This is a genomic window from Corynebacterium canis (assembly GCF_030408595.1).
GTDB lineage: Bacteria > Actinomycetota > Actinomycetes > Mycobacteriales > Mycobacteriaceae > Corynebacterium > Corynebacterium canis.
Genome location: NZ_CP047080.1, coordinates 922,214 through 1,037,556, shown reverse-complemented (window position 1 = coordinate 1,037,556; position 115,343 = coordinate 922,214). Strand labels below are relative to the sequence as shown.

Genomic DNA, 115,343 nt, shown 5'->3' with positions numbered 1-115,343 from the left:
CACGGTCTCGGCGGGACGGTAATTTACGGTCTCGTCCGCGATATCTTCGTCGCCGATGGCGTCCAGCAGGGTGAGCTCGTTATCGGCGGGCAGGCCGATGCCCGGCTCCTCCTCGTAGAGGCGCACCACGTGGTAGTCGAAGGTATCGATGCGGGCATCGGGGAGGCGAGCCAATGCGACATCGATCTCCCCTGCGAACAGCGACGGAAGCGGATCGTCACACCCAAATGTTCGTTCGATGCCATGGGAGGTGTTGGCGGCGTAGCGGGCAAACCACTTGTCGGGCGCGGTGCCGTGGACATAGGCGATGGTCAGGCTCATGCCAAGAATGTTACCGTTAACGATGTGCCATCGACATCGAACAATATGAAACCGCAAACAGCGGCGAAGAAACTGGGCATCTACCTGCCCGCCACCCCCGAATCCTTCCAGCAACACTCGCTGAGCCACGCCGAGTTCGTGGAATTGCAACACAATCCCCCCGAGTGGCTCAGCGAATTGCGCCGCACCGGACCGCACCCGCGCCCCATTGTTGCCCGCAAGCTGGGGATCACCATCGCCGCGCTGAAACGCAACGATATGGATAAGCCCTTGACCACTGCGGAGATCAAGGCGCTTTTGGAAAATCAGCCGGATTGGCTTCGTGCCGCCCGGACGCAATTGGCCGAGCAGCGCGAAGAAAAAGCAGAGTAATCTTTCGGCCCCAAAAAGCTTCGATCAGTTATTCGAACGGGGCGTAGCGAAAAACAAACATTAATGTCGTGCGATAGAGAATATTAAGCGAGGCGCAAATCCACGCCGAAGGCGCCGCGAATCTGCGAAATTAGATTCAAATTCCAACGGAAATCCGAGGGGGATGCAGCCATCGTCGAACGCACACCGGGATGATCCGGATGGGTCACGTTATAGTGCTTTCCGCGCAACTCCACTTCGAACCCGCGCTGCTCGAGCAGCTCTTTCATCTCCTTCGCCGTCGTCGGCGCGGCGATTCTCCGATCCGCCTTAGGTGCCACCCGCTTCTTGGGCATATCCATCGGGGACGGCCGCCGCAATGCCGACTTCGCCTTGTCTCTGGCCGCTGCGACGAGTTCGGCCTCCGGCCCGACGTACGGGAACACCCCGAGGATGCACGTACCGTCCTCTGAGACGATCACGGAGTGCTCCCCGACCACAAACTGATATCTACCCTGTTCTGCGGGCCGTGGCCGCGATTTCGCGAGCGATTTCCGCAACTCCCCCTCGACCAGCCCGAACCGTTCCATCGCCGCCCGCGCGCCGGGCAGCATCTTGGCTTGCGACATCTTCTCCGCCGTAGGCGCATCCCCCGCCTGCGTCCCTAGCTTCGAGCGAAGCTGATCCTTCGCCTGCCGTAGATCAATCTCCGGAAACCCCGAAGGCACCTTCTTTGGCAGCACATTCGGCGTTGCCATCGGCTCTGTAGGAGTTTCCTCCTGGGCCGGTTCCGGATCCTTAAATTTTGGCTTCTTGTCCTCCGGCGGCTCCTCCGCCGCCGCGGACTCTTCCGTAGTTTGCTCTCGTGGATTCCGTGCCGAAAACCACCACACTATACCGCCGGCAACTAAGGCTACGCTGAGTTGCAGCAAGAAAACCACGTAAATGGGAACACCCAAAACTAAAAGCCACGTTGAAATAAACACCACACCAAGAAACGCAAGCACAACTCCCTGCGCCAGGCGTCGCATAGACATATTCGGCTCCCTCCGCGCATTCTAATTCACATATTTTATACGCTGTAGTTAAGCACATTTGTCAAGACAATTACACACGTTTGCCCCTACAAAGAACTCCGTGTAGCAAAACATAACGCGTTTATCATTGCAAAATGCCCCACCCAGGACACGAGCCGTTCGATCGTTCTTTCGACAATTATCAGACGGGCCCAAGCGCAGGCACCACCACTATGCGATCGTACACAACGCATGGGACCAACGGGCCGTGCGGCGCGCACACACATAAAACCCCGACAAGGACGCATCCTCACCGGGGTCACAAGGTCACAACACCAATACTAGACGAGCTTCCACTCCTCCAAGCCGTCATACAACGGGTATTGCTCCGCCAATGCGGACACACGGTCACGCAACGCCGCCACATCCGCACCACTGCCGGCGGCCAGCGCGGTGCCAATAATATCGGCAACTTCGGTAAAGGCCGCGGCGTCGAAACCCCTCGTAGCCAACGCCGGGGTGCCAATGCGCAGGCCGGAAGTCACCATCGGCGGGCGCGGATCGTTCGGCACGGCGTTCCGGTTCACGGTAATGCCCACCTCGTGCAGCAAATCCTCCGCCTCCTGGCCGTTCATCGCGGAATTGCGCAGGTCCGCAAGCACCAGGTGCACATCGGTGCCGCCGGTGAGCACGTCCACACCCGCCGCCCGGCAATCCGCCGCCATCAAACGCTCCGCCAAAATGCGCGCCCCCTCCAAGGTGCGCTCCTGGCGCTGGCGGAACTCCGGCGTGCCCGCAATCTTTAACGCCACCGCCTTCGCCGCGATCGCATGCATCAATGGACCACCCTGCTGGCCAGGGAACACCGCCGAATTCAGCTTCTTCGCCCACTCCTCGCGGGACAGGATCAACCCGGAGCGCGGGCCGCCGAGCGTCTTATGCACGGTGGTGGACACGACGTCGGCATGCGGAACCGGCGACGGGTGCAAATCCGCGGCAACCAAACCTGCGAAGTGCGCCATATCAACCCACAACTTCGCACCCACCTCGTCGGCGATCTCGCGGAACGCCGCAAAATCCAGATGGCGGGGGTACGCGGACCAGCCCGCGATCAACACATCCGGGCGCTCCGCCAACGCCTGCTCGCGCACCTGATCCATGTCCACGCGCATGGTCTCCGGGTCCACGCCATAGGCAACAACCTGGTACAGCTTGCCGGAAAAATTCAGCTTCATGCCGTGGGTAAGGTGCCCGCCATGCGCCAGGGACAGGCCCATGATCTTCTCCCCCGGGTTTGCCAACGCCATCAGCACCGCCGCATTCGCCTGCGCACCGGCGTGCGGCTGCACGTTGGCGGCCTCAGCCCCGAACAACTCCTTCGCGCGCGCAATGGCTAGGTTCTCCACGACGTCGACATCCTCGCAACCGCCGTAATAGCGGCGCCCCGGGTAACCCTCCGCGTACTTATTGGTAAGCACCGAACCCTGCGCCTGCAACACCGCGCGCGGCACAAAGTTCTCAGAAGCGATCATCTCAAGGGTGTTTCGCTGGCGGGCCAGCTCGCCGGCCATGGCCTGAGCCACCTCCGGATCCAGCTGCGTCAAAGATTGGTAACGAACGTCTCCGGTCATGGCAATACCGTGGAACCTTTCAAAGTCAGTCTGGCCGCAAGACCTCGCGGCGGCGACAGTGATGAATGTCAGCCTATTGTAACTAGAAATCCTTTGCGCACACATTAGCGCCGAAATGGGCAGGCTGGGGGTCGATTCGTCAGCATGAGCGGTGGTTGGCAAAATGGGATTATGGTTCGCCCCAACGTGGTCAGCCCGTACCTCGACTTTAACCGCGCCCAATGGCGGCGGCTGCGCCAATCCATGCCCCAGGTGCTCACCGCCGCCGAACTCGAACAACTCCGCGGCATCGGAGAAAACATCGACCTCGACGAAGTGGCCGAAGTGTACCTGCCGCTCAGCCGCCTGATCCACCTGCAGATCAACGCCCGGCAAGAGCTAATGAAGGCCACCGAAACCTTTCTCGGCTCCCGGCCGCCGCACGTGCCCTTTATCATCGGCATCGCCGGTTCCGTGGCCGTAGGCAAGTCCACCACCGCCCGTGTATTGCAGGTGCTGCTGCAACGTTGGGACACGCACCCGCGCGTAGATTTGGTGACCACCGACGGCTTCCTCTACCCCGCCGACGAACTGCACCGCCGCAATATCATGAACCGGAAAGGCTTCCCCGAAAGCTACGACCAGCGGGCACTGCTGCGCTTTGTCACCGAGGTCAAGGCCGGGCGTCCGGCGTGCACCGCCCCCGTGTACTCGCACACCTTGTACGACCGCGTGCCCGACGAATTCATTATTATCCGGCAGCCCGACATCCTGATTTTAGAAGGTTTGAACGTGCTGCAAACCGGGCCGACGCTCATGGTCAGCGACCTTTTCGATTTCTCCGTATACGTGGACGCCCGCACCGACGATATTGAGCGCTGGTATATCGACCGCTTCCTTGAGCTCCGGGGCACCGCGTTTTCCGCCCCCGACGCTCACTTTTCCCACTACGCACAGCTTGACGACGCCCGCGCACGTGCCGAAGCGCGCGAAATTTGGCAGTCCGTCAACCTCCCGAACCTAGTGGAAAACATCCTTCCCACCAGGGTGCGCGCCTCGCTGGTGCTATTCAAAGACGCAAACCACCTGGTAGAGCGCGTGCGCATGCGCAATATCTAAACCGCCGCGCGCCGCGGGGTAGCAATGGGCGGCAGCTTTTCCTGCCGGTGGGGTGTGCGTGACCGGCTGGGTCGCCGGTGGGGTGTGTGCAATCGCGCCAAACCACCCCGCTTGCCGGCAGATCTCACGCAACCGCCATGTATGCCGGTGTGTTGCGCGCGACCAGCCTCGTCGCCCGCGCCGCGATGGGTTGTGCGCAACCGCTGACCTGGGCTGGTCTTTCTATTCTTCATTCGGGGGTCTTACGAAGAAATTCCGGACGAATCTGGACCAAAAACGCCGCAGCTCGTCCTTCCATTCTTCGTTCAGCACCCTAATGAAGAAATTCCGGACGATCGCAGGTCAACGCTCGTGCGCAACCTATCCGGAGCCGCACGCGACCTATCGGCGGATCACCCGCGGCCCAGTCGCACAAGGCTTTTTCGTGCGGTCGCGTTCGGACTTTCTCGAACCAACCCCCTTCGCCGGATCTGCCTCAGGCACATCGAACATGGCCGTTTTGCCCACCTGCGGAAACACCCCTCCGAACGCCCCGGCATGTCGAATCTGCCTGAGCGGCGGGATCCGGCAGCCAAAACAACCGCCCCAAACCGCCGCACCGCCGGCAAATCTCACTCCACCACCCCGCCCGCCGGTGAGTTGTACGCAACCGCCATGTATGCCGATGGGTTGTACGCAACCGCCGACCTGGGGCTGGTCTTTCTATTCTTCATTCGCGGGTCTCACGAAGAAATTCCGGACGAATCTGGCCCAAAAACCCCGCAGCTCGTCCTTCCATTCTTCGTTGAGCGCTCCAAAGAAGAAATTCCGGACGATCGCAGGTCAACGCTCGTGCGCAACCTATCCGGAACCGCACACGACCTATCGAGGTTAAGCGCGACCCAACCGGATTAAGGGTTTCATGCCATCAGGTGGCCCGATGGCGGAATCCTGAAGCTTGGCTAGCGCAGCGGCGCTCAAGGATCTAGGTGGCGGGGTTGGGTGACACGCTTTCCAGGGTCAGGGAGCGCCACCAATCGACCACGGGCTGCAGGTTGGTGAAGTCGACGTGGTCGATATCTTTGCCGTATTCGGCCAGCATATTGCGATCATTATCGTTCAAGCCGGGCTTGCGGCGGAGCATCTGGTTCACCGACCACAGCACGCTGCGATGCTTGGCGCTCAGCTGGGAATGCAGGAGGCGGCCGGGCAGGTAGAAGCGCGCGACCTCCTCGGCCAGGCTGCCCAGGGCGCCGGCCGCCGCGTCGCGCGACCGCGCGTGTTCCGGCAGCGACATGCCCACGACCACCAGCGCGCAGGTGTGTTCGCGCACCAGGGTTGCGTGTTCTTTAAGCCAGGAGATCCCCTTGTTCACCGGCCCGTAGTTGGGCGCGCACACGATGACCGGCGCGGGCTCGGACGCAAGTTCGGTTGCCAGGTCGAACGTGGTATCAAGCGGGCGGGTGGCACCGTGGGTGCGCTTCGCTAGTTCGGTTGCATACTCCTGTGTGGAGCCGTAAACGGATTCAACAAGAATGTAAGGTGATTTCATTTTCCAAAACGGCGGTGCCGAGACGAATAATCACGCAGCGCACGTAAAAAGTCGATTCGGCGGAACGCCGGCCAATAGATATCGGTAAACCATATTTCTGAATACGCCGCCTGCCATAACAAAAACCCAGAAAGCCGTTGCTCCCCGGAGGTGCGGATCACCAAATCGGGGTCCGGCTGGCCGGAGGTGTATAGGTGCGACGAAATCGATTCTACAGATACTTGTGCAGCCATCTCCTCCGGCGCGATGCCGCTGGTGCCAAGATCGTCAATAAGTTCGCGTACCGCATCGACGATTTCCTGGCGGCCCCCATAGCCGACGGCCACGTTGACGGTCACCCCGGTGTGATCGTCGGTATCGCGCACCGCTTCCCGCAAGCGCTTGGATACCCGCTCCGGCAAAAGATCCAAATGGCCCACCAGCCGCACCCGACAATTCGCGGCGGGGGCGGAAAGCTCGGCCACCACATCGCCGATGATATCGAAGAGCAATTCCAGCTCGTCGGCGTCGCGGCCGAGGTTTTCGGTGGACAGCAGGTAAATGGTCACCAGCTCAATATCGGTATCGGCGCACCAGCTGACCATTTCGCCGATCTTCCGCGCGCCCACGCGGTGCCCGTGGCTGACATCTGCGAAACCAGCTTCCCGCGCCCACCGGCGATTCCCATCACACATAATGGCGACATGCTTCGGATGCTTTGCCCCAGCAAGTTCACGTCGGAGAAGGTTCTCGTACACGGGGTACAGCAGCTTCGGCAGGTAATTCACGTCAACTAGTTTATGTGGGCACCGCCCTGCATGCACGCCAAAATCGGGATCGAACGTACATCATCACACCGGGGCGGGGCGGCGAGCTAAAACCACTGCTTCCGGGTATCCACCGCCAGCCCTTCGGCCGCCATGGCTTTATCGATCGCTTCCTGGTCGAACACATCAATGCCGTGGCTTTCCGCAAATGCACGACGCCGCGCCATCCGCTTGATGCGGCGCGTCAACGCCCACCCGATATACAGCACGGCCACCAGCATTAAGACGATGATCAGCAAACCGATAGGTGAGGCCTTACCGAACTCCGGACCCAGCGGCCCGCCGCGCTCAGCTTGCGCCAGCACGAACGTGATCATGTGTTTTCTCCTTTGCTACGCCTATTCCGCATTTTCGGAAATACCGGCGAATAGATCATCTTCGGGGTAGGTCGTGCTCACGCGGGTTGCGGCCAGCTCGAACTCTTCCGTCGGCCACAGCTTACGCTGCACCTCGACGGGCGTCCCGAAGAAGGCCCCCGCTGGGTCTATCTGGGTCGCGTGGGCACGCAGGGCGTCGTCACGCTGCTCGAAAAAGTCGGCGCACGGCACCTGGGTGGTTACGCGGGCCATAATATCCGCGCGGTGCGCCTTCCACCGCTCCAACAGCACGCCGTACGGGCTGGGCTTGCCCTCGCGCAACAACACGTCGTGGAAAAGCTGCATGCGCTGGCGGATAAAACCATGCGTGTAATACAACTTCAACGGCGTCCACGCTGGACCAACCTCCGGGGCGTACTCCGGATCGCCCGCCACCTCCCAAGCCTTCATCGAGGTGGAATGCACCTTTAAGTGGTCGGGATGCGGGTAGCCACCGTTTTCGTCGTAGGTGATAATCACGTGGGGCCGGAACTCGCGGATCACCCGCACAAGCTCGCGAACCACCTCCGCGTCGTCCACCAGCGCAAAGCACCCCTCCGGCAGCGGCGGCAATGGATCGCCCTGCGGCAGGCCCGAATCTACGTACCCCAGCCACCGGTGCTGCGGGGAGCCGAGGGCCGCGATCGCCGCAGCCATTTCTGCGCGGCGGATCTCGGTGATTCGTTCTGCGGTGCCGGGGCGATCCATGGCGGGATTGAGGATGTCTCCACGCTCGCCGCCGGTGCAGGTGACGATCATCGCCTCATGCCCTTCCGCAACATAGCGGGCAAAAGTCGCGGCACCTTTGCTGGATTCATCGTCAGGATGCGCATGGATTGCCATGAGACGCAGACTGTTCACGAAGCACACTCCTAAAAGCCGTTGTTGGAACTCCCCCATAATCCTATGCCACGGGCGGGGGTTACTATATAAGCGAGAAGCTGCCATAAGCACCCGAAGGAACACCCATGTCCGACACCCGCCCCGCCGAACGCTACGCCGCTGACCCCGCAAAGGGGAACATCAGCGGCAAACTCATTGCCGTTGGGGCCGTGATCTTCGCCGTCATCGCCATCATCGTGGTGTTCCAATACTTTCAGAAAATCAATAGCGCAACCGTGACCGCCACCCAGACCGGATTCGAACGCATCGCCGATGACCGGTTGCGGATTTCCGTGGACGTCACGCGGAAGAACACCGAGGAGGCGACCTATTGCATTGTCACAGCTTTGAACTACGACAAGGCCGAGGTGGGGCGCCGCGAATTCCGCATCGAACCGGGCGGAAACGCCACGGAACGCTTCCAGGTGGAGATCCCCACCCGCGACCTGCCCGTCGCTGGCACCGTGTACGGTTGCCACAATAACGTGCCTTCATACCTCACAGCGGGGTCTTAGTCGCAGCATTGTGCTAAGATTCACGCGAAGAAGGCTGCCCCGCATGAGACTCGAGCGGGGCGTTGCACTGTGACACGACGGTTGCCTAACGAAAAGGTTTTACACACACCATGGCTGAGATCCAGAAGCAATACATCACGCCGGAAACCAAGAAAAAGCTGGAAGAAGAGCTGAACGCGCTCATCGCCCACCGCCCGGTCGTTGCCGCTGAAATCAACGAGCGCCGTGAGGAAGGCGACCTTAAAGAAAACGCCGGTTACGATGCCGCCCGCGAGATGCAGGACCAGGAAGAGGCCCGCATCAAACAAATCTCCGAGATTCTGGCGAACTCGACCACGGAACGCGCCGGCCTGGAGGAAGGCGTGGCGCACGTCGGCTCGGTAGTACACGTGTACTACAACGGTGATCAGAACCAGAAGGAAACCTTCCTTATCGGTACCCGCGCCGCCGCCTCCGATAACAAAGATTTGGAAACCTACTCTGAGCACGCGCCGCTGGGTGCTGCAATTTTGGGGGCACGCGAAGGTGACACCCGCGAGTACACCGCACCAAATGGCACCGTCATTTCCGTGACCATTGTGTCTGCGGAGCCTTACAATTCTGATAAGGCAGCGACTCTTCGCTCCAGCTAAGCTTTGCCACAGGGTGAAGTGTCTGCCGTCCACGCGCTCGTGGGCGGCATTTCTTATGCCTTCTCATTTCTGCCCAATTCCAAGGAACCGACATCTCCATGCGTTTGTATGCCATCGCTCTTACAGCAGTCAGCCTCGCTTTCCTAAGTGCGTGCACCTCGCCGCCCGGCGAGGTTGATTCCGATCGCCGGGTGGATACCGCCCGCGGTGTCTCCTCCCCCACGTCCTTGCAGAAAACCCTGACCAGCCCCGCCGCAAAGACCGGCACGACCAGCACGGAAGAAGGTACGACCACCAGCACCACCGCCGAAAATTCGAGTACGACGACCGCCGCTACCGGAACGAACGAAACCAGCGCAACGACGCCCACCTCCTATATGGTGCACGCATCTCGGGGGATCCCCGGCGTAATCGATTGCGTGGGCAGCCCCACGAAACGCCCCGAAACACTGTCCCTTTCCTGCTCCACCACCGGGGACAAATTGAAGGACATCACCTGGGAATCCTGGAACGAAACCACCGCCAAGGGCACCGCCACCCGAGAGACCGAGATCTGTGGGGGCACGGTGTGCAAGGGGAAGGATGCCAAGGGGCAGGTCAGCGAAACCAAGGTGACCGTGGAGTTATCCCAGCCCACCATGACGCCACAGGGCCCGGCGTTTACCATGATCACAGTCAACGGGGCCAATATCGTCTTATAGCCGCGCAACCTAGAAGGCCCCGCCACACGGTTACACGCGGCGGGGCCTTTTCCCTTACAGAGGCAATTGTAGCGGAACTAGCCGTTCCGGAAGTAGCTCAGCAGGCGGAGGATCTCGGTGTACAACCACACCAGGGTCACGGCCAAGCCGAGCGCCACGCCCCAGGCCATGCGGGCGGGGGCACCGGCGCGGACCAATTGATCCGCGGCGTCAAAGTCCTGCAGGAAGCTGAAGGCCGCCAGGCCGATGCACACCAGCGAGAAGATGATCGCCAGCGGGCCGCCATTGGTCAGCGGGTTTGCGCCGGTAAACATGTACAGCAGCATATTGCCCACCGCGAGCACCAGCACGCCCACAATGGAAGCCGTCATAATCCGCTGGAATCGCGGGGTGACCTTTACGGCACCCGTCTTGTACACATACAGCATGCCCAGGAACACGCCCACGGTGCCCAGCACCGCCTGCCCGATCATCGTTCCGGCATCAGCGCCCTTGCCAACGAGCACACCGGAGAAGATCAGCGAAATGCCACCAACGAACAGGCCCTCAAAGGCGGCGTAGATGAGGGTGATCGCTGCGGAACCATACTTGCGGCCAAAGGTGGCGATCAGCACCGTGATCAGACCGCCGATAGCGCCCACAAAGGTAAGCATCATGGCCAGCGAGGGGCTCACCATGGCGATGCCAAAGTTCAGCACCGCCATTGCAACGATAATGCCGAGCGTAATGCCGGTCTTAGTAATCACATCATCGACGGTGATGGGCCGCTCCGTGGCTACGGGGCCTGCGGAAGGGTACTGGGAGTATGGGTCCGCCGGGTAGCCCTGGAACTGATTCTGGACGGCCCTATTTCGGGTGCCTGCCAGCGAACTGAATACAGGGTTACTACTACGCACTTGGAGTCCCTGTTCCTTTCTTGGGTCATGGGGAAAATCCTTACAACCCAATCAACGCACGGCACCCGAAATTAGTTCCCAAACACGTCAGACGCCCCGCTGGAAGTCCCTCGGGGTAACACCCTGCACGAACTTAAAAGCCCTGCTAAAGGCGCTATGCGTGCCGTAACCCACCGCGATTCCAACATCCTTCGGGCGCTGCCCACTGCGCAATAATTCGCGTGCCCGTTCCATCTTTTTCGCCAATACTTCTGAAGTCCCAAGGCTCCGATCCGCACGGTACGCATCCGCGATAGCCTTCAAGCTCGGATGGTCCGTGAACATCAAGTGCCGCGGCAGGGGGAAGACGATGGAGCCGGACGCGACGTCGATACGCGCGTTACTGTGAGCGGTCAACGTGGCGGTTTCATCGGCGGCCATAAAGCGGCAATAATCGCCGTCCACGAGGGTGGCGGTGCCTTGCATGATCCACCACACCACGTCAGTATCCGTCGGGAACACCGTGTACGCCTCGCAGCGCGGCGGCTTGCCCACCTCGCCCATGCCCACCGCGCCCGCGGTAAACGCAGACGGCGGATGGCCAGTATGCCTCCGGAACGCGCGCGTCAAACTACTCGTGGCGGAAAAACCAACCAAGTTCGCGGCGACGGCCACGGAAAAGTCCATGCTCAACAGCTCGGCGGCGGCGGCAACCCGGGCGCCCGCGCGCCATTCGCTAAAGGAAAGGCCGGTACCGGAAATAAACTGGCGCTGGATAGTCCGCGAGCTCACGCCGAAACGCTCGGCGAACCCCTCCAGGGGCGTCTGATCGGCCGTATTTTCCACCAAGCATTCCGCAACGCGCAACGCCTCCGGAGCATTCGGCATCGGCGGCAAAGTGGCCGGCGCCTCGCACAGCGCAGCCAACGAATCCGGCAGGATATAGTCCGGATCCGCCACCGCCAACGAAAACTCCCGCAACATGACGGATTCCCAACCCGGGCCGAAAAAGACCCTGCGCGACACCAGCGAACGCGCAGAATCCGCAGGGAGCGGAAGCACAAGGCCGCGCTCCTCTACCACTGTCGACGCGCTCGCATACAATGCCGCCCCCGCGCGTAAATTAGTAGTCTCAGCCCCCGTTCGAATGCTCACCGAGCCTTCCTGGCACCAAAACAGCGTCGGCTGTGGGAATGCAGACATAGACAACCTCGAACGTATTAGGTAACGCTAACCTCAATGAGTATAGCGGATGGTGGGTACCCCAATGCAAGCGTCACCGGACCCGCCTTATCACCAGTAGCTCTTAGCTTCACGCCAAGACAACCCTACATTTCACACGTATAAAACAGCCGCAGCGAGCAACAACGCTAAACAGGGAATGACACACCCTCCCTCGCGGCGTCGATAAGCCGTAGCCTGCACACTATGAGCACACCAACACTGAAACTCAACAACGACGTGGAAATCCCCGCGCTCGGCTTCGGCGTATTCCAATCCGCGCCCGAGGAAACCACCGCTGCCGTGGCGGAGGCGCTGCGCGTGGGATACCGGCACATTGACACGGCCGCCGCCTACGGAAACGAACGCGAAGTCGGGCAAGCCATCGCCACCTCCGGGCTGGACCGCTCCGAAATCTTCCTGGAAACCAAGGTTTGGATCAGCGACTACGGCTTCGACGAAACCCTGCACGCCTACGAAAAAGCCACCAAAAAGCTCGGCGTGGAGCAGCTGGACCTGCTGATCCTGCACCAGCCGCTGCCCACCGCATTCGAACGCACTATTGAGGCGTACCGGGCGCTGGAAAAGCTCTACGCGGAAGGCCACGTGCGGGCGATCGGCGTGAGCAATTTTATGCCCAACCACCTTGCTAACCTCCTGCGCGCCACGGAAATTGTGCCCGCCGTGAACCAGATTGAGATCCACCCCTACTTCCAGCAACGCCAATTGCTCGCGGTAAACACCAGCCACGGCGTGCTGAACCAGGCGTGGTCGCCGATCGGGGGCATCACCTTCTACCCTGGGTTTGGCGAAGACCGCAAAAGCACCCTGGAGGACCCAACGCTGATCCAGATCGCTAACGCCCACGGCAAAACCCCTGCACAGGTGATGCTGCGGTGGCATATTCAGCAAGGGCGTTCGGCGATTCCGAAGTCTGTGAAGCCGCACCGGATCGCAGAAAATTTCGACGTATTCGACTTCGAACTCAGCGCCGAAGAACTCGCGCGTATCGACGCCCTGGACACCGGCCACCGCGGCGGGCCCGACCCCGCAGACATCACCCTAGACAACTACGGATTCCCGATTCCGGAGGCATAAATCATGGAATACCGACTACTTGGCCGGACGGGAGTGTCCGTCAGCCCTTTGTGCCTGGGCAGCATGATGTTCGGCGAATGGGGCAATAAGGACGAGTCCGCCAGCATCCGCATCATCCACGCCGCGTTGGACGCCGGCATCAACTTCATTGACACCGCCGATATTTACTCCTATGGGGAGTCCGAACAAATCGTCGGAAAGGCGCTGCGTGGGCGGCGCGAAGACGTGTTCCTAGCCACCAAGTTCTTTATCCCCATGAAGGAAGCGCCGAACTACCGTGGCGGATCCCGGCGGTGGATCATGCGCGCGGTGGAAGACTCCCTGCGCCGCCTCCAAACCGACCACCTGGACCTATATCAGGTGCACCGTCCCTCCGCCGACACGGATGTGGCCGAAACCCTCGGCGCGTTAAGCGACCTGGTGCACCAAGGCAAGGTGCGCTACATCGGATCCTCCTCCTACTCCGCAAGCCAAATCGTGGAAGCGCAGTGGGTGTCGCGGGACCGGCACCTGGAGCGCTTTGTCACCGAACAGCCCCCGTACTCCATCCTGGTGCGCGGCATCGAGGAAGATATCCTGCCCACCACGCAACGCTACGGCATGGGCACCCTTACCTACAGCCCGCTTTCGGGCGGTTGGCTATCCGGCCGGTGGCGCAAAGGTGCGAACGCCCAGCCGACCGCCACCGTGCGGCCCAGCGCCCGCTTCGATATGACCAGCCCCGATAACCAGCGGAAACTCGATATCGTGGAGCAGCTGGCGCAGCTGGCCGATGAGTACGACCTGACGCTTATCGAACTCGCGATCGCCTTTGTGATCAACCATCCCGGCGTCACCTCGGCGATCGTCGGCCCACGCACCATCGAACAATTGGAGGCCTACCTGCCCGCCGCGGACATCAAACTCCCCGCGGAGCTGCTCGACCGCATCGACGAGCTGGTCAAACCCGGGGTGACCATCAACCCAGACGACAACAGCTACGGCGACCACGACCTACAACCCAGGTTGCGGCGCCGATAACAGGAGAAACAGAATGCTCAATATTTTGGCCATTGGCGGCACCGGCAGCGTCGGACGACACGTGGTAGACACCGCCACCAAGGCAGGACACAAGGTCCGCGTGCTATCGCGTCGCCCGGCGAGCACGCCTGGGGTGGAAACCGTGGTCGGAGACCTCACCGATCCGAACACGCTCACGAGCGCGGTCGACGGCATCGATGCGGTAGTGTTCACCCACGGCTCCCATACCGGCGAGGATGCAATCCGCGACGTCGATTATCAGGGCGTGCTGAATGTCCTGCGGGCCATCGGGGATCGGCCAGTGCGCATCGCGCTCATGACCGCCATCGGAGTCACATACCGCGACAGCTACTACAACAAAACGATGAAAGCGCACGACTGGAAGCGACGCTCCGAACGCCTCGTACGCGCAAGCGGACACCCTTACACCATCGTGCGCCCCGGCTGGTTCGACTACAACGAAGCCGACCAGCAGGAACTGCACTTTCTGCAAGGCGACACGCGGCGCAACGCCGGACCCGCCGATGGGGCCATCGCACGTTCACAACTTGCCGAAGTGCTCGTAGCTGCACTGACCTCCCCTGGCGCGGAGGGCAAAACCTTCGAGCTCGTTGCCGAACGCGGTCCGGCGCAATCCGACCTCGAACCGCTGTTTGCCAAACTGGATGCGGACGTAGGTCTGGACGGGCCTCGTGACGAGAACAACCAGCCCGTGGCTGAGGAGCCCGCCGCCGTCATCGCAGATCTCCAACAGATCACCAGCATCGCCGCCAAATAACCCAGACCCGGCTCGGATTGCTTGCAACTATTTTGTGCGCGATAGTTGCAAGCCTTTTGCGGGCCTCGATTTGTCCGCAGATATAAAAGCATGGCGGAATTACGTCACTGTGACGAAAAGGTGTGCCGATGCGTCGTGGACAACCTATTGCTGGGGCGGGAGTTGAACGGTGTCTACCGATATTTTTTACATCAAAATCCGGAAATCTGTGTAAAAAATATCGCGCCGACGGCCCTGGGCGGCCCCGGATGATGAAAATTACACAAAATCCGGGATTTGTGTGTAAAAAATTTCATGCGCAACGCGCAACCCATCCCCGCGGGGCCCTGCCGGTGCCAAAGCGGCAATACCCTACGAGGATGCAGGCAGATCCGAAGGCACGGCTAGTTGTGTGGACACCCTTCGCGCGCCCTTCACGCGCCGAGCGATCTGCCTGACATCGAAAAGGTAGTCGGATGCGTCGTAGGCAACCTATTGCTGGGGCGGGAGTTGAACGGTGTCTACCGATATTTTTTACATCAAAATCCGGAAATCTGTGTAAAAAATATCGCGCCGACGGCCCTGGGCAGCCCCGGATGATGAAAATTACACAAAATCGCCGCGTGCCATTGAGTTGTGAACTTCTTTGATTGTTCTTGGTTTTATTGTACTTGGTTTTGTGGGGTTGGTGGTGGTGTTCCGATTTTGATGCCGACGGTGGCTGGTGGTGGTTGGAACATGGATCGTGGTGGGCGTCGTTGGGGGTAGGTGTTGTAGTAGATTTCTTCCTTTGCTTTGCGGTGTTTGAGTAGTGGTTTCCATTCGCCGGTGTAGACCTGTTGTGGGGTGAATCCGGCGAGGCCGCTGTGTGGGTCGTGGTTGTTGTAGGCGTCGATGATGGAGGCCATGGTGTTGGCGGCGGCCTTGATATTGGGGTAGCTGGTTAAGGCGTAGCGGTGGTGTTTGAGTGTGCGGTGGGAGGATTCTTCGAAAGGGTTGTCGTTGGATACTCCGGGGCGGATGAGTGAGAGTTCTACGCCGTTGGCGTCGAGCATTTGGCGCATTTGGGTGGAGGTCATGACAGCACCGTTGTCGGTGTGCAGGACTCGGACCTTGGCGTGGTTGAGCTGCTCGGCGGCGATGACTTGGGCGATGAGGTCGGTGGCGATGTGTTTGTCTTGGCGCAGTTGTACGGTGTGGCCGACGATTTTACGGGAGTGCAAGTCCAGCACGGTGTAGAGGTGAAATCCCTTGGTCATAAAGGATCCGGGGAGCCAGGTGATATCCCAGCACAGGACTTCGCCGGGCCGTGTCGCGGTCACTATTCGTGGTGGTTGCGGCGCCCGTGGCGCGCCGTGGCGCAGCGGTGCTGGCACCGTTTTGATTTCATTGTTCACGCGGTAAAACGTCCGCAATGAGCCGAGCAAGGGCTCCTCGGAATCGACATGGCTGAAAAAGATTTTATAGACCGATAATCCCTGCTCACGACCGTCGCGAAGCAATGCGGCGATACGTTGACGCTCCGGGGCGCTAATCGTTTTCGGCGGCGCGGCCTTTGGGTGTTGTGGTGGTTTCTTCGGCCGCGGATGCCGCCGGTAATACAGGGTTGTTTTCGCAAGCCCAAGCAGCTTCAATGCCGCGTTTTGGGTATAGCCAGCCGCCGCAAGCAACTCTAAAATATGGTCTTCAAGCTTAACGAACTCATCGAAATCGGCTTGCTGCTCTGGGGAAAGTTTCCGGCCACCACGCATCAACGATCGGTATATTTTTGCATGGCGGCGATAGCTTTTCCCATCGCCTCCACCGCCTTGGCATGCGCAGTGGTGGCAGCATCCTTATCCGCAACCACCTTTTCCAATTCAGCGATCCGCGCCTCCAATTTGGCGTGACGTGTTTCCCACTTCGCGCGCGCAGTCTCCCACTTCGCGCGCTCGGTCTCCAGCTTCGCACGCTCCGCCCCCAGCTCGGCGTTAAGCGCCTCCAACTCCTGATTGCGCTGTGTCAGCCGAGAAAACTCCACGATATTTTCATCACTCATAGGAATATTTTCTCGCGGTGTTAACCCGATGTCGAGCGTGCCCGCCGCAAGCTGCCGCCGCCACAAATACAACTGCCGCGGCGTCACCCCGGCCGCCCGGAGGAACTCTCCCTTCAGACCATGCTTGGTCTCCGCATGGGCCAACACGATCTCCCGGCGCTGCTCCGCAGTAAACGTCCGGTCCGGATCTACCGGAGGGATCTGTACAGACATCTTGAACCTTCCTTCCTCATCCCCATGACCATCACGGGGAAGCTTCCGAAAGTTCACATCTTCAATGGCAAGGTACGAATCCGGGATTTGTGTGTAAAAAATTTCATGCGCAACGCGCAACCCATCCCCGCGGGGCCCTGCCGGTGCCAAAGCGGCAATACCCTACGAGGATGCAGGCAGATCCGAAGGCACGTCCTGTGGTGTTGGTGCCCCCAGTCGGACTCGAACCGACACTGGGCGGATTTTAAGTCCGCTGCCTCTGCCAATTGGGCTATAGGGGCGTGGGTGAAAACACCCTCGTGTAGTTTAGCGCATCATGGCCGCTCGTTCCGAAAGCCCAGCAATCATGCCGTCCAGGATGTCTTTTTCGGAGACAAGCAAGGAGGAAACACCGGCATGTTGCTCGGCCATATTGAGGATCCCTTGCACGATGATGCTGCCGCCGGCGATCACATCGGCGCGGCCGGGGTGGATCACCGGATTGGCGGCACGCTGTTCGGTGGTTTCGGTGACGAGGTGGCGGGCAAGGAGGCGCAGGGCGTCGAAACGCAATTCGGCGTTGTGGATGGCCTTGGGGTCATACTCTTCGAGGCCGAGGGCGAGGGCGGCAAGCGTGGTAAAGGTGCCCGCGCAGCCGACGAAGGTGCGGGCCTTGGCGACGGGCACAAGTTCGCAAACCTCTTCGAGGCAGGCTTCGACGTAATTGGCGGCGAGTTCGATTTCCTCGTCGCAGGGCGGGTTATGGCCGAGAATGCGTTCGGTAAGCCTGACGCAGCCCATTTGGGCGCTGTGGGCGCCGTGGATCGTGCCGTCGTGATCGCCGACAATGCATTCGGTAGAGCCGCCGCCGAGGTCGATAACGCAGAACGGACCCTGGGCGGGATCGAGGTCCGCGACGGCGCCACGGAAGGACAGGGCCGCCTCCTCCTCGCCCGAAATGACCTCGGCGCAATAGCCGGGGCGAATGCAGCCAAGGACCTCGGCAGTCATGCGGAAGAAGGCGTCCTTATTGGCGGCGTCGCGGGTGGCGGAAGTGGCGACCATGCGGACGTCGCTCACCCGGTACTCCAACATGAGATCGGCATAAGTTTCTAATACCGCGCGGGTGCGGGCCAGCGCCGCGGCGGACAGGTTGCCGGTCTCATCCACGCCTTCGCCCAAACGTACGATCTCCATGGTGCGGACGAGTTCGGTGGTTTGGCCATTGTCCACCTGGGAAATCAACAGCCGCAGCGAATTCGTGCCGCAATCGATGGCTGCATATCGGCTCATGGATGCACCTCCGCGTTCGAAAAATCAAAATCCTCTAAAGTAATGCCGAGCTCCGCACAGGTGGGCCAATCGGCGGGAATAGCGGTGCCGCGCAAATGAGCATGCTCGGCGGCTAAGGCGACGGCCTCCGTGCCGAGGCGGACGCGATCCGGACCCTCCGCCAATGCGTAGGCGATCAGCACGTGAAGGCATTTAACGCGGTCCGGCATGCCGCCGCCGGAGAATTCGGTGCCAAGATCCTCGATGGCGTTGCGCTGGGCGAGGTAATGCTCGTGGGCGCGCTGATAATCCGCCCGTAAATCTGGGTCCTCGGCGAGGCGCTGCGTCATCTGCTTCATCACATGCGCGACCTCTAACCGAGACGCCTCGGCGGTAAGTCGGGGGTCCGTGAGGTAATACAGGGTGGGAAAGGGTGTTCCATCGTCGAGGCGGGGCGCGGTCTTGACCACACCGGGCGCGCCATCCGGGCACCTGTACGAAATCTCTAATACGCCGCGAGGGGTGCGGCCCAATTGGTTGGCAACGGCAGCGATATCAGCAGGATCTACATAAGCACTCATAATCATTCTCTTTCACCTGTGAAAAATAATGAGTGTAATGCATCCGTGCAAATGCGCGAATCGACGCCGCTAAGGGGCAGGCTCCGGCGGCGGGGCCTCCGTCGGCGAGATAGGCAGCCGGCTCACCTCGCTGGTGGCCGGGGCCTCCTCGGTGGGAGTGCCAATCAGGTAATCGGTGTCCTCGGTGGCAATGGATTCCCAAAGCAGGTTGTACCAGGGGCGTTGCTGGTCTTCCTCGGCCTGCGTATTGCCGGTGGAAGACTCGGCCTCAAGCTCGGGGCTTAGGATACGGAACGCGGTCTCACCGGGTTCGATCACGCCGAGGCGAACCCGCGCCTGCTCCTTTAAAAAGGCCTCAGACTTATACTTTTCCAGCTCGCCGATCAGGCGCTGCTTCTCCGCCTCTTTGGCCTCAATGCTGGCGGTAACGCGAGCGATATCGCTGCGCTGCTGGAAGAAATTCCGCAGTGGCATGCCGATCATCACCAGGACAACGATGGAGACAGCAACAAGCACACCGATCTCGGTAGCACCCAAACGAATGCGGCGTTTTTGGGGTGGCTTTTGCGGCGACTGCGCCGCCGGCTTTCGAGAACCCGTTCGGCGATACGTCACTGGTTGCACCCGGCGATGTACTGTTCGTTCCATAGAACTCTCATCCTAGATGCTTCCCCGCCCGATGCCGAGGAGGCACGCAATATAAAAATCCCGGCAGGTGGTGAAACCTACCGGGATTTTTACCTCAAACGGGCACTCCCGAACCCTCGGCCCTTTTCAGCTTAGGCGCTTACTTGCTGTAGCGGGGGAAGGCGTCGCGGCCGGCGTATACCGCGGCGTCGCCAAGAATCTGTTCAATGCGCAGCAGCTGGTTGTACTTTGCCACGCGCTCAGAGCGGGCGGGGGCACCGGTCTTGATCTGGCCACAGTTCAGGGCGACGGCCAGGTCCGCGATCGTGGTGTCCTCGGTCTCGCCGGAGCGGTGGGACATCATGCAGCGGTAGCCATTGCGGTGGGCGAGCTCCACGGCGTCGAAAGTCTCGGTCAGGGTGCCAATCTGGTTCACCTTCACGAGCAGGGCGTTGGCAGCCTTCTTGGCGATGCCCTCCTTGAGGCGCTCCGGGTTGGTCACAAAGAAGTCATCGCCGACGATCTGGACCTTGTCGCCGATGGCGGCGGTCAGGGCGGTGTAGCCCTCCCAATCGTCTTCCTGTAGCGGGTCCTCGATGGAAACGATCGGGTACTCCTCGATGAGCTGCTTATACACCTCGATCATTTCCTCGGCGGTGTGCTCGCCGCCTTCGAAGTGGTACTTGCCGTCCTTGTAGAACTCGGAGGAAGCAACGTCAAGGGCGAGGGCAACATCGTCGCCGAGCTTGTAGCCGGACTTGTTAATCGCCTCCACGATCAGGTCCAGCGCCGCCTTGGTGGATTCGACAGAAGGTGCGAAACCACCCTCGTCGCCGAGGCCGGTGGAAAGGCCCTTGTCCTTCACCACGGACTTCAGGGTGTGGTACACCTCGGCACCCATGCGCAGGGCCTCAGCGAAGGACTCCGCGCCGATCGGGGCGATCATAAACTCCTGGACATCCACGCCGGAGTCAGCGTGCGCGCCGCCGTTGACGATGTTCATCATCGGCACGGGCAGGACGTGGGCGTTCGGGCCACCCACATAACGGAACAGCTCCAGATTGGCGGAATCCGCGGCGGCCTTGGCGGCGGCCATGGAAACACCGAGGATGGCGTTGGCGCCCAAGCGGGACTTGTTCGGGGTGCCATCAAGCTCGATCATCTTTTGGTCAATGACGCGCTGATCATCAGCCTCGACCCCGGCGAGGGCGTCAGCGATCTCCTCGTTTACATTTTCGACGGCCTTGAGCACACCCTTGCCCAGATAGCGGTCGCCGCCATCACGGAGTTCGTGGGCTTCGTGCACACCAGTGGATGCGCCCGAAGGAACGCCGGCGACACCCTGAGAACCATCGTCGAGGAAGACTTCGCATTCCACGGTGGGGTTGCCGCGGGAATCCAGAATCTCTCGAGCAAAAACGTGCATAATTTCAGCCACAATGGCCTCCTATATGAATTGACAATTGATGTGAATTTGTCTGCGCGGATGTCACCGACACCATTCCAGTCTCCCATCTATGATGCCCGATCGGAAACAATCGGGCGTGAGATAGATGCCACACTTTTTGAGTGGTTGTGCACCAACCGCACTTATCAATCAATTGTGGCACGAAATCATCGCGCGTGAGGGCCGACAGTGGCCCCACTCACACCGGCGGCTGGCGTAGCGCATATGCTCCTGCGGCGTCCCGCACATTAATCAGGTACTCCTCCGAGAAGTTGTACGAACGGATGGCTTCGGCCCACCCCTGCGGGGTTGCCAAATCGCGGCCGTTTGCACACAACAGGTTCGCCGCGCCCAATGCCGCATCGTCGATTTGGTGCGGATTTGCCGTGCCATCGCCGTCCGCATCGCGCCCATATCTGTTCCACGATTCGGGAATAAATTGCATGGGACCGACAGCACGATCGAATTGTGAATCGTTGTCCAAGGCGCCGCCATCGGTGTCCGGAACCTCCGCAAACCCCGGAGAGCCATCCAAGGGAACACCAATAATCGAAGGCACCGCGACGCCGTTTTCATCCAGATGACTGCCCCCGAATAGGTTGCCCGAATAGGTGCCGTGCCGCGTTTCCACAAACCCGATACCCGCAAGAGTATTCCAACGCAGATGGCACTCCGGCCAACTCTCCGCGGCGATCAGTTCCGCGTTCCCATAGGCCTCCAAGGCGGCCACCGAAATCCCGGTATCCGCCGCTAGGGGTTCCGCCCAAAAGGCCAGCTTCTGGGAGGTTCTCCCGGCAGCGTGCACGTCGATGGCGGGCACGGCCTCACCACCGGCAGGAGGGACGTCAGCAGGCACGGGCCGCAATTGCCTGATCGGCGCGGAACCATCCAAAAACGTGAGCGACCACCCCACAAAAGATATCACCATGATAATGGCCAAAACTGCAGCGCAACCCCAACCAACCACACGATTCACTGAGTTTTGCCTGCTTCCCATGCTTCCGTTTGCACCTCGATCGGAACTAACCCGGTGGAACCATCGAAAAGGTACGGCGCTCGGGCACGCATCTTCGCCACGAACGCGGCCGCGACGTCATCAAACGCAAAATCCTCCGCAAGCTCGGCATGAAACAGCACTTGGAGCAGCACATCGGCAAGCTCGTCGCGCAGGTTTTCCGCATTTCCGGAGCGCACCGCGGCGTCGAACTCCGCCGTTTCCTCGTGCAGGTACGGCAATAAAGATATGTGGGTTTGTGCCCGTTCCCATTCGCCACGCGCCACGGCTTGTCGCATGACAGACACCGCCCGCGCCACCGGAGACGGCCCCCCCGCCCGCAGCACGCGCTCCCCCCGCGCAATGCGCGCCGCTGCGTCCGGCTCGGAGGCGTCCATGGCTAGCAAGAGCTCACCGCCAGCAACCCTGTGTACCCCCAATTGTGCGAGTGCGATTCGAACGTCTGTTGGTACCTGCGGAGTGTACGCAATACTTTCGCGGTGCCGCGAAACAACATCAAGGGGCATACACGAGGGATACTTAGCATCCAACAGGAGAACCGACATGCGGCGATTGTACATGGATTCGCGCTTGGGAAATGACTAGTCAGGCACCTAGGGTTAGTGAACGTGACTACTACAACAGGCGACCATAAGGTGCGCGTTTGGACACTCGTGTCCCTTATCATAGGCTCCACCATCGGAACCGGAATTTTCGCACTCCCCCAAAACGCTGGCTCCGTCGCTGGCCCCGGCGCGATGCTGATCGGCTGGTGCATCGCCGGCGTCGGCATGCTTTCCATCGCATTTGTCTTCCAAATTCTGGCTGTGCGCAAACCCTACCTCGATTCTGGTGTGTACTCCTATGTCCGCGCCGGGCTCGGGGATTTCGTCGGCTTCGCGTCCGCCTGGGGCTATTGGCTCGGCAGCGTTATCGCACAGGTGGGCTACGCCACCTTGTTCTTTTCCACGCTGGGCCATTACGTGCCGCTGTTTTCCGCAGACAATCGGTGGACCTCCGCAATCGCCGTTTCATTGCTCACCTGGCTTATCTTCCTTGGGCTTACCCGCGGCATCCGCCAGGCCGCATTAATGAATGTAGTCACCACGGTAGCAAAGTTGCTCCCTATTTTAGTGTTTGTGGTCTTGGTCGCCTTCCTGGGGTTTAGTTGGGACCGGCTCACCCTAGACCTGTGGGCCGAGGACGGCGGCGTGGGCAGCGTGATGGACCAGATTAAGGGCATGATGCTGTTTACAGTGTGGACGTTTATCGGCGTCGAGGGCGCCAGCGTGTATTCGAAGCAAGCGCGCACGCGTAACGACGTCGGGCGGGCCACCGTGATTGGGTTTACCGCCGTGCTCGCACTCTTGGTCACCGTAGCCACGCTTTCCTATGGGGTGCTGTCCCGCGAGGAGCTTGCCGCCCTGCCCGATAATGCCATGGCCGGGGTGCTGGAGGCCGTGGTCGGGTCGTGGGGCGGTGCGCTGATTTCCTTTGGCCTGTGCCTATCCGTGCTGGGGGCGTACGTTTCCTGGCAGATGCTGTGCGCCGAGCCTATTGCGCTTATGGCTTACGACGGCCTGCTTCCCAAACGCCTCGGGAAAGCCAATAGCGCCGGCGCGCCGATCTACGCGCAGCTTGTTTCCACCATTGTGATCCAGCTTTCCGTGATCGTGTTCTTTGTCAACGAGACCACCTATGTGTCCATGGTGCAATTGGCCACGATGATGTATCTGCTGCCCTATATTTTCTCGGCGTTCTATCTGGTGCTGCTGGCCACGCGCGGGCGGGGTGTGACGCACCCGCACGCCGGCGAGCGCTTTGATGATTCGGGGCCCGAGATTTCCGGCCGCGATAATACCCGCCACCTTGTGGTGGGCGCGATCGCCACGGTGTATTCGCTGTGGTTGTTCTACGCGGCGGACCCCACCTATTTATTGTTTGGTGCCTTATTGGTTATTCCTGGTTTCGTGCCTTATATCTGGACCCGTGTGCGCGCCGGGGAGCGGATCTTTAATACATTCGAATGGGTGATCGTGGTGCTGATTATCGTCGGCGCGGTAACGGCTGTGTATGGGTTAAGCGTCGGTTCACTCACTTTGTAGCTGAAAAACAATTTCAAATAGCGCGATATAAAGCCGCCCTAATTGGGTTTCAATACATTGAAGTTTTTTCTTCGCATTTCACGCCTTTGAGTTTTCTAGTGCATGCAAATTACAAGTGGGGGTAATTTGCATTGCTGCTATTTCACCTACCGCTTTTCTCGTAGGTTAGGTAAGTGTATCCTCATGAAAATGGTGCACATTTGTTCATACGAAAGTTGCACCATAAACCCACGTCGATACATATCTGGGCGGATAAAGTACATGCTATTTGCCAATTTCCTTATTGGTCTTCGCGAGGGCCTGGAAGCATCCATGGTGGTGATGATTCTCGTCGCCTTCCTCGTGAAAGCCGACCGCAAAGACCAAATGAAATGGGTGTGGTCAGGCGTTGCCGCAGCGATTTGCGCAACAATTGCCACGTTTTTGATCATTCATTACGGAACAAAAACACTTACAAGTCAGGGGCAAGAACTCGTCGGCGGCGTGGCCTCGCTGCTGGCCGTCGTGCTCGTCACGTGGATGCTGCTATGGATGCGCGGCGCCGCGAAGAACATGTCGAAAGAATTAGGCAATCAGCTCGGTAGCGCCATCGCCATCGGGCCGGCCGCCGTCATGTTCGTGGCGTTCACCGCGGTGATCCGCGAAGGTATTGAAACCGCCCTGCTGGTATTCGACACCTTTGCCTACGGCACCAAAACCACGCCCATGCTTGGGCTTGTCCTCGGGATCGCATTGTCCATTGTGCTTGCCACCTGCATGTACTTCGGCGCGATCCGCATTAACCTGCAAGTGTTTTTCAAAACCACGGGGATCTTACTCATCGTCGTCGCCGCTGGCATCCTGCGTTACGGCGTCACGGACCTCCAAGAGGCTGCCGTGCTGCCGGGCTTGAACAGCATCGCCTTCGACATTTCACACATCATCGTCCCAGGAACAACCACCGCAACCCTGCTGGAGGGCATCTTTAACCTGGTACCCGCGCCCACCACGGCGTCGATAATCGCCTGGGCAGCGTACCTGGTTATCGCGTTGGTGCTGTTCCTCAAACCGCCGTCACGGCGCCCATCCCAACAAGGAGTCTCTCATGCGTAAATACCTCTCCCTCACCATCTTGGCGGTGTGTGGCTCCACCTTCCTCGTCAGCTGCGCCGACAAGGTCGATGAATCGGAAACCACGGTGTTTACCGTCGCCGCAAACGATAGTTCGTGCGAAGTGTCCGCAGCGGAAGCCACCACCGGCACCTCCACCTTTGAAGTCACCAACTCCGGCGAAAAAATCACCGAATTCTATGTGTACACCGACGGCGGGCGTGTCATGGGCGAGGTGGAAAACATCGGCCCCGGCGCCACCCGCAAGCTCGTGGTGCAGCTGCCGGATCCGGGCGATTACAAGCTCACCTGCAAGCCCGGCATGGTGGGCGACGGCTTCTCCCAAGCCTTGAAAGTCACCGGCGATTCCATCTCCACCACCGACGGCAATGCCGTGCTCGAGGACGCGGTCGCGGGCTACCTGCGTTACGTGCGTTCGCAAACCCAGGCGCTGCGCTCCGGCACCGATATCTTTATTGAGGCCATTGAAAAGGGCGACGTGGAAGCCGCCAAGAAACAATTCGCCATCGCCCGCACCCCCTACGAGAGAATCGAACCTGTGGCCGAGGCATTCCCGGACGACCTAGACCCCCGCCTCGATGCGCGCGAAGCGGACCTGCAGGAAGGCGACGTGTGGACTGGCTTCCACAAGATTGAAAAGCAGCTCTGGGTGGACGGCAAGATCACCGAGGAAACCAAGAAGGACGCCAAGCAGCTTTCCGACGATATCGATGAGCTGGTCAATGGCGTAGCCGCGGACGACTTTACCGTGTCCCCCGTGCAAATCGCCTCCGGCGCCCAGGGCCTGTTGGATGAGATCGCCACCAGCAAGATCACCGGCGAGGAAGACGTGTTCTCGCACACCGACCTCTACGATTTCCAGGCCAACCTTGACGGCTCCCGCGCCGCCATCTCCTCGCTCGAAAAAGCGATCGAAGAGAAGGATAAGGACCTGCTGGGTGAAATCAATAAGCGCTTTGACAACGTGCAGGAGCTGCTGGACAAGTACCGCGAGGGCGATGGCTTTATTTCCTACGACAAGGTGAACGAATCCGAGCGTAAGGATTTGTCAACCGCCCTCGACGTGCTCACCGAGAAAGTTTCCACCGTCCAAGAAGTTATTTCGTAATGTCTGACGGCCAAGACCATACCGTTTCGCGCCGCGGCTTCCTCACCGGGGCCGGCCTCGGCGCGCTGGGAGCGGCGGGCGTCGCTGGCGGGGCCGCGTGGCTGACCAGCTCCGAAACCGCTGCCGCCGATACCGTCGATTTCGATGGGCCGCACCAGGCCGGCATTGTCACCGACGCGCAGGATCGCATGCACTTCGTGTCCTTCGACGTGATCACCAACAGCCGCGACGAGCTCGAACAAATGTTGCAACGTTGGACAAAGATCGCGCGCCGGATGTGCCGCGGCGAGCAGGCCGAGCCAAACAGCGCCGTGCCCACGAACGAGCTTGCCGTGCCTGGTGATACCGGCGAGGCGCTCGACCTATCCGCGGCGCACCTCACCATCACCGTCGGCTTCGGCCCGACGCTTTTCGACGACCGCTTCAACCTCGCGTCCGCGCGTCCGCCAGAGCTGAACAAACTGCCGCACTTTTCCGGCGATGTTGTCGAAGAAGGCTTGTCCCACGGCGATATTTGCGTCCAGGCCTGCGCCGACGATCCCCAGGTGGCGGTACACGCGGTGCGCATGCTGGCAAAGACCGGCAGCGGTGTGGTCGCGGTCCGATGGAGCCAACTCGGGTTTGGGCGTACCGCCTCCACTTCCCGGGCGCAGCTCACCCCGCGCAATCTTTTCGGCTTTAAGGATGGCACCAATAACCTGAAGTCGGAGGATACAAACCTGATCCAACAGCACGTTTGGGTGCGGGATCCCGGAAGTTGGTTCGATGGCGGCACGTACCTGATTACCAGGCGTATCCGCATGCTGATTGAAAACTGGGACCGCCAGGTTTTGGCCGATCAGGAGGCCACGTTCGGCCGCACCAAGGGCAGCGGCGCCCCGCTCGGGCGGACCGACGAGTTCGACGAACTCCCGCTCGATGAGTACCACGGCACCGAAGGCCCGGTAATCCCGGACACAGCGCATTCCCGGCTGGCCAGTCCGCAGGAAAACGACGGCGCCCGCATGCTCCGCCGCGGCTACAATTTTATCGACGGTTCCGATGGCTTCGGCCACCTCAATGCCGGCCTGTTCTTTATCGCGTTTGTGTCCTCGCCGGATTCGGATTTCATTCCGGTGCAGGCGCGGCTTTCCAAGCGCGATCAAATGAACGAATACGTGCGCTACGAATCCTCCGCGATCTTCGCCTGCCCGCCGGGGGTGCAAGGCGAGGACGACTGGTGGGGCCGCCAATTATTTGAGGAGACCGCCTAGCGCAACCGATATTTACGACGCCGCGCCCTGCGGCGTTCGTCTTCATCGGCGGCGCCGACGCGCAGCCCGGCGAGCGGGTCCCGATCCGCCACCGACACCACGTTGGTGGCGGATTTTTCGCGTTTGCTGCCGTCCACGTTCACCGGGTCCAGTTCAAACATGGTTGCTATGAAATCGGCGACCCATTGCACCAGCTCCACGTCCCGCAATTGCGGGTCCGTTACATTCCGCCCGGCCTTGGGGAAAGGCAGCTGCACCACCTGCGCGGCGGGGCGGTACGTCGCCCCGGGGAACATACGCTTGAGGCGCACTTGCTTTGAATCCGGCAATTCCACCGGGTGCACCTTGATGCGTGTGCCCTGCACACCCACGTCCGTAAGCTTGGCGGCCCGCATCAGGTTCCGCAATCGCGCCACCGCCAACATACGTTCGACTTCCACGGGGATCGGACCGTAGCGGTCCACCATTTCCTCCACCGCTCGGCGCAGCTCCTCCTCGGTGGTTGAGGCCGCGAGTTTCCGGTAGCTTTCCAGCCGCAGCCGTTCCGCATTGATATACGATTCCGGGATGTGCGCGTCCACCGTGAGATCCACGCGGATTTCCTTGGGTTCCTTATCGGTGGCGTCGATGACCTTGCCGTCCGCCAGGGCGCGGAACGCCTCCATCGCCTCCCCGACCAGCCGAACATATAAATCAAAGCCCACGCCTGCGATATGGCCGGATTGCTCCGCGCCGAGCACATTGCCCGCGCCGCGCATTTCCAGGTCCTTCATGGCCACCGCCATGCCCGCGCCCAGATCGTTGTTTTGTGCGATGGTGGCCAGGCGATCGTACGAGGTTTCCGTGAGCGTGGAACCCTTCGGGTACAGGAAATACGCGTAGCCGCGTTCCCGGGAGCGTCCCACCCGCCCCCGCAGCTGGTGCAATTGGGACAGGCCCATATGGTGCGAGTTTTCCACGATCAGGGTGTTGGCGTTCGCGATATCCAGGCCTGTTTCCACGATGGTGGTGCACACCAGCACATCGTATTCCCGATCCCAGAATCCCTGCACCGTATGTTCCAACAGGTCTTCGCTCATTTGTCCGTGCGCGACCACGATGCGCGCCTCGGGCACCAATTCGCGCAGCTCGCGGGCGCGCTTCTCGATGGAAGCCACCTTATTGTGCACATAGAACACCTGTCCGTCGCGCAGCAATTCCCGGCGGATGGCGGCCGCCACCTGTTTATCCTCCTGCGCCCCCACATAGGTAAGCACGGGGTGCCGGTCCTCCGGCGGCGTCAGGATCGTGGACATTTCCCGGATACCCGCCATGGACATTTCCAGGGTGCGCGGGATCGGCGTGGCGGACATGGTGAGCACGTCCACATGGGTGCGCAGCGCCTTGATATGTTCCTTGTGTTCGACTCCGAAGCGCTGCTCCTCATCCACCACCACAAGCCCCAGATTTTTCCATTGAACACCAGTTTGAATCAGCCGATGCGTGCCGATCACCACATCCACCGACCCATCGGCCAGCCCCGCCAAAATCTCCTTCGCCTCTTTATTCGGAGTAAACCGCGATAGCCCCCGAATGGTTACCGGGAAACCATCCATACGCTGCTGGAACGTGGATAGGTGTTGTTGCGCCAGCAGGGTCGTGGGCACGAGTACTGCCACTTGTTTGCCATCCTGCACGGCCTTAAATGCGGCGCGCACCGCCACCTCGGTCTTCCCGTAGCCCACGTCGCCGACGATCACACGATCCATTGGAACCGGGCGTTCCATATCCGCCTTGACGGCGTCGATGGCGGCCATTTGATCCTCGGTTTCCACGTACGGGAAATTGTCCTCCATTTCCCGCTGCCACGGATTATCTACCGAAAATGCGTGCCCCGGCGCGGACTGCCGCTTCGCGTAGAGTTCGATCAGCTCGCCAGCGATTTCGCGCACCGCCGAACGCGCCTTACGCTTGGTGTTTTTCCAATCCGAGCCGCCCATTTTGCTTAAGCTCGGCTTCTCTCCGCCCACATAGCGCGAGAGCAGGTCCAGGCTTTCCATGGGAACAAAGAGTTGATCGCAGGGTTGTCCGCGTTTCGACGCCGCGTACTCCAGCACCACGTATTCCCGCCGCGAAGTGCCGTTCCCAGTGTCGATCGTACGTTCCATCATCTTGAGGAACCTGCCAATGCCGTGGGTTTCGTGCACCACCAAATCCCCCGGGCTGAGCGCCAATGGATCCACCTTGTGGCGGCGGCGCGCGGGCCGCCGCTTGGCACCCGCAATGTCGCCGACTCGGTTGCCGGTGAGGTCTGTTTCGGTGACCACGATCAGCGGCATCACGCCCGCCGCGTCCCGATGCCTGCGCACCTTGGGGAACACCAACCCGGCGTGCGACATCGCCTGATACAGGGTCACCTCGCCGGGGCTGGGCTCCCAACCCGGCGTGGCCACCCGTGTGGGAATGCCCTGCTCTCGAAATCGATCGACCATTCGTTTGATGGCGCCGGCGGCGGGGGCCACATAAGCGGCGCGGCCACCGTCCGTAGTGTGATCCAGCAACATCTTCATCATCTGATCGATCTTGGCTAGGTCCCCGCGCGGGGCTGGGCCCGGCTCAAAATCCAATGGCAGCGTATCGGCATCGTCGGCCTCCATCATGCCCTCGGGCGCGAAGGTCCACCACGTTTGCCCCTTATTCGCCGCCGACACCCGCAACGATTCGTAGGAGCGATAACTGCTGGAGGAAAGATCCAGGCCGGCCGCCGACAATGGCCCATTGGCCCCCATCGCGGCGGCCTCCCAACCTGCCGCGAGGAATTCGGCATCGGTGGCCTCCAGATCCGCGATGCGCCGCCGAATCTTCTCCGGATCGAACAGCAGTACGTGCGTACCTTCCGGAAAGAGATCGGAAACGGGGACAAGCGGGGCGTCGGTAAGCGCGGGGATGAGTGCTTCCATGCCATCGGCTGGTGTGCCATCGGCAAGTTTGGACAACAGTTCTACTAATGCGGGATTGCCCGGATGCCTCACCGCGAGCTCCTCGGCCCGGCTCGCCACCGCCGGGTCAACCAGCAACTCCCGGCAGGAGTAGATCGCCACCTCATCGATCTCAAAATCGGGGATAGCGCGCTGGTCAGCCACGGAAAATGGGCGAATATCGGTGGCCTCATCGCCCCAAAACTCAACGCGGATGGGCAGCTCGGCGGTAGGAGGAAAGACGTCGATAATGCCGCCGCGCGTGGCAAATTCGCCGCGCTTAGCCACCATATCCACGTGCGTATAACCCCTGAACACCAGTTCGCGAGTCAGCTCCGCAAAATCATACTCCTCCCCCTTGCAAATGGTCACCGGTGTGCGCGACTGCTCCACCACCGGCTGGCAAAACGCGCGCGCCGCCATGACAACCACACGCAAGTTCGGAAGATTGGAAAGCACCTCAGCGCGCCGCCCCACCGTATCCGCGCCAGGGCTCATACGTTCGTGCGGGAGGGTTTCCCACGACGGAAACCACGCCACCTTATCCCCAACCATCGCCTTCAACTCGGCGGTCACGTCCTCCGCCTCCCGGCCCGTAGCCGTAACCACCAAAACCGCCGGCGCATGATGCGCCAACACCCCCACAGCCCACGGGCGCACCTGCGGCACCCCCGACACATGCAAATACGGCTCCGCCAGATGGTTCACCATCCCCCGAAACTTCGACTCCGTCGCCGCAACCTTTAACAAACCCGCCAACATGGGGGCCGCCTTCTCAGCCACCTAACACTCCTCCGAAACCACAGTGGTTTCCAACTTCGGGTTCGCCTTCATCCCCGCCAACCCGTTCCAACTCAAATTCACAATATGAGCGGCAACCTCCTCCTTGGAAGGAGTGCGCTCATCCAACCACCACTGCGCCGTCATCGACACCATGCCCACCAGCGCCTGGCCATACAACGTGGCAAACGCCGGATCCAAACCGGAACGCACAAACGCCTGCCCCAAAATATACGAAACCTGCGCAACGGCATCATTCAACATCGTCGAATATGTGTGCTCCCTATTGGGGGCCGGTGCGGGGGCCATCGTCCCGCTCGGGGTCACATCCCGCACCAAGATCTGAAAACCGTCGGTGTGCTCCTCCACATACGTCAACAACGCCAACACCGCGCGCTCAATGCGCTCCCGCGAACTCCCCTGCGCCAGCGACTCCGTAATAACCCCCTCAAGGCGAACCATTTCCCGATCAACAACCACAGCATACAGGCCTTCTTTACCCCCGAAATGCTCGTACACAACAGGCTTGCTTACGCCCGCGCGGGCCGCGATCTCCTCCACGCTCGCGCCTTCAAAACCACGTTCAGCAAACACCGAACGCCCCACACAAATGAGCTGTTCACGGCGTTGCTTGCCCGTCATGCGCTGTTTACCCATGCGTATAACACTAGAGCACCGAAGACAACGAAACATCTGGGGGTCAACCAGCCAATATGCGAAAAGCCGACAATGCGGTATAGTAGTCACCCGAACCGCGCGGTGCTAGCCGCCGACGTTCAATGCCCCATGGTGTAATTGGCAACACTCTGGTTTTTGGTACCAGCTTTCTAGGTTCGAGTCCTGGTGGGGCAGCACAGAAAAATGGCCGCCCGTCTGCGAAAGCGAAGCAGACGGGCGGCTTTTTGCTTGGGGTAATCGACTTGCAGGTAATCGCCTTGTGCGTGGCCTTTCCGACAATCCTTCCTCAAGCGCCGATCGCCAGGTGCACCAGCTTCATGAGCAGCAGGCAATCGGCACGATTGTCGGCGGGCTGATAGGTTGTACGCCACCACCTAGGTCGCCGATGGGGTGTGCGCAATCGCTGACCTGGGCTCGTCTTTCTATTCTTCATTCGGGGGCCTTACGAAGAAATTCCGGACGAATCTTGGCCAAAAACGCCGCAGCTCGTCTTTCCATTCTTCGTTGACCACCCCAAAGAAGAAAATCCGGACGATCGCAGGTCAATGGCTGCACACAACCTATCCGGAGCTGCACGCGACCTAGCGGCGGAAGCGGACGGGAAGACATTCCCAGGCGATAAGGGTCGAGCTTTCTCGAACCAACTTCCTTATCCGGATCTGCCTCAGGCAGATCTAACATGGCAAATTCGGCGTCCTGCGGAAACGCCACCGCGCAGCGGCCTGCGTGTCGAATCTGCCTGAGCGCAGGACTCAGCACGGAAAACCATTGGCCGATTCCGGCCCCCAAATCACCCCAGCGGCAATAAGTTGCACGTAACCACCATCGCGGTGATGGGTTGTACACAACCGCCGACCTGGGCTCGTCTTTCTATTCTTCATTCGAGGGTCTTACGAAGAAATTCCGGACGAATCTGGGCCAAAAACGCTGCAAATCGTCTTTTTATTCTTCGTTACGCGCCCCAAAGAAGAAATTCAGGACGATCGCAGGTCAATGGCTGCACACAACCTATCCGCAAGGACACACAATCTATCCGATTTACCGCTCGGCCGGCGCCGGGCCCGCCTCAACCGCCTCAACCGCCACAGCATCCTCAGCAACCGGGCCCACCTCAGCCTCAGCCACCTCCACCGGAGCCGCCGCAACCTCACCAGCCGCCGCCCCGCCGGTCTTTTTCAGCTCGGCTTCGATCGTGTCCAACCGGGCGGGGATTTCCGCTACGGCCTTGGCCATTTCAATGAGGAGCTGTTCGGTGCGGTCGAGCTTCCCGGGAAGCTCCCCAACGGCCTTAGCCATATCCGGGATGAGTTTGAGTTTGCTTACCACGTAGTCCACAAAGGTGCGGCCTTCGGTTTGCGCCCAGCCGGAGAACCTCGGTTTGCCGTCCGACCATTCGGGCCCGACGAATTGGTCGAGTAGCCAGCGGGTCATTTTTTCCATGCGGGGTGCCTCCTCGGATGCTACGGGGTCTGCCGGTGTGCCATAGAACAGGGTTCTCAATTCTTCTTTGGTGCCGCGGAACGCATTGATGTCCACGCCGGAGGTGCCGCCGCGCCACGAACCGAACCTGGCTTCGGAGCTGTATTGCCACAAACTTGGCACCTGGCCGCCGAGCGGATAGGTCCATTGCCGGTGCTCGTTGCCAGGGTAAATGGCCTGCGCCGCGCCCGGTTGATTGCGCCCGTAGGCCGCCACCCAAAAGTGGCCGAATTCGTGGCTATCGGGCTCGCGGGGCGCGATCTTGCGTTCCCAATATGGAACGTATGAATAGCAGCCGATCACCCGCACCCCCGCCTGCTCAAACAAGCGTTTGCACTCACGGATATGATCCACATGGATCCCAGCGGGAGTTTCAACATCGATCCAGATGGGGCGTCGATAGTCACCCATCACCTCGATCGAAGCTTGAACCTGCGCCGAAATCGGACGTCCCTCGCTCGGGTTACGCAGGTAATGATAGGCCGCAGTAATCAATCCGGCGCTCTCAGCATCTTGCATATGCGATCGATACACACGATCGCGGTGGGTGCCATCCGTGGTCCGCACAATAGCAAAGTCCAGCCCCGCTTCCGCCGCGGCCAAACCCAAGTTCATACCGTTCTGGTGTTCAGATACGTCGACGCCAAAAATCGTCACTGCTGCTCCTTCCTTCGAAGCGTTCCCATTTTGCCCTCCGGTACCTGGAGTTTCTCCCGGATGCGGGCAACCGGCCAACCATGGCGCGGGGTCGATACGTCGGCCACCGTACGCACGTTCCCACACGGTAAGGTGCAGGTGCGGGCCCGTCGATCCGCCGTTGCTGCCCACATAGCCGATGAGCTGCCCGGCCGAAACCCAGTCCCCAGCCTTCAGCCCAGTAGCAAACGCGTTCCACATATGTCCGTATTCTGTGCAGCCGCCTCCTTCGCTAGCCGGATGATCGATCACGATCCACTGACCATAGCCCTGAGCAGCGCCAATAAACAGCACTTTGCCGCCCGCACAGGCGTAAAAGGAGGTGCCGTCGGGCGCCGCAAAGTCCAGCCCGTAGTGGAAGCCGCCGGCGCGCGGACCCCAGCCTGAAGAGATCGTGTAACTGTCTTTTTTCATCGGGTATTGCCTGGCCAAGTTCAACTCCTTCCGTCGCTTAAGCTGCGCATTTCGCGCCTGAGTCGGGGTGAGGGATTGCCGCGCATCTCCGGCTGTTTTTGAGCTCCGATGCGCCAATGCGGACGTCGCCGCCGGGCCGTTCCGCGTCGGGCGGGAACGCCTAGGTTTCCATGGTGTCACCCCCGAATATGAGCACAATAGACACCACGTAGTGTTTCCCTATCAATTCCGCGCGCGCCGTTGAGGCTGTCCCACGACCGCTCTCACGCAACACCAATCACTCATTAAACATTCGCCCCCGCTTATCGACGCCCCGGCCGCACCCTCTCCGGCACCCACCACGCCCGCGCGAGCCCCCATCACGATCTTTCAAATGTTCGATCCGCCCGCGATCCCGAACCAGCGCACACCCCCATATTCGAACTCCCGATCGCACACAGACAAGGCCCAACCACAAACCTGAAAGCCAGCCGCGCGCGGCCCAAGGATCGCCCAATAGATTTCCCGCCGTTGTTTCAGCCGATGCGCGCGGCCCGCATTCCATTTGCAATGATCACAACCTCCGCGATCTCGTGGATAAACACCACCGTAGCCAGGCCTAATACCCCGAATAACGCCAAGGGGAACAAGCCGATCACGATCGCCAACGCCATCCCAATATTGGTCAGCATGATCCGCCTACCACGCCGGGCATGCGCCAAGGCTAACGGTAATTGTCGCAGGTCGTGGCCGGTGAACGCGACGTCGGCACTCTCCACGGCGGCAGCAGTTCCGGTCGCGCCCATGGCTATCCCCACGGTCGCGGCGGCCAGGGCGGGGGCATCGTTGGTTCCGTCGCCCACCATCGCGGTGGGGCTTGCGGCCTGCAGATCCGCCACGCGGCGCGCCTTATCCGCCGGCAATTGCTCCGCAAATATTTGGGAAATCCCGGCCTGGCCCCCAAGCACCTGCGCGGTCTGCGCATTGTCGCCGGTCAGCATTACGGTAGCAATTCCTTGCGAATGCAACGCCGCCACCGTCTCGGCGACCTCTGGGCGCAATTCGTCGCGGATCCCGAGCAGCCCGGCCAAGCGATCGTCGATCTCCACTGCGATCACACTCATCCCATGATCCGCCATTTCCTCCGCTCGCTCCGCCGCGTCCGCCGCGCCGACCCACTGCACACTGCCCACCCTGGCGTTGCGCCCGTGGACCCGGCCTTGCAGCCCGAGGCCGGGAAGCTCCACCACCTCGCTGGCGGCGGGAATATCTTGGGCATGCGCTATCACGGCCGCCGCCAGCGGGTGTTGGCTTTGGACCTCTAAGGCGGCGGCGGTTGCGTACACCTGTTCGTAGCTGAAACCGGGGCACACATGGACGTCCACAATCTCGGGCGCGTTGCGCGTCAGGGTGCCCGTTTTATCAAAGGCCACCGTGGAAATCGTGCCCAGCTCTTCGAACGCAGCCCCGGACTTAATCACCACGCCGAGTTTGCTGGCGGCACCGATCGCGGAAATCACGGTGACCGGCACTGCGATGGCCAACGCGCACGGGGAGGCCGCCACCAGCACCACTAGGGCGCGTTCTATCCACACCCACGGCTGCCCGATAACCAGCCCGTACACTGCCAGCAATATCGCTACTATCAGCACCAATGGCACGAGTGGGCTGGCGATGCGGTCCGCGAGTCGCGCCCGCTGCCCCTTGTTCGCATGGGCCTGCTCCACGAGGCGAACGATCTGCGTGAGCGAATTATCCTTGCCCGGCGCGGTGGCGCGCACCGTGATCACTCCGGTGCCATTCACGGCCCCCGCAAGCACCGAATCACCGACCACGATTTCTACCGGAATGGATTCGCCCGTGATTGCGGAATTATCCACCCAAGATGTGCCGGACTCCACTTGGCCGTCGGTGGCCACCCGCTCCCCCGCCTGCACCAGCAGCAAATCGCCGACGCGGACCTCTGCCAGCGGGATCTCCTCGGTGGTCTCCTCCCCTGCGGCGGCATGCTCGCGGCGGATCACGCGGGCGCGTTCCGGCATGATCGATAACAATGCGCGCAACCCTCGGCGCGCGCGATCCATGGCTTTGTCCTCGAGGGTTTCCGAAATTGAGAACAAAAAAGCGAGCGCGGCGGCTTCGCCCACATGTCCTAATAGCACGGCGCCGATCGCGGCGATGGTCATCAGCAGCCCGACGCCGAGGCGATTGCGACCCCGCTGCCGCACCAGCCGGCGCACCGTCGACGGTACGAACGTATATGCGCCGCTGGCCAAGCCGAGCGCATAAGCCCAAATAGCGGGGCCACCGGCCCAATCCAGCACCAGCCCGAGCAGCCACAACGCCCCGGCCGTCACCGAGCAGGCCAGGTTGATGTCCCGCCACCAGGGATTGTGCTCAACCTCCGGCGCGCCGGTTGGAGGGGCCGCTGCCTCCGCACCGCAACCGCAACACTCGCTCATCTACAACTCCTTGGCGCTCGCGCTGATTCCCATGACGCGCAACTGTCTTTTGCACGTTTTAAAACTCAGGTTCTACTGATGAATGCGCCCTCATTTTAAGCAAATACTTGGCGCCAATGCCCCGTCTGTAGGTGCTTTTCCCACTATCCTTTTGCCTATGGCAATCACCAATCCGTCGGTCTCGTCGTACGGTTCCCTTGCGGACATGCTTGCGGACCCGCACCACACCCAGCCGACGAGCCTGCCAGCGTTGTACGAGATCACCCACCGCACCACCGAGGGGTTCGGAGATCGTAAGCGATAGCACCCCTACCGCCAGCAACAACCCTTCGTTAGAATTGGAGTTTTCCCATGTCAAAGGCAGAAACCGCCGTTATCATTCTCGCCGCCGGCGCGGGCACGCGCATGAAGTCGGCGATTCCGAAGATGCTGCATAGCGTCGTGGGGCGCACCATGTTAGGCCACGCGTTGCATGCCGCGGCGGGGGTGCAGCCGGCGCATCTGATCGCTGTGGTTGGCCACGGCCGTGACCAGGTGATTCCCGCCATCGAGGCCGAGGACCTCAGCGGCTACGGCGTTACCGAAACCCGCATCGCCGTGCAGGAGGAGCAGAACGGCACGGGCCACGCCCTGGCCTGCGGATTGGAGCAATTGCCCGCGGGTTTCACCGGCACCGTCCTGGTGACCACTTCGGATATCCCCATGCTGAATTCGGACACACTTAAGGCATTGCTCGCCGAGCACGATCGCAAGCCGCGCGCTGCTGTGACGGTGCTTACGGCGGGCGTCGATAATCCGTCCGGGTATGGGCGCATCGTACGTAATGCCGATGGCGAGGTGCTGCGGATCGTGGAAGAAAAGGACGCGACCGAGCACGAACGCGCCATCACAGAAATCAATTCCGGCGTATATGCGTTCGACGCGGAGCTGGTGCGCCATGCGGTGACGCAATTGGATACAGACAACGCTCAAGGCGAGTTTTACCTTACCGACGTCGTGGGCATCGCGCGCGACCACGACCGCAGCGTGCGTGGCCATAAGCTTGACGACGCCGCGCTGGTCGCCGGTGTCAACGACCGCGTGCAGCTCGCCGCGCTCAACGCCGAAATGAATCGTCGGATCTGCGAACAGCACATGCGTAATGGCGCAACTATTATCGATCCCCGCTCAACCTTTATCGATGCGGAGGTGACCATTGGCCAGGACGTGACCATCCACCCCGGCACCCAGCTGCACGGCAAGACCGTGATTGGCAATGGCAGCGAGATCGGGCCGGATTCCACGCTCACGGATATGGTTGTCGGCGAAAACGCCCGCGTGATCCGCACCCACGGTTTCGAATCTGTGATCGGAAACAATGCCGATATTGGGCCGTTTACCTATATCCGCCCAGGCACGGTCGTGGGCGAACACGGCAAGCTCGGCGGCTTTGTGGAGGTAAAAAAGGCAACCATCGGGTACGGCTCGAAAGTCCCCCATCTCACCTATGTGGGGGATGCGACGATCGGCGAGCATTCCAATATCGGCGCGTCGTCGGTTTTCGTCAACTACGACGGCGTTCATAAGCATCACACAACCATTGGAAGCCATGTGCGAACCGGTTCGGACACGATGTTTATTGCCCCAGTCAGTGTCGGTGATGGCGCGTATTCCGGAGCAGGTACAGTAATCAGGGAAGATGTTCCCCCCGGAGCGCTCGTTGTCTCCGGAGGACAACAGCGCAACATTGAAGGCTGGGTCCAACGTAAGCGTCCTGGTACCCCAGCCGCCGAAGCGGCAGCCCGGGCCTTGGGTGAAGCGGAGGCAACGACCACGGAAGGTTAGAGCAGACCGAACATGACTGCTAACTGGATTGACAACCAAAAGAACCTCATGCTGTTTTCGGGTCGTGCACACCCCGAACTCGGCACGGCGGTGGCCAAAGAGCTGGGCGTGGAGTTAACCCCCATGACAGCACGGGATTTTGCAAACGGTGAGATCTTCGTTCGCTTCGAAGAATCCGTCCGCGGTTCCGACGCCTTCGTGCTCCAATCCCACACCCAGCCTTTGAACAAATGGTTGATGGAGCAATTGCTGATGATCGACGCGCTCAAGCGGGGTTCCGCCAAGCGCATCACCGCGATCCTGCCGTTCTACCCGTACGCGCGCCAGGACAAGAAGCACCGCGGCCGCGAGCCGATTTCCGCCCGCCTCGTCGCGGACCTGCTGTACACGGCGGGTGCGGATCGCATCGTTTCCGTGGATTTGCACACCGACCAGATCCAAGGTTTTTTCGATGGCCCGGTCGATCACATGCACGCCATGCCGATCCTGACGGATTACATCAAGGCCAAGTACCAGTTGGACAATATTTGCGTGGTTTCGCCCGACGCCGGCCGCGTCAAGGTCGCCGAAAAGTGGGCGAACACGCTTGGCGACGCCCCGCTCGCATTCGTGCACAAGACGCGCAGCGTCGAGGTGGCCAATGAGATCGTTGCGAATCGCGTGGTCGGCGATGTCGCCGGCCGCACCTGCGTGCTTCTCGATGACATGATCGACACCGGCGGCACCATCGCCGGCGCCGTCGGGGTGCTGCGCGATGCCGGCGCCACGGACGTGATTATCGCCTGTACCCATGGTGTGTTCTCCGGCCCGGCACGCGAACGTTTGTCCGGCTGCGGCGCGCGCGAGGTAATCACCACGGACACGCTCCCGCAATCCACCGAAGGCTGGGAAAACCTCACGGTGCTTTCCATCGCCCCGCTATTGGCCAAGACCATCCATGAGATCTTTGCCAATGGTTCCGTCACCGATTTGTTCGAAGGCCAGGCTTAACCGCGTCGGCCTTGCCGACCTCGCCGAACTTCCTCCCCCACAACCGGGTGTGCTAGTATTTTCGAAGTCTCGGCGAGGGCCTGATCGGCCGTTATCGACGCGATTGTTTTCTTCACCTGCGAAGACTCGACGATGACCCGCGAGTTCTGCCGCAGGTTTTTCTGTGGCTGCTCTACAAGCTTTTACTTTTCTGCCACTTCAAGGAGAACAGCGTATGTCTCAGGCACTTGCTTTGTCTGCTACCCCCCGCACCGAGTTGGGCAAGGGCCCGTCCCGCCGCGCCCGCCGCGCCGGCCTGATCCCGGTTGTTATTTACGGCAAGGGTTTCGAACCCGCCCACGTCACCGTGAATCGCCTCGAGTTCACCGCCATCGTGCGCCACCACGGCCTGAACGCCGTGATCAATGTTGATATCGAGGGCACCAAGCAGCTCGCCATGATCAAGAGCGTTGATCAGAACGTGCTCACCCTGGAGATCGATCACGCCGACCTGCTCGCCATTCACCGCGGCGAAAAGGTTGAGGTTGAGGTTCCTGTCGTGTACACCGGCGAGCCGGCCCCCGGCACCATGATCATTCAGGACGCCGATACGATCCGCGTCGAGGCGGACGTGCTTTCGATTCCGGAAGAGATTTCCGTGTCCGTCGAGGGCGTCGAGGTGGGCACCCAGATCACCGCCGGCGATATCACCCTGCCCGAGGAGGTCACCCTGACCGACGATCCGGAGCTGCTGATCCTGAACGTCGTGTACCCGGAGACCGCCGACGAGCCCGTCGAGTCCGAGGAAGCTTCCGAGGGCGGCGAGCAGGAAGCGTCCGAGTCCTAAGCGTCCGCGCGCGCACCCCACACCTCCCCCGCTTTGCGACGCCGCGAGCGCGGGGAGGTTTTCGCATGCCCGTGCCGCAACGTGTGGGACAATATCCTGCGTGACTGAAGCGACCTCCCCGGATTCCCCGTTTTTGGTGGTGGGCCTTGGCAATCCCGGCCCCCGCTACGAAGCCACCCGCCACAATGTGGGCAAGATGGTGGTGGATGAATTAGCCGAACGCACCCACCCGATGCCGTCCACGTTTTCGATACACAAGAAGTCGAACACAGAGGCAATCGAAACCCGCTTCGGCGAGACCAAAGTGATTCTGGCAAAGCCCCGCAGCTTTATGAATCTCTCCGGTGGCCCGATCAAGGCCCTGGCGGGTTTCTTCCGCATCCCCGCCGACCGCATCATCGTGGTCCACGACGAGCTGGACCTGGATTTCGGGACAGTCCGCCTGAAATTCGGCGGGGGTGAAAACGGCCATAATGGCCTGAAATCCACATCCAAGGCGTTGGGCACCCGCGATTACTACCGGGCCCGCATCGGGGTGGGCCGCCCCCCGGGACGCCAAGACCCCGCCGATTATGTGTTGCGCCCGTTTTCCAACTCGGAGGCGGCGGATCTGGGGGCTATCTGCGCGACCGCCGCCGATGGCATCGAATTGCTGATCAGCCACGGTTTGGCCTACGCCCAGAACCAGATTCACACCCGCTGATTCACCATTTTCGCGCGTTCGCCAGGGCCTTGGCCAGGGCTTTATCGTCCAGCTTTAAGGCCCCGCTTTTGCGCAGCCGGTGAAGCACCACTGGGCAGGTTTTGCAGCGTTTTTTGGAGCGGCAGCACTTCTTTTTCCCGCCGTGCTCCACCCGTTTCCGCAACTTCACCATGTTCATGTGAGAAGCCTAACCTGACACTTTTACAACTTCCGAATTACACGCCGCAGGGTACCCTCACCTCCCCCAAACTATGCAGTCCGTACAATACAGACTAAGCTGTCTGCCATGACTAATCTTTGGGACCTCGCCGCCACGCTACGCAACAACCATCGCTACGTGGATCTCACACACTCATTCCACGCCGGACAACCCCGCTTCCACCTCCTTCCCGACGAGGAACGCAAAACCCTCTTTACCGTCGAAGAACACGGCTTCGCCATCACCCAATACAGCTTCGTGGGCCAATGGGGCACCCACGTGGACCCGCCGGTACACTTCGTGGCCGGCGCTCGCACCCTCGACGATATCGATGTCAAGCAAATGATCCTGCCGCTCGTCGTGTTGGACTTCTCCGCCGAAGCCGCCGCGGACGCCGATTTCACGCCGTCGATAAGCGACGTGGAAGCGTGGGAGGCGCGCCACGAACGTATCCCCGAAGGCGCATTCGTGGCGCTGCGCACCGACTGGTCTGAACGCTGGCCCAGCCCGGAAGCCATGGCAAATGCGGACGCGGACGGCGTGGCCCACTACCCCGGCTGGAACACCGAGGTGGTGCAATGGCTGATCGATGAGCGCGATATCACCGCGATCGGGCACGAAACCACCGACACCGACCAAGGATTCGTCGTTTCTGGCGGGTCGCTGCCTACCGAACTGTTGTTGCTACAGCACGACCGCTGGCAGATCGAACTCCTGGCAAACCTGAAACATGTCCCCGCCACCGGTGCCCTTATCGTGGCCACCTGGCCCAAGCCGCTCGAAGGCACCGGATTCCCCGCACGTGCGTTCGCGGTACTACCGGCCGATAATGAATAAAATTTCCCTGCCCTAGACTCGAACGAAATCCGGGGTAGCCGTGTATGCCGGTGGCGTTAAACTGCACGCTATGATCCCGCAACGCTTGAATACCTGGTGATCGCACACGTGGCTTGGTTAGGATTTCACCGTGCCGCATAGGGGTCCTCGTCGTATCACCAGCCTGCTTTTCACCCTCGCCGCGCTCGTGTTCACGGCTCTCCCGCCCGCAGCGGCACACACCGCCGAATCCCTGTTCCGCAGCATCCGTGCCCCGGGGGTGGCCATTATCCACTTCAGCGACAAGGGGATTTCGCGGGAATACTACTTCGGCACGGATGGCGACGGCTCCGCCATCACCCGCGACACCGTGTTCACTTGGGGATCCCTGTCCGCCTCACTTACCGCGGCGACAGCGCTGGAATTGCACCACCAGGGCGAGCTCAATGTGCGCACCCCCGTCGCTGAGCTATTACCCCAGCTTGAGGGGTCGCAACTGGACCGCAATAAGGTGACCGTGACACACCTGATCCACCATACCGCGGGGCTTCCCACCAACCTTGAGCGCGGCCAGCCGACCACACAAGGGCTCGTCGATGCGACGGCGCAGCTAACGGACCTGCCCACACCCGGAACGCACAGCTATTCGAATGTGGGATATTCGCTCCTACAGGCGATTATCGAGGACACAACTGGGCAGCCCATCAACGCCGCGCTCAACAACACCGTCGGCGAGTCCAGCCAAGCCGGGCCCATCATCGCCGACCTGAAAGCCTTTCAAAAGCGGGTACCCAAGGGCCACCAACGGCTATTCCACAGCCACCTCCCCGTCCGTGTCGAACCTTGGCAAAGCGCCATTGGTGCCGCATTTCTCGCCGGCTCCTGCGAACAATTTGCACACTATGGAACCTGGCAATTGCGGCAACATCGCACACATAACACCCCCAGCGATTTCGAACGAGCGATGGTTTCCAGCACCAAAAAATACGGACCCGGCCTGTACTACGAAACCGCCCAGAAACGCGACGGAACGGAAACCCAATACATCTACCATACCGGCAGCGTATGGGGCTATAGCTCGTACCTGGGCTTCGTCCCCGAAGACAACCGCGGGCTAATCATTTTGACCAATGAATATGGGCTGCGCACACAATACGACGAGCACCGCCGCAACGAGATCCACACCTATATCAACGCATATTTCCAATTCAACAAAAATGAACGAGCCTCAATCTTTCCCACCGATATTGTGGTACTGAGCGTCGAGACCCTTATCGTGCTCCTATTGCTGGCCGGCATCGTGCGCAGCACATTAAAGTTCCGCACCCCCAACCCACCTAGCGACGCCCGCGACGCCTTTAAGCGCACCACCGTCCCACTGCTTCTCGGAATCGGAGGTGCGCTCACGATCTATTACGGCACCCCAATAGTCACGGATTGCAATTGCGACGAACTCAGCGTCGGGGCCCCAGACATCGCCGGACTGTTTTGGACCATTTTGGTGCAAATCCACGTGCTCACCGGAATTGTAGTCCTCCGTGAAACGCTTTGGTCGCGCACTTGTCGCGGCGCCGATAAGCAATGAATCGGTACAGTTAAAACACGAACGTATCCAGGAATCTTCGCGCACGTTCGGTATTCGGCTGCGTAAAGAACGCCTCTGGGTCACCGATCTCAACAATGCGGCCAGCATCCATAAACACCACCCTGTTGGACACCGCGCGCGCAAAAGACATCTCATGGGTGACCACCAACATGGTCATACCATCGCGGGCGAGATCCATCACAACATCGAGGACTTCGCGCACAATTTCGGGATCGAGGGACGCGGTGATTTCATCAAGCAGCAGGGCTTTCGGTTCCATCATCAACGCCCGAACGATAGCCACACGCTGCTTCTGACCGCCAGACAGTTCGCGCGGCATAGCATCGGCCTTTTCTTCGAGACCGACACGGGCCAGCAGTGCACGCGCCTGAGCCTCCGCTTGGCGGAGGTCCGCGCGCTTGACCACCTTCGGGCCAAGGAGCAGATTTTTCATTACCGTGAGATGCGGAAATAGCTCATAGTTTTGAAAGACCATACCCACTTGGGTTCGAACGTCTTTCCACTTGGTTTTGCCGTCCGTAATCACGGTGCCATCGAGGGTAATAGCACCGCCCTGAATGTCCTCCAGCCCGTTAATGGTCTTCAGTAGGGTGGATTTCCCGCAGCCGGAGGGGCCGACGATCGCAATAACCTCCCCAGGGGCGACATCAAGGCTGATCTGGTGCAGCGCTTGAAACCCGCCCGGGTAGATTTTATCCACCTTATCCAGCGAAATCAGTGATGTGGTCATTGCAGCTGCCACCTTCTTTCCAGCTTTCGGGAAGCCAACGAGATTGGGAAACACACGAGGAAGTAAAGCAAGAACACCACGCCGTAAATCCACAGCGCGGCACCCGGATATTCGAACCTATTTGCGTCGATGATTTGTTGCGCCACCTTGAGCACCTCGACCACGCCGATCAGCACGACCAGCGAGGTAGTCATGATCATACGATTGGTCAAATTAATGGTCAGCGGCACAAGACCGCGCACCGCCTGCGGCAGCACCACGTGGCGATACAGCTCTGCGCCTTCAATGCCAAGGGCCAGCGCGCTTACGTACTGGTGTTTGGGTACCGCATTGATCGCTCCGCGCACCAGATCGCCCATTTCGGCGGTGCCCCACAGGGTAAACACGATAATGGCGGCGAGCTTGGCGTCGAGGTTAATGCCAAAGCCGCGCGTGAGATCGAAGTACACCAGGAACAGCAGCACCAGCTGCGGCATGATGCGGACGAATTGCAAATACGCCTGCGTCACTACGAACACAGTTTTGCTTTTCGACGTCATGACCACGCCCAACAAAGTACCGAAGACGATGGACAAACCCATCGACCCCAACGCAATCTGCACGGACACCCACAGGCCGGACAGGAGCCGAAACAGATTATTGCCCAGGAACAGCACCTCAAGATCCGAAAACATGTCCGCGCACCTTTCGTTCCAACACGCCTGCGAACAGGGAGATCGGCAGCAGAATGATCAGGTAGAAAGTGACCAATAGCAACAGTGCCTCACGGGTCTCATACACTTGCCCCATCTGCTCCTTGGCCACGAACACCAGTTCTGGCAGCGCGACGACGCCAACCACCGAGGTCTCCTTGATCAGGAAGATCACGTTCGCGGTAAGCGCCGGAAGGGCGATGGCGAAGGCCTGCGGGACGATCACATGACGCAGCGCCTCCATGCGGGAAAGCCCCAGGCTCAAGGCAGATTGCATTTGGATCTCGGCGACCGACTCCAGCCCAGAGCGGATCGCCTCCGCCATATAGCTACCGCCAAGGAACGCCAAGCCAACCACCGCACAAGTTTCCGAACTCATCACAATACCCAACTTGGGCAAACCGAAATACAGGAAAAACAACTGCACCAGCAACGGCGTATTGCGCGAAAGTTCGATATAACCCGCAACTATTTGACGGAGCAGCGGGACCTTAAAGTGCGCAATCGCGGCACACACAAAACCAACAATTAATGCCAACAAAATGCCTTGAGCGGCAACCCTCACGGTGAGAATTGCCGCCTCGGCGTAGACAGGCAAACTGTCAACAACTACGGAAAAGTCCATGGCTTGGGGCCGCTACAGCTTTCCGCCTTCGATAACCAGTTCGTCGGCCGTCACCTGGTCGCCATACACCGGCTTCAGAGTCTTTTCGAAATCCTTATGGAAAAACTCTTCCTTGCCCAGCTCGACCAAGTTTTCGTTAATCCAGTTGAGCAGCGTGTCATTGCCCTTCGCAACAGCACCCGCGATGGTGTCCACATCGCCGAGATCCTTGATCGGCACACTAAACCCATCGGTCTTCGCTGCCCACGCCAACGCCTCAGTATTATCGGTCACCCAGAGGTCACCGCGGCCGTCGATAAGCGCGTTCGTTGCCTCGGTGTACTGCTCATACTTCTGCAGCTTTACCTCGGGATGATTCTTCTCAAGATAAGCCTCGGCGGTAGTGCCCTTCACCACGATCACCGTCTTATCGGCCAACTCCTTCACGTCCTTGACCTGCGCGTTATCAGGGGTGACCACGCCAAGGGACACCTTCATGTACGGATTAGCAAAATCCACCTTCTCCTTGCGCTCCGGAGTCACCGTGAAATTGGCCAAAATCAGGTCGACCTTGCCGGTATCCACAAACTCCACGCGGGAAGCCGCCTCGACCGGGGTGTACTCCACCTCCACGCCGAGATCCTTGGCTAGGCGATTGCCGTACTCGATATCGTAACCAGCGTATTCGCCATTGGAATCGACGTAGCCGAACGGCGCTTTATCACCAAACACGCCAATCCGGATCTTGCCGTCCTGCTTAATCTGATCCAGCGTGCGGAACGAGCCCGCACTAGCCGAAGAACCCTCGGTGGTCGAAGATGCATTCGGGCTCCCCGCCTCGGTGCCGCAAGCGCTTAACGCAAACATACTTGCAATGGCAAGCAGAGCTATAAACAGCACTGAGATTCGGGAACTGTGGCGGGGACGTGCGCCAAACATGTGGGATCCACCCTTCTAGATAGAAACTTTCATCGCGTTAAGACCGCTTCGTCCAGTAATACTAAACCGATCTGTCTAGTTTTGCTAGGCAGGGGCGTGCGCCGTGAATGAAATCTTGTTGCGGTGGCGATTTCTTTGGCGGGCGCGCAGCTTGGGGTGGCGAATCTAGGACATACGAGCGTGAATATGGCTCCATCGCGGGCGGCGTGCGTGGCAGAAGCCCGCCAATGGCCAAAAATAAATAGGTCGCCCACTTCACATGAAGTTTTTTACACACGAACCCGGATTTAAGTGTAATTTTCATCGCCTGGGGCCGCCCAGGGCCGCCGGTGCGATATTTTTTACACAGATTTTGGGATTTTGATGTAAAAAATATCGGTAGACACCGTTCAACTCAATAGGTAGCCTACAACTAATTGGCGGCCTGTGGCAATTATGGGGTATTAAGACATACCGCGACGCCTAACAGGCCCTTAAACGCAAAGTTTCTACGGTGTGCAACCAATTAAACTTTGTGCACAATCGCACGCCGCCTAGCCAACTCCCATCCCCGACCGGCTAACCCACCCAAATCCAACCCACCCGAGCCCAACCCAGCCTGCCCCCGAACAGGCCGAGGCCATTTCGGGATTACAGTTCGTCGAGTTCCTTGCGCTGCGGGATCACCGTCGGCCGAGCGCCGGCGATTTCCTCCACGATGCGGATCACCTGGTTGGAGTAACCGAACTCATTGTCGTACCAAACGTAAAGCACAAGATGTTTCCCTTGGGCGATGGTTGCCAGGCCGTCGACAATGCCGGCGCGCGTGGTGCCAACGAAGTCGGTGGAAACCACCTCCGGGGAATGGATGTAGTCGATCTGCTGCCGCAGCACGGAGTTCAGCGAGACTTCACGCAGGTAGGCATTCACCTCGTCGCGCGTGACTTCCTTTTCTAAGGTGAGGTTCAGCACCGCCATGGACACATCCGGGGTGGGCACGCGGATGGCATTGCCGGTGAGCTTACCTTCGAACTCGGGCAGCGCCTTCGAAACTGCTTTCGCCGCGCCGGTCTCGGTGATCACCATGTTCAGCGTGGCCGCCCGGCCGCGCCGCTGACCCTTGTGGAAGTTATCGATCAGGTTCTGGTCATTGGTAAAGGAGTGCACGGTTTCCACATGCCCGAATTCCACACCCCACCGATCGTTCACGGCCTTCAGCACCGGCGTGATTGCATTCGTGGTGCACGAGGCTGCGCTCAAGATTTGGTCGCTATCCTCGATCACCCCGTGGTTGATCCCATACACGATGTTCTTCAAGTCGCCCTTACCCGGTGCGGTGAGCAGCACTTTGGCCACGCCCTTGGACTTCAGGTGCTGTTCCAGCCCGGCGCGATCGCGCCACCGGCCCGTGTTGTCCACCACGATTGCGTTGTCGATTCCGTATGCGGTGTAGTCCACCGTCGCCGGATCGGAGGAGTAGATCACCTGAATGGGTGTTCCATTGGCCCAGATAGTATCGTTCTCACGATCGACACTGATGGTGCCCCGGAACGCGCCGTGCACGGAGTCGCGCCGCAGCAGCGAGGCGCGCTTCACAATGTCATCGTCGCTGTTCTTGCGCACCACCACGGCACGCAACCGACACCCGGTGTCCACGGACTGGTGTTCGATAAGAATGCGGGCAAGCAGACGTCCGATTCGGCCGAAGCCATAAAGCACCACATCGGTGCGCTTCGTTTCGCTCGCCGTGCCGATTACCGCCGCCAGTTCGCGGTCAAGGAATGCGCGCAGGTCGCCGCCTTCCTCATCGAAGCGCGCCGCCAGCTGGCCCAGGTCGATCGAGGCCGTCCCCAGTTCCATTTTGACCAGTTCCTGCAGGATAGGCAGGGTTTTTGCTAGTGGCAGCTCCTGATCGGTGATGCGCCGCGCGTATCGGTGCGACTTAATCACGTCGATGTCGGTGCAATTCACCAGCAGCCGACCATACACGGAGGTGACCACGTTGTTGTCGCGGTGCAGCTTGCCAATCAGCGGGATCATTTGCTCGGCAAGGGCGATCCGCTCATTCCAATCGTTGGTTACCGGGGTAGTCATGGGTAAGGATTCCTCCGTATAAGAGTGGGTGATTTTCGTGCCGATCATCAACGGCCCACAGATAAAATTACCCACCTCACATTGGTTTCGCTGAACTTTGCCACCCCCGATATCATTCCCCCAGCACAGGCCGGAAATGGCAGCATAATCAGCAAAAGAACCCACCCCAACGGGGGTAATCTACACCTCCGACGATTGTGACTCGGACCCGCCCATGATGCGTGCCACGATTTCCGCGGCCGGCGCCTGCACGATCCGCCCGACACCGGTGCCCGCCCAGGTGGCTGCGTATTCCGGTGCCGCCGCCCGCAGTGGCCCCATCATCGCATTTACGTGCGGATACACAGCCGGCGCATCGACATTATCCGCAAGGAATTTCGTCTCTACACCGCGCGCCACACGACCCGAATATGCGCGCGTAGTGGCGGTCTTTCGCGCCCGCTTTAGCGCCTCCCGTTGCACCGCACCCGTCCCCGCCTCGTCCGCCAAGAGAAACGCGGTCCCGCACGCTATGGCACGCACCCCGGGCCAGCTCAAGGGTTCCGCATCCATGATCCCACCGGCGGCCACGAGCGATAGCCCCGACAATTCCGCGATCATGTCGCGTAGTGGCATTTCAGAGGGGGTTTCGGCCACGGTCAGTGTGGCTCTGTGTCCGCCCGCCTCGGGCCCTTGCACAACAAGCGTATCGACGCCCCGACCCACAGCCTCCCGCGCCGCCGCCACGCTTGCAACGCTCGCCCATACCTCGATTCCCGCCTCCTGCAAGCGCCGAATCTCCGCGACACTCGGCAGCCCAAAGGTCACGGATACCACCGCCGGGCCCCACCCATCGCGAGCGGCTTCGCACACTAGGTCCAATTTCTCGGCCCAGCCGTCGGTCGGATCAACCGTTCGATAATCCCCTGGCCCCACACCGGCCTTTTCGAACTCCTCTGCAAGCCGCTGCGCATATTCCGCCACCGGCCCCAAATCCTCCGGCTCCGCCTGCGGCGCGAATAGGTTCACCCCATACCACCGCCCAACCGCACGCATTTTCGCCTCTAGTTGTGTCGAACTGAGGTACCCCGCCGCCAAGAATCCAAACCCACCGGCCGCCGCCACGGCAGCCACCAGCTCGGGCGTTGAAGGCCCACCCGCCATCGGGGCCGCAATAACCGGCACCGTCATCTCATCTAATACGCCCATACCCCATGGGTATACCAAAATTGCTGGCAAAGCATTTGGTGTTTTCCCTCCGTGTTGTTTTCTCGCCTATTGTTACAAGGAATTGTCATGGAAGGAAGCTCATGTCCACTCTTGCTGCTGAGGCGAATCGTCGCCGTACGTTTGCTGTGATCGCTCACCCGGACGCCGGTAAGTCCACCCTGACGGAGGCTCTGGCGTTGCATGCGCATGTGATTGCGGAGGCGGGCGCGGTGCACGGCAAGGCGGGCCGCAAGGCCACGGTGTCGGACTGGATGGAGATGGAGAAGGATCGCGGCATTTCCATCGCCTCCTCCGCGCTTCAGTTCGAGTACGCCCCGGAGGGACATACGGGCGAACCGTTTATGATTAACCTGGTGGATACGCCAGGCCACGCGGATTTTTCGGAGGATACCTACCGCGTGCTTACCGCCGTGGACGCCGCTGTCATGCTTATCGACGGCGCGAAGGGCCTAGAGCCGCAGACGCTCAAGCTTTTCCGCGTTTGTAAGGCCCGCGGCCTGCCCATCATCACGGTGGTGAACAAGTGGGATCGCCCCGGCAAGGCCCCATTAGAACTTGTTGACGAGATCGTGCAGGAGATCGGATTGCAGCCGACCCCGCTGTTTTGGCCGGTCGGCGAGGCGGGCGATTTCCGCGGGTTGGCGCGCCTGAATTCCGAGGGCGAGGCGGCGGAGTATATCCATTTCATCCGGACCGCGGGCGGTTCGACCATTGCCCCGGAGGAGCATTATTCGCCCGAAGAGGCGTTGGAAAAGGAGGATGGCGCGTGGGAAATCGCGGTGGAAGAGGCCGAATTATTGGCCGCCGACGGCGCGTTGCACGATCAGGACCTGTTTTTGGAGTGCACCACCTCGCCGCTGATTTTCGCCTCGGCGATGCTGAATTTCGGGGTGCACCAGATTCTGGATACCCTGTGCTCCCTGGCCCCCGCACCGGCCGAACGTGCGAGCGATGCGTCGGTGGTCGCGGCGTCGACAAGCGCTATCGATGAGGTGCGCACGCCGCTAGACGAATTTTCGGGCGTGGTGTTTAAGGTGCAGGCGGGCATGGATAAGAATCATCGAGATTCGCTCGCGTTTATGCGCATCGTGTCCGGCGAATTCGACCGCGGCATGCAGGTGACACACGCGCAATCCGGACGTACGTTCTCCACGAAATATGCGCTGACGGTATTCGGTCGGACGCGTTCCACCGTGGAAACCGCCTACCCTGGGGACATCGTCGGCCTTGTCAATGCGGGCTCGCTGGCGCCCGGCGACACCATCTACGCGGGCAAAAAGGTGCAGTTTACGCCGATGCCGCAATTCGCGCCGGAGCATTTCCGCACGCTGCGCGCCAAGAGCCTGGGCAAGTACAAGCAATTCCGCAAGGCGCTGGATCAGCTCGCGGCGGAAGGCGTGGTGCAGATCCTAAAAAACGATGCCCGTGGCGACGCCGCGCCCGTGATGGCGGCCGTCGGACCCATGCAATTTGAGGTCATGACGGCCCGCATGGACAACGAATACAATGTCGAAACTGTGGCCGAACCAGTGCCTTATTCGGTGGCCCGTCGGACCACCGCCGCCACCGCGCCCGAGCTGGCCAAGCAGCGCGGCGTGGAGATTTTCACCCGCACCGATGGCGAACTCATTGCGCTCTTTGGCGATAAGTGGCGCTTGCAATTTATCGAAAAGGAGCACCCGGAGTTTGAGCTCGAGCCGCTGGTCGCGGACTAGCCTTGCGGGGTTCGAACCTATAGGCGGCTGTCCAACCAGCGTCCGAGGTCTTCGAACACCTCGTCGCGGTTGGTTTCGTTGAAGATCTCGTGCCGGGCGTCCGGGTACACGTGCGTGACCACGTCGAGCCCGCGGCGGCGATAGGCAGCGGCGACCTCATTGACCGCGTCCATGCCGCCGACCGGGTCAAGCTCGCCGGCTGCGATATAAAGCGGCAATACGTGCGGAAGATCAAACATCTTCTCGACATTTTTTACGGCGCCGATAAAGTCCGCAAAGAACCGGTTCGTGGCGGTAAAACCGCAATCCGGATCGGCCATATACTTATCCACTTCGGCGGCATCGCGGCTCAGCCAATCAAAATCCGTGCGCCCCTCAAAGCCCTTGTTATAGCCCGCAAACACCAAGCTTTGCAGCAATTTGCCGGGGTCTTGCGGGGACTTCAAACTCAGCAGATTCGCAAGGTTGAGCCCCACCTGCCCGGCGAATCCGGACCACGTCCCGGTGCCGATAATCGCCGCGCCGCGCAGCTCCTCGCCATACCTGTACACGTATTCCCGGGCGAGGAAACTGCCCATCGAATGCCCCACCAGAAACTGCGGAACCCCCGGGTATTCCTGGGCCGCCAACTGCCCTACGCTGCGGATATCCTGGATCACGGCATTCCAGCCATCCTGATCCGCGAAGTAGCCGCGGGGCACGCCGGTGGTATCGCCGTGGCCGCGGTGATCGTGCGCAAACACGGCGTATCCGCGCTCGTTGAGGTAGCGCGCCAGCGGTTCGTACCTACGTCCGTGTTCCACCATTCCGTGGGCGATTCGCACCACACCGCGCGGCTGTTCCACGGGCCAGTGGTACACGCACAATTCGACATCGCCCGAGGGTAGTTTGGTTGTTTTCATGGATCCTCCTCTATCACATGTGCCACCAGCCTACAGATGCTCAGCCGGCTAAAGCATTTCTTATTATGCTGAGGCCGTACACACGATCTACGGTGTGCAATTGTGTTTGACATTGCTGCCCTGGTTACGGGTTTTACCGCGACCTTCGTCCTCATTGCCACCATAGGCGCGCAATCCGCTTTTGTGTTGCGCCAAGGTATTCTCCGCGAGCACGCCATCCGCGCCGCCATCGTATGTTTGCTTATCGACGTCGTGTTTATCGCCATTGGCGTCGCCGGTATAGGTTTGCTCATCGACCGCATTCCTTGGGCTCTTTCGGCCCTGCGTATTTTGGGTGCGGGCTACCTTATGTATCTGGTGTGGACTTCGCTGAAACGCATTCGCGAGCCCGAAACCCTCGACGCGGTCGTTGCCGGGGAACGCCGCGATAGCAGCGCGGTCACCCGGGACCTGGTGGGCATTACGCTGTTAAACGCACAAATGTACGTTGATCTCGTGCTGATCGCCGCGCTCGCAGGTGCGTTCGGTAGCGTGGGGCGTTGGTGGTATTACCTGGGGGCCATCGGCGCCAGCGCCACCTGGTTCCTTGGCCTCGCGCTCTTGGGTGCCCTGCTGGCCCCGCTGTTCCGCTCGCGCCGCGCCTGGCAGGTATTGGAATCCGGAACCGCCGCCGTGATGCTCGCGGTGGCCTGGCACCTGGTCAGCCCCTTGGTGCACTAGCGTGACATAGCCCAGTGGCCCGGCGCTTTGCTATTTTTGGGTTCATGTTCGACGCACGCACCAAAATCTCCGCAAAACAACCCGGCAACCTGGGGATTTTAGCCACGTGGGGGCTGCCGCACACCATTGTCACGGATCCCCATGGCACCCCGGTGGCGGCCCTGATTACGGAGGGCAACCTGGCGGAGCTCTACCCAAAGTTCCTGCAGGATTTTCATATCACGGGGTTGTGGCCGGTGCACACCAATGACCTGGACAGACCCTGGTTATCCAGGGAGTTTCTACTTGGCCCGTACGCACCGACGCCGCCGCCGTTTCGTGGCCGATATCGGGCCAGACCCGCGGGCGACACCCCGGAGGTGTTATTGTGCCCGAGCCTGGCCCCACCCACGGCGATCGTGCTGGTCCCCGCTCGGCGCCCCGCCGATGTGCCGGCACTGCTCGGTTGGACCGGCTCCGGCGCACTGACCGGCAACGATATTGCGGGGTGTTTGCGCAGCTGGGAGGACCGGTACGGCGCGGTCCTTATGAATATGGGCAGCGATAACCTCGGGTTGCTGGTCACCACACCCCCACAAACCCCCGAACAATTGCGCGAAGTGGCGGAGGAAATCCATATCGTATGCCCCGGGATAGTCTCCCAGCACCCCGCCGTCGGCGAGCCTGGGCACACGGCGATAGCGCTGCTCCAAACCCTGATTGAAGATTCGAACACCTGGTACTTCTGGTGGGACTGACACTCACCTGCCGCGCTAACCAGCCAAAACGGCGAGCGCTACGATAAGAAGCCCGGGAGCAGCAATCCCTGCGCACAGCGCCCATGCACTTGGCCGCGCAAAATTCAGTATCATATTTCCGGCCGCATCATCGACGATCATGCGGGGGTCTTGGGGATCCCAATACCACGGGCCGCGGAATTTCGAGGGATCATAGTGCTCCGGCGGTGCTATCGCATCGACGTGTTTCCGTACCTGACTTGCCATGCGTACCATCCAAATCACAAGCAACAATACCAACAGCAAAAATATCCATATATCAACAGGACCGCTGTTTCCCGAATTCGCCCACAGTACTAAGGCCCCAACAAGAACAATCAAGGCGGTACAAGCGCGATTGGTCACCTGCCGCGTATGTAAAGACAAAAGGCGAGCACGTTCACTATCTTGAGATGATGACGTAACTAATTGCACAAAAAACTGCGTCAGCAAAATGGTCCCGGGCCCTAAGAGAATTAGGCCAAAATACGTGGTAGGGGCCTTTTTGGCAAAATTATCTGGAACCCCAGCCGCGTTCCAATGTGTGGGCATTGGGTCCGGAATAGATGGGTACATAGCCCAGGCTATGCCGAACACTACGGCAATGGCACATAGAGATCCCATTAGCCAACGCGAAGAATTATCTACAGTAGGTTGCGCCATATTCATAATGTTTCCGAGTAGTATGGATAGCTGTGCAGCATTCAAATCCAACAAACATCACAGAAGTAGCCCAGGACGGCCTCATCGCACAGGCAGGCACGGACCACGCCTTTATTCAATTTATCGGACAACGCCGCAGCGCCGACTTTGATGCGGACGGTGCCGCGACGGGCGTCGCGGAAGCCACTCACCGGGTCCGGTATTTTGGCACCGGACCCGAACTTATCCTACCGGCCAAGCAGATAGCCACGGTCAGGGATGGCACCTGGACCTGGGAGGATCCATTAGCCGCCGAATTCGGAGAAGAGTTCGAAATCCCCGAATTTACCGGTTCGCAACCAGATTCGTTGGTGTTAGAACAGGCTGCACGAACGATTCACAATAATGCGCCCTTGGTGCGGGCGCCGCGCGCGGATCATTCCACCGATATCCTTATTATCTTGAGCGATCTCCCCGTCGCCGAAACCCAGACATGTTTGCGCGCCGCGATCCCGCTACTCACGCCGGATGTGGATATTCAACGCGCCCTGACCGGCTTCGCGGGGATGCGCGGGCTGCCCATTTCCATTACGGAGTGGGACGCTGAGCTCGCCGGCGTCAAACTCATTATTCGCAACGGTGTTCTTATCGACGTCGTCTCTGAAATCAGCATCGACGATGTCCGCGCCGACGCGATCTTCCTATCCGCCGAACACCAGTTCCGGGCCCATTCGCTCTTCCCGCAATGCCAGGGCGAGCTTAACCCAGACGGCAATTCCGCGGTGCTGCGCGCGGCCGATAACACCACATTGATGGTCAAGGCCATCCCGATCGCCGTGATGTCGGATTCGCAATGGACGTGGGCCTGGGCCGATCCAATTAGCAATAACAACCCGGCCAGCCAGCGGCTGCGGGATTTCGGCGCGCGCCACGGCATCCCCGCCCTGGTGCAGCCGCGATTGCCCATCGAGCTTGCTTGGCAGCTGAATTTGCCGGAGGTGTCCAAGCCGATCCTGAACACCTGGGTGCATATCGTGGTCCCTCACGGACCAAACAGATGGGCGATGGTCTTAGTGTCCGCTCCGGCGCTGGAGCTACCACCCCCGACAAAGGCCAGCATCGAGGGTGTGCTGCGCACCCAGATCGACCCGGTTTTGGATCGCACGCGCTGCGCCACGGCGTATGCGTCTGCGCGCGGCCTGCCCCAGACCACGAACGATTTCAAGGTAATTTTCCACACCCCCGATGCCGACGTGGAGTGGAGCCGATACTAGACTAAAAGCCGCGTTCTCAGGGCGGGGTGAAATTCCCCACCGGCGGTAATGCCCTTCCAGGCGAGCCCGCGAGCGCCACCCGCTGTGGGTGGGTCTAGCAGATTGTGGTGCGATTCCACAGCCGACGGTGATAGTCCGGATGAAAGAGAACTTTGGCAGGGTGCGTGCTGCGCCGTGCCTTCGAGTTTTTAGCCCCGAGGATTTCTCTGTTCGTTTCTTCCTCATGCAAGGAGATTCCTCCCAGTGAATCCTTTTACCCAGCTTATCGACGCCACGCTCCTCATCGGCGGCGTCCCCATACTGTGGCGCGAAATCATCGGCAATGTGTTCGGACTCGCATCCGCCATTGGCGGCATGAAACGCGTGGTGTGGGCGTGGCCGATCGGCATTGTTGGCAACCTGTTGCTATTTACCGTCTTTTTGGGCGGCGTGTTCCACACCCCGCAGAACCTCGATCTTTACGGCCAGGCGGGCCGCCAAGTGATGTTCCTAATCGTAAGTTTGTACGGTTGGGTCACGTGGGCCGCCGCCAAGCAACGCGGGGTGCGGGAATCCACCGAGACCAACCCGTCGCGCTCGATTATCAGCGAGCCGAAGGAGGATTCCGCCGCCGTGCAGCCGCATTGGGCGACGCCCCGCGAGCGCATGGCCATGCTCGCCTTCGCCGTGGCCAGCACCTTGGGTTGTGCCTGGGTGTTCGCCGCCCTTGGCTCGTGGGGCCCGCTTGCAGACGCCTGGATTTTCACCGGTTCGATCCTGGCCACCTACGGCATGGCCCGCGGCTGGACCGAATTCTGGCTGATTTGGATCGCCGTGGATATCGTCGGCGTCCCGCTGCTGCTATCCGCGGGCTATTACCCCTCCGCCATGCTGTACGTCATCTATGGGGCCTTTGTGATCTGGGGTTTTACCGTGTGGCTGCGGGTGCAACGCCGCCAACGGCAGGCGGCACCCGAACCACGCCAAGAGCATTGCGCGGTAGCCTAGCTCAGCAAATCCCGGTAGTGCGTCGCATCGATCCCGTCGAATGTGGCCGGGCTAAAGGTAGCGTCCCTGGTTTTATCCACCAGCACGGCCCGCACCCCTTCCGCGAAGTTGGGCTCGCGGCGCAGCGCGGCACCGATCACGAACTCATTGTCTAGGCCCTTGCGCACCGTGGGGGCCTGCAGGTTCGCTGCGAACAATTCCACTGCGGCAACTACGGAGGACGGGTTCGCATCCTTCATCAGCTCGCGGACGCGGGCGACGAACTCACGGTTTGCATGTGCCTCGAGGGCGTCGTCAATCTCCGCCCAGGTGTGGAAACCGAAACACGCCTCGATATCTTCGCTGAAGGTTGCCAGTTCGGAATCCTCTTCGACGGCGGTGGTGTAGCGTTCCAGCGCCTCGTCGAGGGATTCGGCAACCGCCATATCAATAAACGCTTGCACATCGGAGCTTTCGATATAGTCGGTGGCCATGCCGGACCAGATCATATCCGCTGGCGTGAGCCGCCACCCCGTCACCCCGAGGAACGTGGCCAACGCCGAACTGGGTTTGCCAGACGCACCAACCATCCGCTGCATCATCCAGGTGACCCCCACGTCCGGCACAAAGCCAATCACCATTTCCGGCATCGCCGCGTATGCACGTTCGGTGATCACGCGGTGTGAACCGTGCAGCGAAACTCCCAATCCCCCGCCCATAGCCACGCCGTCGATAACCGCGACATAGGGTTTCGGGAAGTTCGCTATGTCATCGTTCATCTCATATTCGGCGTTAAAGAACTGGTCCCCGGCGTCGTGGTTGCCGTCCAACGCATCCTCACGCACCGTTCGAACATCTCCCCCGGCGCAGAACGCACGATCGGATGCGGAATACACGATCACGCGGTGCACCGATTCATCGTCGATCCAGCGGTCCAAAGCCACCGTAATAATGTCAACCATTTCCCGGTTCAGCGAGTTCAGCGCCCGCGGCCGATTCAGCTCCAACATGCCCGTGGAGTTCCGAACAAAAGCGTTGACAAGGTTTTCAGTTGGTCGATTGCTCATGGGCCCAGTGTCCCACAACACACCAGAGCCCGCTACTGGGTTCACCTCACAACTATGTTCGGCTACCCCCTCGCGGGCTAGGCATCACCAACGATCAAACATCATTTCTTTTTGGTTTTCTTGGCCTTCTTGCCCTTCTCCTTACCCTTGCCCGCAGCGTCCGGATCCACCAAATGCTCGGCCACATCAGGCACGTAGCGGAAATCCGAGCGTGGGGGGCGTTCATAATCGTGGCTGGACTTCGGGCGCTCCGGGATTTCGGGCAGCGGGCGGTCGATCTTCTCGTACGGAATCGTGGACAGCAGGTGGCTGATCACATTGATGCGCGACCGCTTTTTATCCTCGGATTCCACCGTGTACCACGGCGAAGATGGAATGTCTGTATGAATAAACATCTCATCTTTTGCCCGCGAATAATCCTCCCACCGGGTAATGGATTGCAGGTCCATCGGGGATAGCTTCCAACGGCGCAGCGGATCCTGCAGGCGCGAATGGAAGCGACGCACCTGCTCCTCATCCGACACGGAGAACCAGTATTTGCGCAGCAGGATCCCGTCTTCGGCCAACAAGCGCTCAAAGATCGGCGCCTGGTGCAGGAAGCGACGGTACTCCTGCGAGGTACAGAAGCCCATCACGCGTTCCACACCGGCGCGGTTGTACCACGAACGGTCAAAGATCACGATCTCGCCGGCCGTGGGCAGCTTTTCCACATAGCGCTGGAAATACCACTGGCCCCGCTCCCGCGACGTCGGCGCCGGCAGCGCCTCAATGCGGCAGGTCCGCGGGTTGAGGTATTGGGTAATCCGCTTGATGGCGGATCCTTTGCCCGCAGCATCGCGGCCTTCCATAACCACAACGATTCGGGCGCCCGTTTCCACCACCCATTGCTGCATCTCCACCAGCTCGGCCTGCAGGCGTTTCAGCTCGGCCTCATAGGCGGTCTTGGAGAGTTTCGGCAGCTTATTAGAGTCCTTTTTACCCATACCGCCAAGCCTACTATTGTTCCCAGGTCACTCCACCCGGAATTCCGCCATGCGGTCCCACTCCACCTTCCCCGGGATCAGCGTATTGATAATCGTCGGGGTCTCCACCAAAAGTTTCGGCATATCAATGCACGCCTGTTTGAAGTGCTCGGACCCCACGTGGGCCTCCGCGGCGTCGTCAGCGAAACCCTCCACCAGAATGAACACATCGTCTTCCTCGGTGGACCGGTACCAGTCAAAGAACAAGCACCCCTCCTCCGCGCGGGTCGCCTGCGTGAACGCATCCACCTCCTGACGGAAGCTGGCAACGAATTCGGGGCGCACATGGAACTTCACATTGATCAGAATCATGCACCTCAGCCTACCCAAACCCGCGCCAACGCTAACCTTCGATGAGCGCGCGACTAATGCGACGTCGAAACTCTGTGTGACGCGGCGGGAGCTGTAAACCGACCGGGCGCAGGGCCTCCGCATCCCACGCGAGGTTATACAGCAGCCGCGCTGTGTAATTGGTCACCAGCCCTCTATCCAGCAAAAACGAGACGCATGCCTGGTAGCTCGCCGCCCACTGGTGCACGCACATTACGTCCTCAAAAAACGCGTCCCGCACCTCCTGCAGGGTATCGGTCACATCTTCGGTATGCGTGATGCGATAACGGTGCGCCAAATGCCGATCCGTCACCACCACACCGCCCAAATGCGCGGCCACAAATTGCTCCACGGACCCAGTCAGCCCCAGCAGCGCGCCCGTATGCGCGGATTCCGTGGTCCACCGCGGCAACTTACCGCCAGCCCGCGCCGCCTGCCGAAACCTATTCACAATGCCCAATCGAGACACGCTCGAAGGCACCGCCAGACATAAAAACCCCACCACATAACCCGATTCCGCGAACCGCTGCGCCTCCGTCAAAATCGTCTCTGGGCTTGCGAACGTATTTTCAATAATCACATTGCAGCGGTGGGAACGCGCGCTCGCAATAATATTATTGCACCACGCGCCGACCGGCCCATTGGTCAGCACATCAAAACGCAGCGGCGCCACCCGGGCAATCTCCACGATCGCCGGGTGCAACTGCCGCAGGATATCCGAATCCACCACCACCGCACCGCCCAACGCCCGGCGATAATGCTCCACCAGCATGCTTTTCCCGGACCCGGGTTGACCGCCGATAAACACCACGTTCGGGTGCGCCACGGGTGGCTGGTTATGCACGAAGTGACGTATCAGCCGCTCACCAATACGAACCATGTCCGATTCGGCTACTGGAAAGTCCGCCGCCGTCAATTCGTTAACGGGTTTCGCCACCACCCAGTCCCCCGATCGCGGCTAATTCGTCGATGGCGGTGCGTGCCACCCCAAGCAGGCCTTCCACATTGGTCAGGTCAACGCTGCGGTGCATGTGCTCTAGCTGCGCCAAGCGCATTTCGCATTGTTTTTCCGCCTCCGGATGTTCGGCATAGAGTAGCCGACGCAGATAGGCGGCTTTGAGCGTGGACACCGCATCGTGCATGGCATCGTAGGCTGCGTATGCGTCGATGCCTGGCGACGCCAAAGCAAATACTTCTAATGCGTCGCTTGGGTAAGATTTTTGCAATATTTGGGGCATTCTATCCCTCCCCGCAGGTGAGGTTACATCGAGCGAGTACGGCAGGTCATTGTCTCCGCACAGGCTACCAACTCCCCGCGGAGTATTCCACCCTTGCTCGCGCTGGCCACGCCCACTTTATAACGCCGCAGCACTCCCCCTACACCACGCTTATCGACGCCCCGTCACCCCCACCGTCCGCACTTACATTGCGCACATCTCGTTTCTATTTTCGACGCCCGGTGCGAGCGCAATACGCCACCCAGTCTGCGGGTTTCCGGCGGCTGCAATGGGCTCAATTGAGCCAAAACGGCCACGCAACACCAGCACCAAACGCCCCTGCCACCCCATGAAATACCCCATAACTACCCCCGCCGTAAAACCCTGTGCGGCGCGGGCGCGCGCCATCTATTGCAATCGGGTAACAATCCGATTACCCCGCCCCCATTGTGCAAAGGGGGCCCGTATTTCCCCGGCGGAAGTACCGTCATTTTTATACCTTTTAGAGTTTTCCGGGCCGCATTTGCTTAATCCGTTTCCGAGGCCAGAGAGTTGAGCACCGTCTATATTTAGATAATGGAACTCGCATGAGGTTGAAACGATTAAGTATGCGGCCATACATTACTTTCGTTCACCTATTGCCGCTCTTGCGATACCTTGGTCAACGGTCAAGCCGCACAAACCCTACAATTTCGCACCCGCAGGATATATAACTAACCAATGCGGCAGGAATTAAGGGCGCTAAAACAATCACTTATGCAGCCCAAAGGGAGCCCTTGACTGTCGCCTCGCGCCACCCGACCCCCAACTTGGCCGTCAGTTACGCCGATCAGTGCCAAATAAAACCGTGCCGTACTGGACTTTTCCCCCGAGAAGCTGGAGCACCGAGCGGCGCTCAATGCTGAGATTGCGATAAGCAAAACCGTAGAAGTTTATCGATGTGACTTATGGTCAGAATGAATGCAATATTTGGTTTCGCCTTGCACTGCCGGAAGTTGATGCTACAATGACAACCGAGCAACGGGCTTCACCGCCTCGCTTATGCTATTTCCACTTCAACCAATAAGGAGACTTCTAGCAATGTCTTTGCCTAGCTTCTACTTCTTCTCCGAGCTCTTCGACATCCTCGAGCGCTTCGACCTCCTCAAGGAGTTCTTCGAGGCCCTGTAAAGAGCCCCTCGCCCGCTAGCCGGGCGAAATGCCACAAACTCTAACGCAACCCTACCATCGGACGTGTTAGAGTTTTTGCTATTCTGCATAAAAGCATACGTGATTGATTTCCGATAACTTGACCCAAATTCTGTTATTAATCACATGGATTGGTAACCCTGTTACCCAGAGTTTACCGATTCGACTTCTATGCTATACTCACCTTCGGGCGCAGGCCCAACAGCGCCTTTCGTTTTGTATCTTCACCTTACAGGAGCGTAAGCTATGTCTCTTTCCTATGATTTCTTCGATTTCTGGTCCTTCCTCGCATGGTGGGACACCTTCGAGTTCGAGATCGGCTAGTAGCATTTCGGGTACTCAATCCCTCTCTACTAGCAGAAGCCCTAATACCCTCTAACTGCACGTTCGCAGGGGATCGGTGTTAGGGCTTTCGCATGCCCTAGGCCCGTTTCCGCTCGCCGAGCTACCACCTTGAACGCGGTGTGTTGGTTCGGCGGTGGTGTTTGGCTTGGCGGGCGCGTTTCTGTAGTTTCGCCAGTTGGCAGGGTGGTTTGGCCCATGATGGCCTGGGTGGTGTGTAGTCTGTGGGTGGTTCTTGGGGCCATTGGTCGTCTGGTGGGGGTTCGGGGTGTGGTGCTTCGGGTAGGGGCGGCAGTTCGGTGGGAATATTGGCAACCAGCCGGTGGCGGGCGAGGTAGCGGGCGCGTTGCCGGTTGCGGTAGTTGATTAAGGTGGTGCCCCACCGGCCGAAATCTTCTCGGATCGGCGGCTGCTGGTAGTCCTCCTCGGTTTTCGTCGGCTGTTCATGGCGGGTGGTAATCCCTGCGGGGCAGCCCACCACATGGCCGGCAAGCACCCCCTGCGGAATCGTGGTAATCGTCGCACCGGTGGCAAACCGCCACGTGACATTACCGTAAGTATCGGTAGTGGCGGTGGCGTGCCGGTCGGTTTTGAAATTATGGTGATGCCGACACAAACACTGCAGATTCGAGGCGGTGGTCCACCCACCGACCTCATGGTTGATCACATGATCAATGTCACAAAAAGTCGCGTCCATGGTGCAGTCCGGGAACCGGCAGATCCCATCCCGGCCCATGATCAACAAGCGTTGCTCCTCGGTGGGATCATGCGCAGCCCGCAGCACCTCCGCCACATCACCAATATTGGTGTAGGCAATATCCCGGCCACTGATACGATCGCGTTGTTCCCCGGTGAGCAATCCCACCCCATGCACCCGCTCCGGGACCACCTTCGTGGCCTCGGTGAGGGTACCAAGGCCAAACAGGTGGACCGTACACCCGGCATCCCGCTGCTGCCCACTACCGCAAATACGATTCGTGATGATCTCATCTTCCCGCAGGTTCAGTTTTTTCGCCCCCGCGGCCAGGCGTTGTTTGATCTCATGGGCTTCATCACTAGGTAGGGTCACATTGAGCACACTGACCCCAGCATGCGGGCTTTCCCATAATTCCACCCCACACATCGCCGTAATCCGGGCGGCCATCGCCTCCTCGGTCAACGCCTCCTCCGGCGGGGTTTCCTCCACAATGCGTAACCGGATCAAGGTATCGCGCAGCACCTGCCGGATCCGGCGTGTACTCGGCAACGGCTGATTCGCCCTCGTTGGGGTAAACAACCCCACCAACACAGTATCAAGATCACGCCACACATACCCCGGGGCATCCAAAGACACCGTCACCAAGGCAAACCAAATCGTCCGCAACCGCTCATAATTCAAATAATTATGCTCCAGCGCGTGCGCCTTCAACCCCGGCAGGCGCTCATGCAGCAGGAAACACCCACCCACAATGTTATACATCCGCGCCTCAGAATACGTACCACTATGCACCGCGAATTCCTTCACCAACGCGCGGATATTCAACCGGTGCACATCCAACCCAAAGGTCGCCAACAACCAATTATGTAAAAACACCCGATTGGCCTCCAACTCGGCGGCACCAATGAAATTCTGCGGATCATCCACCACAAACCCCACCACCGAATCCACCGGATCCACCTGTTGCGTCGTCATCGCCGCGTCACCTCCCGAAACCCTTCCCGAACATGTACTGTATAGCCCTAATTCTACCCGGCCCGCACACCCGCTACCAGCACCGCAACCAGGCACAACACCTTGGCCACAACCGGAAAACCACCCCCACCACACCCCTTCTGACCAGGCAAAACAACACCCGAACCCATAGTGGGCAACACAACACTTGCCCACACCCAAACCATGATGTAGCACACCCACCACACCCACAAGCACCCGCCACACGCCCCCACACCCACAAACAGCACACTAGGGACCAAAAACCATCAAACAACACGCTGAAGCCCCCAGCAGAAAACACTATGAGCTTGCCCACAAAACAGAATACACACGCAGGGGTGAATGAAACCACCCGCAACAGCAACAACCCGGCGAACCGCCGTAACACTGGCCAGCCTGGGTCCTCCCGACTTTCACAACTGTTATTGACCCTCTTTGATCGAAATTCTTTGACCTGGGGCTTCGGGTGGTGTTTTTGGAATCGGGGGACTAATAGGGGTTGCTAGGGTTAGCGGGTGGCTTCGATCAAGTACGCGCGGACTGCCTCTGGGGCAATTAGTGTCCAAGTGGTGCGTAAAAGTCGAGGCGCAACAGAGGTACTCAAGCATGTAGGGTCCGCACGAACAGAAGCTGAACTTGCCTCGTTAACAGATCAAGCCCGGGCGTTTATGGGCACTGATCAGCAATTATCCCTTGATTTAGGGGTGGGCCTAGCGTGGTGGCGACCCCAGCGCTGACCTTGTGGCAGGTACTGGCCCGAGTGTATGACGATCTGGGTTTATCTGTCATCGATGACGCGACATTTCAAGCCATAGTTCTTGCCCGAGTCGTGAAGCCAACAGCCAAGAGCAAAGTACCGTGACACCTCATCGCCACCTATGGAGCAATCGTGTTCTGCCACCACTTTGCTCCACGTGACGCCGCACAGCCGTGGGACGTCGACGACATCGGCGTCGTTATGCACGCAGACTTCGGCGGCCCCACGGCTTCCGTAATTCTCCTCACATCCAGCTAGGGCCTCGGGCCAATGCTCGGAAAAGTGTTTTACACAGCAGCGAAAGCAACAATTGCGAGTGTCACTGTAACCTCACGGAGTTTGATTGCATCCAACCTGCAATAGGCTAGCAGCGTAGCCATAACACGAATTCGAAAGAGGTGGCACAATGACCAGACTAAGGTTCACGGCAATCACTGTGATGAGCTTCATCACGCTCACTGCTTGCAGCTTGCAGGGCAGCAATAGCCCAGAAAGCTCGGATACCTCGATGCCAACCATCACCTCAGGTACGAAATCTGGAGTTCCGAATGGGCAATTTGATACTGGGGAATTTAAAGCCACTACTACCGAAACTCACCAAACAGACCGCCATACGTCTCGTTACGTTGAGTCTTTTGTCTTGGCTGAATACTTGCCGCTACCCTTTGAGATAGATGGAAAACTTACCGAGTCCAGAGGCGCCGTAAATGTAATCACTCCTGAAAGTCTTAGGTATGATTTGTCTCGTGAACAAATCGAGGTTATGGGAAAGAATCCACCACTATATGGATTCTTAAATGCTGCCGCATCTTCAAATGATGATTCTAAAGCGCCTCAGGTGGCAATAAGTCACATGGTTCTTCGCTTTAATGATCCAGAAACTGCGCTCAAGGCTGCGCAAGCACAACACGAACTACTTATCACTAAGGGTATTCCACGGTCAGAAGAAAGCCTGCCTACACCGCATAATACAACGCAGATTGACGGGATGCCGGAATCACTCGTTTCAATTACTCAAAACGGTGACAAAGTTGTCTCATTTACCCCTCACCAGGAATATATCATTTACACGTACGCTTTAACGTCAAGCGATAATTCCGACTGGGCGTTCGATTACGTAAAGAAGGCTCTAGCTGCACAGACCCCATTACTAGAACAATTCCCTTCAGTGAAAACTGAGGCCGGATACGGCAAAACCGATGAACTTCCTAGTATTGACCCCGGCAATGTACTTACCTATGCCGTTCCGTATCTTGAGGACGTCCCAGATACGTGGGCCCCTGGATCCTTTGGCCCCCGCGGAATTGCGTCACAATTTTCCGAACCCCAAGTCATGTACAACTCATTAATAGAGAATGGTATCGAGCATATTGGTGTGCAACATTCATATGTATTCCACGCAAAGAGCGAATCTGGAGCACGGGCATTCCGCGATACCTTTGTCGATTCAAATCTCCGTCAGGGCGGAAAGAAGTACGACGAACCCCAAGACGTACCCGATACCACCTGCACCGCAACGCCATTCGCTTCGGGCATTCGATACGACTGCTTAGTCGTTCACGGCAATTACGTCGGATATACCACCAATAGTTCTGAAACTTCACAAGCAAACGATGAAGAAACCAAGAGGAGGGTTTCCCAAAAGACCGCAGCACAGTATCTAATTTTTAAGCAAAATATATCACTCCCACACAAGCGCTAAGTCATGCCCGTCACCCGTAAGGTGATGTTGATCCGGCCCGCCTCCAGCCCACAGCCTGCGGGCGCCGTATTCGGAAAGGTCTTGATCACCCCGTGATAGGCGAGCCGCGATGGCCCGCCAAAAATAAACAAATCTCCCGAAGCGAGCTCAAGGTCCTGATACGGCTTGTTCCTGTGCTCGGTATTGCCAAAGCGAAACTGGCACGTATCTCCAATGGACAAGGACACCACGGGTTCCCGCGCCAGCTCGTCTTTGTCTTGGTGCATGCCCATCCGAGCTGAGCCATCGTAGTAATTTACCAGGGCCGCATCTGGGTTATAGCCTTCCGCGGCTTTGGCATCTCCCGTAGCGGCCAAGATCGCGCGGCGGCCCAAGCGAACCATCCAATCGGGAAACTCAAGCACCCGGTTGCCGTTTACGTCCACAGCCAGCCGCGTGTATTCATAAGGCCGCCAATGCCAGCCTAAACACACGGTAGTAACGCTCATTTCATGGCCCCGAATTTTCGCCGCTCGCAGCGGCACCGGCCCGTTCGCCCATTCGTGGAATCGGCGCACCAACCAGCGCTGTTGCTCCAGCGTCAACCATCCGGGAACGTGATATGCCCCAGCGGGCAACGGCGCATGAAACAAACCTGTCACTGCTGTTCCAAATCCAGCAACGTTTGTTTCACGCTCAGCCCACCGCCGTAGCCTCCCAGGCCTCCATCCGAACGGACCACACGATGGCAGGGCACAATGATTGGCAGCGGATTCGTGGCGCAGGCGCTTCCCACCGCGCGCACGGCCTTGGGGTTTCCCACCCCACGGGCCACGTCACCATAGGACTGCGTGCTGCCATAGGGAATGCTCGAAAGGTACCGCTGCACCGTGTTACGAAACCCTGTGGAAAGCGAAAAGTCCTGCGGAACCTCGAACTCCCGCCGCTGGCCCGCAAAATATTCCGATACTTCGCGTACCGCCGTTTCGAGCTGTGCGGTCGGCTCCGCCACGCACGGCCCGACCCGCTCACCAAGATCTTCGATAACCTGCGCAAAACCATCGCCCTCAAAGGCGACGCGAACCACCCCGCGCTCGGTGGTGGCAAGCAGCAGCTGCCCGATCGGGGTATCCACAATCTGGTAGGCAACCTGTGTCATGATCATCCCTCCGCATGTTCCGCTAGCTTTCCAATTGCTCCGCAAGCTCCATCCATTGCAGCTCGTAAGCCTCGATATCTTCGCGGATCAGGGAGCTTTCGGTAGTAAGTTCGGTCAAGGCCGCAACGTCGGTGGCGTTGGCCGCCATGCGCTCGTGCAATTCGGCGATCTGATCGCGGAGCTTTTCCATCTTGCGCTCCAGCGACTTCATTTCTTTTTCCAAGCGCCGCCGCGTCGCGGAATCCACCTTCGGCACCGCAACCACCTCCGTAGCTTTGGGCCCCCCAAGATCTACCACGGCGCGCCGCTGGCCGCCAGAAAGCTCGGCGCGGCGGCGCAGGTATTCATCGATCCCACCCGGCAGGTTGGTCAGTTTACCGTCCCCAAACAGCGCCCAGGTGGAGTCGCACACGCGCTCGATCAGATAGCGGTCATGGGAAATCACAACCAACGTGCCCGGCCACGAATCCAATAGGGATTCCAATTCCTGCAGGGTGTCTATATCGAGGTCATTGGTGGGTTCGTCGAGCAATAGCACATTTGGCTCGGCCATTAGCACGCGGGTGAGCTGCAGGCGGCGGCGCTCCCCACCGGACAGGTCTCGCACGGGTGTGCGTTGGCGTTTGGCGGAGAAACCGAGGCGTTCCGCGAGCTGGGAGGCGGATAGTTCCTTCTTACCAAAGTGCACATAATGAGCCACCGATTCCACGGCTTCCAGCAGCCTCATATCGGGGTCAAGGTCATCGAGCTCCTGGCGCAACCAACCCAACACTACGGTTTTGCCTTCGATGCGACGGCCCGCCGCAAGGGGGTGTTCCCCGGCGAGGGTGCGCAGCAGGGTGGTTTTGCCGGAGCCGTTGACGCCAACCAATCCGATGCGTTCCCCGGGGGCCAGCCGCCACGTAAGATCGCTCACAAGTTCGCGCCCGTCGGGGGTTTCTATGGTGGCGTCTTCTAGCTCGATCACCACCTTGCCCTGCCTGCGTTTAGAAAATGCGAGCAATTCCACGGTGTCACGCGCGGCGGGCACGTTTGCGATCAGCGCCTCCGCCGCCTCGATCCGGTACCGGGGTTTGGAGGTTCGGGCGGGCGCCCCTCTGCGCAACCAGGCGAGCTCTTTGCGCGCTAAGTTTCGACGCCGCTGTTCCGCCGCGTCCGACTGCCGAGCACGCTCGGCGCGTGCGAACGTCCAATCGTTATAGCCGCCTTCGAACACATCTACGTTTCCATCGTGCACCTCCCACGTGCGCGTGACCACGGTGTCCAAGAACCAGCGGTCGTGGGTGACCACGATCAATGCGGCCTTGTGCGCAAGCAGGTATTCCGCCAGCCATTGCACGCCCTCCACATCGAGGTGGTTCGTCGGCTCGTCGAGGATCAGCACGTCAAGGTCCTGCACCAATGCGGCGGCGAGGTTGATGCGGCGGCGTTCCCCACCGGATAGCTGGCCGACCGACGTATCCAGGCCGAGATCCACGATGCCCAGCCCGCCGAGCACCTCGCGCACCTTGGGATTCGACGCCCATTCGAACGTTTCCACGCCAAGCGGCTTCAGGACCACATCAGCGACCGTAGCCGCAGGATCCAGCTCCGCGGCCTGCGTCACCACCGCCATGCGCAGATCCTTCACGTGGGACACCCGCCCCGCATCCGGCTTTTCGACGCCCGCGAGCACCTTCAACAGCGTAGTTTTCCCGCCCCCATTCAGCCCGACGACCCCAATCCGATCGCCTGTTTGCACGCCGAGACTGACATCATCCAAAAGTGTTTTCAAGCCGAAAGACTTCGAAACATGTTCCAGGTTCATTAAGTTAGCCATGTCTATCCCTTAATATATGCGCCCGCGGCGGGCCCAGTGGCGGTGGTCACAGCCGAAGTTACCCCATCATCGATCAGCGCGTCGGCCACCTCCGCGGCCGCCGCCGCATCGGCGCACAGGAAGGCGCACGTCGGGCCGGAACCGGAAACGATCCCCGCCAAGGCACCGGCACGCTTCCCGGCATCCAAGGTGCGCCGCAGGGCGGGAAGCAAGCTGGTCGCGGGGGCCTGCAGATCGTTCACCAGGGCGTCCGCAACCTCCGCGACATCGCCCCGTGCCAATGCGGCCAGGATCCGTTCCGTGCCGCCCGCCCGCGGCAATTCGCGTTCCGCGCGCATCTGATCGAGCTTGCTAAACACCACCGGCGTGGACAATCCCTTGGAATTCAATGCCAGCACCCAATGATAGGTCCCCCGAGACAGCACCGGCACCAATTGCTCGCCCCTGCCGGTGCCCAGCATCGTGCCGCCAACCAGGGTAAACGGAACATCCGAACCCAACCTGCAGGCGAGCTCGCGAAGCGCCGCCGCACCCAAACCGCCATATGCGGGAGCGAGCACGGCCTCCGCCGCCAGCAAGGCTGCGGCCGCATCGGCGGAACCACCCGCCATCCCACCAGCCACGGGAATACCTTTGCGGATGCCCACATCCACCACCGGCAACTCCCGATGCCCGCGGTCCCGATACGCGCCAACCACCAAATCCACGGCCCGCCAAGCCAGGTTCGTATTATCGGTGGGCACCCCACCGCCACCACCCACCCCCCGCACCGCCAGCGAGGACACCCCGCCGACCCCGGTATCCACCACGGTGACCGAAACCTCATCGTGTACCGATAAGGATTGGAACACGCTCACCAATTCGTGGTAGCCATCGGGGCGGACATCACCAACCCCGAGGTGCAAATTCACCTTCCCGTGCGCCACCGCGTCCACATGTTCTAAAAAATCCACCACGAAGTTACTCCCCTACCGTTTGGGCCAAACGGACAAAATCCGCAATATCAAGTTTTTCACCACGCAACCCGGGATCGATACCGGCCGCTCGCAGGGCCTCCTCCGCAGCCGCCCCCGAACCGAACACACCGGCGAGCGCGGCGCGGAGGGTTTTGCGGCGCTGGGCGAACGCGGCGTCGATAAGCGGAAACACTGTGGCGCGCAAAGCGGAAGGGTACGGATCGGTGCGGTCAATAGCCACCAAACCGGACTCAATCTTCGGCGCCGGCCAAAACACGTTCTTGCCGATCGCCCCGGCACGCTTCACCGGGCCATAAAACGACGCCTTCACGCTCGGCACGCCATACGTCTTGGAACCCGGGGCCGCTGCGAGACGGTCCGCAACCTCCGCCTGGACCATCACAAGCACCCGGCGAATCGTCGGGAATTCCGCAAGCATGTGCAATAACACGGGCACCGAAACATTGTACGGAAGATTAGCCACCAACGCCGTCGGCTGCACCGGCAAATCCTGGCGGCGCACCTCAAGGGCATCACGCACCACCACATGCAAATTCTGCGCCAACGCCGGGGCCCGCCACGCAACGGTCGCGGGAAGCTCGGCGGCAAGGCGGGGATCAATCTCCACTGCCGTCACATCGGCCACGCTATCCAGCAGCGCCAACGTCAACGACCCCAGGCCCGGGCCCACCTCCACCACGTGATCTTCCGCACGCACCTCGGCGGCCGCGACGATACGGCGCACCGTGTTCGGATCGTGGACAAAATTCTGCCCGAGCTTTTTGGTGGGCGTCACGCCCAACCGCTCCGCCAACTGGCGGATCTCCACCGGGCCCAACAGCGCCGCCCGCGAGTGTTCATTCTGCATAGTAGCTTTGAATGTACCGCAGGGGCGGCCAACCGGAGGGAATCAGGCTAACGCAAGCCCAGCTTCGCGGTACACGCCGGCCACGCGCCCCAACCCTGCATCTGCTGCAGCTTCGAAGCCACGGCGATCTGCTCCTCGCGGGAAGCCTGGTAGGCCATCGGCGCATACTGCCCGCCGCCCGCGGCCAACCACGAGCTGGGAGTAAATTGCAAACCGCCGGAGAAACCATTGCCGCTATTGATGTGCCAATTGCCGCCCGCCTCACACTGTGCGAGGGCATCCCACACGGAATCACCCGCCACGCTCGGGGCAGCCGGCTTCGGCTTGGTACCGCGCTTAATCGTCGCTGGGGTGGCCGGTGCGAGCTCCTTCTCCTCCACCACATGGTCACCAACCCGCTGGCCATTGACAAAGCGCAGGTTACGGGTGATTTGCTTTTCGCCCACCGTGGCGGCGGTAACAACCTGTTCCTCGCCCTGGAAGGTATTGGCATCGTCGATATAGGTGGCGGGGGCCTCGAACGGCACGTTTTCGGTGACTTGTTCGAAGTGGACGCGGTCGACCCGGATATCCATTCCTACGGTGACCGGGGTGTCTACCGCCGGGGTTACCACATCGTCCTTGCCCAAATCCACGCCGCGGCGCTTGAGCACATCGCCGACGGTATTCGCGGCGATATTGGTGTAGGTGCGGGCCCCATCGCCGTCGGTGACGGTAATGATCTTAGGCTTGGTCACGCCTAGTTTCAGGCCCTCGGAAGGGATCTTCTTCTTCCGGTCAAAGGAAAGCAGGTCCGCGTCCGTGACGTCGCCGATTTCCTTGACCAGCTCGTCCACCGTGAGGGCGGTGGAATTGATGGTCTGGGTTTTGCCTTCGATGGTGAGTGCAATGGGCTTCGCGGTACGCACCACGATCTGCTCGCCGTCGCGCAGCTTTTGATCAGGCTTCGGCTGGATAAGGTCGTCGGAGCTGTACTCCACGCCCGCCTTACTCAGGGCCTCGCCAACCGTCTCCGACATGGTGGCAAGTGAAATGTTCTCACCATTGACATCGACGTTGACGTCCTTCTTTTCGATGACGGCCAACCCGCCACTCACCAGAAGGGTAGCGAGCATACCGCCGGTGGCGACGCGGAGCGGTACCGAGTGTGCCGAATTAATGCGGTGCAAAGCCGACTGTTGAGAGGTTTTCACGAATTTACCTTAGGTCTAGGTGTGTCGATCAAGAAGTCCGATGAAAGTCACAGTACGATAACTTTGCATTGTTGTCGAGGTAAATAGCAAACGATGTATCACAATAGTCACAGGAGTTTACTCCAGATATCAGGAGCCCCGAATTTCCGTGACCGCGGCCACACCCTAAAGAGTGTATCGGAACAACTACAGGGCGCGTTACCCTACGGCAGAACGCGCACCTTGCCTGAGCCTCACCCAGCACCTCAGCTGAGAATACCATAAACCTCGTCGAAAGTTTTATTAAGCTCGGCCGCGAACTCGGCTGGCTCCTGCCCGCGCACCTCCGCAAGACAGTAGGCTGTATACCCCACGATCGCCGGCTCGTTGCGGCCGCCACGGAACGGCTCCGGCGTCATATACGGCGCATCCGTTTCAATCAGCAGCTGCCGCGCGGGCGCGATCCGGGCCGCCTCCCGCAGCTCCTCATTCCGCCGAAACGTCACATTGCCTGCGAAGGACAGCACATAGCCGCGCGCCAGCGCCTCCTCGGCCATTTCCAGCGGCGAAGAGAAGCAATGCAGGATCGTCGCCCTGGGCGTGGGAGCGTCCGCCAGCACACGCATCAGCTCCGCGTCCGCTTCTCGATTATGGATCATCAGCGCCTTGCCGCTCGCCACCGCCAAATCTATGTGCCAACGCAGCGCCTCCTCTTGTATCTCCAAGGGCGCACATGTGTCCGATTTTCCGATCCAGTACGTGTCCAGGCCGGTCTCCCCTACCGCCACGCATCGCGGGTCCGCCGCCATGTTCGTGAGCCGCGCCCGCGCGGCTTCATCCAGTTCTAATGCCCGCGTCGGATGGACCGCACAGGCCGCGAACACACGTTCGTTACTCTGCGCGGCGGCAAGGGCCAGTTCCGCCTCCGCCAGGCCATCCCCCACCGTACAAAGCTTCTCGACGCCCGCCCCTACCGCCCGTCCCACAATCTCGGCAACCTCCCCCGGCGTGCGCGCCCCACACGACGCAAGATGCGTATGCGCATCAACAATCCCAGGTAGCGGCGGCGCAGGAACAGGAACCGGACGAGACTTCTTCTTAGCCATGCCCCAAAATCCTACCCTTCGCCCAGCTCCTGTCGCCCAGCTCCCCACTACTGATGCACCCGCCTTGGCTATTAAGCGCCTCGCTTGGCCACTGCGAGCGCCGCTTGGCCACCGAGCACCTCGCCGAAGATAGGTCGTGCACTTCAGATGAAGTTTTTTACACACGAAACGCCAATCCTGTGTAGTTTTCATCATCCGGGGCCGGCTGGGGCCTTCGGCGTGATACTTTTTACACAGATTCGTACCTTGCCATTGAAGATGTGAACTTTCGGAAGCTTCCCCGTGATGGTCATGGGGATGAGGAAGGAAGGTTCAAGATGTCTGTACAGATCCCTCCGGTAGATCCGGACCGGACGTTTACTGCGGAGCAGCGCCGGGAGATCGTGTTGGCCCATGCGGAGACCAAGCATGGTCTGAAGGGAGAGTTCCTCCGGGCGGCCGGGGTGACGCCGCGGCAGTTGTATTTGTGGCGGCGGCAGCTTGCGGCGGGCACGCTCGACATCGGGTTAACACCGCGAGAAAATATTCCTATGAGTGATGAAAATATCGTGGAGTTTTCTCGGCTGACACAGCGCAATCAGGAGTTGGAGGCGCTTAACGCCGAGCTGGGGGCGGAGCGTGCGAAGCTGGAGACCGAGCGCGCGAAGTGGGAGACTGCGCGCGCGAAGTGGGAAACACGTCACGCCAAATTGGAGGCGCGGATCGCTGAATTGGAAAAGGTGGTTGCGGATAAGGATGCTGCCACCACTGCGCATGCCAAGGCGGTGGAGGCGATGGGAAAAGCTATCGCCGCCATGCAAAAATATACCGATCGTTGATGCGTGGTGGCCGGAAACTTTCCCCAGAGCAGCAAGCCGATTTCGATGAGTTCGTTAAGCTTGAAGACCATATTTTAGAGTTGCTTGCGGCGGCTGGCTATACCCAAAACGCGGCATTGAAGCTGCTTGGGCTTGCGAAAACAACCCTGTATTACCGGCGGCATCCGCGGCCGAAGAAACCACCACAACACCCAAAGGCCGCGCCGCCGAAAACGATTAGCGCCCCGGAGCGTCAACGTATCGCCGCATTGCTTCGCGACGGTCGTGAGCAGGGATTATCGGTCTATAAAATCTTTTTCAGCCATGTCGATTCCGAGGAGCCCTTGCTCGGCTCATTGCGGACGTTTTACCGCGTGAACAATGAAATCAAAACGGTGCCAGCACCGCTGCGCCACGGCGCGCCACGGGCGCCGCAACCACCACGAATAGTGACCGCGACACGGCCCGGCGAAGTCCTGTGCTGGGATATCACCTGGCTCCCCGGATCCTTTATGACCAAGGGATTTCACCTCTACACCGTGCTGGACTTGCACTCCCGTAAAATCGTCGGCCACACCGTACAACTGCGCCAAGACAAACACATCGCCACCGACCTCATCGCCCAAGTCATCGCCGCCGAGCAGCTCAACCACGCCAAGGTCCGAGTCCTGCACACCGACCGTGCTGTCATGACCACCCAATGCGCCAAATGCTCGACGCCAACGGCGTAGAACTCACTCATCCGCCCCGGAGTATCCAACGACAACCCTTTCGAAGAATCCTCCCACCGCACACTCAAACACCACCGCTACGCCTTAACCAGCTACCCCAATATCAAGGCCGCCGCCAACACCATGGCCTCCATCATCGACGCCTACAACAACCACGACCCACACAGCGGCCTCGCCGGATTCACCCCACAACAGGTCTACACCGGCGAATGGAAACCACTACTCAAACACCGCAAAGCAAAGGAAGAAATCTACTACAACACCTACCCCCAACGACGCCCACCACGATCCATGTTCCAACCACCACCAGCCACCGTCGGCATCAAAATCGGAACACCACCACCAACCCCACAAAACCAAGTACAATAAAACCAAGAACAATCAAAGAAGTTCACAACTCAATGGCACGCGGCGATTTCGGGATTTTGATGTAATAAATATCGGTAGACAACGTTCAACTCGATAGGCGGTGAGCAACCAAATGAAGGGCTGTGGCAGTTTGGGGGCATTGGGCCATACACATGCCTCTTCCAAGGCCTTAGAGCGCATTATTCGGTCGCACACCATATAAACTCCGCGCCCGCCCACCAAACAGGCAGGAACCGAAACTAGTCGAGCTGAATAACGCCGGTGCGCAGATCGCTCATATCAATCAGGGTGTGCTTGCCGCCGATGCGCCCCCAGCCGGTGCGAGTTCCGCCGACTCCGCCGAAGGGCATATTGATATCCCAAAATCCATTGGAATCATTGACCACTACTTGTCCCGTGCGCATGTGCTCCACAAATCGGTAAGCGCGGGTGATGTCCTTGGTAAAGACGGCGCCCTGTAAACCCAACGCATCCTGGTTGGCTAGGCGCAAGAGATCATCGTCATCGTTGCCAACGATCACGGGCACGACCGGTCCGAACGTTTCTTCGGTACTGAGCAGGCTGTCTTCCGCAACATTGGTTATTACAGTGAATTCGTAATAGAGATCGGTCGGGAATGCGGTACTGCGGCCGCCACCAACCACGATTTCGAATCCACGTTCGCGCGCCTGGGCGATATGGGCATCAACCTTTCCGGCGGTGCGTTGATTATTCATCGGCCCAAGGGTGGTCGCCGGATCGAATGGATCACCTAATACCGCCTCGCGCGCGGCGATCCGCAGCGCTAGCACAAACTCGTCATGTACCGCTCGGTGCACAAGAACCCGACCGGTCGCACAGCACACTTGGCCCGCATTGTAGTAGGCGCCCCGCACAGCGGCGCGGGCCGCGGCGTCGAGATCCGCGTCGTTGAGGACAACGACAGGCCCGTTGCCCGAAGCCTCAATAAGCGCGCGCTTTAGACCAGCTGTGCTAACGATGGTTTCGGCGGTCGCGGAGGATCCGATAAAGCCGATCGCGTCTATACCCGGATGCCGCACCAGCTGCGAACCGAACTCACCTTCGCCTGGCAGGATGTTCACCAAGCCGCGCGGCAGACCGGCCTCCTCCAACACTTCCACGGTGGCGAGCAAAGTCAGCGCGGTATGCGTCGGAGGCTTCACCACCAGCGCATTCCCGGTGGCAAGCCCGGGGGCGGCGAATTCCGAAAACATCAACACTGGGAAATTCCACGGAATGATGATCGCCCACGTTCCCACCGCCTGGTAGAAGGTCCACATCCGTTTCTTCGGATCGTTCGCGGGGAGGGTTTCGCCGTGCAACCGCACCGCATCCTCCGCATGCAAATGGAACAGCTTTGCGGTTTCATCGATGTCGGCGTAGGCCTCCGCGAGCGGCTTGCCTTGCTCCAAGGTAAGCAGATGGGAAAGCTGATCGCGACGCTGGCTGATGAGCTCGCCGACGCGATGCAGGATTTCGGCGCGTTGCCATACCCCCACTTCACGCCATGCACGTTGCGCCTTGCGCGCGGCCGCCACTGCACGGTCCAGATCTGCCGATGTTGGCACCGCGACTTGCCCTATTACTTTGCCCGTAACGGGACTCACAACTTCGGCGGTTTTCGCATCTGCGGCGTCGATATATTCACCGTCGATATAAAGCTGAGTGCGCGGCGGGATAATTTCTCGCGACAATTGTGTATTCACTGTCGCTCTCCTTTCCGGAAAACCCAGACGCTCAACGCTCGCCTGAGGATACAGTGCATGACGTGCTGAAACCAGGTTCTCCTTTTCGCCCACCCTATACAATACATTTACGCCAGCGCCAGCTTTTCAGCGAAATATTTAATATATATTTTGCCTAACAACAAGCTTGCATAACCATGTGATGTAAAAGATCACAATGTTATAGATTTCTCATCACATAACACGGCATTGACGGTACTTCGCCCGCTTTGCCATGATGAAACCAATACCGCAACAAGGAGATTATATTCATGCCAAATCCCGTCTATAGCCATGAATTACGTCACGATCGCGCGACCCTCGAGCGTTCCCTTCGCGCCGCCTCCCCCACCCCGTTTTGGCTGGATAACCCGGACCGTCCGGCCGCTCGCCCGGCGTTGCACGGAGAGATCGACGCCGATTTGCTTATCATCGGCGGCGGGTTTTGCGGCCTGTGGACCGCACTGATTGCCAAGGAGCGCCACCCCGAATGGATGATCGTATTGTTGGAGCAGCAGCGCATCGCGTGGGCAGCGAGCGGCCGCAACGGCGGGTTTTGCGAGTCCAGCCTCACTCACGGCGAGGAGAACGGCCGGCTGCATTTCCCCACGGAGCTGGACACAATCCATCGCCTAGCGGACGAAAACTTTATCGAACTCGAGCGCACCATCGAGCGCTACAGCATCGACGCCGAGTGGCACAATTCGGGCATCATGGTGGTGGCTACCGAGCCGCACCAGGTGGACGGGCTGATGCCGGATCCCGACGCCGAGCCGCTGGACATGTCCGCGCCCCACGGCCATGGCGCTTCCGCGGTGTACCGCGCAGGGGTGTTCAAACGTAAAGGCTATTCCTATGTACATCCGGCCAAGCTAGCTTGGGGTTTAGCCGCCGCAGCCGAAAAGTTAGGCGTACACATCTTCGAACACAGCCCCGTCACGGAGCTTATCGACGCCCCGACCACAGCCACCGCGCACACCCCAGAGGGGCAGGTACGCGCCGAGCGGGTCGCACTGGCCACCAATGTCTTTCCGTCCCCGCTCAAACGGCTGCGTTTAGCCACCGTCCCGATCTATGATTACGCCCTGGTAACCGAACCTTTAAGCGAGGATCAATTCGAGGCTATCGGGTGGACCGAGAACAATGGGATCACGGATTCCGGCCGCGAGTTTCACTATTATCGCAAGACCAGCGACCATCGGATTCTCTTTGGCGGTTGGGATGCGGTGTACCACCGAGGCCGGAAGGTCAAGCCCTCCCAGGATCAGCGCGAAGAGACTTTCCTGCTGCTTGCCGACCATTTCTTTACCACCTTCCCGCAGCTGCGCGACATCGAATTCACGCACGCATGGGGCGGCGCGATCGATATGTCCACCCAGCTCATGGCCTTTCACGGGGCGACCAGAAAGGGCAATATCGCATATAGTGCCGGATACACCGGGCTCGGCGTGGCGGCCACCCGTTTCGGGGCGCAGGTCATGCTGGACCTGCTGGAAGGTCGAGACACCGAGCGCACTCGATTGCGGATGTCGCGCAGGCTACCCATACCGATCCCGCCCGAGCCGATCGCCTATCCGCTGATCCGCATCGTGCGCAAAGCGGTGGCGAAATCCGACCGCACCGGCAAGGACGGCCCGCTGCTAAAACTCATGGCCTTGTTCAAAGTGGGCTTCGATTCTTAATTCGATTCACGGGGCAAGGTGTAGCACCACCGGCCAGTTCGTGCCCCGACCCGGCTTCGCGTGATCCCAATGATTGGTGTTAATCCATTGCCCGTCTTGGAGGTGCTGCGCCTGGGATTCGGTGAAGGCGGCGGGCCACGCGACGTCGTAAAGCGAACCGTTGCTGTGATCGCCTATCTTCCATTCGCTCGTACCTTCGGCACGCAATTCGAGGTCGTAGTTTTCGCCGGCGGCAAGGTGCACGTGTTGCGGCAACTCCACGTCGTACCAGGTATAGGAGCCGATCTTGTTTTTCGGCGTATCGTGGGTTTCAAAATCCGCCTCGGGCTGCTCGATTTTGCCCTCTACCAGCACTTCTTCGTCGTGCTTTAGGCTCCACGCGAGCGTTCCGGGCCGGTGCGCGGCCGTCGCCACGGACAACCCGGACACCGTTTTATCGCTGGTCGGGGTGAAACGTTCCCGCACCGGCGTGTCCGCGGTCACGGTGTACATGCGCTCTGGAACCACGCTGCCGGACTCCATATCGAACACACCTTGGACGCGCCCACCAGCGAACGTGAGTTCCATGATCGGGGAGAACAGATTGTCGCCGGAGCCTTCCGCCGAGACGTCCTTCCAGGTGTAATCCAGCCCGGTTTTCCGGTAGCCGATCACGCTGCCCCAGTCCGTGGTGTCCAGCCACCGCGCGGGGCGACCGTTTTCTCGGTTCGTAATCGAGTGATCGACGCTGCTGAAATTCTCCGCCGGATTCGCGTCCACGTTCTCCACCAGGATGTGGTACAGCTCCCCCGCCACCAGCTGCTGCTCTCTGCTCTCAAACTGCAGCTTGGGCACGAGCGGGCCGGCGCCGGTCTTGACGCCATCGTTCAAGTGCGGCTCGTAATAGGTCACCGCCAGCGGTTCCGCCAACATGTTCGGAAAGTGGCCAGTCGAACCGTCGTCCGGAAGCACGCTGATTTTCAGCTTGCCGCCGGTGCCCTTGGCGTAGCCGCGCCCGTCCGGCCAATACAAGCGGACCGCCTCCAATACCCCATCCTCGAGCGCGCGGAAACGATTGGACACAACCCGTGTGGTGCCGTCAACAACCCCGGCAACGGTATTGCTCAATGCGGTGTGAGTAAACACACCCGGCCCGTAAAGGCGTGCGAATTCCGCCGAATCAATGGAGTACCCCTGTGCGCTTTCCGGAACAACGCCGCCACCGGTGGCCTGCGCCGCCGCAAATGTGGGTGATGCAAACACCATGACGGCTCCGGCGCACACTGCCACCATCCCCCGAATACCAGTTTGACACGTTTTCCGCTTCCCTACCTGTATAGACATAAAACGCAGGTTAACAGCACATATCCGCGCGGCTTGGGGCGCGACGCTCCGCAACGCATGGAATGTATCAAAAACTCTACAATCACCCTCACCCCGCGCCTAGAGTGTGCAAAACCCACCCCCGAACCCCCACACCGATTTCACTTTTCCCGCCCGCGCCTCTGATAATTACGACCATTAAGTGTTAGGCTTACCTTGCCTTTCCCGTTCGCTCCTAGTTGGAAGGATCAGCATGAAACTGACACCGCGCGATTTCATTAACGTCGGGGTTTTCGCAGCATTGTATTTCGTGGTCATTTTCGCCACCGGAATGATTGGCCTTGTTGGACCAGCTTTTATGTTCGTCGGTTGGTTCGCCGGAATCATGCTTGGCGGCATCGTGATCACGCTGTACATTTTGCGCACTCCGAAGTTCGGCGCACTCACGCTACTCAACGTGATCGTCGCAATTTTGTTCGTGCTCACCGGCCACTATGTAGGAACGGTTGTGGTCGGCATCGTGATCGGCCTGATCGCGGATTTCATCATCACCCGGGATCTGCAAAAACTGTCTTCCCGCATTCCGCTCGCGTATGCGATTAATTCGCTGATCATGATCGGCCCCCTGCTGCCTATTTTCATCAACGCCGACGCGTACTACCAGGACGTCCTCAAGGGCATGGGTGAGGAATACACCACCGCCATGCGTGAATTGCTGCAACCGTGGGTGATTGGCGTGTGGGCCGTGGCGGTCATTATCATCGGCTACCTCGGCGGCCTGCTGGGTGTGCGCGCCTGCCGTAAGCACTTCACCCGCGCGGGACTCGCATGACCGCGGATCCGCGCACCACGCTGCTTTTGGTCGTGGCCATCAATGCTTTGACACTCACGTACGGTCCGCTGTCCGTGGTCATTGGGGCCGCGGCCTTAACGGCGTTTCTGTTGGCCATCAGCGGGCATGTCAAGGCTGCGGCGATTGTGGCGGTGGTGTTTGGCACTCTTACGGCTACGTTTTTGATGTTCCAGAATGCGCCGGGTTGGAGCGGTTCGCTCGGGTTTTTGAGCTATTGGTTCAGCCGTTTTGCGGTAAGCATTGGTATCGGCGCCTACGCCATCTTTACCATCCGAACAGGTGTGCTTATTGCGGCTTTGCGTGGGATGCACACCCCGCAGTGGTTGACCATTCCGACGGTTGTGATGTTGCGCATGTTGCCGATCATCAAGCAAGAGGCCATGGCGATCCGCGAGGCGATGCTCTTGCGGGGCCTGCAGCCCGGCGTCATGGGCACCCTGTTGCACCCGATTAAGCACGGCGAGCTTGTGGTGATTCCGCTGATCTCTACGGTGGTGCGCGCGGGCGATGAGCTCGCGGCGGCGGCGTTGATCCGCGGCCTCGGCGGCCCCGCCAAACCGACCAGCGTGACCCCGCTGAGGTTCAACTTTGTGGACGCGCTGATCGTGGTGTCCCTTATCGTGCTTTCGCTCATGTATTTCAAGGTGATTCCATGATCCGCATCGACGACGTTACGTTTCATTATTCCGCGGGCATTCTGCTCGGCGCCACGGAAAGCGGTATCGAACACGCCTCGCTCACCTGCGCGCCTGGCACGGTAACGCTGCTCGCCGGCCCTTCCGGCTCCGGCAAAAGCACGCTGATCAAGCTCATGAACGGCCTGGCACCGCACTTCCACGAGGGCGAGCTCACCGGGCTTATCGACGTCGCGGGCTACAGCCCCAGCGAACGCCCACTGCACGAGTCGATCGAGCATTCCGCAACGGTATTCCAGAATCCGCGTACCCAGTTTTTCACCGATCAGGTAAGTACCGAACTGGCATTCGGGCTGGAAAACCTTGGTGCGCCGCCCGAACAAATTAGCAAACGCATGGCCAAGGTCGCCGCCGAAACGGCCATCGGACCGTGGGTGCATCGCATGGTGCGCACGCTCTCCGGCGGCCAATTGCAGCGCGTCGCCTATGCCACCGCGCTCATGCCGGACACGGATGTCGTGCTATTTGATGAGCCCACCTCGAACCTATCCGAGGACGGCATCAGCATGCTGCGGGACAATGTCGCGCAATTGAAGGCCGCGGGCCGCACGATCGTGATCGCGGAGCATCGCCTGCATGTGTTTCGGGAGCTGGCGGACCAAGTGATTTACGTGCGCGACGGCAAGATCGTTACCACCTACACGGCCGCGGATTTTTTCCAATTGGATGATGAAACTCGCCGCCACCTAGGGCTGCGCCAACTCACCGCCCCCACCCCGGTCGAGCTGCCACCACCCACAGCACCTGGCCTGGAGATAGAAAACTTACGCTATAGCGTCAACGGCACCCGCATCTTAAATATTGAGCGCATGTTGTTCCCCGCCGGTAAGGTGACCGCATTGGTCGGCCCGAACGGCGTCGGCAAGACAACCTTGGCGCGGGTGCTGTGCGGCCTCGCGCAACCCGAGCGCGGCGCAACCATATCCTTGCAGGGCACGGCGCTATCCGCGCGGCAACGCATTGCCAGCAGCTACATCGTGATGCAGGACGTCGGCCGCCAATTATTCGCGGAATCCGTGGAATCGGAGGTGACCCTGGGGGTGCGCGAAAAGGTCGATACAGCCGCCATCCTCGCAGCCTTTGACCTGGATACATTGCAGGACCGGCACCCGCATTCGCTGTCCGGAGGGCAACGGCAACGCCTCGTGATGGCCAGCGCCATGGCGCAGCGCAAACAGGTGTATATCTTCGACGAACCCACCTCCGGGGTCGGCATAGAACACCTGGAAGCTATCGCACAACAATTCAAACAACTTGCCAATTCCGGCGCGGTGGTCATTGTGATCACCCACGACCCAGAGCTGGTCGCCGCCTGCGCTGACCATCGGCAGGAACTATTGCCACAGGAGGCAAATTCCGATGACTGATCAGGGAGTTGATCAAACAATAGACAAGCAAAAGGCGGGCAGCCTCGCGCTAAAGCGACTCCTGAAGCCAGTAAGAAACCAGCTTTTCATCGGGCGGGTTATCGCCGCCCTTTCCGGGGCGCTCGCGATCGCCCCATACGTCGCCTTGGTGCAGCTCGGGCAGCTGCTTTTGGACGCCCGCGCCGCAGGCACCCCACCGGACGCCGCGCGCGTGGACACCCTGACCTGGTGGCTGATCGTGACTTTCCTCAGCCAACTTGGCTTGTACTTTATCGCGCTGATTGTCACACATTTTGCCGATTTCAATCTGGTCCGCCATATGCGCAAACAGATTATCGGTCGCATCGCCCGCGCCCCGCTTTCGTGGTTTAGCGAGACCACCTCGGGCCGCGTGCGCAAGGCGATTCAGGACGATACCCGCACGCTACACCAGCTGGTCGCCCACGCCCCGGTGGAGATCACGGTGGTTGTCGTGGTGCCGCTTACGTTGCTCGGCTACTCGTTCTATATCGACTGGCGCCTCGGCCTGCTCGCCATTTCCATGCTGCTGGTTTACCTGGCCATTCAGCTGTGGACTATGCGCGGCATGGGCGAAAAAACCGCACAGATGGACGATTACCTCGGCGCTGTGTCCGCCACCACCGTGGAATTCGCGGACGGCATCGAGGTGGTCAAGGCGTTCGGAACTGTTGGCGAAGCCCACCAGCGGTACCGCAATGCCACACAAAGTTTCCATAAATTCTATAGCGACTGGGTCACGCCGGTGCTCAAGGCCTCGGCGTTTTCGGAGGCGATGGTCTCCGTTCCGCTGCTGCTCCTAGTAAACTTTGCGGGCGGCGCGGCGGTGATTCATGCAGGTTACGCCTCCCCTGTCGACGTCGTTACTACAACGTTAATCGCGCTGGTGCTGCCGTCGACGATTCAGACGATTGGGCACACCATGTGGTCCTATCAGCTCGCCGGGAATGCCGCCTTGCGCATCGTGGAGTTTATCGACGGCCCGGAGCTCACCGACCCCACAGAACAGGTCGACCTCACAGACACCACCGTCGCCTATAAGGATGTAACCTTCGCCTACGACGATCACACCGTATTACACAACGTAAATTTGGAATTGCGCCCGGGCACGGTGACCGCGCTGGTCGGCCCCTCCGGCTCCGGCAAATCCACGCTGGCCACGATGCTAGCCCGGTTCCAGGACCCATTGGAAGGCAGCATCACCATCGGCGGGGCGGATATCCGCACGCTGCCATCGCGCCAGCTGTATTCATTGGTGTCCTTTGTATTGCAGAACCCGCAATTGCCGGAGATGAGCATTCGGGACAATATCGCGCTGGCGGTGCCGGATGCCACGGACGAACAGGTCCGGGAGGCGGCGCGAAATGCGCAGATCCTCGATGAGATCGAGGCGTTGCCCAAAGGCTGGGATACCGTCGTCGGCGACGATGCGGACCTGTCTGGCGGCCAGAAGCAGCGCATCGCCATCGCGCGCGCCCTGCTGGCCAATACGCCGATCTTGATTTTGGACGAGGCGACGGCCGCCACCGACCCCGATTGCGAGGCGGAGATTCAGGCCGCCTTGTCCCGCCTGATTGTGGGCCGCACCGTGTTGGTGATCGGCCACAAGCCGGAGACGATTCTGGGGTCGGACCAGGTGATCCTGCTGCGGGAAGGCCGCATCATGGATTCCCTGCAAGGCGCTGAGGTCACCGCCCCAGCCATCCATCAATTCATGGAGGTGCTCCCATGATTCGGGAAATACTCAAGGATCCGTTTCTCACGCGGCAACCGCGCCGCTATATGACGGAGACCGGCCGCGCGCAGCAAATGCGGGCGGCGATTCACGCCTCGTTCTCCGGCGCCCTGGACGGCTTGGCCATGCTGGCGCTGATCCCGCTCGCCGCCACCCTGGTCACCGGGGAACCGCAGCTTGGGCTGGGCCTTTCCGGATGGCTGATCGTGCTGGCCATCATGTCCGTCCTCGGCGGCGTGCTCCGCTACCGTTCCAGCCGACACGGTTACCTATCCACGCTGAATTTCATGGTGCATAGCCACGAACGTATCGGCGACGCGCTGTCTACCTTGCCGCTGGGTTGGTTCCGCAACGAGCGTTCCGGCGAATTATCTCGCCTGGTCACGCAGGGTTTTATGTCCACCGCGCAGGCGCTGGCACATATGAACAACCTGATGTTCGGCAATGCCGCCACATTGCTCGTGTTGATCATTGGCTCGTGGGCGTGGGACCCGCGCCTCGGGCTCACGCTCACGGTCACCGGCCCGATCGCGGCGGCGGTGATGATCTTTGCGCAGGCGCTGAAGCGTCGCTTTGCTAATGCGGTGGTGCCCACCGAGCACGATCTGGCGCACCGCATCGTGGAGTTCGCTACCTGCCAACCGGCGATCCGCGCGGCTGGGCGCTCCAAGGATTTCGAACCGTTGGAGAAATCCTTGCAAACCAACGATAAGGCTGTGCTCAAGGAACTGTGGCAATCGCTGATCCCCATCATTATGAACGGCATCGTGGTGCAATTCTTCGTGGTGGCCATTGTGACCGTGACCTCGTACGCCGCCACCAACGGCACGTTCGACGCGGTGCAAACGATTGTCTTTATCGGCCTTACCCTGCGGTTTACCCACAATTTGCGGGAACTCGGTGAACTCATGGTGGGCATCGATATGGCGCGCCCGCCGCTGGAGGAAATGACCGAAATCCTGGATACCCCGACCCTTTCGGAGCCCACTACCCCGGCCACCGGCGATGGCAGCGGCCGCGTGGAATTCCACGACGTCGCCTTTGGATACACCCCCGAACACCCCGTGGTGCGCAACCTGTCTTTTACTGCGGAACCAAATCAGGTGACGGCGATCGTCGGCCCATCCGGGTCCGGCAAGACCACCATCGCGCGCCTGCTCAGCCGCTTTTGGGATGTCGATGGCGGCACCATCAAGCTCGACGGCGTGGATATCCGCTTCCTTGGCACGAAGCAGCTGATGGCCCGCCTATCCATGGTCTTCCAAGACGTATACCTGTTCGATGACACCCTGGAGGCGAATATCCGCATCGGCCGCCCAGACGCCTCCGCGACCGAAGTGCGCCAGGCGGCTCAGCTGGCCGGCGTCACCTCGATCACGGAGCATTTGCCCGATGGTTGGGACACTACCGTTGGCGAAGGTGGGCGTTCCCTTTCCGGCGGCGAGCGGCAACGCGTCTCCGTGGCCCGCGCCCTGTTAAAGCAGGCTCCGGTGGTGATTTTCGACGAAGCGACTTCCGCACTCGATGCGGAAAACGAACGCAATATCCTAGCCGCGATGGAACGCCTGCGGGACCAATCAACATTCCTGGTCATCGCACACAAGCTCGACACGGTGCGGAATGCGGACAAGATCATCGTGCTAGACGAGCACGGACAGATCGCCGAACAGGGCACCCACGAAGAATTGTTCGAAGCGAACGGTCCGTACCGGAGCTTCTGGGACCGCCGAGTGGCTGCCACTGGCTGGTCGCTCAAGCAGGCAAAGTAAGCTAACGGCCATGACGACTGCTGGACGCAAGACCGGTCCGAAACCACGTTTTCATATCGACGACGTGGTTCGCACAGCGCTCACCATAGGGCTGGACGATTTCACGCTTGCCGACGTCGCGCGCACGCTTCAGGTGACCACCCCCTCCCTGTACCGTGTGGTAGCCACCCGCGACCACCTGATTCATTTCTGCCTGGCCGCCATGGCCGATAGCCTCACCCTGCCACCGAACACCCTTTCGTGGAAGGAACAGCTGCGCTACTACGCCGAAGAGCTCTGGCGCTTCGCGGAACGCTACCCGAACAGCATTAAAACCCTGATCCAAACGCCGGGGGCGCACGTGCACGTGCAACGCTATTTCCGGACCATTAATAAATCCATCATGGCTGCGGGCTTCCCCGGCACTTCCGAGGATGTCGATTTCGCCCTGGATTTCTTGGGCGACACCGTGTTTATGACGCACCTTCAGATCGCGGGCCTGCGCAACTACAACGAAAACGGCACCACCGGCTATGAGCGAGCCGAACAGCTATTGAGCGCCGAGGCCGCCGAATCCGGGGAGCCAACCCACATGCCCGTGGACGAATCCTGGCGAGACCGCGGCTACTTGGACCGCAAGATCGACCTGATCCTCAAGGGTTTCGACGGCCGCCTCGGAGACACCTGAAACTGCAATAGGTTGTGTGCTGCGCATGAAGTTTTTTACACAGATTTCGGGATTTTGATGTAAAAAATATCGGTAGACACCGTTCAACTCCGGCTGTGGCAATAGGTTGCCTACAACGAATCGGCTCGGCTTTTCGTCACTGTGACGTAATTCGACCATGTTCCATATAGGGCAAGTGAATTGAAGCCCGCAGCGACGTTCTTTTACTTGAGCACAAAACTGTAGCGAACTACATTTCCGGGATACGACTCGACCCCAGCTTGAACACGCCACCACCCTCGAAAGTAGATATATATACATATTTGTTGCGGCCGGTTGCCTTTCAATTCCGCCAGAGGCCCATCGTCCGCACCCTCCAGCATGGGGCGTGCAGATCCCTTGGCGGGCAGCGCTCGTAATCAAGGGTGACATGCCGGAAACTCGGGGTACTGACGGGCCTTGGGAATAGGTTGTGTGCTGCGCATGAAGTATTTTACACACGAAACGCCGATTCGTGTGTAATTTTCATCATCCGAGGCCACCCAGGGCCGCCGGCGCGATATGTTTTACACAGATTTCGGGATTTTGATGTAAAAAATATCGGTAGACACCGTTCAACTCCCGCCGTGGCAATAGATCGTCCACAACGAATCGGGTTGAAATGGGGCCGTTTACAAAAATGGGCCATGGTCGAGTAAGGGTAACGAGTTTCAGGCACTTAGCGGGGCTGCTGAGGCGCCTTACCATAATGCTTTGCCTGCAAAATAGATTGGGCACTCGGTACGGCGGCCCCAGGCAGGGTTACGATCAATTTCTAATCGCTTCCGCTGCACATCTGCTGCCAGCGGCGTGCAGATGTGCCTGAGGCAGATCCTGCGTGGCCGCATTTCCCCAGGATAATCCGGCCCGAAAGCGAGGCAGATCGCGCGCGGCGAGGCAGATCGCGCGCGGCGAGGCAGATCCTGCGTGGCGCGGCGCAAGCCATTCCGCAAGGGGCCCGATGGGCTGAGGGGACCCGGTGGGACGGGGCCGCTGGGGACTAGGTGAGGCCGAACGCGGGGCTGCGAGGGCAGGTGCGCTGGGATTAGCTCACTGGTCGACCTGGACCGGCGCCCATTCGGGGCCGATCTCGCCCAACTTGGGGTCGAGCTTGGCGATGAGCGGCTGGGGTTTGGCAAGCACGGTGCCCGGCGCGACGTCGATACGCTGCCATGTTGCTTGCGCGGTGCTGTAATCGCCGGTGATCACGGGGTACGTGCGGTCGGGCTCGGGCAAACCTACACCGACTGGGGAGACAGGCATGTCATCATGAACCTCGGCGATCACTGGGAAGCCCGACCAATCCCCGGTGCGGCCCAAGGTCTCATGCACGCGCTGAGCGGTAAACGGCAGGTACGGGGTAAGCAACGTATTGCAATCGCTGACCACCTGCAATGTCGTCCACAACACCGTGGCCAAACGTTCGCGCTGGGACTCATCCTTGGCCAACTTCCACGGCTCCTGTTCCGCAATATAGGCATTCGCCTCCCCCACCACGTGCATGGCGTGGGTGATGCCAGCCTTAAAACGGGAATGCGCGATGGCCTCGCCTACAACCTCGTACGCCGCGGCGGCAAGCTCTAGTATCTTGCGGTCCGAATCCGTCAGCTCGCCAGGCTGCGGCACCTCGCCGAAATTCTTGTGCGCCATGGACACCGTGCGGTTCACCAGGTTGCCCCAACCATTGGCAAGCTCGTTGTTTACGCGGCGGACGAACTCGTCCCAGGTGAAATCCGTATCGTTGTTTTCCGGGCCCGCCACGGCGATAAAGTAACGCAGCGGGTCCGGGCCGAACTCCTGAAGGAAATCCTTCACATAAATAACCACGCCCTTGGAAGAAGAAAACTTCGAACCCGACATGGTCAGGTATTCCGAAGACACCACCTCGGTGGGCAATTGCAGCTGGCCAAGCTCGCCACCCTCGCCGCCGCGGGAGCCAATGCCCCGGTAGCCCAGCAACTCCGCCGGCCAAATCTGGGAGTGGAACGTAATATTATCCTTGCCCATAAAGTAATAGGAGCGGGTCTCCGGGTTGCACCAGAACTCGCGCCACGCCTCTGGGCGGCCCGCGCGGTACGCCCACTCAATGGAGGCGGACAGGTAGCCGACCACGGCGTCGAACCACACGTACAGCTTCTTGGCGTTATTATCCTGCCAACCCTCGATCGGAATGGGCACGCCCCAGTCAATATCGCGGGTCATCGCGCGGGGGCGAATATCCTTCAGCAGGTTCAGCGAAAACTTCAGCACATTCGGGCGCCAATCCTTGCGCTCCTGGAGCCACACCGTAAGCTCCTCGGCCAACGCCGGGAGGTCCAGCAGGAAATGCTCCGTCTCCACAAATTGCGGGGTTTCGCCGTTGATCTTGGAAACCGGGTCGATCAAATCCGCCGGATCAAGCTGGTTGCCGCAATGATCGCACTGATCGCCGCGGGCGCCGGAGGCCCCACAAATCGGACACGTGCCCTCAATATAACGATCCGGCAAGGTGCGGCCCGTGGACGGGGAAATCGCACCCATTGCGGTCTGCTTCACCATATAACCATTGGCGTACAAGCCGCGGAACAATTCCTGCACCACCGCGTAATGGTTACGGGTCGTGGTGCGGGTAAATAGGTCGTAGGAAAGACCCAGGCCAGCGAGGTCCGTCACGATCTGGCGGTTATAACGGTCCGCCAATTCCTGCACCGTCACGCCCTCTTTTTCCGCCTGCACCAGCAGCGGTGTTCCGTGCTCATCCGTGCCGGAAACCATGAGCACCTGCGCGCCAGACATTCGCTGATACCGAGAAAACACATCGGAGGGAACGCCGAACCCCGCCACGTGTCCAATGTGGCGGGGACCATTCGCGTAAGGCCAAGCAACAGCAGTGAGCACAGACTTTGTCATGCATTCAACCTTAATTTATGGCAGCACATCAGCGCGAAGTGAGGTACCACCAAGCTAGCGCTTCTGACCGGCGTTGGCGTTTTCCTTCACGCGGGGCTCACCGCCGCGGGGCTCACCGCTGCGCGGTTCCCTGCCTTTCGGGTACGTCTCCTCCTTGATTATCAAGGTATTGGTGCGCGGCATACCGTCATGCGCGCCCGCGGAGCCCTTTTTCCGGCGTGGTTGGTGGTGATGCTGCCGGGCTTTGCGGGCTGCGGCAGCGCGGCGGCGGGCCTCCTGCTCGGCGTGGATGCGGCGCTCGCGGGCCAGCTTCATGGCCCACTTCTGTTGCGACTTGTGGTCGAGGTACAGCGGATCGTCGGAAAGGCCGCGCGCCAGGGCGACCATAAGTGCGATGATCACCACGAGGAACGGGCTCGCCGCGATAATGGTCACGCTCTGCAGGTTAGTCAGGGAATCGTTGCCGCCGGACACCAGCAGCGTGATGCCGATCGCCGCGGTGAGGCAGCCCCATACGGCGACCACCCAGCGGTCCGCATCCAAGCGGCCGTGCTGGCTGAGCGAGCCCATAACGGTGGAGGCGGAGTCCGCCGAGGTGATAAAGAAGGTGGCCAGCAGGATCATGGCAACCACGGCCGCAACACCGCCGCCGGGCAGCGAATAGAGGAGGTCGAAAAGCTGGCGTTTGGCGTCGCCGTCGCCCCAAATCGATTGGTCCTGTTGTTCGAAGTGAATGGCGGTACCGCCGAAGATGGCGAACCACACCACGGACAGGCCGGCGGGCACCACCATCACGCCCACCACGAATTCGCGGATCGTGCGGCCGCGGGAAATGCGCGCCAGGAACATGCCCACGAAGGGGCTCCAAGAGATCCACCACGCCCAGTAGAAGATGGTCCAGCTGGACAACCAGGGCCCGGCGGTGCCGTCGGCGGAGTCCGCGGTGCGGGCAGCCATCTCGAAGAAGGTTTGAAAGTAGTTACCCACCGCGGTGGGCACCATATTGAGCAGCACGACGGTGGGCCCCATCACGAACACGAAGATGGCCAGAATTGCGGCGAGCACCATATTGGCGTTGGAGATGTATTGGATGCCGCGCCCCACGCCGGAAACTGCGGACAGCACGAACGCCAGCGCCAGGATCAGCACGATGATCACCAACGCGCGGATGGAGGGGTTGCTCACAATGCCGGTGCGGTCCAGCCCGGCGCCGATCTGCAGGGCGCCGAGCCCCAGCGACGCGGCGGTACCGAACACCGTGGCGATAATGGAGAGGCCGTCGATAATGCGCCCGGTCACGCCTTCCGCCGCGCGCGGCCCGATGAGCGGGATAAATGCCGAGCTCATTAGCTGTTTGCGCCCGAGCCGGAAGGTGGAGTACGCGATCGCTAGGCCGACGATGGCGTAGATCGCCCACGGGTGCAGCGTCCAGTGGAACAAGGTGGTGGCAAAGGCCGTGCCCACCTCGTTCGGCTGGTGTTCCGGCACGCCATTGCGGTAGAAGGTGAGCGGTTCGGTGGTGCCGTAGAACATCAGGCCAATACCCATGCCGGCTGCGAACATCATTGCGATCCACGAGAAGGAGGAGAATTCCGGCGCCTCGTCATCGCGCCCCAAACGGATGTGTCCGAATCTGCTCGCGGCGATGGCAACGATATACAAAACGAACACAGTGCCGAAGAATACGAAGGCCCAGCCGAAGTTATTCACCACAAAGGCCAGCGCCCCAGAAGCGAACTCGGAAAATTGCGCCGGCGCGGCGAGCCCCCACACCACGACGGCCAGCACCACGGCCATCGATGGGACCACGACCAGCCAGTTTATGCCAGCCTCGGTATCTTCGCCCTCCAAAACAACTTCGGGTTCTTCGGGGATATGCGTCACGGGGTTGTCAAGCATTGCGGCGAGCTGTTGCGTCGCCGACATTTCGCTTGTCGACGCCGCGGCAGGCCCGGCGCCTGCCGAGACTTCATCGGGGTGGATGGTGTCGGAGGTAGTCATGCTTCCACCTTGAAGTCCCCGAACAGCCAATTTCAAGCTGTACGCTTCACATTTGGCACCAAAACCGCCCCGCGTTACCTATTCGTGACGCAGGAAGGGGCCAGTATATTTGCGACTTTTACACCGCTTGATCACAAAACTATAACAATTTAGTCTCGGGCCGTAACGGCCGCATCATAGAGCTCCTTTTTGCTCACCTTGTACCTCGCCGCCAAGTCCGTACACACGGCTTTTAGGCGTTCACCGGCAGCCACCCGCGCCAATGCCTCGGGGACCACATCCGCAACACTACGCTCCGTCGCCTGGGCACCAGCAATCACCACGGTGACCTCGCCCTTTACCCCCTCGGCGGCCCAGGCCGCCAAATCCCCAAGGCAACCCCGGCGCACCTCCTCGAACATCTTTGTGAGTTCCCGGGCAACCGCAGCTTGGCGCTCCGCGCCCAAAATCTCCGCCGCCACCCCAAGGGTCTCCGCCAAGCGATGCGGCGATTCGAAAAAACAAACGGCTCGCCGCTCGGTGCGCAATTCCTCCAACCAGGCCCGCCGGGCACCATCCTTCCGCGGCGCAAAGCCCTCGAAACAAAACCGGCCCACCGGCAACCCCGATAACGCCAATGCGGTCGGCACTGCGGAAGGGCCGGGGAAGCAGGTTACGTGGATGCCTTGGGTATGCGCGGCGTCGATAAGTGCAAACCCGGGATCGGACACGCTGGGCATACCCGCATCCGTAATCACCACCACCGTCCCCCGGCGCGCAACCTTCAATAATTGCTGCACGCGGGCCTGCTCATTGTGGTCGAAATTGGAAACCACACGGCCTTGGATCTCCACACCCAACGCCGCCGCCAAATTCCGCGTACGGCGCGTATCCTCCGCCGCAATCACATCCGCCTGAGCCAACGCCTGCCGCAGCCTGGGCGACGCATCCTGAATATTGCCAAGCGGAGTGGCCGCAATAATCACACCCTGCGGCAACGCCTCTCGGTGTGTTTGGTGATGAGTGTTCATGAACCACACCCTACAATCAACAGAGTGATTGATAGCCAGCAACGCACCCGCCGACCACGCACCGCGCCGCGGACCCGCCACAAGCGGAAATACCCGCAGTACGATATCCTCGCCACGGCCGTGATCGCAATCCTGGCATTTGCCACGCGGTTTATCGGGCTCGGCCAAGCTACCAGCGAAAACACCCCGGTGTTCGATGAAAAACACTACGTGCCGCAAGCCTGGGACATGGTGCTCACCACCACCGACCCGATCACCGGCGGCATCGAATCAAACCCCGGGTTCGGGCTCGTCGTGCACCCGCCGCTGGCCAAACAAATCATCGCCCTAGGCGAAATGGTGTTCGGATACACGCCGCTCGGGTGGCGCGTCATGGCCGCACTATTCGGGGCGGGAACGGTACTGCTGATCATGGCGCTGGCCCGCGAACTCACCAACTCCCGCATCGTGGGTATCCTCGCCGGAGTTATCGCCGTGTGCGACGGCGTGCTGCTGGTGGGGTCGCGCTTTGGCATGCTGGATATCTTCCAAGTCTTCTTTATCGTCGCCGCCACCTATTGCCTCGTGCGCGACCACAAAGCCATGGCCGCCCGCATCCGCGCCTGGGATGGGGTAGGCCGCTTCAAATTCGGGTGGCGATGGTGGCGCTTCGCCCTCGGAATAAGCCTCGGATGCGCGCTCTCCATCAAATGGTCCGGACTGTACTACATCGCATTCTTCGGCGTGCTGTGCGTAGCGCTGGACCTGATGCTGCGCCGCCGCCGCCAAAAGCACGCGCTGGCAGACACCCTGGTGTTCGACTCCTTCCCCGCCTTCGCCTCCATCGTGCTGCTGCCCATCGCGCTCTACGCATGGAGCTGGCGCGCCTGGTTCGCCTCCGAAACCGGGGTATACCGCCACGCAGCCTCCGACGGCACCATCGCCGGGGACTCGCCGCTGCTCTTGCTTCCCGACGCCGTGGCAGGCTGGATCCACTACCACCAAACCGTCCTCGCCTTCCACGCGTCGTTGACCACATCGAGTGGGCACAACCACCCCTGGGAATCCAAGCCCTGGTCGTGGCTGGTGGCGAGCCGGCCGGTGCTCTACCTCTCCGCCTCCGACACCCCCTGCGGCGACACCGAATGCCGAACCGCCATCTACCTATTTGGCACGCCGGCGATCTGGTGGGTCACCGTGCCTTTACTATTGTGGGCGACCTGGCGTTTCTTTATCCACCGCGAGCGGCTCATGAGCGTGCCCCTCGTAGGGTTCCTCGCCGGCTTCCTCCCCTGGCTTTTGGCCTACGACCGGCAAATGTACTTCTTCTACGCCGTCGCCCTCGTGCCCTTCACCATCGTGCTGCTCGCCTGGGCGCTGGGAATCGCCGCCCGCAGCGGCCCGAAAGGCAAATGGGCCGCCGCCGCATACACCGCCTTGATCGTCGGCCAATTTATCTACTTCTCCCCGATCCTCTACGGGTTCCAAATACCCAACGCCTGGTTCGACCAACTCATGTGGCTGCCCAGCTGGCGCTAGGCGGCGAGTTGGCGTGGCGGCCCGGCGGGCCGGGCGCGGCGTGGCGGCGGGTTGGCGCTAGGCGGCGGGCGGGCTAGATCGACAGGACCTGATGGCCGTGTTCCTCAATGGCGGCGGTGTCCGCGTCCAAGTCGATGCTCACCTTCAGGCGCTCACCCGCGGGCCCGTGCACCTCGTAGGTGTACTGGGTGTTCGCCAGGTGCACAGGGTACGTTTTCGCCTGGGCCAACCAGGGACGTTCGGCGCGGAAGCCAAGCAGCTTCCGGTGGAGTTCGTACATCCACTGCCCGTCCGGCGCCAGCAGCCCGGGGCCTTCGGGGAAGGCGGGCCGGACGGCGTCATCGCCACCGTGGCGCTCTTCCTTTTCGCCGCGAAAGACCTGCTCATCGCCGTAATAGATGCTGGGCTCACCGCTGACCGTGCACAGGATCAGCAGGGCAAACATCGCCTGCCGGTCGCTCAAGGTGGTGGCAATGCGGGTCACATCATGATTGCCCACAAACGTCATGGGCGCGAAGTTGAGATCGTTATTGCGCTGCAGGCACCAATCCAATTCGTAGAAATTGCCGTCCTTTAGGGAGCTCCAAATGGCTTTCCAAAGCTCGTATTGGGTCACGGAATCGAGCCCGGAAGCGGCCACATATTCGTTGTAATCCCCATGGATCATTTCGCCAACGAACCACGCATCGGGATGGCGTTCGCGCACCTTAGGCAGCACGCGCGCCCAGGTTTCCGGGGCGACGGCGTACGCGGCGTCGAGACGCCAACCGGTGATGCCGCGGTCCAACCAAAAGTTCATCACTTCGGCAATGTATTCGATGACCTGAGGGCTCTCATGATCGAGCTCAACCAAATCTTTGTGCCCCTCGAACACCGCGCCGCTCGTGTGGCCGGCCTGTGCCAACGGATGGGCGCTTGCTACGTGATTGAACACACCGTCGAGAACAATGCCGAGCCCCCGGGTGTGGGCGGCGGCGACAAGCGAATCAAAATCGTTCAAGGTGCCCAATCTGGGGTCGATGGAAAAATGGTCCAACGTGTCGTACCCGTGCGTCTCGGAAGTGAAAATCGGCCCCAATTGCAGGGTGTTTGCGTGCATGCCCGCCGCGTAATCAAGCCAGCGCTCGATGTGGCCCAGGCGGTGCGTCAAATGCCGTTCCTCCGGCGTAGGGCGTACAGGTGCCGCCGTGAAGCCCAGCGGATACAGGTGCCAACAGATATGCATTTCCATTCCTTAGTAATTTGGACTCACTAACGCTTAGTGACTTTACCTCACTAACACGTTATGGTGTCAACATGTCTGACGACCCTCCCGCGCGGACCCGAACCCGACTCACCCCCGAAGCCCGCCGCGCGATTATCATCAATGCGGCCAAACGCGCGTTCGCAGCGGCCCCCTACGAAGCGGTGTCAATCGCGCAGATCGCCCACGAAGCAGACAGCTCCGTCGCCTTGGTGCATAAATACTTCAGCACGAAGGCCGAGTTATATACGCACCTGCTCACGGACACAATGGCTGAGCTGGAGCGACGTCGAAAAGCGGCCGACGACCCCCAGCAAAGCGCCCGCGAACGCGTGCGAATAATGCTGCTTTGCTACACCAATATGGTTTCCGAACTCCCTATCGACTGGGCGTGCGTATTTGTGCATCCGCGCCCCGAGCCCGCGCTGGCCACCCAGGCGCGCGCCGATTACCAAGCGCACAACGTGGCCATCATCGCGGACTACATCGGCGGCATCCACAACTACCGAGACGAAGCCGCCCTCAACGGATTCTTCGGATTCCTCAGCACCACCACCCTGGCCTGGCTCCACGACGGAAGACCCGCCGACCACCGTCACCTGCTTATCGACGCCGCGCTCGGCGCCCTCCAAGGAGCCCTCGGCGATTGGCGCCAATAACGGCGCAAGCTATAGGGGCCGGGCGGGGTTGGTTGGTGGCGGGGCGGGGTTGGTTGGGCACTCCGACAAGCTCCAGCTGGTAGGTTGCGTGCTGCGCATGAAGTTTTTTTACACACGAATCCCGGATTTTGTGTAATTTTCATCATCTGGGGCCGCCTGAGGCCGCCGCCGCGATATTTTTTACACAGATTTCGGGATTTTGATGTAAAAAATATCGGTAGACACCGTTCAACTCCGACCTTGGAAACTGGTCGCCCACAATGAATGTGCCCGCCTTTTCGTCACTGTGACGTAATTCAGCCATGCCTTAACATTGGACAGGCAAAACGAAAGCCACAGCGCCCCAAAATCGAGTTGGCACAAAACAATAGTGGGACATATTTCTTGGGCCAGCAATCCGGCTCTGAGCCGAACGCCCCTCCCCCCAAAAATCAGTTATGTCTACATATCTATTTAGATGGGGTGCCGAACCTTCGGCGTGCGGCGCCTCCACTGCCACACCTCCCCTCCCCGCAGGCGGCCTACCCTATGGCCAACCATCGCTAAATCGGCCCATCTACGGGCGCAAGCGATAGGTCGCGCACTTCACATGAAGTTTTTTACACACGAATCCCGGATTCTGTGTAATTTTCATCGTTCAGGGCCGCCTAGGGTCGCCGCCGCGATATTTTTTACACAGATTTCGGGATTTTGATGTAAAAAATATCGGTAGACACCGTTCAACTCCAACCATAGCAATAGGTTGTGGACAGCTTACCACATCAGAATGGCGCACGAAACGCAATTCGCCCATATCTCAACATGGGTAGAGAATTTCAAGGGCTCAGCGGGGCTGCTACGGCGTTTCCCAATTTCAGCCCGTAGAAATCAGAGCCAAACCCGCAGCACCAGGCCCACCGCCAGCAATCAAACCCGCAGCACCAGGCCGCCACCGAGCCCCAAAGCCAAGCCCGCCGCCATCAAACCCACCCAAAAACCCGCAACCCGCTTACCTATTTGGCTGCGCGGTTAACGCTCGCCAAGCGCGCCCGATCGCCGAGAAGCCGACGCAATGCAACCAGGCGGAAAGCATCACCACTACGCTCGCGAGGAGTAATACCAGTCCGAAGGCGTCTTGGGGGCTGACCAACCCAAGCACCACTTCCCGTGTGGCAAACCCGAAGGTGAAAGCCCATAAAGCGCCGTACACGGGGAGCAGGCCGGAGGTGGCTTTCGGCCGCCACGCCGCAAAGAACAGCCCGAATGCTAGTGCCAACCTCACGGCAGCCGCATCTACAAGCAATCCGGACAGTTGTTCGTCTTCAAGGGGGATTTGCCCTGTCCGTCCGAGTAGCACGATCGCCCACCCGACGTACGCTAAACCGGCAAGCGCGAGCCCGATCCGGGAAAAGGCGAGGCCAAGCGCATGCGAGGTCGCCTGTCGGCGCCGCTGCGGCTCCACATCTGCGAGGATCACCGCCGATAAATCTGGTGCCGCACCGATGGAGTCTCTCGCTTCTCCGATGCGCAGGGAGCGGCTGAAGCGCTCGATATTGTCCGCAAATGCTTGGCACTCGGGGCATCCCGATACGTGGGCGTCGATGACGTCGTCGGGCATGCCGGTGCGTTCTCCATCGCATCGTGCAGATAGGGCGGCCTGCACTTGCGAACATTCAATCACCGGTTGAGCACCCCGTCGATGCTGGCGCGGCCGCTGCCGAAAACCACGATAATAAACAGGGCCGCCACAAGGAGGAGTGTGTACTCAAAACCTCCTTGGTCAACAAATAAACCATGGTTAAGATGGACGAAATACGTTGCGGCAGCCATCAGCAGCGCCATTGCTCCAGCTACAAATGTGCACAAGAAACCCACAACGAGTAGTGAGCCGCCAATCAATTCTGATAGCGATACGATCCATGTTGACAGCTCCGGCTGCGGCACACCTACTGCACTGAACCGGCCAGTGTTTTCTACTACACCGATGACAAACATGCGATCCCAGCCGTGCGCAATAAAGATGATGCCGAGTACGAGCCGCAAAAAGAGGAGCGCTCCATCCCTGACAACCGGTTTATCCATGCAGACGAGGTTACCTGCTTGGGGCACATAACGGAGTAGCGAAACTTCAACACCCCCAGACCGGCACACCTAACTGGGGAAAGTTTCCTTAATTTCCCACATTTTGGGCCCGTTTCCCAGCTCGCGAGTCCCCTATTGTTGCGTAGCCAAGTTGCAGCATCTGCGTGCGAACGTCCCCACTCACACAGCGCCCATTTATTTCACTAACGAATGAAACGTCCAAGGTTAAGGCTATTAACGACGCCGCGACCCACAGCGCCAGCGCAGCCTGCGGGTTCGCACATACCGCCGCAAAATCAACTGGTATGACCATTGTACTCCCGCAAAGTGGGCCAAAACACCAAAGAAATGTCCTGATTGCACCCAACGCGGGCAGGCCCACAACCACAGGGCTGGGCGCACAGTTATTACACAAGGAATCAATGGGTCTGAGTTCCTATTGTGCGATCTATGAGAATTCGGGATCTCATTTGGCGTGCGGGGTGCGGCGGGCGAGCTGGGCGCGGCGTCGAAAAGCGGCACCGAGCGGCTGTGACGGAAAGCACTTGCCAAATCGGAAAGTAGTTTCCTATAATGAGTCTTGAAAGGAGATCAGACCATGAACACGCACATTCCCACCCCGGAACAAGCCTCGGAGCAACTCGAACAAGCGGCCGTATTGGGTCGTCGTGCGGCGGGCATCAGCCCCGCCTGGCTTCACTTCATCGCCATCTGTGCCGGCGGTTCCGCCTACCCTGTGATCGCACACTTGTCCGTAGTAAATGGCGGTACGCAGGGTCCGGCACTCACCATCATGTTCACCTGGCTCGCGCTCGGAGTTGCCACCATCCCGCTGACCGCGAGGCTGACCCCAATCCGCCGCGGATTCGGCAAGCGCTGGGGCATTATGATTGGCCTCTGGACCGTACTGTGGGCCGTAACCATTTTTGGAAACAACCTGTTCAGTATGGGTTTGAACGTCAATATTGCGCTCAGCATCGCGTTCGCCGTCCTGGCCCTGCTCGGCCCCACCTACGAAATCGTCGCACTCAAGAAAACGCCATGAACACCCAGCATCCGCGCAGCCAGCTCGAACCTGCGCTAACCAATCCGCTCCGCTTTTCATTGCTCGCCGCCCTCGCCGGCGTGGAGGAAATGACCTTCGCACAAATGCGCGATTTCCTCTTGGTAAGCGATTCCACGCTTTCCAAACATGCGTCGGCGCTGGAATCGCACGGCCTGGTAAAGATCAAAAAGGCGTTCGTAGGCAAAAAGCCGCAGACAACGCTCAGGATCTCACCCCAAGGCCTCAAGACCTGGAAATCGCACCTCGCCGCGCTTCAGGCGATCGCTGACACCGCGCGGCCGTCGAAAGACGACGTCGACTCCCCCGATCGCGCGGCGGCGACAAAAACTCCGTAGCCCCCTAAAATTATCCCACCAAGGCAACCCTGACCAGCGAATTCCCGCTTTTTAGGGTTGCCTAAGCATATTTGCAGCTCGGTGCTTAGTGAGTATGGTGCAAATTGTAGAGCTTTTGCACCCATAACCAGCCACTTTCTCAGTTGAACGGAGCGCCCCGAATGTCCGTCACCACGTCAAGATCATTGCTCTCCGAAGGCAATACCGCCGCCTTAGCGGCCCTGCGCAGCGCCCTGGGTAGCGACGCCGTGTCCACCCGCGAGCTCGATCGCATGGCTCTAGCAGTCGATGCCTCGCATTACCTGCACGCCCCCGATGCGGTCATGCGTGCGAAATCACCTTCGGATGTCGGGGTGGCCATGCGGATCGCCGCCGAGCTGGGTTGGCCACTAACCTTCCGCGGTGGCGGCACCAGCCTCTCGGGGCAGGCGCTATCGGAGGGGCTTACGGTTGATGTGCGCCGCCATTTCCGCGCCATGGAAGTCCTAGATAATGGTAAACGCGTTCGAGTCCAGCCCGGCCTGACGATCGGCCAGGTAAACGCCACACTCGCACGCTATGGTTCGAAACTGGGTCCGGACCCCGCGTCATCGATAGCGTGCACGATCGGCGGGCTAATTGCAAACAACTCTTCCGGTATGACCTGCGGGATTACCGCGAATACCTACCGCACCATCGACTCTATGACCATTGTGCTTCCAAGCGGAACCGTGATCGATACAGCCGATGTAAATGCGGACGAGGTGCTGCGCGCCACCGAACCAAACCTTGTCGAAGTCATCGAACGTCTGCGCGACACCCTGCGTGGCGACAAATATCGCGCCGATATCGAACGCCGCTACGCCATCAAAAACACCATGGGCTACGGCATCAATTCCTTCCTCGACTTTGACACGCCGGCGAAAATCCTCGAGCACCTCATGATCGGTTCCGAAGGCACGCTCGGCTTTGTATCCGAAGCTGTGTTCAATACCGTGACCGTGCCAAAACGCACCGCAACCGGCCTCCTCATGTTCGACTCGCTCGACGCCGCAACCGAAGCGTTACCCGAACTGGTGTACTCCGGCGCCGACGTTGTGGAGCTTATCGACGCCGCGTCCATCCGCGCCATGGGCCACGATGCGGCATCCGTGCTTCCCAAAGGTTTCCGGGTGGACCAACACGCATCCTTGCTCGTGGAATACCAGGCCATGGATGACGAAGGTATCGCCGAACGCATCGCGGCAGGCGAAGCGGCTTTCGAACAATTAGGCGGTTTGTCGACGGCTCCGGAAATGACCAACGAGGCCAGCCGCCGCGCGCAGATGTGGGTGATGCGCAACGGCCTCTACACCAAAATCATGCGCAACCGACCCAAGGGCACCATGGCCCTGTTGGAGGACATCGCCGTGCCCATGGAACAGCTCGGCGGGGTGTGCACCGAGCTGCAAGACCTGTTTATCAAACATGATTACGATGGCGCCGTGATCTTCGGGCACGCCAAGAACGGCAATATCCACTTCTTGGTTACGGAGGATTTCGCGGGGCCGGCATCGTTGAACCGCTATGACGCATTCACCGAAGACATGGTTGAGCTGGTGCTTCGGGAGCAAGGCACGCTTAAGGCGGAACACGGGACCGGCCGGATCATGTCCCCCTTCGTGCGACGCCAATACGGCGACGATCTATATCAAGCAATGGTGGATATCAAAGATGCGTGCGATCCAAAACGGATCCTTAACCCGGGGACCATTATTACGGACGATCCGCAGCTGCACCTCAAGCACATCAAGCCGACCGAGGAGGTCCGCGAGATTATCGACGATTGTGTCGAATGCGGATATTGCGAACCGGTGTGCCCATCGCAGCATTTGACCACCACCCCGCGCCAGCGCATCGTGATCCAACGGGCGATCGCCGCCTGTGAGGCCACCGGCGCCTATGAATTGGCGCAACGCCTCAAGGAACAAGAGGTCTACGATGTCGTGCAAACCTGCGCGGTCGACGGCATGTGCCTGACCGCCTGCCCGGTAAAGATCAATACCGCCGACCTGATCCGCACCAAGCGCCGCGAAACCCAGAAGAAAACCCTGGATAAAGGTTGGAAAGTCGCTGCGGAGCATTGGGGAGCGGTGCTTGGCGCGGCGTCGAAAGGCATGAACATAACGCACGCGTTGCCGACACCACCGCTGCGCGGCGCGCTCGGGCTGGCGCGGAAAATCGCAGGTGAAGACATTGTCCCGACGCTCACGCCGGAGCTGCCCGGCGGCGGCAAATTGCGCAAGCCGATGCCCGCCGCGAACCCTGCGGCCATCTTCCTACCGGCCTGCGTGGGAACCATGTTCGGAAGCGAACACGCATGCGGTCAAGGCGTTGGTAATGCGGTTCGGCAGCTCGCTAACTTCGCAGGCATTACGCTCAGCACACCGGACGGCGTGCAGGAACTATGCTGCGGGACGCCGTGGAAATCCAAGGGTTTAGCGGCGGGCTACGAGGTGATGAAAACCAAGCTCACCGCATGGATTGTCGAACACACTCGCGGTGGGCAGCTTCCGCTGGTGTGCGATAACGTGTCCTGCACCGAAGGCATTATCGTGGCGCTAAAAAACGCCGGAATCGAAAACATTGACGTCATGGACGCCACCGAATGGGTGGCCAAATACGTGGCGCCGATGCTGCCTCCGCTCCCGAAAGCTCGGCGCGCGGCGGTACACCCCACGTGCTCCTCCACGCACCTTGGCGTCAACGATGCACTCATGATGCTCGCCGGGCTGGTTGCGGACGAGGCAATCATCCCCGATGGGTGGCGGTGCTGCGCATTCGCCGGCGACCGCGGGCTGCTGCATGAGGAGCTTACGGCCACCTCCACCCGCGATGAAGCCCGTTCGGTCAAACGTTTGCATGCAGACCTGCACCTTTCCTGCAATCGAACGTGTGAGCTGGGACTGACTCGGGCCACTGGGCAGACTTACACGCACGTTTTGGAGGAGCTGGCGGCGCGAGTGGCAAACGTCGTCACCGCGTAGCCAACACAACAACCACCTCAGCGACGCCGCGCCGCGAGGTGGTTTTTGCTAGAACGCTAGAACGAAAGCTTGCCTTCCGCGCCCGGCGTCACTTGGTTGCAGGGCTTGTCGGCCTCATCACCCTTGGTGTTGCACTTGCCGCCACCGTTGGAGTTGCCGTCCTTCGTGGCGTCGTCCGTGCTCTTCGAGCTGGCACCGCTCGCCTTGTTCCAGGACGGGCGTGCGATAAAGGACGTCCCTTCCCGCAGGTACTCATCGATATCCTGTTCGACCACGCCGCCATCGGAGTCCGCGCTATAGGAATGGATCACCTTATTATCGCCGGCGTAGATAGCCACGTGGAAGATATTGCCAAAGTACGAGCCGGTGTTGGAATCCTTGCCTTCCGGCTTTTGCTCGGACAGGAAGATCAGGTCGCCGCGCTCGTAGTTTTGGTTTCCGTCGTTAAGCCACAGGTCACCGTTGGTGTAGAACCACTTGGCCAGCCGGTTCGACTGCCACAATTCGTTCTCCGAAGCGCGATCACCGTTGCCGCCGAAGTCCATGGACGCCCCGATGCTGGTGTTTTTATCGGACACGTAGGTGGTGTGATCATAGTCCCAACCTTTCAGGATCATGCCCACCAACGAGGAGCAATAGATCGGGTACGGCTTCGACATCTTGTCGTGGATCACATCAGTGGTGGTCAGCGGCGTCACGCCCTGCCCATTCCACTTCAGGTCGCGCCCAGCGGCGACAAAGGTTTGGGCGCGCGAGATGGCGTCGTCCGCCGCGGCCCTGTCCACCTTGGTGCTTGGCGCCGTCGGCAAGTTCGAGGGTACCGCCCACTTGCCGTCGGCCAGCGGCACGGCGATACGCCCGAGCACGCCGTCGGGTTGCTTGTCTTCGATATCGAACTTCATGCCGGCATTGTCACCGGCTTTGACGTGGTCTTTCGTCAGCACCGTCCCGGACAACCCCCGAGCTTTCTTCAGTTCTTGGATATTTTCCAGCTTGGTCACACCGCCGACGTCGGCCGTCGCGGCGCCTCCACCAGCCCCGGTGGCACCACCAGCACCAGCACCGCCGCCGTCTTCAGTGGTGGTTTCAACGACGGTTGTTTCCTCCTTGGTCACTTCCTCCAAGGGGTCGGACGCGGCGGCGACCGGTGCTCCCGCCACGACGGAAGCTGTCAAAAGAAAAGCTGTATATAGGCCAACGACAGGAGAGAAAATCTTCACAGTTCGCGTTCCTTAAAATAGGTTTCCAGCAAAATTCAAATGTGTTTCACATGGCTCATCGGAGCCTTATCCCCAGTTGAGGCCGAAGGTTGCTTTCGGACTCGCCCCAGACCGTATCAGAAGTGCCAACTGTGCGTAACCCCTCCGCGCCGCGAAAATCTCGCCCGCCGTCAACCTTTGCGACGCTTAACCGATGGCCACAAAGCGCCCCTTGGCTCCCTGATATTTATTTATTTTTGCAGCCAGCCCACCCCGCCGTTGCTTATCGACGCCGCTCCCCACACCCCTCGCACAAGGCCCCGACGTTGTGCGTTACGTGCACCCGATCACGTCACACCAATATGAGGGTAGTTGGCGGTCTGTGCGCCCCCGGCGAGGGTCGCCACCTGGACGATCCGCGCCTTAGCGCCTAGGCCAGCCGCTTGAGCACCCCCAATGCCGAGGCGCCGTATCCGCCACCGAACAGAATTGCGTGCACCAGCAGGGGCGGCAATTGGTACCACGGCACCCGCTCACGCCAGCCCGCAGCCAGCGGATATACCTGGTTGTATCCGACAAACACTTCATCCCCGAATCCACCGAACAAAAGCATCATCGCTATGTCCACCTCCCGATGCGCGTAATGCGCCGCCGGGTCGATCAACCAGTTCTTTCCCGATTGATCAACCAATCGGTTCCCTCCCCACAGGTCGCCGTGCACCAGCGCTGGGGGTTCGACCGGACCACATAATTCCTCGGCCCGGCAGCTGACCGCCTCGAACAAAGTCGCGGCGTCGATAGAAATCACCCGCTGGTCGATCGCCCGCCGTAACAATGGCCGCAGGCGCCGCTCCACATAGAACTCGGGCCAGGAATCCGCCGGGGTCAGATCCACCTCAACAGAACCTATGTACCCTGAATCGTCGCCCGCTAAACCGCCGAAAAACGGCTGCGATACCTGATGCAATCGCGCCAAGCCCGTCCCAAACATAACTTCGGAATCCACGGTGCGATGCCCCTCCGCAACCCACTCCAACACCAATCCCCGTTCCGAGGCCGCAAGTACTTCCGGAACCCCCAAATCCGACGGCGCCGTCGCACGTAATGCCCCCAAGCCACGCGCCTCACGCTCGAACATCTGCCTGCTCGGCCGCGGGTGCGTCTTCAGAAAATACGTTCCATCGGGGCCGTCCAGCCGGAACGCTTTGGCGATATCGCCACCACGCACCGGCATCACATCCGAGATTCGCAGCCCCGCGATCAATTCTTCAGGCAATTCTTGGTGCATAGCACCGACGTTAACAAAGCTGCGGCTCGGACCGTGAGAACCGCGGTGCGCCGCGTCACTTGGGGCGGATAATGCCCCACACAGCCAGGATCACAAGGGCACCACCGATGGCGCTGGCCCACGTGCTGAATTCATAAAGCCCCTGGTTAAGGTCTACATTTAGGAAATATGACCCGAGCGCGCCGCCCACGACGGAGCCGATAATGCCCAGCACGATGGTAGCGATGCAGCCGCCGCTTTGGCGGCCGGGCATCAGGGCTTTAGCGATCGAACCTGCGACGAACCCGAGGACTATCCACGCAACTACACTCATCTGGCCGATGCTAACACAGCACACTTGCCAATATCGATAGGTGAGCCAAACTATCTTGTAACGTGCCATTCCGCCGAGGCCCGCCATTCTTCGAGCAATTGAGCGAATGCGCCATCCGCCGCGGCGAGTTCGGCCGGGGTGCCGTATTCAATGACGCGGCCGCCGTCCATGACCACCACGGCGTCGGCAATCTCGAGCGTGGCGGGGCGGTGCGTGACCACGACGGTTGTGTAATCCGTCCGGATCTTGCCAATCGACTCAATAATCGAACGCTCGTTCTGGGAGTCCATGGCAGAGGTGGCTTCATCGACAAGGAGGAAACGGGCGGGTTTCGCCAATGCGCGGGCGATGCCTACGCGCTGCCGCTCCCCGCCGGAAAGCTTGCCACCAAACTCGCCAACGGCGGTGTCCCAGCCATTACGGCTCCGCTCAATCATGGGCGTGAGCTGGGAAATGTCCGCGATGCGCCGAAGGTCATCGTCGCTCAAGCTAGGGTCGATGGCGCGCAAGTTTTCCTTAATACTGCCCTCGCCGAGCACGGTTTGCTGGAACACCACGGTAGCGTTTCCACGCAATTCCCCGGCGCTCGCGGGTTCGGAAATACCATCGAATGTCACCGCGCCGCCACGAAGCGGAATCAGCCCCGCAAGCGCCCTGATCAGCGTGGTTTTGCCGGAACCGGAGCGCCCAACCACCACCGTGACCGTCCCAGGTTTCAGCGTCAGGGTTACATCTTGCAGGCCGATCGTGCCGTCAACATACCTAACGCTTAAATCGCTGGCGATGACCAGCGGCGCGTGCCCGCTCGACCGCGCCACAACGATCGGCTGCGTGTTCGAAACTTCCCGCACCTCGGCGAGCGTGCGGTTGATCCCCAACAAACCGTCGATGGAGCCAGAAACACTGGTCACTTGTTCGATAACGCGGAGGAGCACAATCACCAATGTGGCCGCCGCGACGCCGCCGACTACGCCGTCCTGATACACCAGCCACGCGGACACGCCGTACCCGATCAGCACAATCTGCAGCACGAGGCTAAACAGGAATTGCCCCGGGATTTGCCACAACAGCAGCCGCAGCACCCGCCCGCGGGCAGTCACAGTAGCCTGGTCAACGTATTGTTGCCCGATGGAGACGCTGCGCGCAGTGCGTAGCGAGGGTTGCGCCCACGCGAATTCGAAGAGTCGGCTATCCAGCTCCTCATTCGCGCGTGCGAACTGGCGTTCGGCTCGCTCTTGGATCCGCGCACTCGCCCACAACGCGAGCAACATCAGCACCCCGCCAGCCATCGTGACCATCGAAACTGGAAACGAAACGGCGAGCAACCCCAGCCCCAATGCAAAGGTGAACACAATTGCGGTTATCACCGGCGTGACCATGAGAATAACGCTCGATGTTGCCTCCGTCGCGCCATTCGACATGAGCGTGCGTAACGACGCCGCCTTCTCCGCCGTCAGCCGCGCGTTCGGCCACGCAAGAATCGCCTCTGGCGTGCGGTCATGGATCGTCCGCATCACGTTAAGGCCCAATCGCAAACCATATCGCGCGCTCCACACATCGACACCCCAGGCCGCCACGATCACGGCTAGGAAAACAAATACCCAGAACCCAGCCCCGCTCGGCGCGCCCGCGAACAATTCTTCAAAGAGCGGGAAGAGCGTCAGCACCGCCGCCGCTTGTAGGATCGCGGAAACGACCGTGAGGGTTAGGTACGCCCAAAACGTGCGATTACCACCGGTCACCGCGTGAATATTGGCAAGCATCGAACCTATGCCTCCTTCGAAAATTGTGTCGCAGTGTTCCAGAGCCGTGCATACAGCCCGTCCGCCGCCAGTAATTCTTGGTGCCTACCGGCCTCTGCGACCTTGCCCTCGGCGAGCACAACGATGCGATCGGCCCCTGTTACGGTGTGCAATCTATGTGCGATCATCAGCACGGTTCGCCCGCACAAGAGCCGGTCGAGCCCCTGTCGAATCGCCCATTCGGAATCAGGGTCGGCCGCGGCGGTGGCTTCATCGAGGATCACTATCGGCGTATCCGCCAACAGCGCCCGCGCAATGCCAATCCGCTGCCGCTCCCCACCGGAAAGCCTTGAGGTATCCACGATGGTGTCGTAGCCATCAGGGAGTTGGCGAATCACGTGATCAATGTGCGCCGCCGTTGCCGCCGCAATAATCTCCTCCTCAGAGGCGTCTTTCCTGGTCAAGGCGATATTTTCGCGCACGCTGGCGCGAATAAGTTGAACGTCTTGCAGCAGGATAGTCACCTTGCTATAAAGCTCGTCTTGGCTTAGATCACGCAGGTCTTTGCCGTCGATACTGACCGAACCTTGCACCGGATCCCACAGCCTGGCGAGCAGCGCCGCCACCGTGGATTTCCCGGCACCGGAGGGGCCGACCAACGCGGTCACGGTGCCGCGTTCCAGCGTCAAATTCAGATTCTCCAGCACCCGCTCCCCCGCATTGTAGCCAAACGAAACATCGGAAAAACGCACGTGGCCTGCGGGTACCTTCCTATCAGCGGGCCCAACCAGCCCGGGCGTTCCCAATAGCAAGGCCGTGCCGTCACGGCTTTCCAAGCCCGCCATCAAGGATCCAACACTCGTGGAGATCCCCACCAACTGCCCACCAAAGGAAGTGCCTAGGATCAGGAAGGGAATCAGCTCCGCGACGCTAATCCAGCCAGCGGAAAGGAACAGCCAACCTGCCACGACAAGGATCCCCAGCACGGTCATCGGCCGGTTGATCATCACCGCTTGGATTTTCGCAAGCGCGGTTGCGCGTTGCCAGTTCTCCACATAGTCGCCGATCATGCGCAGCGTATCCGAGAGCCCGACCACCGCCGAAGGGCCGAATACTTGTGCCTGCTCGCGGGTATCAATAAACGTTTGCGCCTGCCCCGACGCAAGTGCCACATAGCGCTGTGACACCACTATCTTTTCCTTGTCCCGTATGGAAATCCCGCCCATAACCACCACAAACACCAAGATCGGCACGAGCAGCACCAAGCCCAACCGCCACTCAACATAAAACAGGTACACCAACGCAACTAGGGGCGTCACAATGGCACCTACAAGATCCAGCACCGCATGTGTGATCAGATAATGCAGGGCGTTCACATCGTCGCTGACCAGCTTTTTCACGTCCCCGGCGCGACGTTGACCAAACCATCCGAGCGGCAATGTGCCGAGCTTAGCCATGATCCGTCGGCGCAAGGCAGCGCCAAATCGGCTGTCATAGAGATGCATCACAAAGAGCAGTACGGCCGAACCGAAGGTGCTCAATCCCAAAATAACCAACGCCAACAGGCCTATATCAATAAACGCCTGCCGCTCCGCCCCGCTGATAAATAGCCGCGCGATTTCGGCGAAAAGTATAAAGGGTATGACCTGCAGCACGGATACCAAGGCTTGCGCGATACCACCACAGATCATCGCCAATTTCGCAGGTTTTAATACGTCCGTTCCCTCAACGGAGACGGTCGTCTCGGGTTCCGCGCTCGCCCTATCTGCGGCCGCTGCCTGATCGGCTTCCTGCAGCACTCGGGACTTCCCCATGGCTCGCCCCCGCGTCCAATACGCATGCGAATGCAATGTCGAACGGTTAAGCCCGAATTCCCGCTGCAATACCGTTTTCGCGTGCCGAGTTGCCAAGGATTCGGCGGTGACCCAAGCATACCATCCGGTCCAATCTTGCCCCGCGATCGCCTGCACCAACGCCTGCCCATCGGGCAATTCCGGCACCCACCGCGCCACGATATTCGATCCGCGCGGCAGCGGCAGTTCCGCATCCCGTTCGTCATGCTGTTCGAGATACACCACTACCTGTGACTCCGCCGGAATCGAACAAGCTAGCGCATAGATGGCCGGATAGGACGCAAGGTCCCCAAGAAAGAGGTAGCCGGTCGGCGCAGGCTCCAAAAGTTTGAACGGTTCTTCGCCGTAGCGCATCGCCGTGATCTGATCCCCCACCTCACATGTGGTGGCCCAATACGAGGCAGGCCCCATCGGGTGATGCACCACAAAGTCGATAGCAAAGGTTCCCTGCTGCGGATCCACATCCGCCAGCGTGTACCCGCGTTGGTATTGTTTCGAACCCCCGTCCGGATCCGGAAACCATGCCCGAACCCAGTTTCCAGGCGCCTCCCCCTCGCGATGCAGCAAGGTATCCGATCGCATACGCACTCGAACAAAATGCTCCGCCCGATACTCCCGCCCGATCACCGTGAGCAAGTGCTCTTTCGCGCCAAGTGTTTTTAGCACGGCCCCTTCAACGCCTTTGCCCATACCAGTGCACACACCCTTCATATCAGCAAACCTGGGACACCTCAGCCACAAGATTCACGCGCATGGCGACAACAACCCAGCACATCGCAACTTAGGTAACCCTGACCAAGGTTTAGTGAACCGACCTTAACACGAGCGCGCCGACATGGAAACCCAATTTTCCACGCCCCACCCCCAACCAAGCACTTCCGCTCCCGCAGCCCCGGCCTCCCTAGAACCTCGTGCATGTCCCAGGCTCGCGGAACATACATTAGCAAACTCTTGACCACCTATAAGTCATTTGGTTACGCTAGTCGTATCGACAGTCGGTCGAGACTCGCACCGTCAACCCAACAACCACGGGATACCAAATGACAACCACGCCACGCATAGCAAAGACCGCGCCGGAGCGTCGCACGGAAATCCTCGATGCCGCCGAAAAACTCTTCACAACCCAAGGCGTCGAAGCGACCTCAATAGAACACATACTCAATGAAGTGGGCATCGCCAGGGGCACGTTGTACTACCACTTCAAATCGAAACACGATATCCTGCGCGCCCTGGTAACACGCACCACAAATCGGATGATTAGCCGCGCGGAAGCCATCGCCCAGCAACCGGCACCCGCCCCGCAAAAGTTCTTAGCCGTCATGAGCGCCGCGCGGGCAAACGAGCAGGAACTCGAACTGGCAGAACGGCTGCACACCAACGGCAACGCCGAATTTCATGTGCTGTCCATCGTGGAAGCGGTCACAAAGTTCACCCCAATGCTCACCGAGATCGTGGAGCAGGGCATCGCGGAAGGCACCTTCCACACCGAACACCCGCGCGAAGCGGTCGAGATTCTCCTGACCGCCGCCGGCATGCTTCTTGATGGCGGCATTTTTATTGGCCAAGACGCGGAACTCCCCCGCCGCACCGCCGGCCTCGTCCACGCCGCGGAAATCCTCCTGGGCTGCGAGCCGGGCTCGTTCGCCCCGATCATAGAGGCGAACTCATGAATAACTTCGGGTTACTGGCACGGCTACTCAAATCCGATCTCGCGCGCGGCTTCGCGGTGGCGGCCACGCTCGCAGCGCTGATAGCGTTGGCGGCCACACTAATGTCCGCCAGCACCTCCCTGATCGTAGACACCACCACCGCAACAAACAGGCTTTCGGAACGCGCAAAGATCCCGGACCTGATCCAAATGCATTCGGGCACCGCTGACGTGTCCGCCATCGAAGGGTGGATCGCTGGCCGCGATGACATCACCGACCACGAAATCATCGAAACCCTGCCCATTCCGCGCCAAGGGCTCACGATCGCGGGCGTCAACCAAGCGGATTCCTACCACGAACCTGCGTTCGTCACCTCCCCGGAGCATATCGACCTCCTCCTCGACGATCACGGCGATCCGGCGCACCCCAACCCGGGCGAGGTTGCGCTGCCGATCCACTACTCCGCGGTGGGCGCGGCCAAGGTTGGCGATACCATCACCTTCGACACCGGCACATGGAAAAAGGAACTAAAGGTCACCGGCTTTATTCGCGACGCTCAAATGAACGCCGCCATGGTTCCCTCGAAGCGTTTGGTTGTTCACCCGCAAGATTTCGCGGACTTCGCCGACCATATCGAGGATCGCGAATACTTGATCGAATTCGCGCTCGCGGAGTCGACCCGCCCGGGCACCGTGCTCAATGCGTATAAGGCCGCAGGCCTGCCCGCTACCGGCGTGAGTATCGATTCCTCCATGCTCCGCCTTATGAACTCCATAAGCACCATGCTGATCGCCGCCGTCGCGCTCCTCGTGGCGTTCGTGCTCATGATCGTAGCCATGCTCGCCCTGCGATACACCGTGCTGGCCGCCATCGAGGTAGACCTAGCGCGCATCGCCGTGCTCAAGGCCATCGGCGCCCCGCAACGCCAAATTCGAGGCCTCTACCTGGTGAAATACCTAGTGCTGGCGGCCTTCGGCTGCATCATCGGTTACCTCGCAGGCTACCCATTGTCCGCGGCCTTGGGGGCCCCGACGTTGCTCTATCTTGGCACGCCGCCGACCACCACGCTCGGCATTTTGGCACCGATCCTCGCCGTGCTGGCATTGGCCGCCGCGATTATCGGATTTACCTGGGTGGCGCTTGGCCGGGTGGGCCGCATCTCCGCGATCGAGGCATTGCGCACCGGCACCAGCGGCTCCTTCCGCAAGCGCCGCAACCGTTGGCATCTTACATCTGTTCGACGCCTGCCGGTGCCGCAGTGGATGGGCATTCGCGAGGCATTGCGCCCATCGAACGCATTATTGCTTGGGGTGTTGGCGTTGTGCACGTTTACGATGGTCCTGCCCACAAACGTTGCTACCACGTTGGACGATCCGCGCATCGGCACCTACCTCGGCTCCGGCCAGGCGGATTTACGTATCGACGTCCGCGCGGGCGTGCAAGACTTAGCCTCCGTCGCCGAAGTAATCGACGCTGACCAGCGCATTTCAAAGCACGCCACGGTATTGCGTCGCGATTACAAGATGGAAACAACGAGCGGCGAATGGGAGTCCGTGCTTATCGATATCGGCGACCACCAAGCGTTTCCCATGCAATACCTCACGGGCAGCGCCCCCCTCGCCGAGGACGAAATCGCACTCTCCTACAGCCAGTCGGCAGCCACTGGAGCGAACGTTGGTTCGACCGTCAAGGTAAGGACCAAGGACGGCGATACCCCATTCCAGGTCACCGGCGTGTACCAAGACATCACCAACAACGGGCTGACGGCGAAGGCAACGTTTGACGACGGCGCGCCCGCACTGTGGCAGATCATCTACGCCGATGTGCAAAACAAGGACCTGGAGGCCGCGGTCTCCGAGGATCTGCGCGCACAATTGCCAGGCGTGCAGGTCACCGGAGCTAGCGAGTATGCCTCCCAATTCTTTGGGGCGACGAGTTCGCAAATCCGTATCATTGCGCTCCTAGCCTGCGGCATCGCATTAAGTCTTGCCTTCCTGATCACGATGCTCTTTACCGTCCTCGTGCTCTCGCGGGAACGGCAACAGATCGGCATCCTTAAAGCCCTCGGCAGCTCGGACCGTTCCGTCGCGGGCCAGTATTTCACCCGGTTCGGGATCCTTACCCTGCTAGGGCTTGCCTTTGGGTTGCTGCTCGCCACCACCGTGGGCGAAGGTGCCATTGGCGTGATCCTCGGATCGCGGGGCGCGCCGAACGTGGAGCTGCTTGCGAACTTTGCGCTGGTGGGCGTCGTAATCCCTGGTGCGCTATTGGCCACCATCGCGGGGGCGGTCGCATTGGCCGTCCGACGCGTCCGCAGCATCACCCTTGCCTAGAAAGATGACCATGAACACAGCAATTCGCACTCGCGACCTCACCAAAACCTACGACATCACCGTGCTGGATCACGTGGACCTCGATGTGTTCGAAGGCCAGTTCGTGGCCATCATGGGACCTTCCGGCTCCGGCAAATCCACGCTGCTGCATTGCATCAGCGGCATGGACCGCCCCACATCCGGAACAGTAGTCCTCGCGGACACCGAAATCACCGCCCTCGACGAACGCCAATTGGCGGCGCTACGCCTCGCCAAATTAGGCTTTGTGTTCCAACAGGCGCACCTTATGACAACGCTGAACCTGCTGGACAATATCGTGCTGCCGGGATTCCTGGCCGGGCTGCGGCCCCGCCCCGAAATCACCGCCCACGGCACGGAACTCATGCGCCGCATGGGCATCGAACACCTTGCCGGAAGCGACGTGACCGAGGTGTCCGGCGGGCAGCTGCAACGCGCCGGCATTTGCCGAGCCCTGATCAACAATCCCGCGATTATCTTCGCCGACGAACCAACCGGCGCACTGAACTCCGCGACCGCCGCCCAGATCCTCGACCTGCTCGGAGAAATCCACGCCGCCGGGACCACCTTGATCGTGGTCACCCACGACACCCAGGTCGCGGCACGCGCGGATCGGGTCCTGCTCCTCGTGGACGGCCGAATTGTCGAGGACCTCGACCTTGGCCGCTACGATGCGGACGCGGCGTCGATACGCGTTTCCCAGGTAACGGAAGCGCTGAATCGACGCTGCGTCTAACGGCGACCTGCCCATGGAGGCCGCCGCCCGTGCCGGCATTGATCGATGTCATAGCGCTCCCACAGCTGACCAAAATGCGGGCTTAGCGGCCTACTAACCCGAGGTGGAACTCGTTGTAGCGGTCGCCGTGGACACCGATGCGGCGTGCAAGGGCATCAAGATCAGCACGCTCATCAGCAGATAACGTCACGGCCGTAGCTGCAGCGTTTTCGTGAATACGTGCGATCCGTCGCGTGCCGGGGATAGGCACAATCCACGGCTGCTGCGCAAGTAACCAAGCCAATGCGATCTGCCCCGGCGAAGCCTGCTTTTCTTCAGCGATCCGCTTCACTTGATCAACGAGCGCCTGGTTCGCAGCCATATTCGATTCACTAAAGCGCGGGATTGTCGAACGTATATCCCCTTCGCCAAAACTGGAGTCCGCCCTAACTGTCCCCGTAAGAAACCCTTTACCCAACGGACTAAAAGGGACAAATCCAATGCCGAGTTCCGCTAGCGTAGGCAAGACTTCCGCCTCTGGGTCGCGGGTCCACAACGAATATTCACTCTGCACGGCCGTCACCGGACATACCGCATGTGCCGCCCGAATCGTCGCCGGGGCCGCCTCTGACAAGCCAAAATGCCGCACTTTGCCCTCTGCTACGAGCTCGCCCACGGTCCCCGCAACATCTTCAATTGGAACGTTCGGGTCAACGCGATGCTGGTAGAAGAGGTCGATTACATCGGTGCGCAGCCTCCGCAAAGATTGCTCCGCTACCCTGCGGATTTGCTCAGGGCGACTATCCAACCCGACCACGTTGCCATCTTGGATATCCCAGCCGAACTTAGTTGCTATTACCACGCGATCGCGGAGCGGGGCGAGCGCCTCCCCAATGAGTTCCTCATTGTCATACGGCCCATAAGCCTCAGCGGTATCAAAAAACGTAACGCCCTCGTCCACCGCGCCACGTAGCACTTCGATCATCTCATCTCGATTGCCCGGATTCGGACCATAGCTTTGGGACATCCCCATACAGCCGAGCCCAATCGCAGATACCTCCAGCCCGTGCCCAAGTGTTCTCGTATGCATTTTCTATGCCTCCGTGGTATTCGTGTGCAATTTTGTTTTCGGTGTTACCGCAGTCTTTTCACGCGCCGCCACCCAAATGCCTGC

The 115,343-nt window shown here is 60.0% G+C and carries 101 protein-coding genes, 2 tRNA genes, 3 pseudogenes and 1 riboswitch (1 of these 107 cut by a window edge); of the genes and pseudogenes, 46 read left to right on the top strand and 60 right to left on the bottom strand.

What is annotated here, in order from left to right; genetic code table 11:
- Positions 1–321 carry the 5' portion of a type 2 periplasmic-binding domain-containing protein gene (locus CCANI_RS04605; protein WP_146325103.1) on the bottom strand. It extends 243 nt beyond the left edge of the window, so 321 of the gene's 564 nt are visible here — the first part of the coding sequence; its start codon is at positions 319–321; its stop codon lies off the left edge, out of view.
- A gap of 45 nt (positions 322–366) precedes the next feature.
- Here CCANI_RS04605 and CCANI_RS04600 point away from each other — a divergent pair, with 45 nt between their 5' ends.
- Positions 367–693, top strand: a complete 327-nt coding sequence (locus CCANI_RS04600) for a DUF5997 family protein (protein ID WP_146325101.1) — start codon at positions 367–369, stop codon at positions 691–693.
- Positions 694–776: 83 nt separating this feature from the next.
- On the opposite strand, the gene CCANI_RS04595 is transcribed toward CCANI_RS04600, so the two are convergent.
- Together CCANI_RS04595 and glyA are read right to left on the bottom strand one after the other, a co-directional pair.
- Positions 777–1,709 (bottom strand): hypothetical protein, encoded by a 933-nt coding sequence (locus CCANI_RS04595; RefSeq protein ID WP_146325099.1) that lies wholly within the window; start codon positions 1,707–1,709, stop codon positions 777–779.
- Positions 1,710–2,029: 320 nt separating this feature from the next.
- Entirely contained in the window at positions 2,030–3,319 is a 1,290-nt protein-coding gene (gene glyA, locus CCANI_RS04590) for a serine hydroxymethyltransferase (protein WP_146325097.1), read from the bottom strand.
- Between the two features lie 171 nt (positions 3,320–3,490).
- Here glyA and coaA point away from each other — a divergent pair, with 171 nt between their 5' ends.
- The gene (gene coaA, locus CCANI_RS04585; protein WP_146325095.1) at positions 3,491–4,417 is read left to right on the top strand and encodes a type I pantothenate kinase; all 927 of its coding nucleotides are present in this window, start codon (positions 3,491–3,493) and stop codon (positions 4,415–4,417) included.
- 537 nt (positions 4,418–4,954) lie between these two features.
- On the top strand, positions 4,955–5,311 hold the full coding sequence (locus tag CCANI_RS04580) for a hypothetical protein (protein ID WP_146325093.1): 357 nt from the start codon (positions 4,955–4,957) through the stop codon (positions 5,309–5,311).
- Between the two features lie 70 nt (positions 5,312–5,381).
- On the opposite strand, the gene CCANI_RS04575 is transcribed toward CCANI_RS04580, so the two are convergent.
- From CCANI_RS04575 to mca, 4 genes are all read right to left on the bottom strand, one after another.
- Positions 5,382–5,948 (bottom strand): flavodoxin domain-containing protein, encoded by a 567-nt coding sequence (locus CCANI_RS04575; RefSeq protein ID WP_146325091.1) that lies wholly within the window; start codon positions 5,946–5,948, stop codon positions 5,382–5,384.
- On the bottom strand, positions 5,945–6,715 hold the full coding sequence (locus tag CCANI_RS04570; protein ID WP_146325089.1) for an isoprenyl transferase: 771 nt from the start codon (positions 6,713–6,715) through the stop codon (positions 5,945–5,947). Before CCANI_RS04570 ends, CCANI_RS04575 begins: the two co-directional genes overlap by 4 nt.
- Before the next feature lie 86 nt (positions 6,716–6,801).
- Entirely contained in the window at positions 6,802–7,071 is a 270-nt protein-coding gene (locus tag CCANI_RS04565) for a hypothetical protein (RefSeq protein WP_146325087.1), read from the bottom strand.
- A gap of 21 nt (positions 7,072–7,092) precedes the next feature.
- Positions 7,093–7,971: a mycothiol conjugate amidase Mca gene (mca, locus tag CCANI_RS04560; RefSeq protein WP_146325085.1), complete on the bottom strand. Its 879-nt coding sequence runs from the start codon at positions 7,969–7,971 to the stop codon at positions 7,093–7,095.
- 107 nt (positions 7,972–8,078) lie between these two features.
- Between mca and CCANI_RS04555 the strand changes: the two genes are divergently transcribed.
- The 3 genes from CCANI_RS04555 to CCANI_RS04545 all read left to right on the top strand — a co-directional run bounded on the left by CCANI_RS04555 (position 8,079) and on the right by CCANI_RS04545 (position 9,840).
- On the top strand, positions 8,079–8,507 hold the full coding sequence (locus tag CCANI_RS04555) for a DUF4307 domain-containing protein (protein WP_146325083.1): 429 nt from the start codon (positions 8,079–8,081) through the stop codon (positions 8,505–8,507).
- Positions 8,508–8,617: 110 nt separating this feature from the next.
- On the top strand, positions 8,618–9,139 hold the full coding sequence (greA, locus tag CCANI_RS04550) for a transcription elongation factor GreA (RefSeq protein ID WP_146325081.1): 522 nt from the start codon (positions 8,618–8,620) through the stop codon (positions 9,137–9,139).
- Between the two features lie 98 nt (positions 9,140–9,237).
- Positions 9,238–9,840, top strand: a complete 603-nt coding sequence (locus CCANI_RS04545; RefSeq protein ID WP_146325079.1) for a hypothetical protein — start codon at positions 9,238–9,240, stop codon at positions 9,838–9,840.
- Between the two features lie 77 nt (positions 9,841–9,917).
- On the opposite strand, the gene CCANI_RS04540 is transcribed toward CCANI_RS04545, so the two are convergent.
- Positions 9,918–10,736, bottom strand: coding sequence for a Bax inhibitor-1/YccA family protein (locus CCANI_RS04540; RefSeq protein WP_146325077.1), 819 nt, complete (start codon positions 10,734–10,736; stop codon positions 9,918–9,920).
- Between the two features lie 87 nt (positions 10,737–10,823).
- The gene (locus CCANI_RS04535) at positions 10,824–11,918 is read right to left on the bottom strand and encodes a helix-turn-helix domain-containing protein (protein ID WP_146325075.1); all 1,095 of its coding nucleotides are present in this window, start codon (positions 11,916–11,918) and stop codon (positions 10,824–10,826) included.
- Between the two features lie 225 nt (positions 11,919–12,143).
- Here CCANI_RS04535 and CCANI_RS04530 point away from each other — a divergent pair, with 225 nt between their 5' ends.
- Genes CCANI_RS04530 through CCANI_RS04520 form a run of 3 tightly spaced genes read left to right on the top strand, consistent with a single transcriptional unit; the run spans position 12,144 to position 14,832 of the window.
- Entirely contained in the window at positions 12,144–13,034 is an 891-nt protein-coding gene (locus CCANI_RS04530; protein ID WP_146325073.1) for an aldo/keto reductase, read from the top strand.
- Between the two features lie 3 nt (positions 13,035–13,037).
- Positions 13,038–14,054 carry an aldo/keto reductase gene (locus tag CCANI_RS04525; protein ID WP_146325072.1) on the top strand — a complete coding sequence of 339 codons (1,017 nt, stop codon included), beginning with the start codon at positions 13,038–13,040 and terminating at the stop codon, positions 14,052–14,054.
- 13 nt (positions 14,055–14,067) lie between these two features.
- The gene (locus CCANI_RS04520) at positions 14,068–14,832 is read left to right on the top strand and encodes an SDR family oxidoreductase (protein ID WP_146325070.1); all 765 of its coding nucleotides are present in this window, start codon (positions 14,068–14,070) and stop codon (positions 14,830–14,832) included.
- Between the two features lie 641 nt (positions 14,833–15,473).
- Here CCANI_RS04520 and CCANI_RS04515 read toward each other — a convergent pair.
- The 9 genes from CCANI_RS04515 to CCANI_RS04475 form a co-directional block, all read right to left on the bottom strand.
- A complete protein-coding gene (locus tag CCANI_RS04515; protein ID WP_290211329.1) occupies positions 15,474–16,562 on the bottom strand; it encodes a DDE-type integrase/transposase/recombinase in 1,089 nt (362 codons plus the stop codon).
- Positions 16,562–17,062 (bottom strand): transposase, encoded by a 501-nt coding sequence (locus CCANI_RS04510; protein ID WP_146325764.1) that lies wholly within the window; start codon positions 17,060–17,062, stop codon positions 16,562–16,564. The genes CCANI_RS04515 and CCANI_RS04510 overlap by 1 nt, the downstream gene beginning before the upstream one ends.
- A 204-nt stretch (positions 17,063–17,266) precedes the next feature.
- Positions 17,267–17,343, bottom strand: a tRNA-Leu gene (locus CCANI_RS04505).
- 25 nt (positions 17,344–17,368) lie between these two features.
- On the bottom strand, positions 17,369–18,334 hold the full coding sequence (locus CCANI_RS04500) for a Ppx/GppA phosphatase family protein (RefSeq protein ID WP_146324960.1): 966 nt from the start codon (positions 18,332–18,334) through the stop codon (positions 17,369–17,371).
- Positions 18,331–18,894, bottom strand: coding sequence for a DUF501 domain-containing protein (locus CCANI_RS04495; RefSeq protein ID WP_146324958.1), 564 nt, complete (start codon positions 18,892–18,894; stop codon positions 18,331–18,333). Before CCANI_RS04495 ends, CCANI_RS04500 begins: the two co-directional genes overlap by 4 nt.
- Positions 18,895–18,963: 69 nt before the next feature.
- On the bottom strand, positions 18,964–19,542 hold the full coding sequence (locus CCANI_RS04490; RefSeq protein WP_146324956.1) for an FtsB family cell division protein: 579 nt from the start codon (positions 19,540–19,542) through the stop codon (positions 18,964–18,966).
- Positions 19,543–19,681: 139 nt separating this feature from the next.
- Complete coding sequence (gene eno / locus CCANI_RS04485; protein ID WP_146324954.1) at positions 19,682–20,959, bottom strand: phosphopyruvate hydratase; 1,278 nt, start codon at positions 20,957–20,959, stop codon at positions 19,682–19,684.
- Between the two features lie 208 nt (positions 20,960–21,167).
- A complete protein-coding gene (locus CCANI_RS04480) occupies positions 21,168–21,896 on the bottom strand; it encodes a lytic transglycosylase domain-containing protein (RefSeq protein WP_146324952.1) in 729 nt (242 codons plus the stop codon).
- Between the two features lie 44 nt (positions 21,897–21,940).
- Positions 21,941–22,528, bottom strand: a complete 588-nt coding sequence (locus CCANI_RS04475; RefSeq protein WP_146324950.1) for a MazG nucleotide pyrophosphohydrolase domain-containing protein — start codon at positions 22,526–22,528, stop codon at positions 21,941–21,943.
- A 57-nt stretch (positions 22,529–22,585) separates the two neighbouring features.
- On the opposite strand from CCANI_RS04475, the gene CCANI_RS04470 reads away from it, so the two are divergent.
- The 4 genes from CCANI_RS04470 (at position 22,586) to efeB (ending at position 27,538) form a co-directional block, all read left to right on the top strand.
- Positions 22,586–24,067 (top strand): amino acid permease, encoded by a 1,482-nt coding sequence (locus CCANI_RS04470; protein WP_146324948.1) that lies wholly within the window; start codon positions 22,586–22,588, stop codon positions 24,065–24,067.
- 261 nt (positions 24,068–24,328) lie between these two features.
- Positions 24,329–25,159 carry an iron uptake transporter permease EfeU gene (gene efeU, locus CCANI_RS04465; RefSeq protein ID WP_146324946.1) on the top strand — a complete coding sequence of 277 codons (831 nt, stop codon included), beginning with the start codon at positions 24,329–24,331 and terminating at the stop codon, positions 25,157–25,159.
- Positions 25,152–26,285 carry an iron uptake system protein EfeO gene (efeO, locus tag CCANI_RS04460; RefSeq protein ID WP_146324944.1) on the top strand — a complete coding sequence of 378 codons (1,134 nt, stop codon included), beginning with the start codon at positions 25,152–25,154 and terminating at the stop codon, positions 26,283–26,285. Before efeU ends, efeO begins: the two co-directional genes overlap by 8 nt.
- Entirely contained in the window at positions 26,285–27,538 is a 1,254-nt protein-coding gene (efeB, locus tag CCANI_RS04455) for an iron uptake transporter deferrochelatase/peroxidase subunit (RefSeq protein ID WP_146324942.1), read from the top strand. The genes efeO and efeB overlap by 1 nt, the downstream gene beginning before the upstream one ends.
- On the opposite strand, the gene mfd is transcribed toward efeB, so the two are convergent.
- Positions 27,535–31,257 (bottom strand): transcription-repair coupling factor, encoded by a 3,723-nt coding sequence (gene mfd, locus CCANI_RS04450; protein WP_146324962.1) that lies wholly within the window; start codon positions 31,255–31,257, stop codon positions 27,535–27,537. The genes efeB and mfd overlap by 4 nt on opposite strands.
- 21 nt (positions 31,258–31,278) lie before the next feature.
- Entirely contained in the window at positions 31,279–31,932 is a 654-nt protein-coding gene (locus CCANI_RS04445) for a TetR/AcrR family transcriptional regulator (RefSeq protein WP_146324940.1), read from the bottom strand.
- Between the two features lie 123 nt (positions 31,933–32,055).
- On the opposite strand from CCANI_RS04445, the gene CCANI_RS04440 reads away from it, so the two are divergent.
- Positions 32,056–32,127, top strand: a tRNA-Gln gene (locus tag CCANI_RS04440).
- Positions 32,128–32,991: 864 nt separating this feature from the next.
- On the opposite strand, the gene CCANI_RS04435 is transcribed toward CCANI_RS04440, so the two are convergent.
- Both CCANI_RS04435 and CCANI_RS04430 read right to left on the bottom strand, forming a co-directional pair.
- Positions 32,992–34,542 (bottom strand): peptidoglycan DD-metalloendopeptidase family protein, encoded by a 1,551-nt coding sequence (locus CCANI_RS04435; RefSeq protein WP_186750331.1) that lies wholly within the window; start codon positions 34,540–34,542, stop codon positions 32,992–32,994.
- 515 nt (positions 34,543–35,057) lie between these two features.
- The gene (locus tag CCANI_RS04430) at positions 35,058–36,983 is read right to left on the bottom strand and encodes a heavy metal translocating P-type ATPase (protein WP_146324936.1); all 1,926 of its coding nucleotides are present in this window, start codon (positions 36,981–36,983) and stop codon (positions 35,058–35,060) included.
- Positions 36,984–37,140: 157 nt separating this feature from the next.
- Here CCANI_RS04430 and CCANI_RS04425 point away from each other — a divergent pair, with 157 nt between their 5' ends.
- The 5 genes from CCANI_RS04425 to pth all read left to right on the top strand — a co-directional run bounded on the left by CCANI_RS04425 (position 37,141) and on the right by pth (position 41,326).
- Positions 37,141–37,287 carry a hypothetical protein gene (locus CCANI_RS04425; RefSeq protein ID WP_186750325.1) on the top strand — a complete coding sequence of 49 codons (147 nt, stop codon included), beginning with the start codon at positions 37,141–37,143 and terminating at the stop codon, positions 37,285–37,287.
- A gap of 47 nt (positions 37,288–37,334) precedes the next feature.
- Positions 37,335–38,807 carry a bifunctional UDP-N-acetylglucosamine diphosphorylase/glucosamine-1-phosphate N-acetyltransferase GlmU gene (gene glmU / locus CCANI_RS04420; protein WP_146324934.1) on the top strand — a complete coding sequence of 491 codons (1,473 nt, stop codon included), beginning with the start codon at positions 37,335–37,337 and terminating at the stop codon, positions 38,805–38,807.
- Positions 38,808–38,819: 12 nt separating this feature from the next.
- Positions 38,820–39,797 carry a ribose-phosphate diphosphokinase gene (locus CCANI_RS04415; protein ID WP_146324932.1) on the top strand — a complete coding sequence of 326 codons (978 nt, stop codon included), beginning with the start codon at positions 38,820–38,822 and terminating at the stop codon, positions 39,795–39,797.
- Positions 39,798–40,011: 214 nt separating this feature from the next.
- Entirely contained in the window at positions 40,012–40,623 is a 612-nt protein-coding gene (locus CCANI_RS04410) for a 50S ribosomal protein L25/general stress protein Ctc (RefSeq protein WP_146324930.1), read from the top strand.
- Positions 40,624–40,723: 100 nt separating this feature from the next.
- On the top strand, positions 40,724–41,326 hold the full coding sequence (pth, locus tag CCANI_RS04405) for an aminoacyl-tRNA hydrolase (protein ID WP_146324928.1): 603 nt from the start codon (positions 40,724–40,726) through the stop codon (positions 41,324–41,326).
- Position 41,327: 1 nt separating this feature from the next.
- Here the strand turns inward: pth and CCANI_RS04400 are convergent, their stop codons facing one another.
- Positions 41,328–41,504 (bottom strand): hypothetical protein, encoded by a 177-nt coding sequence (locus CCANI_RS04400; RefSeq protein WP_186750323.1) that lies wholly within the window; start codon positions 41,502–41,504, stop codon positions 41,328–41,330.
- Positions 41,505–41,612: 108 nt separating this feature from the next.
- Here CCANI_RS04400 and CCANI_RS04395 point away from each other — a divergent pair, with 108 nt between their 5' ends.
- Entirely contained in the window at positions 41,613–42,362 is a 750-nt protein-coding gene (locus CCANI_RS04395) for a cyclase family protein (protein WP_146324926.1), read from the top strand.
- 130 nt (positions 42,363–42,492) lie between these two features.
- Positions 42,493–43,926: a serine hydrolase domain-containing protein gene (locus CCANI_RS04390; protein ID WP_146324924.1), complete on the top strand. Its 1,434-nt coding sequence runs from the start codon at positions 42,493–42,495 to the stop codon at positions 43,924–43,926.
- Between the two features lie 10 nt (positions 43,927–43,936).
- On the opposite strand, the gene CCANI_RS04385 is transcribed toward CCANI_RS04390, so the two are convergent.
- From CCANI_RS04385 to CCANI_RS04360, 6 genes are all read right to left on the bottom strand, one after another.
- A complete protein-coding gene (locus tag CCANI_RS04385) occupies positions 43,937–44,677 on the bottom strand; it encodes an amino acid ABC transporter ATP-binding protein (RefSeq protein ID WP_146324922.1) in 741 nt (246 codons plus the stop codon).
- A complete protein-coding gene (locus CCANI_RS04380) occupies positions 44,674–45,351 on the bottom strand; it encodes an amino acid ABC transporter permease (protein WP_146324921.1) in 678 nt (225 codons plus the stop codon). The genes CCANI_RS04385 and CCANI_RS04380 overlap by 4 nt, the downstream gene beginning before the upstream one ends.
- Positions 45,335–45,994, bottom strand: coding sequence for an amino acid ABC transporter permease (locus CCANI_RS04375; RefSeq protein ID WP_146324919.1), 660 nt, complete (start codon positions 45,992–45,994; stop codon positions 45,335–45,337). Before CCANI_RS04375 ends, CCANI_RS04380 begins: the two co-directional genes overlap by 17 nt.
- 12 nt (positions 45,995–46,006) lie before the next feature.
- Entirely contained in the window at positions 46,007–46,840 is an 834-nt protein-coding gene (locus tag CCANI_RS04370) for a cysteine ABC transporter substrate-binding protein (RefSeq protein WP_246118259.1), read from the bottom strand.
- Positions 46,841–47,542: 702 nt separating this feature from the next.
- Positions 47,543–48,985 carry a glyceraldehyde-3-phosphate dehydrogenase gene (locus CCANI_RS04365; RefSeq protein ID WP_146324916.1) on the bottom strand — a complete coding sequence of 481 codons (1,443 nt, stop codon included), beginning with the start codon at positions 48,983–48,985 and terminating at the stop codon, positions 47,543–47,545.
- Positions 48,986–49,165: 180 nt separating this feature from the next.
- Complete coding sequence (locus tag CCANI_RS04360; protein WP_146324914.1) at positions 49,166–50,173, bottom strand: nitronate monooxygenase; 1,008 nt, start codon at positions 50,171–50,173, stop codon at positions 49,166–49,168.
- 101 nt (positions 50,174–50,274) lie between these two features.
- Here CCANI_RS04360 and CCANI_RS04355 point away from each other — a divergent pair, with 101 nt between their 5' ends.
- Complete coding sequence (locus CCANI_RS04355; protein ID WP_146324912.1) at positions 50,275–51,909, top strand: peptide chain release factor 3; 1,635 nt, start codon at positions 50,275–50,277, stop codon at positions 51,907–51,909.
- 17 nt (positions 51,910–51,926) lie between these two features.
- On the opposite strand, the gene CCANI_RS04350 is transcribed toward CCANI_RS04355, so the two are convergent.
- Complete coding sequence (locus tag CCANI_RS04350) at positions 51,927–52,811, bottom strand: alpha/beta hydrolase (RefSeq protein ID WP_146324911.1); 885 nt, start codon at positions 52,809–52,811, stop codon at positions 51,927–51,929.
- 102 nt (positions 52,812–52,913) lie between these two features.
- Here CCANI_RS04350 and CCANI_RS04345 point away from each other — a divergent pair, with 102 nt between their 5' ends.
- Both CCANI_RS04345 and CCANI_RS04340 read left to right on the top strand, forming a co-directional pair.
- Complete coding sequence (locus tag CCANI_RS04345; protein WP_186750321.1) at positions 52,914–53,531, top strand: LysE/ArgO family amino acid transporter; 618 nt, start codon at positions 52,914–52,916, stop codon at positions 53,529–53,531.
- Between the two features lie 44 nt (positions 53,532–53,575).
- The gene (locus tag CCANI_RS04340; RefSeq protein WP_146324907.1) at positions 53,576–54,268 is read left to right on the top strand and encodes a DUF4253 domain-containing protein; all 693 of its coding nucleotides are present in this window, start codon (positions 53,576–53,578) and stop codon (positions 54,266–54,268) included.
- Positions 54,269–54,283: 15 nt separating this feature from the next.
- On the opposite strand, the gene CCANI_RS04335 is transcribed toward CCANI_RS04340, so the two are convergent.
- Both CCANI_RS04335 and CCANI_RS13570 read right to left on the bottom strand, forming a co-directional pair.
- Positions 54,284–54,514, bottom strand: coding sequence for a hypothetical protein (locus CCANI_RS04335; protein ID WP_246118258.1), 231 nt, complete (start codon positions 54,512–54,514; stop codon positions 54,284–54,286).
- Between the two features lie 255 nt (positions 54,515–54,769).
- Positions 54,770–54,910: pseudogene (locus CCANI_RS13570) on the bottom strand (DUF1648 domain-containing protein); the annotation flags it as partial.
- Positions 54,911–54,981: 71 nt separating this feature from the next.
- Here CCANI_RS13570 and CCANI_RS04330 point away from each other — a divergent pair.
- Entirely contained in the window at positions 54,982–56,202 is a 1,221-nt protein-coding gene (locus CCANI_RS04330; protein ID WP_146324903.1) for a DUF6882 domain-containing protein, read from the top strand.
- Between the two features lie 8 nt (positions 56,203–56,210).
- Positions 56,211–56,357, top strand: a riboswitch (FMN riboswitch).
- Positions 56,358–56,445: 88 nt separating this feature from the next.
- On the top strand, positions 56,446–57,189 hold the full coding sequence (locus tag CCANI_RS04325; protein WP_146324902.1) for a nicotinamide mononucleotide transporter family protein: 744 nt from the start codon (positions 56,446–56,448) through the stop codon (positions 57,187–57,189).
- Here CCANI_RS04325 and CCANI_RS04320 read toward each other — a convergent pair.
- From CCANI_RS04320 to CCANI_RS04295, 6 genes are all read right to left on the bottom strand, one after another.
- Positions 57,186–58,235, bottom strand: coding sequence for an enoyl-CoA hydratase/isomerase family protein (locus tag CCANI_RS04320; protein ID WP_146324900.1), 1,050 nt, complete (start codon positions 58,233–58,235; stop codon positions 57,186–57,188). The genes CCANI_RS04325 and CCANI_RS04320 overlap by 4 nt on opposite strands.
- A 101-nt stretch (positions 58,236–58,336) precedes the next feature.
- Positions 58,337–59,218, bottom strand: coding sequence for a polyphosphate kinase 2 (gene ppk2, locus CCANI_RS04315; protein ID WP_146324899.1), 882 nt, complete (start codon positions 59,216–59,218; stop codon positions 58,337–58,339).
- Between the two features lie 27 nt (positions 59,219–59,245).
- Positions 59,246–59,569: a putative quinol monooxygenase gene (locus CCANI_RS04310; RefSeq protein ID WP_146324897.1), complete on the bottom strand. Its 324-nt coding sequence runs from the start codon at positions 59,567–59,569 to the stop codon at positions 59,246–59,248.
- 31 nt (positions 59,570–59,600) lie between these two features.
- A complete protein-coding gene (locus CCANI_RS04305; RefSeq protein WP_146324896.1) occupies positions 59,601–60,467 on the bottom strand; it encodes a zeta toxin family protein in 867 nt (288 codons plus the stop codon).
- A 40-nt stretch (positions 60,468–60,507) separates the two neighbouring features.
- Positions 60,508–60,813 carry a hypothetical protein gene (locus CCANI_RS04300; RefSeq protein ID WP_146324894.1) on the bottom strand — a complete coding sequence of 102 codons (306 nt, stop codon included), beginning with the start codon at positions 60,811–60,813 and terminating at the stop codon, positions 60,508–60,510.
- A gap of 1,624 nt (positions 60,814–62,437) precedes the next feature.
- A complete protein-coding gene (locus CCANI_RS04295) occupies positions 62,438–64,006 on the bottom strand; it encodes an HNH endonuclease signature motif containing protein (protein WP_146324892.1) in 1,569 nt (522 codons plus the stop codon).
- 910 nt (positions 64,007–64,916) lie between these two features.
- On the opposite strand from CCANI_RS04295, the gene CCANI_RS04290 reads away from it, so the two are divergent.
- A complete protein-coding gene (locus CCANI_RS04290; RefSeq protein WP_281285004.1) occupies positions 64,917–65,042 on the top strand; it encodes a hypothetical protein in 126 nt (41 codons plus the stop codon).
- A 181-nt stretch (positions 65,043–65,223) separates the two neighbouring features.
- Positions 65,224–66,486 carry a DUF7373 family lipoprotein gene (locus CCANI_RS04285; RefSeq protein ID WP_425457354.1) on the top strand — a complete coding sequence of 421 codons (1,263 nt, stop codon included), beginning with the start codon at positions 65,224–65,226 and terminating at the stop codon, positions 66,484–66,486.
- Here the strand turns inward: CCANI_RS04285 and CCANI_RS04280 are convergent.
- The 7 genes from CCANI_RS04280 to CCANI_RS04250 all read right to left on the bottom strand — a co-directional run bounded on the left by CCANI_RS04280 (position 66,483) and on the right by CCANI_RS04250 (position 73,545).
- Positions 66,483–67,127 (bottom strand): alpha-ketoglutarate-dependent dioxygenase AlkB family protein, encoded by a 645-nt coding sequence (locus CCANI_RS04280; RefSeq protein ID WP_146324889.1) that lies wholly within the window; start codon positions 67,125–67,127, stop codon positions 66,483–66,485. The genes CCANI_RS04285 and CCANI_RS04280 overlap by 4 nt on opposite strands.
- Positions 67,124–67,624: a methylated-DNA--[protein]-cysteine S-methyltransferase gene (locus tag CCANI_RS04275; RefSeq protein ID WP_246118257.1), complete on the bottom strand. Its 501-nt coding sequence runs from the start codon at positions 67,622–67,624 to the stop codon at positions 67,124–67,126. The genes CCANI_RS04280 and CCANI_RS04275 overlap by 4 nt, the downstream gene beginning before the upstream one ends.
- A 22-nt stretch (positions 67,625–67,646) precedes the next feature.
- Positions 67,647–69,443, bottom strand: a complete 1,797-nt coding sequence (locus CCANI_RS04270) for an ABC-F family ATP-binding cassette domain-containing protein (RefSeq protein ID WP_146324886.1) — start codon at positions 69,441–69,443, stop codon at positions 67,647–67,649.
- A gap of 2 nt (positions 69,444–69,445) precedes the next feature.
- Positions 69,446–70,399, bottom strand: a complete 954-nt coding sequence (locus CCANI_RS04265) for a 4-(cytidine 5'-diphospho)-2-C-methyl-D-erythritol kinase (RefSeq protein WP_146324884.1) — start codon at positions 70,397–70,399, stop codon at positions 69,446–69,448.
- A 4-nt stretch (positions 70,400–70,403) separates the two neighbouring features.
- Entirely contained in the window at positions 70,404–71,267 is an 864-nt protein-coding gene (gene rsmA, locus CCANI_RS04260; protein ID WP_146324882.1) for a 16S rRNA (adenine(1518)-N(6)/adenine(1519)-N(6))-dimethyltransferase RsmA, read from the bottom strand.
- 47 nt (positions 71,268–71,314) lie between these two features.
- Positions 71,315–72,460, bottom strand: a complete 1,146-nt coding sequence (locus CCANI_RS04255) for a resuscitation-promoting factor (RefSeq protein WP_146324881.1) — start codon at positions 72,458–72,460, stop codon at positions 71,315–71,317.
- A gap of 245 nt (positions 72,461–72,705) precedes the next feature.
- On the bottom strand, positions 72,706–73,545 hold the full coding sequence (locus tag CCANI_RS04250; protein ID WP_146324879.1) for a TatD family hydrolase: 840 nt from the start codon (positions 73,543–73,545) through the stop codon (positions 72,706–72,708).
- Between the two features lie 317 nt (positions 73,546–73,862).
- On the opposite strand from CCANI_RS04250, the gene CCANI_RS04245 reads away from it, so the two are divergent.
- From CCANI_RS04245 to CCANI_RS04235, 3 genes are read left to right on the top strand one after another with little or no spacing between them, the layout of a single operon-like run.
- Positions 73,863–74,363, top strand: a complete 501-nt coding sequence (locus tag CCANI_RS04245) for a transposase (protein WP_146325764.1) — start codon at positions 73,863–73,865, stop codon at positions 74,361–74,363.
- Positions 74,363–75,073: a DDE-type integrase/transposase/recombinase gene (locus tag CCANI_RS04240; RefSeq protein ID WP_290211540.1), complete on the top strand. Its 711-nt coding sequence runs from the start codon at positions 74,363–74,365 to the stop codon at positions 75,071–75,073. The genes CCANI_RS04245 and CCANI_RS04240 overlap by 1 nt, the downstream gene beginning before the upstream one ends.
- A gap of 9 nt (positions 75,074–75,082) precedes the next feature.
- Entirely contained in the window at positions 75,083–75,442 is a 360-nt protein-coding gene (locus CCANI_RS04235; protein ID WP_290211550.1) for an integrase core domain-containing protein, read from the top strand.
- A gap of 239 nt (positions 75,443–75,681) precedes the next feature.
- On the opposite strand, the gene CCANI_RS04230 is transcribed toward CCANI_RS04235, so the two are convergent.
- The gene (locus tag CCANI_RS04230) at positions 75,682–77,148 is read right to left on the bottom strand and encodes an aldehyde dehydrogenase family protein (protein ID WP_222432962.1); all 1,467 of its coding nucleotides are present in this window, start codon (positions 77,146–77,148) and stop codon (positions 75,682–75,684) included.
- A 290-nt stretch (positions 77,149–77,438) separates the two neighbouring features.
- Here CCANI_RS04230 and CCANI_RS04225 point away from each other — a divergent pair, with 290 nt between their 5' ends.
- The gene (locus CCANI_RS04225; protein WP_146325236.1) at positions 77,439–78,848 is read left to right on the top strand and encodes an NAD(P)/FAD-dependent oxidoreductase; all 1,410 of its coding nucleotides are present in this window, start codon (positions 77,439–77,441) and stop codon (positions 78,846–78,848) included.
- A 6-nt stretch (positions 78,849–78,854) separates the two neighbouring features.
- Here CCANI_RS04225 and CCANI_RS04220 read toward each other — a convergent pair whose 3' ends face one another.
- Complete coding sequence (locus CCANI_RS04220; RefSeq protein WP_146325234.1) at positions 78,855–80,093, bottom strand: hypothetical protein; 1,239 nt, start codon at positions 80,091–80,093, stop codon at positions 78,855–78,857.
- Positions 80,094–80,403: 310 nt separating this feature from the next.
- Between CCANI_RS04220 and CCANI_RS04215 the strand changes: the two genes are divergently transcribed.
- Genes CCANI_RS04215 through CCANI_RS04190 form a run of 6 tightly spaced genes read left to right on the top strand, consistent with a single transcriptional unit; the run spans position 80,404 to position 87,254 of the window.
- On the top strand, positions 80,404–80,982 hold the full coding sequence (locus CCANI_RS04215; protein ID WP_146325232.1) for an MptD family putative ECF transporter S component: 579 nt from the start codon (positions 80,404–80,406) through the stop codon (positions 80,980–80,982).
- Positions 80,979–81,659, top strand: a complete 681-nt coding sequence (locus CCANI_RS04210) for an energy-coupling factor transporter transmembrane component T (RefSeq protein WP_146325230.1) — start codon at positions 80,979–80,981, stop codon at positions 81,657–81,659. Before CCANI_RS04215 ends, CCANI_RS04210 begins: the two co-directional genes overlap by 4 nt.
- Positions 81,656–83,065: an ABC transporter ATP-binding protein gene (locus tag CCANI_RS04205; protein WP_146325228.1), complete on the top strand. Its 1,410-nt coding sequence runs from the start codon at positions 81,656–81,658 to the stop codon at positions 83,063–83,065. The genes CCANI_RS04210 and CCANI_RS04205 overlap by 4 nt, the downstream gene beginning before the upstream one ends.
- Positions 83,058–84,815 (top strand): ABC transporter ATP-binding protein, encoded by a 1,758-nt coding sequence (locus tag CCANI_RS04200; protein WP_146325226.1) that lies wholly within the window; start codon positions 83,058–83,060, stop codon positions 84,813–84,815. Before CCANI_RS04205 ends, CCANI_RS04200 begins: the two co-directional genes overlap by 8 nt.
- Positions 84,812–86,587 (top strand): ABC transporter ATP-binding protein, encoded by a 1,776-nt coding sequence (locus tag CCANI_RS04195; RefSeq protein WP_246118281.1) that lies wholly within the window; start codon positions 84,812–84,814, stop codon positions 86,585–86,587. The genes CCANI_RS04200 and CCANI_RS04195 overlap by 4 nt, the downstream gene beginning before the upstream one ends.
- A 10-nt stretch (positions 86,588–86,597) precedes the next feature.
- On the top strand, positions 86,598–87,254 hold the full coding sequence (locus CCANI_RS04190) for a TetR/AcrR family transcriptional regulator (protein ID WP_146325224.1): 657 nt from the start codon (positions 86,598–86,600) through the stop codon (positions 87,252–87,254).
- A 1,068-nt stretch (positions 87,255–88,322) separates the two neighbouring features.
- On the opposite strand, the gene metG is transcribed toward CCANI_RS04190, so the two are convergent.
- The 3 genes from metG to rsmI all read right to left on the bottom strand — a co-directional run bounded on the left by metG (position 88,323) and on the right by rsmI (position 93,172).
- The gene (gene metG, locus CCANI_RS04185; RefSeq protein WP_146325222.1) at positions 88,323–90,161 is read right to left on the bottom strand and encodes a methionine--tRNA ligase; all 1,839 of its coding nucleotides are present in this window, start codon (positions 90,159–90,161) and stop codon (positions 88,323–88,325) included.
- A 54-nt stretch (positions 90,162–90,215) separates the two neighbouring features.
- Positions 90,216–92,162, bottom strand: a complete 1,947-nt coding sequence (locus tag CCANI_RS04180; RefSeq protein ID WP_425457359.1) for a BCCT family transporter — start codon at positions 92,160–92,162, stop codon at positions 90,216–90,218.
- A gap of 149 nt (positions 92,163–92,311) precedes the next feature.
- The gene (gene rsmI / locus CCANI_RS04175; RefSeq protein WP_146325220.1) at positions 92,312–93,172 is read right to left on the bottom strand and encodes a 16S rRNA (cytidine(1402)-2'-O)-methyltransferase; all 861 of its coding nucleotides are present in this window, start codon (positions 93,170–93,172) and stop codon (positions 92,312–92,314) included.
- Here rsmI and CCANI_RS04170 point away from each other — a divergent pair.
- Complete coding sequence (locus CCANI_RS04170) at positions 93,161–94,690, top strand: dolichyl-phosphate-mannose--protein mannosyltransferase (protein ID WP_146325218.1); 1,530 nt, start codon at positions 93,161–93,163, stop codon at positions 94,688–94,690. The two genes, rsmI and CCANI_RS04170, sit on opposite strands and share 12 nt — an antisense overlap.
- A 73-nt stretch (positions 94,691–94,763) precedes the next feature.
- Here CCANI_RS04170 and CCANI_RS04165 read toward each other — a convergent pair whose 3' ends face one another.
- Entirely contained in the window at positions 94,764–95,915 is a 1,152-nt protein-coding gene (locus CCANI_RS04165; protein ID WP_246118279.1) for an alpha-amylase family glycosyl hydrolase, read from the bottom strand.
- 71 nt (positions 95,916–95,986) lie between these two features.
- On the opposite strand from CCANI_RS04165, the gene CCANI_RS04160 reads away from it, so the two are divergent.
- Positions 95,987–96,592 (top strand): TetR/AcrR family transcriptional regulator, encoded by a 606-nt coding sequence (locus CCANI_RS04160; RefSeq protein WP_146325214.1) that lies wholly within the window; start codon positions 95,987–95,989, stop codon positions 96,590–96,592.
- A 988-nt stretch (positions 96,593–97,580) separates the two neighbouring features.
- On the opposite strand, the gene CCANI_RS04155 is transcribed toward CCANI_RS04160, so the two are convergent.
- Positions 97,581–98,234, bottom strand: a complete 654-nt coding sequence (locus tag CCANI_RS04155) for a zf-HC2 domain-containing protein (protein ID WP_246118282.1) — start codon at positions 98,232–98,234, stop codon at positions 97,581–97,583.
- A gap of 14 nt (positions 98,235–98,248) precedes the next feature.
- Positions 98,249–98,653, bottom strand: coding sequence for a DoxX family protein (locus CCANI_RS04150; RefSeq protein WP_146325211.1), 405 nt, complete (start codon positions 98,651–98,653; stop codon positions 98,249–98,251).
- A 598-nt stretch (positions 98,654–99,251) separates the two neighbouring features.
- Between CCANI_RS04150 and CCANI_RS04145 the strand changes: the two genes are divergently transcribed.
- From CCANI_RS04145 to CCANI_RS04135, 3 genes are all read left to right on the top strand, one after another.
- Positions 99,252–99,698 (top strand): hypothetical protein, encoded by a 447-nt coding sequence (locus tag CCANI_RS04145; RefSeq protein WP_146325209.1) that lies wholly within the window; start codon positions 99,252–99,254, stop codon positions 99,696–99,698.
- Positions 99,695–100,054, top strand: coding sequence for a winged helix-turn-helix domain-containing protein (locus CCANI_RS04140; protein ID WP_146325207.1), 360 nt, complete (start codon positions 99,695–99,697; stop codon positions 100,052–100,054). The genes CCANI_RS04145 and CCANI_RS04140 overlap by 4 nt, the downstream gene beginning before the upstream one ends.
- A 161-nt stretch (positions 100,055–100,215) precedes the next feature.
- On the top strand, positions 100,216–103,059 hold the full coding sequence (locus tag CCANI_RS04135) for an FAD-binding and (Fe-S)-binding domain-containing protein (protein ID WP_146325205.1): 2,844 nt from the start codon (positions 100,216–100,218) through the stop codon (positions 103,057–103,059).
- Between the two features lie 56 nt (positions 103,060–103,115).
- Here CCANI_RS04135 and CCANI_RS04130 read toward each other — a convergent pair whose 3' ends face one another.
- The 6 genes and pseudogenes from CCANI_RS04130 to CCANI_RS13605 all read right to left on the bottom strand — a co-directional run.
- Positions 103,116–104,234: an NlpC/P60 family protein gene (locus tag CCANI_RS04130; RefSeq protein WP_146325203.1), complete on the bottom strand. Its 1,119-nt coding sequence runs from the start codon at positions 104,232–104,234 to the stop codon at positions 103,116–103,118.
- A gap of 454 nt (positions 104,235–104,688) precedes the next feature.
- Positions 104,689–105,546: a fructosamine kinase family protein gene (locus tag CCANI_RS04125; RefSeq protein ID WP_146325201.1), complete on the bottom strand. Its 858-nt coding sequence runs from the start codon at positions 105,544–105,546 to the stop codon at positions 104,689–104,691.
- Positions 105,547–105,601: 55 nt separating this feature from the next.
- On the bottom strand, positions 105,602–105,859 hold the full coding sequence (locus CCANI_RS04120) for a GlsB/YeaQ/YmgE family stress response membrane protein (RefSeq protein WP_146325199.1): 258 nt from the start codon (positions 105,857–105,859) through the stop codon (positions 105,602–105,604).
- A 50-nt stretch (positions 105,860–105,909) separates the two neighbouring features.
- Entirely contained in the window at positions 105,910–107,622 is a 1,713-nt protein-coding gene (locus CCANI_RS04115; protein WP_146325197.1) for an ABC transporter ATP-binding protein, read from the bottom strand.
- Positions 107,623–107,627: 5 nt separating this feature from the next.
- A pseudogene (locus CCANI_RS13610) lies at positions 107,628–108,293 on the bottom strand (ABC transporter ATP-binding protein); the annotation flags it as partial.
- 543 nt (positions 108,294–108,836) lie between these two features.
- Positions 108,837–110,036: pseudogene (locus tag CCANI_RS13605) on the bottom strand (siderophore-interacting protein); the annotation flags it as partial.
- Between the two features lie 458 nt (positions 110,037–110,494).
- On the opposite strand from CCANI_RS13605, the gene CCANI_RS04105 reads away from it, so the two are divergent.
- Genes CCANI_RS04105 through CCANI_RS04095 form a run of 3 tightly spaced genes read left to right on the top strand, consistent with a single transcriptional unit; the run spans position 110,495 to position 114,190 of the window.
- On the top strand, positions 110,495–111,124 hold the full coding sequence (locus CCANI_RS04105; protein WP_146325193.1) for a TetR/AcrR family transcriptional regulator: 630 nt from the start codon (positions 110,495–110,497) through the stop codon (positions 111,122–111,124).
- Positions 111,121–113,436, top strand: coding sequence for an ABC transporter permease (locus CCANI_RS04100; RefSeq protein ID WP_146325191.1), 2,316 nt, complete (start codon positions 111,121–111,123; stop codon positions 113,434–113,436). The genes CCANI_RS04105 and CCANI_RS04100 overlap by 4 nt, the downstream gene beginning before the upstream one ends.
- 10 nt (positions 113,437–113,446) lie before the next feature.
- Positions 113,447–114,190, top strand: a complete 744-nt coding sequence (locus CCANI_RS04095; RefSeq protein WP_222432961.1) for an ABC transporter ATP-binding protein — start codon at positions 113,447–113,449, stop codon at positions 114,188–114,190.
- A gap of 82 nt (positions 114,191–114,272) precedes the next feature.
- On the opposite strand, the gene CCANI_RS04090 is transcribed toward CCANI_RS04095, so the two are convergent.
- Positions 114,273–115,259 (bottom strand): aldo/keto reductase, encoded by a 987-nt coding sequence (locus CCANI_RS04090; RefSeq protein ID WP_146325187.1) that lies wholly within the window; start codon positions 115,257–115,259, stop codon positions 114,273–114,275.
- Positions 115,260–115,343: the final 84 nt, after the last annotated feature.

What these genes read in the sequence shown, in the direction of transcription:
- CCANI_RS04535 (WP_146325075.1), bottom strand. Translation starts at nt 11,918, where the DNA reads ATGTCTGCATTCCCACAGCCGACGCTGTTTTGGTGCCAGGAAGGCTCG.
- CCANI_RS04200 (WP_146325226.1), top strand. Translation starts at nt 83,058, where the DNA reads ATGACTGATCAGGGAGTTGATCAAACAATAGACAAGCAAAAGGCGGGC.
- CCANI_RS04165 (WP_246118279.1), bottom strand. Translation starts at nt 95,915, where the DNA reads ATGCATATCTGTTGGCACCTGTATCCGCTGGGCTTCACGGCGGCACCT.
- CCANI_RS04095 (WP_222432961.1), top strand. Translation starts at nt 113,447, where the DNA reads ATGAACACAGCAATTCGCACTCGCGACCTCACCAAAACCTACGACATC.
- CCANI_RS04100 (WP_146325191.1), top strand. Translation starts at nt 111,121, where the DNA reads ATGAATAACTTCGGGTTACTGGCACGGCTACTCAAATCCGATCTCGCG.
- CCANI_RS04395 (WP_146324926.1), top strand. Translation starts at nt 41,613, where the DNA reads ATGACTAATCTTTGGGACCTCGCCGCCACGCTACGCAACAACCATCGC.
- CCANI_RS04520 (WP_146325070.1), top strand. Translation starts at nt 14,068, where the DNA reads ATGCTCAATATTTTGGCCATTGGCGGCACCGGCAGCGTCGGACGACAC.
- CCANI_RS04500 (WP_146324960.1), bottom strand. Translation starts at nt 18,334, where the DNA reads ATGAGCCGATATGCAGCCATCGATTGCGGCACGAATTCGCTGCGGCTG.
- CCANI_RS04530 (WP_146325073.1), top strand. Translation starts at nt 12,144, where the DNA reads ATGAGCACACCAACACTGAAACTCAACAACGACGTGGAAATCCCCGCG.
- CCANI_RS04480 (WP_146324952.1), bottom strand. Translation starts at nt 21,896, where the DNA reads ATGGTGATATCTTTTGTGGGGTGGTCGCTCACGTTTTTGGATGGTTCC.
- CCANI_RS04350 (WP_146324911.1), bottom strand. Translation starts at nt 52,811, where the DNA reads ATGAAAACAACCAAACTACCCTCGGGCGATGTCGAATTGTGCGTGTAC.
- CCANI_RS04160 (WP_146325214.1), top strand. Translation starts at nt 95,987, where the DNA reads ATGTCTGACGACCCTCCCGCGCGGACCCGAACCCGACTCACCCCCGAA.
- CCANI_RS04105 (WP_146325193.1), top strand. Translation starts at nt 110,495, where the DNA reads ATGACAACCACGCCACGCATAGCAAAGACCGCGCCGGAGCGTCGCACG.
- CCANI_RS04270 (WP_146324886.1), bottom strand. Translation starts at nt 69,443, where the DNA reads ATGGCTAACTTAATGAACCTGGAACATGTTTCGAAGTCTTTCGGCTTG.
- CCANI_RS04145 (WP_146325209.1), top strand. Translation starts at nt 99,252, where the DNA reads ATGAACACGCACATTCCCACCCCGGAACAAGCCTCGGAGCAACTCGAA.
- CCANI_RS04600 (WP_146325101.1), top strand. Translation starts at nt 367, where the DNA reads ATGAAACCGCAAACAGCGGCGAAGAAACTGGGCATCTACCTGCCCGCC.
- glmU (WP_146324934.1), top strand. Translation starts at nt 37,335, where the DNA reads ATGTCAAAGGCAGAAACCGCCGTTATCATTCTCGCCGCCGGCGCGGGC.
- CCANI_RS04295 (WP_146324892.1), bottom strand. Translation starts at nt 64,006, where the DNA reads ATGACGACGCAACAGGTGGATCCGGTGGATTCGGTGGTGGGGTTTGTG.
- CCANI_RS04140 (WP_146325207.1), top strand. Translation starts at nt 99,695, where the DNA reads ATGAACACCCAGCATCCGCGCAGCCAGCTCGAACCTGCGCTAACCAAT.
- CCANI_RS04445 (WP_146324940.1), bottom strand. Translation starts at nt 31,932, where the DNA reads ATGGGTAAACAGCGCATGACGGGCAAGCAACGCCGTGAACAGCTCATT.
- CCANI_RS04115 (WP_146325197.1), bottom strand. Translation starts at nt 107,622, where the DNA reads ATGCTTGCCAATATTCACGCGGTGACCGGTGGTAATCGCACGTTTTGG.
- glyA (WP_146325097.1), bottom strand. Translation starts at nt 3,319, where the DNA reads ATGACCGGAGACGTTCGTTACCAATCTTTGACGCAGCTGGATCCGGAG.
- CCANI_RS04565 (WP_146325087.1), bottom strand. Translation starts at nt 7,071, where the DNA reads ATGATCACGTTCGTGCTGGCGCAAGCTGAGCGCGGCGGGCCGCTGGGT.
- CCANI_RS04335 (WP_246118258.1), bottom strand. Translation starts at nt 54,514, where the DNA reads ATGGCAAGTCAGGTACGGAAACACGTCGATGCGATAGCACCGCCGGAG.
- CCANI_RS04490 (WP_146324956.1), bottom strand. Translation starts at nt 19,542, where the DNA reads ATGGAACGAACAGTACATCGCCGGGTGCAACCAGTGACGTATCGCCGA.
- CCANI_RS04410 (WP_146324930.1), top strand. Translation starts at nt 40,012, where the DNA reads ATGTCTCAGGCACTTGCTTTGTCTGCTACCCCCCGCACCGAGTTGGGC.
- CCANI_RS04240 (WP_290211540.1), top strand. Translation starts at nt 74,363, where the DNA reads ATGCGTGGTGGCCGGAAACTTTCCCCAGAGCAGCAAGCCGATTTCGAT.
- CCANI_RS04135 (WP_146325205.1), top strand. Translation starts at nt 100,216, where the DNA reads ATGTCCGTCACCACGTCAAGATCATTGCTCTCCGAAGGCAATACCGCC.
- CCANI_RS04225 (WP_146325236.1), top strand. Translation starts at nt 77,439, where the DNA reads ATGCCAAATCCCGTCTATAGCCATGAATTACGTCACGATCGCGCGACC.
- efeU (WP_146324946.1), top strand. Translation starts at nt 24,329, where the DNA reads ATGCTATTTGCCAATTTCCTTATTGGTCTTCGCGAGGGCCTGGAAGCA.
- CCANI_RS04190 (WP_146325224.1), top strand. Translation starts at nt 86,598, where the DNA reads ATGACGACTGCTGGACGCAAGACCGGTCCGAAACCACGTTTTCATATC.
- CCANI_RS04285 (WP_425457354.1), top strand. Translation starts at nt 65,224, where the DNA reads ATGAGCTTCATCACGCTCACTGCTTGCAGCTTGCAGGGCAGCAATAGC.
- CCANI_RS04215 (WP_146325232.1), top strand. Translation starts at nt 80,404, where the DNA reads ATGAAACTGACACCGCGCGATTTCATTAACGTCGGGGTTTTCGCAGCA.
- CCANI_RS04385 (WP_146324922.1), bottom strand. Translation starts at nt 44,677, where the DNA reads ATGACCACATCACTGATTTCGCTGGATAAGGTGGATAAAATCTACCCG.
- CCANI_RS04170 (WP_146325218.1), top strand. Translation starts at nt 93,161, where the DNA reads ATGAGTGTTCATGAACCACACCCTACAATCAACAGAGTGATTGATAGC.
- CCANI_RS04575 (WP_146325091.1), bottom strand. Translation starts at nt 5,948, where the DNA reads ATGAAATCACCTTACATTCTTGTTGAATCCGTTTACGGCTCCACACAG.
- CCANI_RS04425 (WP_186750325.1), top strand. Translation starts at nt 37,141, where the DNA reads ATGGCAATCACCAATCCGTCGGTCTCGTCGTACGGTTCCCTTGCGGAC.
- CCANI_RS04510 (WP_146325764.1), bottom strand. Translation starts at nt 17,062, where the DNA reads ATGTCTGTACAGATCCCTCCGGTAGATCCGGACCGGACGTTTACTGCG.
- CCANI_RS04195 (WP_246118281.1), top strand. Translation starts at nt 84,812, where the DNA reads ATGATTCGGGAAATACTCAAGGATCCGTTTCTCACGCGGCAACCGCGC.
- CCANI_RS04180 (WP_425457359.1), bottom strand. Translation starts at nt 92,162, where the DNA reads ATGACTACCTCCGACACCATCCACCCCGATGAAGTCTCGGCAGGCGCC.
- CCANI_RS04210 (WP_146325230.1), top strand. Translation starts at nt 80,979, where the DNA reads ATGACCGCGGATCCGCGCACCACGCTGCTTTTGGTCGTGGCCATCAAT.
- CCANI_RS04305 (WP_146324896.1), bottom strand. Translation starts at nt 60,467, where the DNA reads ATGGTTCGTATTGGTGAGCGGCTGATACGTCACTTCGTGCATAACCAG.
- metG (WP_146325222.1), bottom strand. Translation starts at nt 90,161, where the DNA reads ATGACAAAGTCTGTGCTCACTGCTGTTGCTTGGCCTTACGCGAATGGT.
- CCANI_RS04250 (WP_146324879.1), bottom strand. Translation starts at nt 73,545, where the DNA reads ATGGCTAAGAAGAAGTCTCGTCCGGTTCCTGTTCCTGCGCCGCCGCTA.
- CCANI_RS04220 (WP_146325234.1), bottom strand. Translation starts at nt 80,093, where the DNA reads ATGGTGTTTGCATCACCCACATTTGCGGCGGCGCAGGCCACCGGTGGC.
- CCANI_RS04430 (WP_146324936.1), bottom strand. Translation starts at nt 36,983, where the DNA reads ATGAGCGAGTGTTGCGGTTGCGGTGCGGAGGCAGCGGCCCCTCCAACC.
- CCANI_RS04365 (WP_146324916.1), bottom strand. Translation starts at nt 48,985, where the DNA reads ATGACTACCCCGGTAACCAACGATTGGAATGAGCGGATCGCCCTTGCC.
- CCANI_RS04340 (WP_146324907.1), top strand. Translation starts at nt 53,576, where the DNA reads ATGTTCGACGCACGCACCAAAATCTCCGCAAAACAACCCGGCAACCTG.
- CCANI_RS04595 (WP_146325099.1), bottom strand. Translation starts at nt 1,709, where the DNA reads ATGTCTATGCGACGCCTGGCGCAGGGAGTTGTGCTTGCGTTTCTTGGT.
- CCANI_RS04435 (WP_186750331.1), bottom strand. Translation starts at nt 34,542, where the DNA reads ATGAAAAAAGACAGTTACACGATCTCTTCAGGCTGGGGTCCGCGCGCC.
- CCANI_RS04245 (WP_146325764.1), top strand. Translation starts at nt 73,863, where the DNA reads ATGTCTGTACAGATCCCTCCGGTAGATCCGGACCGGACGTTTACTGCG.
- CCANI_RS04400 (WP_186750323.1), bottom strand. Translation starts at nt 41,504, where the DNA reads ATGAACATGGTGAAGTTGCGGAAACGGGTGGAGCACGGCGGGAAAAAG.
- CCANI_RS04370 (WP_246118259.1), bottom strand. Translation starts at nt 46,840, where the DNA reads ATGTTTGCGTTAAGCGCTTGCGGCACCGAGGCGGGGAGCCCGAATGCA.
- CCANI_RS04525 (WP_146325072.1), top strand. Translation starts at nt 13,038, where the DNA reads ATGGAATACCGACTACTTGGCCGGACGGGAGTGTCCGTCAGCCCTTTG.
- CCANI_RS04125 (WP_146325201.1), bottom strand. Translation starts at nt 105,546, where the DNA reads ATGCACCAAGAATTGCCTGAAGAATTGATCGCGGGGCTGCGAATCTCG.
- mfd (WP_146324962.1), bottom strand. Translation starts at nt 31,257, where the DNA reads ATGTTGGCGGGTTTGTTAAAGGTTGCGGCGACGGAGTCGAAGTTTCGG.
- CCANI_RS04205 (WP_146325228.1), top strand. Translation starts at nt 81,656, where the DNA reads ATGATCCGCATCGACGACGTTACGTTTCATTATTCCGCGGGCATTCTG.
- CCANI_RS04415 (WP_146324932.1), top strand. Translation starts at nt 38,820, where the DNA reads ATGACTGCTAACTGGATTGACAACCAAAAGAACCTCATGCTGTTTTCG.
- CCANI_RS04355 (WP_146324912.1), top strand. Translation starts at nt 50,275, where the DNA reads ATGTCCACTCTTGCTGCTGAGGCGAATCGTCGCCGTACGTTTGCTGTG.
- ppk2 (WP_146324899.1), bottom strand. Translation starts at nt 59,218, where the DNA reads ATGGGTAAAAAGGACTCTAATAAGCTGCCGAAACTCTCCAAGACCGCC.
- CCANI_RS04360 (WP_146324914.1), bottom strand. Translation starts at nt 50,173, where the DNA reads ATGGGCGTATTAGATGAGATGACGGTGCCGGTTATTGCGGCCCCGATG.
- CCANI_RS04475 (WP_146324950.1), bottom strand. Translation starts at nt 22,528, where the DNA reads ATGTCGGTTCTCCTGTTGGATGCTAAGTATCCCTCGTGTATGCCCCTT.
- coaA (WP_146325095.1), top strand. Translation starts at nt 3,491, where the DNA reads ATGGTTCGCCCCAACGTGGTCAGCCCGTACCTCGACTTTAACCGCGCC.
- rsmI (WP_146325220.1), bottom strand. Translation starts at nt 93,172, where the DNA reads ATGAACACTCATCACCAAACACACCGAGAGGCGTTGCCGCAGGGTGTG.
- CCANI_RS04375 (WP_146324919.1), bottom strand. Translation starts at nt 45,994, where the DNA reads ATGGACTTTTCCGTAGTTGTTGACAGTTTGCCTGTCTACGCCGAGGCG.
- CCANI_RS04310 (WP_146324897.1), bottom strand. Translation starts at nt 59,569, where the DNA reads ATGATTCTGATCAATGTGAAGTTCCATGTGCGCCCCGAATTCGTTGCC.
- CCANI_RS04555 (WP_146325083.1), top strand. Translation starts at nt 8,079, where the DNA reads ATGTCCGACACCCGCCCCGCCGAACGCTACGCCGCTGACCCCGCAAAG.
- efeB (WP_146324942.1), top strand. Translation starts at nt 26,285, where the DNA reads ATGTCTGACGGCCAAGACCATACCGTTTCGCGCCGCGGCTTCCTCACC.
- CCANI_RS04275 (WP_246118257.1), bottom strand. Translation starts at nt 67,624, where the DNA reads ATGACACAGGTTGCCTACCAGATTGTGGATACCCCGATCGGGCAGCTG.
- CCANI_RS04320 (WP_146324900.1), bottom strand. Translation starts at nt 58,235, where the DNA reads ATGAGCAATCGACCAACTGAAAACCTTGTCAACGCTTTTGTTCGGAAC.
- CCANI_RS04495 (WP_146324958.1), bottom strand. Translation starts at nt 18,894, where the DNA reads ATGAGTGCTTATGTAGATCCTGCTGATATCGCTGCCGTTGCCAACCAA.
- CCANI_RS04515 (WP_290211329.1), bottom strand. Translation starts at nt 16,562, where the DNA reads ATGCGTGGTGGCCGGAAACTTTCCCCAGAGCAGCAAGCCGATTTCGAT.
- efeO (WP_146324944.1), top strand. Translation starts at nt 25,152, where the DNA reads ATGCGTAAATACCTCTCCCTCACCATCTTGGCGGTGTGTGGCTCCACC.
- rsmA (WP_146324882.1), bottom strand. Translation starts at nt 71,267, where the DNA reads ATGCAGAATGAACACTCGCGGGCGGCGCTGTTGGGCCCGGTGGAGATC.
- CCANI_RS04120 (WP_146325199.1), bottom strand. Translation starts at nt 105,859, where the DNA reads ATGAGTGTAGTTGCGTGGATAGTCCTCGGGTTCGTCGCAGGTTCGATC.
- greA (WP_146325081.1), top strand. Translation starts at nt 8,618, where the DNA reads ATGGCTGAGATCCAGAAGCAATACATCACGCCGGAAACCAAGAAAAAG.
- CCANI_RS04580 (WP_146325093.1), top strand. Translation starts at nt 4,955, where the DNA reads ATGTCGAATCTGCCTGAGCGGCGGGATCCGGCAGCCAAAACAACCGCC.
- CCANI_RS04380 (WP_146324921.1), bottom strand. Translation starts at nt 45,351, where the DNA reads ATGTTTTCGGATCTTGAGGTGCTGTTCCTGGGCAATAATCTGTTTCGG.
- CCANI_RS04545 (WP_146325079.1), top strand. Translation starts at nt 9,238, where the DNA reads ATGCGTTTGTATGCCATCGCTCTTACAGCAGTCAGCCTCGCTTTCCTA.
- CCANI_RS04090 (WP_146325187.1), bottom strand. Translation starts at nt 115,259, where the DNA reads ATGCATACGAGAACACTTGGGCACGGGCTGGAGGTATCTGCGATTGGG.
- CCANI_RS04150 (WP_146325211.1), bottom strand. Translation starts at nt 98,653, where the DNA reads ATGGATAAACCGGTTGTCAGGGATGGAGCGCTCCTCTTTTTGCGGCTC.